This is a genomic window from Pseudoduganella umbonata (assembly GCF_014192225.1).
Taxonomy (GTDB): Bacteria; Pseudomonadota; Gammaproteobacteria; order Burkholderiales; family Burkholderiaceae_D; genus Rugamonas; species Rugamonas umbonata.
On the sequence record NZ_JACHXS010000012.1, the window covers coordinates 1 to 114,843 of the forward strand.

Genomic DNA, 114,843 nt, shown 5'->3' on the forward strand with positions numbered 1-114,843 from the left:
AGCCGAGTTGGTGCTGTTCGACGATTGCACGGCCAGTTCGCGGATACGCTGCAGGATGTCGCCGGACGAGGACAGGGCGCCTTCGGCTGTTTGCGCCATCGACACGCCATCGTTCGCGTTGCGGGTCGCCTGGTTCATGCCGCGGATCTGGGAGTTCATGCGGTCCGAAATCGCCAGGCCGGCCGCGTCGTCTTTTGCGCTGTTGATGCGCAGGCCGGAGGACAGGCGTTGCAGCGACGTGGACAGGGCGCCTTGCGAGCCCGACAGGTTGCGTTGCGAATTCAGGGAAGCGATGTTGGTGTTGATGACCGATGCCATGGTAACTCTCCGATACGGTACTGCTGATTCGGCGCTTTGCTCGTTCCACTTTGGCCCGTCACGCTGTTCTTGTGACGATCAAGCCGCTGTTGTTCCAGATAACGGATGCCATGCGGAAAGCTTTAGGGTTTTTTCCAGGAAATCGAGTTTTTTTGGAGAAATGCCTGCGCGATGCTTACTGTAGAGCAGGAATTGGCGGAAGTTGATAACAAAAGTTGATGACAAAAGCTGCTGACAAAAGAAAAAGCCCGGCATCGCCGGGCTCATCACTACAACCATCCAGGACAGCCGCGGCCTGTCACTCCGCCACGACGACCCGGTTCTTGCCCGTCTTCTTTGCCGTGTACATCGCGCCGTCCGCCCGCTTGACGAGGGCGGCCTGGTCTTCGCCTTGCCGGCGCAGCGCCACGCCGGCGGAAAACGTGATCAGCAGCTTTTCGTTTTCGTGCATGAAGAAATGCCGGGTCAGATCGCGCTGCAGCCGGGTCATGGTGGCAACGGCCGCATCCACCGTGGTCTCCGGCAGCAGGATCAGGAATTCCTCGCCGCCGAAGCGGGCGATCACATCCATCGAGCGCAGGGTTTCCTTGACGACTTTCACCAGGTGCTTCAGGGCGCTGTCGCCGGCGATGTGGCCGTAGGTATCGTTGAGTTTCTTGAAATCGTCCAGGTCCAGCACCGCAACGCACAGCGGCGTGCCGCGCCGGTCGGCGCGCGCCGTTTCGCGCTCGAACACGTCGTCCAGGCCACGACGGTTCAGGCTGCCCGTCAGGCTGTCTTCGCGCACCAGTTCGCTCATGTGCTGCAGTTGCGTTTCCAGCGCCTTGATGCGCTCTTCCGCATCCTGCACTTCCTGCCGTGCGCTGACCATGTTGTCCCGGGCCTGCAGGGCCTCGCTCTGCACCACGCGGGTTTCGTGCAGCACCTCGTCGAGGATCTGGTTCAGCTCGGTAATGTCGTTGGCATGGCTGATCTTTTCCGAATAGGCGCCGATCTTCTGGTGGAAATCGCCGGTGGAGGCGGCGACCTGGCCGAGCCGGTCGATGAAGGTCATCACCATGTTCTTCACAGTGGCCTTGACGTCGGCCACGCTGTGCTTGAGCTGGCTTTGCTTGAAGATCACGTCCTTCAGGCTGCGGGTGGCCGCTTCCAGTGTGCGCGCATCGAGCGGGCCGGCAATCAGCGCCTGCACGGTGTCGACCTGGCCGCGCAGCCAGGAATCGTCGTCCAGTAATTCGCTGACGTTTTCCAGCAGCAGGCGGAACAGGCGCAGCAGCAGTTCCTGCTGCTCGGCCGTGTCGCCGTGCTTGAGCTCGATCTGGTAGCACAGCTGCTTGAGTCGCACGGCAATTTCCGACAGGTCCGCCTCGGTATGGGCTTCCTTCGTGGCGGCGCCCAGCGCTTCCGCTTCGGCCGCCATCGCGGGTGAAGTCGTCAGCAGCGAGGCCACGGCCAGCGTCAGTGTACGGCTGAGCAAGTCACGCAGCAGCCGCGTTTGCTCGCCTTCTTCCATCGGTGCCAGCTCGATGCCGCCGGCTTTCTTCACGGGCCGCTCGGCCAGCTGCGACAACGCCGTGGCATAGGCATCCCAGTCGCGCGTCTTCACGGCGCGGTTGAAGCGGCGGCCGAAATCGGCCAGTTCGCCGGAAGCCTGCTCGGACATCCGCGCGGCAAAACGGCCCAGCACGTTTTCCGGGCCCGGGTCGGCCGGGATCGCCACCACGGGCGCCGCCGCGGGAATACCGGCGATCTCGTTGTAGATGTCGCGATAGGCGTCCGGCGTGGGGGAGATGCGGCGCACCGCCAGGCGGCGAAATGCTTCGCGCGCGATTTCGGCCGGGTTCTGGTCCGCGTGACCTGGGGGTTTGCTCGACATCTGGCGTACAGCCTTTACTATGATTTACCAATAGCCTGGATGTTACGGCAACGATGAAAGTGACGAAACAAGGATCAGCGAGGCTTATTTGCTTTATTTTTAGAACCAGAAGTTGCCGGTTTGCATACGGCTCGACAATCGGCTCATCAAGCTTTCAGCAGGTGAAGCCGTCAGTCAATCAAACCGTTCCGAATCGCGTAGTGCGTCAGTTCGGCGCTGTTCTTCAGTTTCATCTTGACCAGCAGGCGCGACCGGTATTCGCTGACCGTCTTGACCGACAGCGACAGTTCCTTGGCGATTGCGCCCACCGTCATCCCGGAGGCGATCAGCGTCAGCGTCTGGTACTCGCGGTCGGACAGCGTTTCGTGCGGTGCCGCTTCGTGGTCCTCGCCCACGTGGTTGGCCAGTTCCTGGGCCAGCGCGGGGCTGATGTATTTTAACCCGCCAGCGACTTGTCGGATCGCGGTGACCAGTTCCTTGGGAGCGCTCTGCTTGGTCAGATAGCCGGCCGCGCCGGCCTTCAGCGAGCGGATCGCGTACTGGTCCTCGCGGTGCATCGACAGCATCAGCACGGCCAGTTCCGGCTTTTCCTTCTTGATCTGTTTCAGCACCTCGATGCCGCTGCGGTCGGGCATCGAGATATCGAGCAGCACCACGTGGCAGCCCGACTTGCGGAACAGGCGCAGCGCATCGCTGCCGTTTTCCGCCTCGCCGGAGACCACGATGTCGCGGGTATCGGCGAGGATCTGCTTCAGGCCCTCGCGCACGATCGCGTGATCGTCGGCGATGAAAACCTTGATGGCTGCCTTGTCGCTCATGGTACGTCCTGTTTCGTGATTGCAGGCCGAATTGTAGCCGCTTCCAGCCCCTCGTCACCGGCGCGGCGGATCCTGATCGCGACCACGGTGCCGCCGCCCGGCGCGTGGGACAGGTTCAGGGTGCCGCCGAGCGCCCGCGCGCGTTCGGCCATGCCGCGCAAGCCGAACGAGCCCGCCTTGGTGCGGTCGGCGGCACGGATGCCGCGGCCGTTGTCGGTGATCTTCACGTCGACGTGCCGGCGCGTGCTGTGCAGGCGTACCGTCACGCTGGAAGCATGCGCGTGCTTGGCGATATTGGTCAGCGCTTCCTGCACGATACGGAACAGCGCGGTGGCCTGGTCGGAATCGAGTTCGACATCCTTTTCGTTGGTCTGGAACCTGCACGCCAGGCCCGCCTGCACGGCGAATTCCTCGACCTGCCACTCCAGCGCGGCAACCAGGCCGAAGTCGAGGATGGAGGGCCGCAGGTCCAGCGTGATGCGGTGCACCGCATCGATCGTGCGGTCGGCCAGTTCATCGACATAGGCCGCCTTTTCCGCCAGCACGGCGTCGCCGTCGGGCAGCCGGGCCGCCAGCATTGCCAGTGCCATCTTGATGGCGGTGAGGTTGCCGCCCAGGTCGTCATGGATCTCGCGCGCGATACGCGTGCGCTCCTGCTCCTTGACCTTCTCGATGTGCGCGGTCAGCTCCGCGAGCCGGGCGCGGCTGGCACGCACTTCCATCTGCTCCAGCTTGCTCTCGGTGATGTTGGTCATGATGCCTTCCCACTGCACCGCGCCGCCCGGCAGCACGTGCGGCGTGGCGCGCAGGTTGATCCACTTGACATCCTTCCACGCCTCGATCCAGATGCGGCCTTCCCAGTTCCAGCTCCACAGCGTGCCGGCGGACGATGTCATCGAATCCAGGTAGGACTGGCGGTCGTCCGGCAGCACGAGCCGGGCGAACCGTTCCGGGTCGGCCGCCAGTTCGGCCGCCGGCATGCCGAGCAGCGCTTGGCAACCTTCGCTCAGGTAAGGGTACGACACGCGGCCATCGGGCTCGCGGCGGAACTGGTAGACCAGGCCGGGCGTATGCGACACGATCGTGTCGAAACGGGTCTGCGCCTGCTGCAGCGTTTCGGCGGCGGTTTCATCGTCGGCGATCGCCAGCACGCAGTTCCGGTCGCCGTCGCGCACCCCGGCCAGGCGCAGCGACACCCGGTAGCGCGTGCCATCGGCCCGTGCCAATACGGTTTCGACGGCAGCGCCGCTGTCGAGGGCTGCGTCGAACTGCTGGCGGGGCAGGGCGGGTGCGATGGCGGCGAAGTCGTCGCCGGCTCCCTTGCCGGTCTGGCGGCCGGCGGCCGGGTTGACGTCGAGAAGGTGCAGCGTATGCGGATCGATCAGGAAGAGTTGGGAACGGGTGGCTTGCCATACGACGTCGTGGCAGGAATGGACAATGCTCATAAATGTGTACAATCGTTCCGTATTGGCAGGATGATACGGGAAACACCAACCCAATGAACAAAGCATTTGTAAAAGAAACCGAGCAGGACGATGACGACGACGTCCAGCTGGCGCCGCCGATTCCGGCCGGCGCAAAGAACTACATTACCCCGAGCGGCTACCGGCGCATCAAGGACGAGCTGCTGCAGCTGATCGACGTCGACCGGCCCGAGGTGGTCAAGGTGGTGCACTGGGCCGCGTCGAACGGCGACCGCTCGGAAAACGGCGACTATATCTACGGCAAGCGGCGGCTGCGCGAAATCGACCGCCGCATCCGCTTCCTGACGAAACGGCTCGACCTGGCCGAAGTGGTGGACCCCAGCGTGCACCACGGCAGCGACCAGATCTTCTTCGGCGCCACCGTCACCTACAGCAACCAGGACGGCGTGGAAAACACGATCACGATCGTTGGCATCGACGAATTCGACCCGCTGAAGGGCAAGGTCAGCTGGATCTCCCCCATCGCCCGCACGATCACCAAGGCACGCGAAGGCGATACCGTCACGCTGCATACGCCGACCGGGACCGAGGAGCTGGAGATTCTGGAAGTGAGTTACCCGGCACCTGAATAAAAAATAGGGACGGACCCTGTTTTTCAGGAAATTTCTTCAAAAACAGGGTCCGTCCCTATTTTCAGGGTCCGTCCCTATTTTCACGTCCAAAAACAGGGTCCGTCCCTATTTTCAGGGTCCGTCCCTATTTTCACGTCTGGTTTGCTGAGGCGGCTCAGCTCCTGCAGACCGTATGAGTGGCAAAGTCTGGCGACTTACACAACGGAGTTGTCATGCCACGCCGCGCCCGCCTGCTTCTGCCTGCAGTTCCTCTTCATATCACCCAGCGAGGACACAATCGGCAGCCATGTTTCCATCTCGATGATGACTACCGTGCTTATCTCTACTGCATGCGCAAGAATGTCGAACTGATGGATATTTCGGTGCATGCATATGTTTTGATGACCAATCATGTGCATCTGCTCATCTCATTCGAGCAACCGGATACGGTGGGCGACTTCATGAAGGCCCTCGCTCAGCACCACACCCAATACCTGAACGAGCGGCTGAAACGCACAGGCACGGTCTGGGAAGGCCGCTTCAAGTCGTGCCCGGTGCCAACGGAAAAATACCTGATCATTTGTCAGCAGTACGTCGAGCTAAATCCTGTCCGTGCAGCAATGGTCAACAGCGTTGCCCAGTACCCATGGTCCAGCTACCGCGAGAATGCGGGCTTGCGTCATGATGAGCTGGTCCGGCCACATCAGTTGTACCTGGATTTTGGGAGCACCGTGCAGACAAGGGCGGAGTACTACCGAGGGCTGTTCAATAACACGGATGACCGGCTGTTCGACGATATTCGAAAAGCCACAGCCGCCGACGCCATTCCCGGATTACCTCCCCCATTACGAGGACGGCCTCGAAAACAATAAAGACAAAATAAATAGGGACGGACCCTGTTTTCCAGGAAATTTCCTGAAAAACAGGGTCCGTCCCTATTTTTACACCAAGCCGACGCCGGCGAGTTATCCCCGCTCGCGAGAAACCCGGTTCACGCCAGTCACCTTGCGCACATTGCGCAGCAGCCCGGCCAGGTGCACCCGGTCCTTCACCTGGATGGTAAAGCGCAGCTGGTGCAGCACGTGGTCGTTGTCCTCGTCCATGCCGACGAAGGTGATGTTGCCGTCGCATTCGCCGATCTCTGCCGCCACGCGCGCGAGGATGCCTTTTTCGTTGTTGATCAAGAGGCGGATGCGGCTGTCGAAGCGGCGGTTCAGTTCCGTGCCCCATTTCACCGCGATCCAGCGATCCGGTTCCTTCTGGCGCTGGCGCCGCGCCACGCTGCAGTCGGAGGTATGGACCTGCAGGCCCTGGTCGCGCCGCAACTGGCCGATGATCTGGTCGCCCGGGATCGGCAGGCAGCACGGTGCCAGCTGCACGGATACGCCTTCGCTGCCGTAGATCGTGACCGGGTCCAGGTCGGCCGCCGAGTTGTGGTCGATCGGCACCGAGGCGGACTCGCCGCCCAGCAGGCCGAAGATGTGCCGTGCCACGAGCGCGGCCATGCGCTTGCCGATGCCGATGTCGGCATGCAGCTCGTCCATCGACTTGGCCGACGATTCGTTCAGCAGGCGCTCCACGAGCGGTTCCGGCAAGTCCGGCGAGATGCTGATGCCGGCCAGCGCCTGCTGCAGCAGTTGCCGGCCCAGCCCGATCGATTCGGGCAGGTTGATGGTGCGCAGGTGATGGCGGATCGCCGAGCGCGCCTTGCCGGTGCGGACGAACGACAGCCAGCTGGGACTCGGCCGCGAGTTCGGGTCGGTCACCACTTCGACGATGTCGCCGTTGCGCAGTTCGGCGCGCAGCGGCGCGGGTTCGCCGTTGATCGTGACGGAAACCGTATGGTCGCCGATGCCCGTGTGGATCGCATACGCGAAATCGATCGGCGTGGCGCCACGCGGCATGGCGATGATCTTCGACTTCGGCGTGAATACATACACGGAGTCGGGGAACAGGTCGACCTTCACGTGTTCGAGGAACTCGGCCGAGTCGCCCGTCTGCTGCTGGATGTCGAGCAGCGACTGCAGCCACGCATGGGTGCGCTGCTGCATGTCGGACATGTTGGCGTCGCTGTTCTTGTACAGCCAGTGCGCCGCCACGCCGGACTCGGCGGTGCGATGCATTTCCTGCGTGCGGATCTGGAATTCCACCGGCGTGCCGTACGGACCGATCAGCGTGGTGTGCAGCGACTGGTAGCCATTCAGCTTGCGGATGGCGATATAGTCCTTGAACTTGCCCGGCATCGGCTTGTACAGCGAATGCAGCGTGCCCAGCGCCACGTAACAGTTCGGGAAGCTGTCGACGACGACGCGGAAGCCGTACACGTCGAGCACCTGCGAGAACGTCAGGTGCTTCGAGCGCATCTTCTTGTAGATGCCGTACAGCGTTTTTTCGCGGCCATACACTTCGGCGTGGATGCCGGCCATGCCGAGAGTGTTCTTTACCGAATCGAGGATCTTGCCAACCACTTCGCGCCGGTTGCCGCGCGCGGCCTTCACGGCCTTCGCCAGCACGTGGTAGCGCAGCGGATAGAGATGCGAGAACGACAGGTCCTGCAGCTCGCGGTAGATGTTGTTCAGGCCGAGGCGGTGCGCTATCGGCACGTAGACTTCCATCGTCTCCTTGGCGATGCGCTGCTTCTTGGCGGGCGCCATCACGTCCAGCGTGCGCATGTTGTGCAGCCGGTCGGCCAGCTTGATCAGGATGACGCGGACATCCGACGCCATCGCCAGCAGCATCTTGCGGAAGTTTTCCGCCTGGGCTTCGATCTGGCTCTGGAATTCGATCTTTTCCAGCTTCGACAGGCCGTCGACGAGTTGCGCGACCGGCGCGCCGAAGCGCTCGATCAGCTCTTCCTTCTTGACGTCCTGGTCTTCCATCACGTCATGCAGCAGCGCCGCCATCAGCGCCTGGGCATCGAGCTTCCAGTCGGCGCAGATCTCGGCCACCGCGATCGGGTGCGAAATATACGGCTCGCCCGACTTGCGCACCTGGCCCAGGTGCATCTCGTCCGAGAACCGGTAGGCTTCCTTGACCTTCTTCAGGTCGGCCTCGGTCATGTACTCGGCAAGTTTTTCGGTCAGGTGGCTGATCGTGGCAACGCCCGCGGGCGTCATCGGCGCGGCGAGGGGAGACGTGGAAATGGCAGGGGGCTGGCCGGCATCGGCGTCCGGCCGGGCGGCCGAACGGCGGCCCCGCGAAGCGGGGCGTTCAGTGATGCCGGATTCAGTGGAGTTCAGGTTCATGGTGTTCGCAGTGTAATTCAACTGGTGAACCTGTGGCGGTGCGGTGAATCCGGGGTGCCAAATTACATCGGAACCTTTTTCAGCATCTCGATGCCGACCTTGCCGGCAGCGATCTCGCGCAGTGCGAGCACGGTCGGCTTGTCCTTGGCTTCCACCTTCGGGGTGTGGCCTTGCAGCAGTTGACGGGCGCGGTAGGTTGCGGCCAGGGTCAGCTGGAAGCGGTTCGGCACATTCTGCAGGCAATCTTCGATCGTAATACGGGCCATGGTAACTCCTGGACAAATTCTGGAAAGGATGAATCGGTAAACGCTGTCTGTCAACGCGGTGTTGAAAACGTCTGGAACATGCGTTCTGGAAACTGTAAGTCGTGCTGATTATCGCGCTGAAATCGTGCTGAATCGTGCTGTTATGCGTACTGGTCGCCGTGCGGATGACTTTGTTGTTATCCGTGCTGCTCGGCGTGAATACCCAACTGGGCAAACAGCGATGCATTGCGGGCCGCCTGTTGCGCAAACCGGCAACGGGCCGATCGGACGATCGCGCTCAGCTCAAGCAAGGCGACCGGAAACTCTTCATTGATAATAGCATACTCGAACTCGGGAGCGTGGGCGATTTCGCCGCCGGCCGCCAGCAGGCGCCGCGTGATCACATGCGGTTCGTCCTGGCCGCGCTTGTGCAGCCGTTCCTCGAGTGCCGCGATGGATGGCGGCAGGATGAAGATGCCGGCCGCCTGGGGGAACTGCTTCTTCACCTGGCGCGCACCCTGCCAGTCGATTTCGAGCAGGATGTCGGTACCGGCCCGCATCTGTTCCTCGACGAACAGGCGCGACGTTCCATAGTAATTGCCGTGCACTTCAGCCCATTCGAGGAACTCGCCGGCATCGGCGCGGGCAATGAAATCCTCGGTGGTCGTGAAGAAATACTCACGGCCATGTTCCTCACCCGGACGCGGTGGCCGCGTCGTCGTCGAAATCGACAGCTTGATCGCCGGCTCCTGCGCCAGCAGCGCATTGACCAGGGTGGACTTGCCGGCGCCGGAGGGGGCCGCAACCATGAACAGGCTGCCGGAGAAGTGTTGATTCATGTTCAATTCCGATTCGCGGGCAATGGCCCAAAAGGCGTATTTTACCAAGGGCAATCGATATTTTCACCTGCCCGCGATGTGCTGAGCTTCTTACTCCAGGTTCTGCACCTGTTCGCGCATCTGTTCGATCAGCAGCTTCAATTCCATCGACGCGTCCGCCAGCTCCTTGACGGAGGCTTTCGCGCCCAGCGTGTTGGCTTCGCGATTGAGCTCCTGCATCATGAAATCCAGCCGTTTGCCGACCTGGCCGCCTTTTTTCAGGATGTGCCGCGTTTCGGAAAGGTGCGCGGAGAGCCGGCCCAGTTCCTCGGCCACGTCGATGCGGATGCCATACAGGATCACTTCCTGGCGAATGCGTTCCATCGCATCCTGGCGCGACAGCGCCGCGTTCGATCCCTGCGAGGCCAGGCCCAGCGCTTCCTGCATGCGCTCGATCGCCTTCTGCTGGAAAGCCGCCACCACCTGCGGGATCAGCGGCGTGATGCGCCTGACGATGCCTTCCATCGCCTCGATGCGCGAGACCAGCATCGCTTCCAGTGCAGCGCCTTCGCGCTGGCGGCTGCCGACGAAGGCTTCGACCGTTTTCGCCATCAGCGAGGCCACGTCGGCCTGCAGCGTTTCCTGGCCGATCTGGGCTTCCTCGACGACGCCCGGCCAGCGCAGCAGTTCGGCCACCGACATCGCGTGTGCGCCGGCGAAGTGCGTGGTGACTTCGTTCTGCAGGCGCGCCAGTTCATTAAGCAGCGCAATATTCAACGCCTGGGTGCCGGCACCGGCGGCCTTGCGGCCGAAACTCAACCTGATTTCCACCTTGCCGCGCGTGATGGCGGCCATGATCGCCGCGCGCAGGTCGGGTTCGAGCGCGCGCAAATCATCGTTGATGCGGAATTGAAGGTCGAGAAAACGGGAATTGACGCTCTTGATTTCAATGGTCAGAGTTCCCGCCGCGCTTTCGCTGGTGGCAACCGCGTAGCCCGTCATGCTGGAAATGCTCAATGGATATCCCCGATTTGGTCTTTACAAATGCCTGGTTTTGTCCACACAATCCGGTCTGGTGGCGTCGTTGAGGCGAGGAAATGCATGGCTGCACAAAACAACGTCCCGTTGCCGGATGGGCTGGAATTGGCTGGATACCGCATTGTAAAGAAAATTGCGTCCGGCGGGTTCAGTATCGTCTACCTTGCCTATGACGGCGAGGGCAATGCGGTCGCCATCAAGGAATATTTACCAAGCGCATTGGCATTGCGTCAAGAGGGAGAACTGGCGCCTGTCGTTTCACCGGCAAATCTGCCGGTGTTCCGGCTCGGGCTGAAATGTTTTTTCGAAGAGGGCCGGGCACTGGCGAAAATCGCCCATCCCAATGTGGTGCGGGTACTGAATTTCTTCCGCGCGCACGATACCGTGTACATGGTAATGGCGTATGAATCCGGCCACACTTTGCAGGACCAAATCTCGCGGCAGCGCGCGAAAGGCGGGCAAATCGGCCCCGCATTTATCCGCCAGGTTTTCATCCAGGTATTGAAGGGATTGCGCGAAGTGCATGCCAATGGTTTGCTGCACCTCGATTTAAAGCCGGCCAATATATACCTGCGCGGCGACGGCACACCGCTGCTGCTCGATTTCGGCGCGGCGCGCCGCACCATCGATTCCGGCGCGCTGACACTGACGCCGATGTACACCCCCGGCTTTGCCGCGCCCGAACTGACGATCAAGACATCGCCGCTGGGTCCATGGACCGACGCCTACGGCATCGGCGCCGCGATGTACGCCTGCATGGCCGGTGCGCCGCCGCAGCCGGCGGAAGAGCGGCGCAAGGCGGACCGCATGGAACATCGTTTCGCCGAACTGGCCGGACGCTATCCGGCGGAACTGGTCGCGCTGGTGCGCCGCGCGCTGGCGTCCGACCCGCTGGACCGCCCGCAAAGCCTGTTTGAAATGCAGAAGGCATTGCAGGCGCTGGAAACGGAGCCGCCCCCACCGGTGTTCCCGGCCCCGGCGGGCACGTTCGCCCGGCTGCGCACGCTGGCGCGCCGCCTGCGGGCCCGGCGCCGCGGCGAACCTGCCGATACCGTGCAGGGATAGGGCGCCATGCGATTTTCCGTGTATCAGGAAAGCCACATCGGTGGGCGCGGCATGAACCAGGACCGGATGGGCTACAGCTACACCCGCGATGCGCTGCTGCTGGTCCTGGCGGACGGCATGGGTGGCCATCCGCGCGGCGAAGTGGCTGCCACGATCGCGCTGCAAACGATTTCCGCGCTGTTCCAGCAGCAGGCCGATCCTTATGTAAAGGGGCCGGCGCGCTTCCTGGAAGATGCGTGCCATGCGGCGCACCGCGAAATCCACCGCCATGCCGCGGCGCACGGCATGGAAACGCCCCGTACCACGATTGTCGCGTGCATCGTGCAGCACAACACGGCCACCTGGGCGCACTGCGGCGACTCGCGGCTGTACCTGCTGCGCGGCGGCAGCATCCTGGCCCGCACGCGCGACCATTCGCACATCGAGAAAATGATCGATGCCGGCCGCGTGCCGGAATCGGCACGCCATACGCATCCGGACCGCAACAAGCTGTACAACTGCCTGGGCGCGGATACCGCGCCAAGGGTCGAGCTGTCGCGGCAGGCCCATCTGGTGAGTGGTGACGTGATGCTATTATGTTCGGATGGCCTGTGGGCCGTGCTGCCGGAGCAGGAACTGGTGGCCGCGCTGTCCACCAGCCCCGTCGAGCGCGCCATGCCGGGCCTGTTGCGCCATGCGCTGCGCGTCGCCGGCGCCGGCAGCGACAACGTCACCGGCCTGGCGATCGCCTGGCAGGAGCCGGACGATACTGGGGGCGACGCACGGGCCGACGCGCGGGCCTCCGCCGGGTCGACGATGGTCTTCACCGAATCGCTGGCCAGCGGCGGGCTCGGTACCACGATCGCGCCCGCGGATCCGTTCGACGAAGCCGAAATCGACCGGGCCATTGCCGAGATCCGCCTGGCGATCGAAAAATCCTCGCAGTTACTCAAATAATCTCTCAAACAGAAAGCGATACCAGCGTCCATGACCATTGACACCCGCCCGAGCGGCCGCGCCGTCGACCAGTTGCGCACCGTGCGCCTGACACGCCAGTACACCAAGCATGCCGAAGGTTCGGTGCTGATCGAATGCGGCGACACCAAGGTGATCTGCACCGCCAGCATCGAGGAAAAAGTGCCGGGCTTCCTGAAGGGCAAAGGGCAGGGCTGGCTGACGGCCGAATACGGCATGCTGCCGCGCTCGACGCACTCGCGCATGGACCGCGAAGCCGCCCGCGGCAAGCAAAGCGGCCGCACGCAGGAGATCCAGCGGCTGATCGGCCGCTCGCTGCGCGCCGCGTTCGACCTGCAAGGCTTCGGCGAGCGCACGCTGCACCTGGACTGCGACGTGATCCAGGCCGACGGCGGCACCCGCACCGCATCGATCACCGGCGCAATGGTTGCCGCCTACGACGCGTTCGCCAAGCTGGTGGAGAAGGGCGCGATCCCTGCCGTTCCAGTGAAGCATTTCGTCGCCGCGATTTCCGTCGGCGTGTTCCAGGGCACCCCGGTGCTCGACCTGGACTACCTGGAAGATTCCGCCTGCGATACCGACATGAACGTGATTATGACGGACGCCGGCCACTTCGTCGAAGTGCAGGGCACCGCCGAGGGCGCCGCCTTCGACCGCGCCACGATGAACCGGCTGCTCGACCTGGCCGACGCCGGCATCGCCGACCTGATCCGGCTGCAGAAGCGCGAACTGGGGCTGGCGGGGTAAAATAGTTGCCCGAAAACCGGTGACAGGCACCATTTTTTGAGAAACATTTCAAAATAATAGGTGCCTGTCACCGGTTTTTTTGCAACAAACGACATCTTGACCATGACCCAGAAACTCATCCTCGCCTCGAACAACGCGGGCAAACTGAAGGAATTCAACGCGCTGCTGTCCACCGTCGGCTTCGAAGTGCATGCGCAGGGCGAATTCAACGTGCCGGAAGCGGACGAGCCGTTCCACACCTTCGTCGAGAACGCGCTGCAGAAGGCGCGCCATGCATCGCGGCTGACCGGGCTGCCGGCGCTGGCCGACGATTCGGGCGTCTGCGTCAACGCGCTCGGCGGCGCACCCGGCGTCTACTCGGCGCGCTATGCGGGCGAGCCGAAGTCCGACGCCGCCAACAACGCGAAGCTGGTCGCCGACCTGGCGCAGCATGACGACAAGTCGGCGTATTACTACTGCGTGCTGGTGTTCGTGCGCCATGCCGACGATCCGCAGCCCGTGATTGCCGACGGCGTCTGGCGCGGCGTGATCCAGGCCGAACCGCGCGGCGAGGGCGGCTTCGGCTACGATCCGCACTTTTATATCCCCGAGCTGGGCAAGACCACCGCGGAGCTGGCGCCGGACGAGAAGAACCGCCTGTCGCACCGCGGCCAGGCACTGCGCGCACTGATAGAAAAGCTGAAATGATTCCCATCAAACCCGTCGGCGCGGGTGCCGGCAAGAGCACCACGCCGGCGCGCACCATCGATGCCGCGGCCGGCGTGGCCGCGCAGTACCTGCAGCCGGGCGCGCTGAACCTGGCCGCGCTGCCGCCGCTGTCGCTGTACATCCACTGGCCGTGGTGCGTGCGCAAATGCCCGTACTGCGACTTCAATTCGCACGAAGCCAAGGGCGAGGTACCGGAAAAACAGTACCTCGATGCGTTGCGCCTGGACCTCGAAATGGCGCTGCCGCTGATCTGGGGCCGCAAGATCCATACGGTGTTCATCGGTGGCGGTACGCCGAGCCTGATGTCCGCCGCGGGCCTTGATCGGCTGCTGTCCGACCTGCGCACCCTGCTGCCGCTGGACGGCGATGCCGAGATCACGATGGAAGCCAACCCCGGCACCTTCGAGGTGGAGAAATTCCGCAGCTACCGGGCCAGCGGCATCAACCGCCTGTCGATCGGCATCCAGAGCTTCAACGCGCGGCACCTGCAGGCGCTGGGCCGCATCCACGACGACGGCGAAGCGCGCCGCGCGGTCGACATCGCGCACGCCACCTTCGACAACTTCAACCTCGACCTGATGTACGCGCTGCCGTCGCAAACGCTGGACGAGGCCCGCGCGGACCTGGCCACGGCGCTGGCGTTCCAGCCGCCGCACCTGTCGCTGTACCACCTGACGATGGAACCGAACACGGTGTTCGCCAAGTACCCGCCCGAACTGCCGGACGACGACACCAGCGCCGACATGCAGGACCTGGTCGCCGAGATGACCGGCGCGGCGGGTTATGGCCACTATGAGGTATCGGCCTACGCGCGGCCTGGCCACCGGGCCAAGCACAACCTGAACTACTGGCAGTTCGGCGACTATCTCGGCATCGGCGCCGGCGCCCACTCGAAGCTGTCGTTCCCGCACCGCGTGCTGCGGCAGGCGCGCTACAAGCAGCCGAAGTCGTACATGGAGCAGATGGCGAACGGCACACCGATACAGGAAGAAAATGAAATCGCCCGCGACGAGATGGGCTTCGAGTTCATGCTCAATGCGCTGCGCCTGCAAGATGGCTTCGCGCCCAACCTGTTTTCCGAACGCACCGGGCTGGCGCTGAACACGATCGAGAAGCAGCTCAATGCGGCCGAAGCAAAAGGCCTGATCTACCGCGACCACGCCATCATCCGCCCGACCGAACTGGGCCACCGCTTCCTGAACGACTTGCAGCAGATCTTCCTCGGCTGACGGGGAAGCAGGGGGCGGCCACGGGACCGCGCCCGGCGGAGTCAGAACGACGCAGCCATCTTCATATCCGGCTTTTCGGCCCACCTGGCCAGCGCTTCGGCCATCCGTTCGCTTTCGCCGATCGCCCGCGTCCAGTCGCGGATGCGGGCGGCATGGTCCTGGCCGTAATGCTTGAAGTCGTTACGGTCCGGCAGCTTGCGGTTCGGCAGCCGGGCCACGAACGATGGCGAAGGGGAGACCAGGATCACGTTGTCGAGGGCGAGGTCGCCGGACTGCGCGCGGGCGCGGCGCCATGGCAGCGACTTGTCGAGCCAGCCGGGCACGATGTAGTCGCTGAAGTGCGGATACAGCACCAGGCCTGGGTCGCGCTGGTACGGCAGGTGCAGGTGGTAGTCGACCAGGCCGCCGTCCCAGTAGGTGCCGGGCGGCGCGCCGGGAATATCGCGCACGGCTTCGAGCACGAGGGGAATCGAGCCCGAGGCCAGCAGCGCGGCGCGCAGGTTGGCGGCGCCAAGGCCGACAAAGTGCGACGTGAACGCATCGAAGCGTTCGCGCAGCCAGGCGCCATCGTCGCGTGCATCGTGGAACAGCACGCGCTCCATGCCGCGCGCCAGCTGGCTGCGCGACACGGCATTGCCGGCCGCGGCGCGGAGGAAACCGGCCAGTTCGCGCCAGCGCACGCCGGCGGTGCCGGCCAGCGGCCCGATGCCGCGCGCGGTAATCACGGTCAGGCGATGGTGCGGGTGAGCGAGCACCTCGTCGCCATGTCCGCCCAGTACTTCCTCCAGCAGGCCGCGCACCGTGCGCGAGACATGGGCGGCGTCCACTTTGGCGGGATAGGTCTGGTGCGTGTAATGGTAAGCCAGCCGCTTGTGCGCGGCCACCGGATCGGCGAATGCCATCGCGGCCATCCGCCAGGCGCCGATCGATGCGCCGATCAGCCGCCGCTCGCGTGGCGCGCGGGGCAGCCAGTCGCCGGACAGCCAGGTGTCGATGCCGTTCAGGATCAGGCCTTTCGGCCCGCCCGCCGCGGCGGGGATGATGGCGATGTCGGCGGGTTGCAGGCCTTCGGCGGTGATGCGCCGGCGGGCACGGGCGCCGAGGCGGATGATGATGGGTGAGTCCATGTTGAGATAAAGGAAAACCGGTGACAGGCTCCTATTATCAGGAAATATTGCAAGGAAACCGGTGACAGGCTCCTATTATCAGGAAATATTGCAAAAGAATCGGAGCCTGTCACCGGTTTTGAGGAGTCATGTTCCCTGAGCCCAGTCCTTCGCCACCGCTACCGGGGCAACGAATGTTCCCAAATAATTGGAGCCTGTCACCGGTTTTCGGGGTGCGGAAGTGTCGTTAACGCAGCCCGCCTCCCAGCGCCCGATACAGGTCGATGGCGCTGGTGGTGCGCAGCAGCCGCGCCTGTACCAGCTCCTGCTCGGCCGAAAACAGTTCGCGCTGGGCGTCGAGCACGTCCAGCGAACTGGCCACGCCGTTCTCGAAGCGCAGCGTGAGCAGCCGCAGCCGCTCGGCCTGGGCATCCTGGATGGCCCGCTGGGCGGCCACCTGGTCGCCCAGGTAGCTGCGCGCGGCCAGCGCATCGGCCACTTCGCGGAACGCGGCCTGGATCGTGCGTTCGTAGTCGGCCACGGCGATGTTCCTGCGCACCTCCGAGAGTGTCAGGTTGGCGCGGTTGCGGCCGGCGTCGAAGATCGGCAGGGTCAGCTGCGGCACGAACGACCAGGTGTCGTTGCCGCCGTCGAACAGCTGCGAGAATTCCGGGCTGGCGCTGCCGATCGCCGCCGTCAGCGAAATGCGCGGGAAGAACGCGGCGCGCGCCGCACCGATGTTGGCATTGGCCGCGACCAGCCGCTGCTCGGCGGCGCGGATGTCCGGCCGGCGCGTGATCAGGTCGGACGGCAGGCCGGCCGGCACGGCGCTCATCGCATCGATCTGCGCATCGTCGGCCATCGGCGCGGCAGCATTGGCCGATGCATCGGCCGGCTGCACCTGCGGCGCGCCTACCAGCAAGGCCAGCGCGTTGGCGGCCTGTGCCCGCTGCCGGGCCAGCGCCAGCGCCGCCGCGCGCGCCGTTTCCATCAGCGTTTCGTTGGAGCGCAGGTCGAGCAGCGACGAGGCACCGGCATCGAGCCTTTGCTGCGTCAGCTCGAAGGTGCGGCGGCGCGCCTCGTACGTGCGCTGCGCCAGCGCCAGTTGCTCGGCGAAGGCCCGCTCCGTGAAATACGCCTTGGCCACTTCGGCCGCAAGGCTGATCTGCGCCGCCTGCCGCGCCTCGTCGGTGGCCAGATACGTGGCCAGCGCCGCTTCCGACAGGCTGCGCACGCGGCCAAAGAAATCCAGTTCGAACGACGATAAAGACAGGCCGGCATCGAAGCGCTCGCCGATCGATGGCTGGCCGGTGGCGGGGTTCAGGAATCCCGGCGTGCGCGCCCGCGTGCCGGACAGCGCGGCATTCACGTTCGGCAGCCGGTCGGCCCGCGTCACGCGGTAGGCGGCGCGCGCTTCCTCGATGCGCAGCGCGGCCGTGCGCAGGTCGCGGTTGTTGTCCAGCGCCGTGGCGATCAGCGCCTGCAGCCGCCCGTCGGGGAAGAATTCGCGCCAGCCCGTATCGACGGCGCTCTTCGCATCGGCCGTGGCCGGCGGCGCACCCTTGCCATCCGCGACGGCCGGCGAAGCTGGGAAATCGGCGGCAACCGGCGCGGCCGGGCGCTCGTACTTCGGCGCCAGCGAACACGCCGGCAACAGGGTTGACAATGCGCCGGCGGCCAGCAGGGCCCCGGCGGTGCGGGTCGGGAACAGCTTCATTGCTTGGTCTCCGGCAGGTCCATTTCATGCGCGGCGAGGCGGCGCTGCCGCTCGCTGCCCTTGAAGATGCGGCGAATCACGACGAAGAAGACGGGAACCAGGAACACCGCCAGCACGGTGGCCGTGATCATGCCGCCCATCACCCCGGTGCCGATGGCCCGCTGGCTGGCCGAACCGGCGCCGCTGGCCACCACCAGCGGCAGCACGCCCAGGATGAACGCCAGCGACGTCATGATGATCGGCCGGAAGCGCAGGTGCACCGCCTCCAGCGTGGCCTCGGTCAGTCCCATGCCCTGCGCCTGCAGGTCCTTGGCGAATTCGATGATCAGGATGGCGTTCTTCGCCGACAGCCCGATGATGGCGATCAGGCCCACCTTGAAGTACACGTCGTTCGGCAGGTCGCGCAGGTGGGCGCCGAGCAGCGCGCCCAGCACGCCCAGCGGCACCACCAGCAGCACGGCGATCGGGATCGATTCGCTTTCGTACAGCGCCGCCAGCACGAGGAAGGCGGCCAGCAGCGACAGCGCGAACAGCATCGGCGCCTGCGCGCCGGAGGTGCGCTCTTCCAGCGACTGGCCGGTCCAGTCGATGCCGAAGCCGGGCGGCAGCTGCGCGGCCAGCCGTTCCAGCTCAACCATCGCATCGCCGGTGCTGTAGCCCGGCGCGGCATTGCCGGTCAGCTTGATCGCCGGGTAGCCGTTGTAGCGCACCAGCTGCACCGGGCCGTTGATCCAGCGCGTGGTGGCGAAGGCGGAGAAGGGCACCATGTTGCCGCTCGTGCCGGAACGCACGTTCAGGCGCAGGATGTCTTCCGGCTGCATGCGCCGGTTCTGCTCGGCCTGCACGATCACGCGCTGCTGGCGGTTGTTGCTGTTGAAGTCATTCACGTACGACGAACCCAGCCCGGCGGACAGCGTGGTGTTGATGTCGGCGAACGAAAGGCCCAGCGCCTGCGCCTTCTCGCGGTCGATGTCCACCTGCAGCTGCGGCGCGTCTTCCAGCCCCTCCGGCCGCACGCCGCTGAGCACCTTGCTCTTGCCGGCCATGTCCAGCAGCTGGTTGCGGGCATTCATCAGCGCTTCATGGCCCAGCGAGCTGCGGTCCTGCAGCCGCGCGGTGATGCCGGTGGCGTTGCCCAGTTCGCGGATCGGCGGCGGCGAAAGCGGGAACACGATCGCATCGGCGATGCCGGACAGCGCGCCGAATGCGCGCCCGGCCAGCGCATCGGCCGACTGGTCCTTGCCCCGCTCGCTCCAGTCCTTCAGCGGCACGAACACCAGGCCGGCGTTCTGGCCGTTGCCCGAGAATGAAAAGCCGGCCACCGCGATGGTGCGCGCCACTTCCGGCTGCTGGCGGAAATACGCATCCACTTTCGCCAGCACCGCGTCGGTACGCGAGCGCGAGGCGCCCGGCGGCAGCTGCACGTTGGTGATGATGTAGCCCTGGTCTTCGTTCGGCAGGAACGACGACGGCAGCCGTACGTACAGCCATGCCACCAGTGCCAGCAGCAAGGCGAAGACCAGCATCCAGCGCCCGGTGCTGGCGATGATCTTCGCCACCATGCCCTGGTAGCCCGTCGCGGTTTTCGCGAACGTGCGGTTGAACCAGCCGAAGAAGCCGCGCTTTTCCACGTGGTGGCCTTTCTCGACGGGTTTCAGCATCGTGGCGCACAGCGCCGGCGTCAAGGTCAGCGCCATCAGCGCCGAGAACGCCATCGCGGCCACCATCGACAGCGAGAACTGCCGGTAGATGGCGCCCACCGCGCCACCGAAGAAGGCCATCGGCACGAATACGGCGATCAGCACCAGCGTGATGCCGATGATCGCGCCGGTGATCTGCGTCATCGCCTTGCGCGTGGCCTCGCGGGGCGACAGGCCTTCCTCGCTCATGATGCGTTCGACGTTTTCGACCACCACGATGGCATCGTCGACCAGGATGCCGATCGCCAGCACCATGCCGAACATGGTCAGCACGTTGATCGAGAAGCCGGCCATCTGCATCACGGCAAAGGTGCCCATCAGCGCGACCGGCACCACGATGGTGGGGATGATCGTGTAGCGGAAATTCTGCAGGAACACGTACATCACGATGAACACCAGCAGCACCGCCTCCAGCAGCGTCTTGACCACTTCCTCGATCGAGATGCGCACGAAGGTCGACGTGTCGTAGGGCACCGTGTATTTCAGGCCGGGCGGGAAGAATTTCTGCAGCTCCTCCATCTTGGCCTTCACCAGGTCCGCCGTGGCCAGCGCGTTGCCGGTCAGCGACTGCTGCACGGCGATGGCCACGAACGGCTGGCCATTCAGGCGCGCGCTGATGTTGTAGCTGGAACCGCCCAGTTCCAGGCGAGCCACGTCGCCCAGGCGCACCGTCGAGCCGTCCGGATTGGCGCGCAGCACCACCCTGGAAAACTGCTCGATCGACGTCAGCTGGCCTGTCACCACCACCGGCGCCTGGTACGTCTGCGTGGTCGGATTCGGCAGGTCGCCGATCGTGCCGGACGTGACCTGCGCATTCTGCGCGCGGATCGCCGCCGTCACGTCGCCCATGTTCAGCTTGAAACCGGTGAGCTTGTTCGGATCGACCCACACGCGCAGCGCGCGCTCGGAACCGAACAGCTGGGCCTGGCCCACGCCGGGAATTCGCTTGATCTCGTTGACGACGTTGCGCGCCATGTAGTCGCCGATCGCATTCGGGTCCATGCGCCCGTCGGTCGAGTACACGCCGACGAACATCAGGATGTTCGAGCGCGACTTGTTGACCTGCACGCCCTGCTGCGTGACGGCCTGCGGCAGGCGCGATTCCACCCGCTTGATGCGGTTCTGCACGTCGACCGCGGCGATGTCCGGATCGGTGCCGGGCAGGAACGTGACGGTGATCGTCACGCCGCCGGCGGCGTTGCTCTCCGATTCCACGTACTGCAAGCCTTCGGCGCCGTTCATTTCCTGCTCGATCACGCTGGTCACGGCATCGTCGAGCACCTGGGCGGTGGCGCCAGGGTAGTTCGCCGTGACCACGATCGACGGCGGCGCGATGGTGGGGTACTGGGCGATCGGCAGCACCGTGATGGCCAGCGCGCCGCCCAGCAGGATGAACAGTGCGATCACCCATGCGAACACGGGCCGGTCGATGAAGAAGCGTGGCATCTACGCCCCCTTGGCGGCCGGTGCCGGTTGCGAACCTCCCTGCGCCGGCTGCCATGCCTGCGGCGTGACGGGCGAGCCGGGCTTGGCCTTCTGGAAGCCTTCGACGATGATCCGTTCGCCGCCCTTCAGGCCTTCGCTGACGACCCACTTGTTGCCCACCGATGCCTCGGCCTTCACCGGCTGGGCGATCACCTTGTTGTCCGCTCCCACGATCATCACCGAAGCGCCTTCCGCGCCGCGCACGATGGCCTGCTGCGGCACCGTGATCGCGGCTTCGTCGATGCCCTGTTCGAGGCGGGCGCGCACGTACATGCCCGGCAACAGCGTGCGTTTCGGATTCGGGAACTGGGCCCGCAGCGACACCGTGCCGGTGCTTTCGTCCACCGAGGCGTCCGAGAACAGCAGCTTGCCGGCCGCCTGGTACTGTTCGCCCGTTTCCAGCATCAGGGTCACGCGCGCCGCTTCGCTGCCCACGCTTTTCAGGCGGCCGCTGGCCAGCGCCTGGCGCAGCTGCTGCAGCTCCGTGGCCGATTGCGTCACCGTCACGTAGATCGGATCGAGCTGTTGCACCAGGGCCATCGGCGTCGCTTCGCCCTGGCCGACCAGCGCGCCCTCGGTCACCAGCGCGCGGCCCACCCGGCCGGCGATCGGCGCCGTCACTGTCGCGTAGCCGAGGGTCAGGCCGGCGGTCTGGCGCGCGGCCTTCGCGGTGGCCAGGTCGGCGGCGGCCTGCTTCTGCGCCGTCACCGCGTCGTCGTATTCCTGCTGGCTCACCGCCTGGGCGGCCAGCAGCGGCTTGTAGCGTTTTTCACGCAGGTTGGCCTGTGCCAGGTTGGCCTCGGCCTTCTGCACGGCCGCCTCGGCACTGGCGAAGCCGGCCCGGAATTCGGCCGGATCGATGCGGAACAGCACCTGGCCGGCCTTCACGTCCGAACCTTCCTCGAATGCGCGTTTCAGCACGATGCCCGGCGTGCGCGCCCGCACCTGCGCCACCCGGAACGCTTCCACGCGGCCCGGAAGCTCATCCGTGACAGGCACGGCGGCCGGCGATACGGTGATCACCGATACGGTGGGCGGCGGCGGGGCGGGGGGAGCTGCTTCCTCCTTGCCGCAGGCGGCAAGCAATGACAGCGACAGGACAGCGACAGCGACAGGCGTGCAACGTGCGACATGAATCATGGATGATGTCTCGCGAAAGAACGGCAGGGCGGCGGAACTGCGGAAGAGTGCGATAGTTATTTTATAACAGCCAAGATAACGTTTTCGTATAAGACGATAAAAAGAAAGGGAGCCGAAGCTCCCTTTCTTTTTGCAAGTTGGCTGCTGATGAGCGACGTTGTCGCGTCCGCGGCCCGATGCGGCTCAGCGCATGCCGGCGATGATCTGTTTCAGCTTGCCCGAGTCGGCACAGAAGGCGCGGATGCCTTCGGCCAGCTTCTCGGTGGCCATCGCATCTTCGTTCAGCATGAAGCGGAAGGTTTTCTCGTCGACGGAGATCTTCGCCATCGCGCCGGCGCTGTCGGCGGTCAGCTTGCGCTCGACCGGGTCGTTCGAGTCGGCCAGCTTCTGCAGCAGGTCCGGGCTGATCGTCAGCAGGTCGCAGCCGGCCAGTTCCAGGATCTGGCTGGTATTGCGGAAGCTGGCGCCCATCACTTCGGTTTCGTAGCCGAACTTGCGGAAGTAGTTGTAGATCTTCTTCACCGATTGCACGCCCGGATCTTCCGCGCCCTCGTATTCGATGCCGGTCTGCTTCTTGTACCAGTCATAGATGCGGCCGACGAACGGCGAGATCAGCTGCACGCCCGCTTCGGCGCAGGCAATCGCCTGGGGCAGCGAGAACAGCAGCGTCAGGTTGGTGTGGATCATTTCCTTTTCCAGGATCTCGGCGGCCTTGATGCCTTCCCAGGTGGAAGCGATCTTGATCAGCACGCGCTCGCGGTCGAAACCGGCGCGCTCGTACAGGTCGATCAGTTCACGGCCCTTGGCCACGTTGGCTTCCACGTCGAACGACAGGCGCGCATCGATCTCGGTGGACACGCGGCCGGAAACGATCTTCAGGATCTCGCCGCCGAAGGCGATCAGCAGCTTGTCGATCACCTCGCCGGTGGAAGCGTGCGGATTGTCGCGCACGGCCTTTTCCAGCAGCGGCTTGTATTCATCCTTCTGCACCGCCTTCAGGATCAGCGAAGGATTGGTGGTGGCGTCGCGCGGCGTATAAGCCTTGATCGACTGGAAATCGCCGGTGTCGGCAACGACTTTGGTGTACTGCTTGAGCTGTTCGAGTTGATTCATGACTGGGCCAGGCGATGGGGGAAAAGCGCAATTGTACCGAATCGCGCCGCTACAAATACGCAGGCATGGGCTGTGGGCTGCGGAATCCCTGCTTCCCCCTGCCGCGCCGCCGGGTTTTGGAAACATTCCGACAACTCGGGTATCCTTGCGCCACTCTGCAGAGGCTCGTCCACCATGAAACACATCGCAGTCATCGGCGCCGGGGTTACCGGTGTCACCACGGCTTACGCGCTGGCGCGGCGTGGCTTTTCGGTCACAGTCATCGAGCGGCATCGCTACCCGGCGATGGAGACGTCGTATGCGAACGGCGGCCAGTTGTCGGCCTCGCATGCGGAGGTCTGGAACCACCCGTCCACCCTGCGCAAGGGACTGAAGTGGATGACGCAGCCGGATGCGCCGCTGCTGCTGCACCCGGCGCCGACCTGGCACAAGATGTCGTGGCTGGCGAAATTCGTGGCGGCGATGCCGCGCTACCGCGACAACACAGTGGCGCTGGCGCGCCTGGCCGTTGCGGCGCGCGAGCACCTGTTCGCGTGGGCGGCGGACGAAGGCATCGACTTCGACCTGCGCCGCGAAGGCATTCTTCATCTCTACCGCGACAAGGCCGGCTTCGACCATGCGCAGCAGGTTTCCCGCTTGCTGGCGCAAGCGGGGCTGGTCCGGCAGGCGGTGACGCCGTCGGAAATGCGCGCCATCGAACCCGCACTGGCCGGGAACTACTACGGCGGCTGCTACACCGACAGCGACAGCAGCGGCGACATCCACCGCTTCACCACCGGGCTGGCCGCCGCGTGCGAGCGCCTCGGCGTTCGACTGCTGTGCGGACGCGAGGTGCTGGCGCTGGCAGGGCAGGGCGACGGGGTTTCGCTCACGCTGCGCCACGAAGCGGACACCGATACGCAGCGCTTCGACGGCATCGTGATCTGCGCCGGCACGGCCAGCCGCGCGCTGGGCCGGATGGCCGGCGACCGGATCGACGTCTATCCCGTCAAGGGTTACTCGATCACCGTGCACCTGGCCGACGCGGCCAGCCGGGCCGCCGCGCCGACTGTCAGCCTGGTCGACGATGCGCCGAAGCTGGTGGCCAGCCGGTTCGGCGCCGACCGCTTCCGCGTGGCCGGCACCGCGGAATTCGCCGGCTTCGACCGCGACATCCGCCACGACCGCATCCGCCCGCTGGTGGACTGGGTCCACCGCGAGTTCCCCGGCGTGCGCACGGCGGACGTGAAGCCATGGGCCGGGCTGCGGCCGATGATGCCGGACCTGCTGCCGAAGGTGGGACGAGGGAAGGCGCCGGGGGTGTTCTACAACACGGGCCACGGCCACCTCGGCTGGACGCTGGCGGCCGCCACGGCGGAACAGGTGGCGCGGCAGGTGGAAGACGCCATGCACCCGGGCGCGGCACGTTCTCCGCTGGCGGCCTGAAGCAGGCTAAGCCGCAGGCGCGTGGCACACCACGCAGATCTTGTTGCCGTCCGGATCCCGGAAATACGCGCCGTAGTAGTGCGCATGGTATTCGGGCCGCAGGCCCGGCACACCAGCGCACGTGCCGCCGCGTGCCAGTGCTTCGGCATGGGCCTGCCGGACGGTTTCCCGGTCGGCGGCCATGAAGGCCACCATCTGCCCGTTGCCAGCTTCATGCGCCCGGCCGTCCTGCGGAGCGCCGATCAGGAACAGGGGGCGGGCATCGTCGCTGGAGCTCTGCCATCCGGCCCAGGGGCGGGTGCGGTCGCAGAAGCGCTGTTCGATACCGAGGGTGCGCATCAGCGGCTCGTAGAACGCCAGGGCGTGGTCGAAATCGGTGACGCCGACAAAGACATGGGAGAACATCGTGCAGGAACCTCGCAGGTGGATGGGTGGCCGATCTTGGCACGGATGCGTTGCCGTAACAATATCGGTTTGCGAAATCAGCGCTCGGCCGACTACGCGGGCGGTGCCGCCAGATGGGCATCGATGCCGGAAACGCCGGGCGCCACCCGGTCGGCCAGCACGTGGCCGTCCGGATAGTCTCCGCCGTTTTGCGGGCGGAACGGTATCGGCTGTTCGGTGAACAGGTGCCGCATCCGGCTTGCCAGTCCCGCTTCGGCACGTTCTATGTCGCCGGCGCTCATGCGCGCCGCGCTGTATACCGCGTGCGTGGGCAGCACGTCCATCCCGGCGAAGAACAGCGTGCCGTGGGTGACGGGGAACAGCAGCTGTTCCAGCGGGCCATTGATGCCACGCCCCGAATAATCCTCCTGCGGCCCGCCGACGGCCACCGACAGCATCGCCCGTTTGCCCGCCAGTCCGCCGGCGCCGTAGCGGTACCGGTTCCCCGCATCGCGGTAGCCATACGCGAGTCCATAGGCAAAGACCCGGTCGAACCAGCCTTTCAGGATGGCGGGCATGCCGAACCACCACAACGGGAACTGGAAGATGACCGCGTCTGCGGCCAGCAACTTTTCCTGTTCGGATTGCACGTCGGGCGTCTGCCTGCCGCTGGCATAGGCGTGACCGGATTCGGCGATGAAGGAAAGGCGTGTCCGGTCCAGCCTCTGCGGGAAATCCTGTTCGTCGAAAACCGCCTTCCATCGCATGGCATACAGGTCGGACAGCATTACCTCATGGCCCTGCGCGGCAAGGCTTGCCGTGGCCGCCGCCAGCAACCGGCTGCTCAGTGAAGCCGGCTCGGGATGCGCGTGCACCAGTAGTACTTTCTTTGACATGTCCGTTCTCGCGGGAGTTGGTCGATGCGGCATCTTGCATCGCGCCGCCGCCCTTGTGAACTGCAGGAAAGTTTTGCGGTACTATCCAAAAAATGAATACCAGCCGGATGGACTTCAACCTGCTCGTGACCCTCGAGGCGCTGCTGGCCGAGCGGAACGTCAGCCGTGCGGCGCAGCGGCTGCACATCAGCCAGCCGGCGCTGAGTTCGCGGCTGAACCGCCTGCGCGCGCTGTTCGGCGACGAGCTGTTCATTCCCGGGCACCGGGGCATGATGCCGACTGCCATGGCGCTCGAACTGGAGGAACCGCTGAGGGCGGCACTGGACCAGCTCAGGGGAGTCGTGGCGGCAGCGCGCGCGTTCGATCCTTCGCGCGACCGGCTCGTGGTCAATATTGCCGCTTCGGACTACATGCAGGCCGCCGTCCTGCTCGACTTCATGCTGGCGCTGCGGCAGGAGGCGCCCGGCGTCCGGATCGCGCTGCGGCACATCGATCCGGCCCGGCTCGGCGAGCAGATGGAGCAGGGCGCGGTGGACCTGGCATTCCTGACGCCTGACCTGGTGGCGGAAACGCTGCGGTTCCGCCCATTGCTTGCCGAACGCTATGCGCTGGTCGTACGGAAAGGGCACCCTGCCGCGCGGCGCGGCATCAGCAGCCAGGCCTTCTCGGAACTCGACCATGTGATCGTCTCGCCGCGCGGGGGCGGTTTCTCGACGGCGGCGGACGACGTGCTCGAATCGATGCACCTCAAGCGCAATGTCGCGATGTCGGCGTCATCGTTCCTGTTCGTGCTCGATGCGGTGCGGCGCTCCGATCTCGCGGCGCTGGTGCCGGCGCGGCTGTTGCGGAACCGGACGGGCGGGCTGCGCGTGCTGGAGCCGCCGATCCCGGTACCCGGTTTCGCCGTGTCGATGGTGTGGCACGACAGGGCTCACCGCGATCTGGCGCAGCGCTGGCTGCGCCAGCGCTTGATCGACCATGTGGCGGCAGGCGAGGGGCAGGCAGGTGCGCCTGCCTGATGCCGGGGATGCGAGGCCGGTCCGCGCTCAGCCGATGAACGAATCGAACTGCACCTCGAACTCCTGCAGCGCCTTCTGCGCGTTCTGCATCTTGCGGCGGAATTCCGGGCCGCGCTGCAGCGCCAGCCCCACGGCCAGCACGTCGATGACGACGAGGTAGGCCAGCCGCGCCGAGATCGGCGTGTACGGATCGGTATTGAAGATCAGGTCGATCGGGATCAGCACCGTGCCCAGGTCGGCCAGCGGCGTGCCCGATGGCGCCAGCACGATCACGTCGGCGCCGCCGTCGCGCGCCAGTTGCGCCGAGCGCACCAGGGCCGGGCTGTTACCGCGCTGCGAGATGGCCACCAGCGCGTCGCCCTTGCGCAGCAGCGCCGCGGCGATGTTGTGGATGGCCGGATCGGAATACGCGACGGTGGGCACGCCGGAGCGGAAGAACTTGTGCTGCGCGTCGGCCGCCACGATGCCGGACGTGCCCTGGCCGTAGAACTCGATCTTGTTGGCCAGCGACAGGATGTCCAGCGCGCGCTGCACCGGTTCGTGGTGCAGGTTGTTGCGCAGGTCGAGCAGCGTGTTGATCGAGCGGCTGCAGATCTTGTTGATCAGGTCCGCGGCGAGATCGTCCTGCGACGGTGCCTCGTTCAGGCCGGGCAGCGCGACGGCCAGGCCCTGCGCCAGTTTCAGCTTGAACTCGTGCCAGCCGTCGTAGCCCAGCGTGCGGCAAAACCGCACCACGGTAGGCTCGGACACCTGGGCGCTTTTCGCCAGCGCCGTGATGTTCGAGCTCACCGTGCGGGAGGGATTGTCGAGCACGGCCAGTGCCACCTTGCGCTCGGACTTGGACAGCGAATCGAGCTGGGTGCGGATGGAGTCAAGCAGCATCTTTGATCAATCTTCTGGATTAGTCTTCTGGAAGCGCTTCTTCGCGCCACTGCAGCCCGTCGCGGCCGATCAGCGCGGACGAGGCGGCCGGCCCCCACGTGCCCGACGAATACGGCAGCGGCGCCGTGTCGTCCTGCTCCCAGTTGGTCAGGATCGGTTCGACCCATTCCCAGGCCGCTTCCAGCTCGTCGCCGCGCATGAACAGCGTGAGCTGGCCACGCAGCACGTCGAGCAGCAGGCGTTCGTAGGCATCCATGCGCGGCGCCTTGAACGATTCGCGGAAATCCAGTTCCAGCTCGGCCGGCTTCAGGCGCATGCCTTCGCCCGGCGTCTTCGCCATCAGGTTCATGCGCAGGCCTTCGTCCGGCTGCAGGCGGATCACCAGCGAATTGGGCTGGAAGCTCGACGTCGGCTGCTGGAAGATCGAATGGGGGATCTGCTTGAAGCGCACCACGATCTCGGCCAGGCCGTCGGCCATGCGCTTGCCGGTGCGCAGGTAGAACGGCACGCCGGCCCAGCGCCACGTATCGATTTCCGCCTTCATCGCCACGAACGTCTCGGTGCGCGATTGCTGCGGCGCATCCGGCTCGTCGCGGTAGCTCGGCACCGGCTGGCCGTCGACGTGGCCGGCACGGTACTGGCCGCGCACGATGTTCTGCGCCAGCGTGGTCGGCGTGAAGCGCTTCAGCGAGCGCAGCACCTGCAGCTTGGCGTCGCGCACGGCGTCCGGCGAGGTCGATGCCGGCGGTTCCATCGCCACGATGCACAGCAGTTGCAGCAGGTGGTTCTGCAGCATGTCGCGCAGCGCGCCCGAGGTGTCGTAGTAGCCGATCCGGTTGCCCACGCCCAGTTTCTCGGCGATGGTGATCTGCACGTCCGAGATCCATTCGCGGCGCCACAGCGGTTCGAACAGGATGTTGCCGAAGCGCAGCGCCAGCAGGTTCTGCACGGTTTCCTTGCCCAGGTAGTGGTCGATCCGGTAGATCTGCGATTCCTCGAATACCTCGCCCACTTCGCGGTTGATCTGCTTGGCCGAGGCCAGGTCGCGGCCCAGCGGCTTTTCCAGCACCACGCGCGAACTCGGCGTGACCAGGCCGTTTTCCTTCAGGTTGTCGCAGATCTGCGCGAACAGCGCCGGCGGCGTGGCCAGGTAATACACGCGGGTCAGGCCCGCGTCGCTGCGCAGCGCGTCGGCCAGGCCGCGGTAGCTGGAAGGGTCGGCGGCGTCCACGGCCACGTACACGATACGCCTGGTGAATTTTTCCCAGTTCTCGGCGGTGACCTTCGGGTTCTTGATGTGCGGACGCGACGTGGTGTTGACCATGTCGATGAATTCTTCCGTGGTGTTCTCGTGCCGGCCGACGCAGACGATGCGCGCGGTGGGCGGCAGGTCGCCGCAGACGTCCCGCGAGAACATCGCGGGCAGCAGCTTGCGCATCGCGAGGTCGCCGCTGCCGCCGAACAGAACCAGGTCAAAATCGGAAAGTGCCATGATGGGTGTCTTGTAGAGATCGTAAAAACCGCGGCGAAGGATGCCCGCAGTGAAACCTTACTACTAAAAAAGCAATTTTTGGCGAAAATATACTACAAATTCGCCAAGCATGCAGCGAGATGCGGTGGCTGGAAGCGGCAGTTGCAAGGTGCCGCTGGAGCGACGGATCGCGCTCCAGCGCCCCCTTGTTAGGGCTGGTAGGCCGGCTGTACCAGCCCCGCTACCGGCACGCGCACGGCAAGCACGCGGCCGGACAGCGGGTATTGTTCCAGCTCCGCGGCCGGGCGCTTGCCCGCCGTGGTGATGTACAGCGTGCGCAGGTCGTCGCCGCCGAACGCCACCATCGTGGGGCAGCGTACCGGCAGCGCGATCACGTCGAGCTCGTCGCCGGACGGCGACAGCTTGACGATCCGGCCGCCTTCGAACATCGCCACCCAGTAATTGCCTTCGCTGTCGACGGCGGCGCCGTCCGGGCGGCCGCCATAGCCATGCTCCTTGTCCATCGAGAACTGGCGCATCTCGCGCTGGTTCGACACCGCGCCGGTAGCGACGTCGAAGTCGTAGCGGGTGATGCGGTGCGACGTGGTGTCGGCGTGGTACATCGTGCGGTTGTCCGGGCTGAACCCCAGGCCGTTCGAGTTGGTCATGCCGCCGGACCAGGCCAGGCGTACCTGTCCCTTTTCCAGCACGAACATCTCGGCGGCCGGCCGGTCGCGCGGTTCGTAGATCGTGCCGACCCAGAAGCGCCCCGCCGCGTCGGGCTTGCCGTCGTTGAAGCGGGCCTTGCTGCGGTCGAACGGAGCCGGCGCGATCTCGACGATTGCGCCGGTCGCGGTGTCGAGGTGGACGAAGCCGTTGCGGGTGGCCACCACCAGGCCGCCGCCGGCATGCGCCGCCAGCGACGACGGCTCGCTCGTCATGATCCACGACGTATGGGCACCGCTGGCGCTGGCGCTGCCGTTGCCCGCATCGCTGCCCGCATCGCTGCCGACCTGCAGCCGGTGCACGGCCAGGCCATCGATGTCGACCCAGTACAGGGCCTTTTCCTGCGGCAGCCACAGCGGGCCTTCGCCAACCTGCATCGCGCCATCGAAGGCGACAGTCACATCGTGCTTGCTCATTCGATCTTCGCTCCCTTGGCCATCACGATCAGGCCATTGGTGGAACTGTCGTGCGCGTCCGGGTCCACGGCGCCTTCCAGCTCGGCCTGGATCTTCCTGGCCAGCACCTTGCCCAGTTCCACGCCCCACTGGTCGAAGCTGGCGATATCCCACAGCACGCCCTGCACGAACGTCTTGTGCTCGTACAGCGCGATCAGCGCGCCCAGCGTGGCCGGCGTCAGGTGTTCCATCAGGATCGTGTTCGACGGGCGGTTGCCGGGGAAGGTGCGGTGCGGTACCAGCTCGTCGATCTTCGCTTCCGGCAGGCCTTGCGCTGCCAGCTCGGCGCGCACCTCGTCGGCTGTCTTGCCCTTCATGAACGCCTCGGACTGCGCGAAGCAGTTCGCCAGCAGCGCATCGTGGTGGCCGGCCAGGTCGTGCGTGGGCAGCAGCGCGGCGATGAAGTCGATCGGCACGATGTCGGTGCCCTGGTGCAGCAGCTGGAAGTAGGCATGCTGCGCATTGGTGCCGCATTCGCCCCACACGACCGGGCAGGTGGCGGTATCGACCGGCTGGCCGCCCTTGGTGACGCGCTTGCCGTTGCTTTCCATGTCGAGCTGCTGCAGGTAGGCAGGGAAGCGGCTCAGGTCCTGGTGGTACGGCGCGATCGACAGCGACGCGGCACCGATGAACTCGCGGTTCCAGAAGCCGAGGAGCGCCAGCAGCACCGGCATGTTCTGCTCCAGCGGCGCGGTGCGGAAATGCTCGTCCATCTCGTGCGCCCCGGCCAGGAACGTCTCGAAGTAGCCGAAGCCCACGGCCAGCGCGACGGACAGGCCGATCGCCGACCATACCGAATAGCGCCCGCCGACCCAGTCCCAGAACGGGAACATGTTATCCGGGTCGATGCCGAATTTCGTGACCGCTTCCGTGTTGGTGGACACCGCCACGAAATGGCGCGCCAGGTCTTCTTCCTTGCCTTCGCACAGGAACCAGCGGCGCGCAGTCTGCGCGTTCAGCATCGTCTCGGCGGTGGTGAAGGTCTTCGAGGCCACGATGAACAGCGTGGTCTCGTGGTTCAGGTTGGTCAGCACCGCATCCATGTCATGGCCGTCCACGTTCGACACGAAGTGCATGTTCAGGCGCGGATGCGCGTACGAGCGCAGCGCCAGCACCGCCATCTTCGGGCCCAGGTCGGAGCCGCCGATGCCGATGTTGACGATGTCGGTGATCGGCTTGCCGCTGTAGCCCAGCCAGTTGCCATTGCGGACCCGGTCGGTGAAGGTGCGGATACGGTCGAGCACCGCATGCACGTCGGCGTTGATGTCCTGGCCATCGACGACGAGCTGCTTTCCGCGCGGCATACGCAGGGCGGTATGCAGTACGCTGCGTTGTTCGGTAAGATTGATTTTCTCGCCAGCGAACATGGCGTCGCGCTGGCTTTCCACGCCGCGCTCGCGCGCCAGGTCGACCAGCAATTCGACAGTGCGCTGGGAAATGCGGTTCTTCGAATAGTCGAGGAACAGGCCGGCGGCATCGACGGTCAGCGCGGGGAAACGCTGCGGCTCGGCGGCGAACAAATCGCGCAGATGCCATTGTTTTGCATCGGCGGCGTGGGATTGCAGGGCCTGGTAGGCGGCGGTGGTGGTAAGCAGTGGCTGGCGCATGAGACTTCTGTGTCAGTTTTGGATAGATGAACTATACAGGAAATGCCGGTAACTTCACTACGGATAACCTTCAAATGCGCTAAAAATGTTTGTTTTTATGCTCCGGATGCCGATCGGTTTCCGGCAGCCGCGGCGCTCGCGGAGCGAGTTAAAACCGCGCCAGGCAGCACGCCTTTTCCCTTCTGTAGTAAAATTTCGGGAATTCATCGATAAGGAAGCATAATGGCCTTGCACCCAGTCCTCGAACAAGTCACTGAGCGGATCATCAAGCGCAGCCGCGCATCGCGCGGCGCTTACCTGGCGCATCTCGAAGCGGCCCGCATCAACGGGCGTCCGCAGCGCGGTTCGCTGTCCTGCACCAACCTCGCCCATGGTTTCGCCGCTTTTCCGGCCAACGACAAGCTGGTCCTGAAAGAGGTCAAGAAGGCCTCCGTGGCGATCGTATCGTCGTACAACGACATGCTGTCGGCGCACCAGCCGTTCGAATACTTCCCGAAGGTGATCAAGGAAGCCGTGCGCGAAGCGGGCGCGGTGGCGCAGTTCGCCGGCGGCGTGCCGGCGATGTGCGATGGGGTGACGCAAGGCCAGCCGGGCATGGAGCTGTCGCTGTTCTCGCGCGACACCATCGCGATGAGTACCGCGATCGCGCTGTCGCACAATATGTTCGATGCCGCGTTGTACCTGGGGATCTGCGACAAGATCGTGCCGGGCCTGCTGATCGGTGCGCTGCACTTCGGCCACGTGCCGGCCATCTTCGTGCCGGGCGGCCCGATGACTTCCGGCCTGTCGAACAAGGAAAAGGCGGCCATCCGCCAGCGCTACGCGCAAGGCAAGGCAACCCGCGAGGAATTGCTGGAAGGCGAAGCGAAGTCGTACCACGGTTCCGGTACCTGTACCTTCTACGGCACCGCGAACAGCAACCAGATGCTGATGGAAGTGATGGGCCTGCACCTGCCGGGCGCCGCCTTCATCACGCCGTTCACGGAGCTGCGCGACGAACTGACGGCGGCCGCCGCCCGGCGCGCCACGCAGATCACGGACCTGGGCAACGAGTACATCCCGGTCGGCCACGTGGTCGATGAAAAGTCGATCGTCAACGCGATCGTGGCGCTGCTCACCACTGGCGGCTCCACCAACCACACGCTGCACCTGCCGGCCATCGCGCGCGCGGCCGGCATCCTGATCGACTGGGACGACTTCAACGATCTCTCCGCCGTGGTGCCGCTGCTGGCGCGCATCTACCCGAACGGCGATGCGGACGTGAACCACTTCCACGCCGCCGGCGGCACCGGCTTCGTGATCCGCGAGCTGCTCGATGCGGGCCTGCTGCACGACGACGTGACCACCATCCTCGGCAAGGGCCTGCGCCAGCACTGCAAGGAACCGTTCCTGGGCGAAGGCGGCAAGGGCGTGGTCTTCAAGGATTCGCCGGCCGTCTCCGGCGACGACAATGTGCTGCGCACCGCGGACGCCCCGTTCTCGAAGGATGGCGGCATGGTGAAAGTCGAGGGCAACCTGGGCCGCGCGATCATGAAGGTGTCGGCCGTGAAGGTCGAGCACCGTACCGTCGAAGCGCCGGCACTGGTGTTCAACTCGCAGGAAGATTTCATGGCCGACTACAAGGCCGGCAAGCTCGATCGCGATTTCGTCGCCGTGCTGCGCTTCCAGGGCCCGCGCGCCAACGGCATGCCGGAGCTGCACGCGCTGACCCCGGCGCTGGCGAACCTGCAGGATGCCGGCCGCAAGGTGGCGCTGGTGACCGACGGCCGCATGTCGGGCGCGTCCGGCAAGGTGCCGGCAGCGATCCACGTGTCCCCCGAAGTGCTGGCTGGCGGTGCGCTGGGCCTGGTGCGCGACGGCGACATCATCCGCGTCGACGCCGCCACCGGCACGCTGGAAGCCAAGGTGGATTCGTCGGTCTGGCACAGCCGCGCGCTGGCCCAGGCCGACCTGACGCCGAGCCACATCGGCATGGGCCGCGAACTGTTCGCCATGTTCCGCAACAGCGTCACCGCGGCGGAAGAAGGCGCGGCAACGTTCCCGCTGCCGTCGCCGATCGATACCACCGTCGAATTGCACGGCGGTGACAACGTGGGCAATACCGTGCCCGGTTCCGATGAAGATTTCCTCGTAAAGAAAGCGCCATGACCATGAACCTGCTCGACATTATGCGTACCTCGGCCGTGATCCCCGTGATCGCGATCGACGATCCCGACCACGCCGTGCCGCTTGCCAAGGCCCTTGTCGCCGGCGGCATCCGCGTGCTGGAAGTCACGCTGCGCACGCAGCACGGCCTGGCCGCGATCCGCGCCATGAGCGAAGTGGAAGGCGCGATCGTCGGCGTCGGCACGCTGACGCAGCCGGAGGAATTCGCCGCCGCGCGCGACGCCGGCGCCGTGTTCGGCGTGTCGCCGGGGCTGACCGATGCGCTGATCGGCGCGGCGAAATCGTCCGGCCTGCCGCTGCTGCCGGGCGTGATGACGCCGTCCGAAGTGATGAAGGCGCGCGAACAGGGATTCAAGCAGTTGAAGCTGTTCCCGGCGGTGCCGGCGGGCGGCGTGGGCATGCTGAACGGTATCGGCGGCCCGCTGCCGGACATCACGTTCTGCCCGACCGGCGGCATCTCGCAGGAGAATGCGCCGGCCTTCCTGGCGCTGAAGAACGTGGCCTGCGTGGGCGGTTCCTGGCTGACGCCGAAGGATGCGATGAAGGCCGGCGACTGGGCCCACATCACTGCACTGGCCAAGGCGGCCAGCGCACTGCGCGGCTGACGCGGCGGTACAACGACAGCAGTTCAACCGCACTGATCCAGGCAGTTGAAGACGGCGCCCCAGGGCGCCGTTTTCTTTCTGAACGGCATTCTTTGCGCTAGCGCAAAATCAAGCCCGCCCTGGTTCTTACACGTCAGAAACTAATTCCGCTGGGCATCTTAGTCCCGGCGGCTGCCCGCCCCCGCAGCTTCGACAATGCTTCGCCGACATGGGGCCCGTTTCTGGACAAGGACCTTTCATGCAGGCGATTCGCCACTTCCATCGGGGTACGCCCGGGCCATTCGTGCTGGCTCTTGCGCTGGCGCTGGCCATCGGCCAGGCGCATGGCGCGGTTGCCGCGCCGCCCGCCCGCAGCTGTCCCGGCATCCAGGCTTGTTCCGCTGCGGCCGGTGCGGCCGGCAACGGTGCCGCGCTCCACCTGGTGCAGCAGCGTCGCAGGGCGCCAGCCGTGCCGGAGCCGGGAAGCTGGGCAACGCTGGTGTGCGGGTGCTGCCTGGTCCTGGTGGCCGCGCGGCGCCCGGCCGCGGCGGGCGACCGGCGGTTCGCGGAAGGGGAGGGCATATCGCCCGGCCGCGTGAACTTCACCGTGTTCGCCGGGGAATTCGCATAAGGCGCTTACGCCATGGGGCGGTAACGCCAACGGTTTGCCGGGGGAACAAGGCGAGCGCTAGAATCGAATCCCAGCCGTTCACCGAGGAGTCTCCATGACCGAAGCCCGCGACCTGCCGAATCCTGCCTTCACTCCGGGCGGCATTCCCGCTCCCGGCTGGCGTTCCAGTACCGCGTTGCTGGTAGCCGCCGTGGCGGCCGCCGCGCTGGCAGTGCTGGCGCTGTTCTTCTGGCGCCAGCAATCGGACCCGGCGTTCGCGCCCGGGGCGCTGGGCGTCCGCTACGGCGTGCAGTTGCAGAACGGGCAGATATTCTACGGCCTGCTGCGCGAAGTGGGGCCGCGCCACCTCCAGCTCGACGACGTGTATTACGTGCAGACCTTCACGGCACCGGACGGCCGCCAGGGCAACCGGGTGGTGAGCCGCCAGAAGAACGACTGGCATGGTCCGCAGTCGATGACGATCCCGCTCGACAAGGTGATGACGATCGAGCAGGTGGGGGGCGCATCGCAGCTGGCGAAGTTGATCGAGCAAGACAAGGCGGCGCGCTGATCTCCGCTGGCAGGAGCGCAAGGTGACTCCTCGTTTGCAAGTCTTATTGTTCAATTGACTATATAAAACGACAATGTAGACTGGCACGGGTCGCTGCCGTGTCCGTCGCGGCGAACCTGCGCCATGGCGCGGCCACCGTGCGGACAGACCTCGTCGAAAGGACAGTCGTGCGCGCTCCTCCCCGTCTCCTTCCCCTCATCCTGGCGCTTGCCGTCAGCCAGGCTTATGCCGCTCCTGTCGTGACCGGGGCCGATGGCACCGATGGCAAGAATGCAACTTCGCCAGGAGCGGCCGGTACCTCGGCTGGCCACGGGCAGGATGCCGCTGCCACCGCCGGTGCGGCCGATTCCGGCGCCGTTGCCACGGGCGGACGCGGCGGCCGTGGCGGCGATGGCGCGGCAGGCGGTCCTGGCCAGGCCGGCGGGAGCGGCGGAAACGGCGGCGACGGCGGCCATGCCACGGCGAGCCATGTCGTGCAGTCGTCGGCCGCGCAACTCGTTGCGTCGGCGCTCGCGGTAGCAGGGAGCGGCGGCGACCGGGGCAATTCCGGCGAAGGCGGTGCCGGCGCCGCGCGGGGACCGGAAGGTCTGGGCGGACGCGGTGGCAACGCCACGGCCAGCGTCACCGCGACGGGCACGGGAACCATCACCGCCACGTCGCGCGCCAGCGGCGGCACCAGCTCCTATCTGGTTCCGATCAGCGCCGGCGAACGCTTCGGCTCGGCGAATGCCAGTGCCACGGTCGATGGCGGCAGCAGCGCGACCGTGAACGCGTCCGCCGACGCGACAGCAGGGGGGCGGGGCGGTGGGCATGCCGCGGCAGCCCTGCAGGCGACCGGCTATCGGCTCGATCTCCGCAGCAACGTAAAGGGGGGCAGCGGTGCGTTGAGCGACGGTCTGACGGGCCTGGGCGGCAACGATGGAGGAAGCGCCACCGGCACGATTAGCGGCACGGCCGGGCTGGGCGGCGCGTCGGCAGTATTGATACTCGAGGGCGGTGCGGGCGGACACGCCGCCAACGGAGCCGATGTCGTCGTGCGTAATCCGTTCGACGTGACCACCACCGGCAGACTGAGCCTGTATCTTTCCGGGAAAGGCGGCGACGCCGGCTGGGCACTGGACACCCCCGGCGCATTGGGTGGACGTGCCGGCAAGGCCGACCTCGAACTGGTGCTCGACGACCGGAGTGCAACGTCGCTCGCCATGCGGGTGGACGCGACAGGCGGCGAAGGTTCCGTTGTCCCGATGACCAGCGGCGGCCAGGCAACCCGTGGCGGCCAGGCGTCGGCAAAAGTGCAAGGTGCCACGAACGGCACCATCGACCTGGTTGCCATCGCCACCGGCGGCCAGGGTGGCCATGCCTACAGCGGCGCGGCCGGTCACGGTGGCGACGCGCTGGCTGCCGCTTCCGGCACCACGCACCTCCCGCCGCGTGGGGGCAGCAGCTATCCGGTCGAGGTGTCGGCCACCGCGGTGGGAGGCGCCGGCGGAATTTCGTGGAGCGACGGCGTGCGTGCCGGCGACGGCGGCGCAGCACAAGCATTCGCCACGATGCATTCCAGGACTACCGGCGCATCCGACGTCACGGAGGCCAAGGCGTTCGCGACCGGCGGTGAGGGAGGCCAGGCCACGACCCTGGGTGGCATCGCCGGCAACGGCGGGGCGGCGCGCCTGGTCGACAGCGTCGGCGGCTCCTCGGGAAGCAGGCTGGAGTTGTGGCAGGAAGCGCGTGGCGGCGCCGGCGGCCTCCACACGGGCGGGGGGATCGGCGGCAGCGGCGGCGCCGCGTTGTCGCAACTGACGCTGGCCGATGCCGGCACGCCTTCCCTGACCGTTTACACGGTGGCATACGGCGGCGACGGCGTGGGCGGCAGCGGTGGCGATGCCCAGGCCCTCCTCGATCTGGCATCGACCAGGGCTGGCGCGACCGTCCAGGGATATGCGAGCGCAGAGGGCGGCAATGGGTCGGCACTGTCGCCGGCCGGGGAAGCGCTGGCGCGTTCGACCGTGCGCGCCGCGGGCGACGCTCACAGCACGTCGACCGCGCGAGCGGGGTGGTCCTCGAGCCCGGGTTCAGTACTGTCTGCGACGGCGTTCTCCCGTGCCGAAGCCGGCGGGGCCGCGACGGCTTCGGCCGAGGCCGATGCTTTAACGGCACAGGTCAATCCCGGCATTGCGCGGGTGCGCGCCGAGTCCGTCTCCACCGGCGGGGCGAGCACGGCATCCGCAATCGGGCGTGGCCGCATCGTCGATGTCTCTGCGCAGTCGCAGGCAACGGGCAGCGCGGCCAGCCGCGCCACCGTGACTGTGGACGCGGGTGACGCGACGGCGCTGGCCACCAGTATCTCCACCGGGCCGGGCATGCGGGTGGAGACCACGGCCGGCGGCAAGTTCGCTGCGGTCCGATACCTGGGGTTCGATGCCAGGACCAGCATCGGCAGCACCGTCCCTGGCCAGCCCTACTACACCGGTTCCTTCGCCAACGCGCTGCCGCGCGGCACCGTGATTCCCGCCAGCGCACCCGCCGTTGCCGCCGCGCTGGAGGGCCAGCGGATCGCCGCGATCGGACGGATGCTCGGCGTCGCCTATGACACTGCGGAGGACGAGCACCACTTGACGACGGCCAGCTTCCGCTTCGACACGGCGGCCCCCGGCGCGCTCACGCTGGGCCTGCTCGATTTCCGCAGTGCCGGCATCGGCTTCACGGAACTCGAGCTGAGCGTCAGCAACCATGGCAGCGAACTGTTCTCGTGGACGTTCGACAGCCTGTCTGCCGCCCAGGCCTTCTTCCGCGACAACGTGCTCGACCTGGGCATGCTCGGCGCGGGCAGCCAGGACATCCTGATCGCCGCCGATTTCTCCTTCGACGGCCAGGGCAGGTTCGACTTCGACTACGTGCTGGGCGCCCAGGGCCTGGCGCCGGTGCCGGAACCGCAGGTGTGGATGCTGATGCTGCTGGGGTTGACGGTGGTGCTGGTGCGGGGCCGGGCACGGCGTCGCTGATCCCGGTTGCAGCCTGGCACCGTCACGGCGCAGTCACTGCGCCGGACGGTCCTGCTCCCGGCAGGGTGTTCGCTGCAGTGCCTTTTTCTTCCACGCCCGGTGTACAGTAAAAATGTGGCTTTTGATTACATTTTTAACATAATTTATTGATAATAACTCCCTGTTGATTATATGATAATGCGCGCCGCCGAGGCGGCCAGCCGCGCGCCGGCCCGGCGCGCTCCATAACTCACTTCAGGGAAAACAATGAAAAAAAATCTCATCGCACTGGCAGTGTTTGCGGCATTCGCTTCCGGCTCGGCCGGCGCCGATACCTTGCTGTCCGGCTTTGGCGGCGACCGCGACTTCGGTACCCGCATCATGCAACCGAACGACGACGGTTCGTCCAGCGCACTGACGCTGCCGTTCCAGATCAATTTCTTCGGCAATGCCTACAGCAACTACTGGGTCAACAACAACGGCAATATTTCGTTCGATGGCCCGCTGTCCCGGTTCACGCCGTCGCTGTTCCCGATTTCGGACGCCGCGATGATCGCCCCGTTCTGGGCCGACGTGGACACCCGCAACCAGACCGACAACCTGCCGGTCCCGTTCATGAATAACGTCTACCTGGCCAATCCGGACAGCAGGACCGTCGTCGTCACCTGGGATACGGTCGGCTATTACAACCAGCACAACGACAAGCAGAACACCTTCCAGCTCGTGCTGAAGGACCAGTCCGCGACCAGTGGCCGCAGTGGCGACTTCGACATGGAATTCCGCTACGGCCAGCTGCAATGGACGACGGGCGATGCCAGTTCGGGCAGCGGCGGCGTGGGCGGGCAGCCGGCGGTGGCCGGCTGGAACGCCGGTGCCGTGACCAATTCCTACTCGCTGATCGGTTCGGGCACGCAGAACATCACCGGCCTGGTCCATGACAGCAATGTCGGCACGGACGGCGTGTGGCGCTTCCAGGTGCGTTCCGAGGAACTGCCGGGCAGCGCTCCCTATAACCCTATCCTGCCGGGCAATGTCGACGACGGTACCGCCGGATGGGTCTTCGAGAACATCCCGGTGGGCACCGGCACGCCGATCTGGATCGACCCGGTCGTCGCGACCGGCTACGACTATGCCGTCAGCAGCGGTCCGCGGGTCAACGGCGTGACCCTGCTGCCGGGCGTCGGCGATGGCCAGTACGACATCTGGCTGTGGCAGGACGGCGAATGGCAGCTGTTTGCCGCCAATGCCGCGGGCGGCGAGCACATCGAGTTCGGCCAGTCGGTCGACCGCTTCCGCGTGACAGGCATCGAAACGTCCGCCGAAGTGAACCCGCTCAGCCCGGTCGCCTTCTCCACCGGCCTGTGGTTCGACGGTGTCGGCAATGCCACCGTGACGCAGACCGCGCTGACGGTTGAAATTTCGCCGGTACCGGAACCTGCCACGTACGGCATGCTGGGCGCCGGCATGGCGGTACTGGCCATGGCGGCGCGCCGCCGCCGCCGCTGATTTTATTTATCGTTAAAAAACCGGCTTGATAGCCGGTTTTTTTTTGCTGTTTTAAGTGCATGCAAAATAGTGGATTTAATGTCCATTAAATATCCGGCATCGCCGTAATCGCGCGGCGCACCGTTGATTTATTAAAAACTTCAATCCAGACAAGACGTTAGCGCCAATTCATCGGTGTCGGATTTTTGCGACCACTCCTGTTGAATTATCTGGTGCGAGCTTGCGCTGCGGCAATAAACACTGCAATCATATGTCCGTGCAATAGATTTGCACGACATCGAATTACCCGACGCGATAAGCGCAATTCATTTTTCCACCCTTGCCGACGATACGGAGCGACGCGTGATGCGCCAACGCCCCCTGCATACCTGTTTCCCCCTGGCGCTGGCCATCGCGGCCACCTGCGCCATCGTGCCGCTGGCCGGCTGGCAGTGGCATGGCTTCGCCATCGCCGCCGTGCTGCTGGTAGCCGGCGCGTGGGCATTCTTCGCTGTCCCGGGCGAGGCGTCGCAGGCGCCCGCCACGGCCGACGATTACGTGGCCAGCCGCCGCGAGTTCGCAGAGCAAGTGTCCGGTGTGTGGGCTTCGCATATCGACGCGTCGCGCAGCCAGATGGAAACGGCCGTGGTATCGCTGGTCGAGCGTTTTTCCGGCATCGTGTTCAAGCTGGAACAGGCATTGGCCACCTCCGGCGCCGCGCGCAATCACGAGGGCGGCAGCATCGTCGAGGTATTTTCCGCCAGCGAAAAGGAACTGCGTTCGCTGCTCGACATGCTGGCCAGCGCCGCCGACAGCAAGGGGCAGATGCTGCAGAAGATCGAGGGCCTGCAGCACATCACCGCCCAGTTGCAGACGATGGCGGCGGACGTTGCCAGCATCGCGTGGCAGACCAACCTGCTGGCGCTGAATGCCGCCATCGAGGCGGCGCGCGCCGGCGAGGCGGGCCGCGGCTTTGCCGTCGTCGCCAACGAAGTGCGCATGCTGTCGAACCGCTCGGCTGACGCCGGCAAGCATATCGCGCAGCAGGTCGGCCAGATCAGCGCGGCGATCAATGCGACCTGCGGCGCGGCGGGCGACTCGATGCGCGCCGAAGGGCAGGCGGTGCAGGCTTCCGAGCAGATGATCGGCAACGTGCTGACGTCGTTCCGCGGCGTGACCGATGCGCTGGTGCGGTCGTCCGACGTGCTGCAGGCGGAAAGCGCCGGCATCAAGTCCGAAGTGGCCGAGGCGCTGGTGCAGCTGCAGTTCCAGGACCGCGTCAGCCAGATTCTGTCGCACGTGCAGCAGAACATCGCGCGCCTGCCGTCGTACCTCGATGAACAGGTCGCCGCGGGAACGGCACGGCAGCTCGACGCGCGCCCGTTGCTGGCCGAGCTGGAAAGCACGTACGCGATGGCCGAAGAACACACTCTTCACCTGGGCGGCGCCAAGCCGGCGCCGCAGCAGGAAGAAGAAATCACATTTTTCTAGGAGCTTCACATGGCAAAAACCATCATGGTGGTGGATGACTCGGCATCGATCCGCCAGGTCGTCGGCATCGCACTGCGCCAGGCCGGCTACGACGTCATCGAAGGCAACGACGGCGCCGACGCGCTGGCCAAGCTGACCGGGCAGAAGGTCAACCTGATCATCAGCGACGTCAACATGCCGAACATGGACGGCATCACCTTCGTGCGCGAACTGAAGACCCGTCCGGCCTACAAGTTCACGCCGGTGATGATGCTGACCACCGAATCGCAGCAGGAAAAGAAAGCGCAGGGCCAGGCGGCCGGTGCGCGGGCCTGGATGGTCAAGCCGTTCAAGCCGGAGGCGCTGCTGGCGGCGGTCCAGAAGCTGGTCATGCCTTAAAGCCACTTGCTCGCGGCCTTCCGGCCGCGGCAGATTCCCTACGGAGAACCACATGAGTATTGGCGAGAGCCAAGGGCCCGTTGCGGCCCTGGCGGTCGAAGGCGAGCTGACGATCTATCGCGCGGCGGAGCTGAAGGACGTGCTGCTGGACGCCGTGCGGCAGCATGCCGCGCCGGTGTTCGACCTGTCCGCCGTGACCGAATGCGACAGCGCCGGCCTGCAGCTGCTGCTGGTGGCGCGGCAGGAAGCCGCGACGCTCGGCAAGACGCTGCGCGTGCAGGGGACCAGCGCCGCCGTACGCGACGTGTTCGCGCTGCTCGGCATGGCATTCGACGGCATCGGTGCGGCAAGCGAGGAAAGCAACGAGGCAAGCAACGGGGAAGGGCGCGCGGCATGAACATGGACCAGGTAATGCAAACCTTCATCGCCGAGAGCCGCGAGCTGCTCGAGCAGATGGAAAACGCGCTGCTGGCCGTGGCGCAGGACGGCCCCGAGGCCGTCAACGCGATCTTCCGCGCCGCGCACACGATCAAGGGATCGGCCGGCATGTTCGGCCTGGACGCCGTGGTGGACTTCACCCACGTGGCCGAGAGCGTGCTGGACAAGGTACGCGACGGCGCCGTGCAGGTCGACGATGCGCTCGTCACGCTGCTGCTGGGCTGCTGCGACCACATCGGCCACCTGGTCGACGCGGTCGAGGCGGACACGCTGGACAGCGATACGGTACTGGTGTCGGCCGGCGCGCCGCTGCTGGCCGCGCTGCAGGGCTATCTCGACGGCGGCAGCGCACCGGCACCGGCCAGGGCCGCAAGCGCGCCTGCGGCGGCGGCCGGCAGTGCCGAGCAGTGGCACATTTCTCTGCGTTTCGGCCGCGACGTGCTGCGCAACGGCATGGACCCGCTGTCGTTCATCCGCTACCTGGGCCAGATGGGCACGATCACCGGCATCGCCACGCTGGCCGATGCGTTGCCGCCGGCTGCGCAATTCGATGCCGAATCGTGCTACCTGGGCTTCGAGATCGGCTTCCTGAGCAGCGTGGACAAGGCCGCGATCGACGGCGTGTTCGACTTCGTGCGCGACGATTGCCAGATCCGCATTTTGCCGCCGGAAAACCGCATCGCCGAATACCTGGCCTGGCTGGACGAAGTGCCCGAACAGCGCGAGCGCCTGGGCGAAATGCTGGTGCGCTGCGGCAGCGTGACGGCGCACGAGCTGGAGCAGGCCCTGGCGGCGCAGGCTGCCGACAGTACCGGCGGCGCCATCGTGCCGCTGGGCGAGATCCTGGTGGGCCAGGGCACCGTGCGGCCGGCCGTCGTCGAGGCCGCGCTGGCGAAACAGCGCCAGGCACCGGAAGGCAAGGCCGCACCGGCGGAAAGCCGCTCGGTGCGTGTCGATGCGGACAAGCTGGATCGCCTGATCAACCTGGTGGGCGAACTGATCATCGCCGGCGCGGGGGCCAACCTGATTGCCCGGCGCGCGCAGATCCCCGAACTGCTCGAGTGCACGTCGACGCTGTCCGGCCTGGTCGAAGAAGTACGCGACAGCGCGCTGCAGCTGCGCATGGTGAAGATCGGCGCCACGTTCAACCGCTTCGTCCGCGTGGTGCGCGACGTGTCGCACGAGATCGACAAGGATATCCGCCTGGAAGTGTCCGGCGAAGACGCGGAGCTGGACAAGACCGTGGTCGAGAAGATCGGCGATCCGCTGACGCACCTGGTGCGCAACGCGATGGACCATGGCATCGAACCGGCCGACGTGCGCCTCGCGCGCGGCAAGCCGGCGCAGGGCACGGTGGCGCTGAATGCCTACCACGACTCGGGCAGCATCGTGATCGAAGTGTCCGACGACGGCGGTGGCCTGAAGCGCGACCGCATCCTCGCCAAGGCCGTCGAGCGGGGGCTGGTGGAACCGGGCCGCGTGCTGTCGGACAAGGAAATCTTCGGCCTGATCTTCGAGCCGGGATTCTCGACCGCCGAGCAGGTGACCAACCTGTCCGGCCGGGGTGTCGGCATGGATGTCGTCAAGCGCAATATCGTCGCGCTGCGCGGCAGCGTGGAAATCGCCAGCACCGAAGGCGTGGGGACCACGGTGACCGTGCGCCTGCCGCTGACGCTGGCGATCATCAACGGCTTCCAGGTGGGCGTCGGCAAATCCGTGTTCGTGATCCCGATGGACATGGTCGAGGAATGCGTGGAGTTCCGCGACGATGCGGAGCGCACGCAGTCTTCGGACTATATCGACCTGCGCGGATCGCCGATGCCGTTCGTGCGGCTGCGCGAACGCTTCGCGCTGGCCGGCACGCCGGCGCGGCGCCAGAGCATCGTCGTGGTGCGCTATGGCAGCAACCGGGCCGGCCTGGTCGTCGATACGCTGCTGGGCGAGTTCCAGACCGTGATCAAGCCGCTCGGCAAGGTGTTCGCCGGCGCACGCTTCCTGTCCGGCTCGTCGATCCTCGGCAATGGCGACGTGGCGCTGATCCTCGACATGGGCGCGCTGCTGGCCGGTGTCGAGAGCGAAAGCCATGCGGTCGCCCAATAAATTTCAACAACTTTACTGTTTTTCTTTACTGATCTTGGAGAGCCATCGTGCTTAAGAACTTGAAAATCGGCGTACGCCTGGGGCTGGGTTTCGGCGTGCTGCTGCTGCTGCTGCTGGGTGTCGCAACGCTGGCCATCACGCGCATGGCAGACATGGACAAGGTGACCGACGAGATCACCGGCGAGGCCTATCCGAAAGTGATCACCGCGCAGGACATGGTGCGTGACGCGATCGATGCCGGGCGCCACATGCGCGGCATGCTGCTGACGAACAGCGAGACCGAGATCGAGCGCCACCGCAAGAGCATCGAAGGCATGCGTGCGGAGACGGTGCGCCGCATCGCCGACATGGAAAAAGTGGTGTTCTCCGAGCGCGGCAAGGAACTGCTGCGTGCCGTATCGGAGAAGCGCGTGGCGCTGGATGCCAAGTACGACAAGTTCTACACCCTGATGCGCGCCGATCGCCAGCAGGCCGCCGAATTCATCAGCAACGACTATGCGCCCGCCAACCGTGAGTTGATCAATGCGCTGGACGCGCTGATCAAGCACCAGAGCAAGCTGATGGCGGACCTTACCGATGTTGCCGGCCACACCTACGAGGACACCCGTACCACCGTGATGGCGATGACCGGCATCGCGCTGCTGCTCGCCATCGTCATCGGTGCATCGATCACGCTGTCCGTCACCCGCGCGCTGCGCCAGGCGGTCGATGCCGCGAACAGCCTCGCCGAGGGCGACCTGACGGTGCGCATCGACAGCAATTCGCGTGACGAGACCGGCCAGCTGCTGCAGGCGATGAGCCAGATGATCGCCAAGCTGACGCAGGTGGTCAGCGACGTCAACGCCGGTGCGCAGTCGCTGGCCTCGGCTTCCGAGGAAGTGTCGGCCACCGCGCAGTCGCTGTCGCAGGCCGCTTCCGAGCAGGCCGCCAGCGTCGAGGAAACCTCGGCATCGCTGGAACAGATGACGGCGTCGATCTCGCAGAACACGGAGAACGCCCGGGTCACCGATGGCATGGCGACCCAGGCGGCGCGCGAAGCGGCCGAAGGCGGCGAGGCCGTCAAGGCCACCGCAACGGCGATGAAGCAGATCGCGAAACAGATCGGCATCATCGACGACATCGCCTACCAGACCAACCTGCTGGCGCTGAACGCGGCCATCGAAGCGGCCCGTGCCGGCGAACACGGCAAGGGCTTCGCCGTGGTGGCGGCCGAGGTGCGCAAGCTGGCCGAGCGCAGCCAGGTGGCGGCGCAGGAAATCGGCGAAGTGGCCACGTCGAGCGTGGAACTGGCCGAACGTGCCGGCGCGCTGCTGGACCAGATGGTGCCGAACATCCGCAAGACGTCCGACCTGGTGCAGGAAATCACGGCCGCTTCCGAGGAGCAGTCGGCCGGCGTGGGCCAGATCAACGCGGCCGTGGGCCAGATGAGCCAGGGCACGCAGCAGAACGCGTCGAGTTCCGAGGAACTGGCCGCCACGGCCGAGGAAATGAGCGGCCAGGCCGAACAGCTGCAGGCTGCGATGGGCTTTTTCAAACTCGAGGGCGGCGCGCCGCTGCGCAAGCCGGCGGGGCGCGCGGTGCGCGCAGCCGCGGTGCCCAGGCGCCAGAACATCGCCCTGCAACCGGCCTTTGCCGAGGCGGGGCTGGACGAAGCCAGCTTCACCCGGTTCTGAACACGTCGCAGGACCGCTTCGATTCGTCGTTTATTCGTTATCAAACGCTAACAACCCGCGGCCGGTGGCCGCAAGGAGACAATCTTGTTCCGTAACATGAAAGTAAGCGCCCGCCTGGCCCTGGGCTTCGGCGTCGTCGCCATCCTGCTGGTCGCCAGCATCCTGCTGGGTATCCGCAGCCTGGCCGGCGTCAGCGACAACGTCAACGAACTGGTCACCGACAAGTACCCGAAGGTCACGATGGCCCACGACCTGATCGGCAACATCACCACGATCGCGATCGCGATGCGCAACGTCGTGATCTTCGACGACGCGGCGGTGGCGCGCCGCGAGCTGGCAGCCATTGAAGCCGAACGCGCCAAGCTGCGCGAGACGCTCGAGAAGCTGAAGAAGGTGGTGGCTTCGCCGGAAGGCAAGGATGTGCTGCAGGCGGTCGTGGAAACCCGCGAGCAATACCGCGTCATCCAGGAGGAGTTCCTGCGCCTGGTCGCCGCGGGCCAGCGTGCCGAGGCACGCGACCTGCTGGTGAACAAGCTCGAAGGCATCCAGACTACCTATATCGCGACGATCCGCAAACTGATCGCGCACCAGGACCAGTCGATGGCGAAGTCCGGCGTGGAAGCCACCGACGCCTACGTCAGCGCGCGTAACCAACTGGTAATGCTGGGCTCACTGGCCGTGCTGATAAGCGTGGCCATGGCGTTCTGGATCACCCTCAGCCTGACGCGCACGCTGGGTGGCGAACCGGCCTACGCGGCCGAACTGCTGAAACGCATCGCCGATGGCGACCTGTCCGGCGATGTGGCCGTGCGCAAGGGCGATTCCGCCAGCATGCTGTCCGCCGTCGCCCAGATGGTCGGCAAGCTGCGCCTGGTGATCGCCGGCCAGCGTGCCGTGATCGAAGCCGCCAACCGCGGCAACTTCGACGCGCGCGTCGACACGGCGGGCATGCAGGGCTTCCAGAAGGAGATGGGCGATGGCCTGAACCAGCTGGTGGCGACGACCGGTGCCAGCATCGACGACGTGGTGCGCGTGATGTCGGCACTGGCCGAAGGCGACCTGACCGCGCGCATCGACAAGCACTACGAAGGCGCGTTCGGCAAGCTGAAGGAATACTCGAACGGCACGATGGACAAGCTGGCGCAGGTCGTCGGCGACGTGAATGCCAGTGCGCAGTCGCTGGCTTCGGCTTCCGAGGAAGTGTCGGCCACCGCGCAGTCGCTGTCGCAGGCCGCTTCCGAGCAGGCCGCCAGCGTCGAGGAAACCTCGGCATCGCTGGAACAGATGACGGCGTCGATCTCGCAGAACACGGAGAACGCCCGGGTCACCGATGGCATGGCGACCCAGGCGGCGCGCGAAGCGGCCGAAGGCGGCGAGGCCGTCAAGGCCACCGCGACGGCGATGAAGCAGATCGCGAAACAGATCGGCATCATCGACGACATCGCCTACCAGACCAACCTGCTGGCGCTGAACGCGGCCATCGAAGCGGCCCGTGCCGGCGAACACGGCAAGGGCTTCGCCGTGGTGGCGGCCGAGGTGCGCAAGCTGGCCGAGCGCAGCCAGGTGGCGGCGCAGGAAATCGGCGAAGTGGCCACGTCGAGCGTGGAACTGGCCGAACGTGCCGGCGCGCTGCTGGACCGGATGGTGCCGAACATCCGCAAGACATCCGACCTGGTGCAGGAAATCACGGCCGCTTCCGAGGAACAGTCGGCCGGCGTGGGCCAGATCAACGCGGCCGTGGGCCAGATGAGCCAGGGCACGCAGCAGAACGCGTCGAGTTCCGAGGAACTGGCCGCCACGGCCGAGGAGATGAGCGGCCAGGCCGAGCAGCTGCAACAGGCGATGAGCTTCTTCCACCTGGCCGGCAACCATGGCGCGCGGGTGGTGGCAAAGGTGCGCAGCGGTAGCGTCCGGCCGGCACGGCGCGGCGGCAACCTGCGCGCGGCCGACGATTTCACGCACGGCGAGCTGGATGAAAAGAACTTCACCAACTTCTGATGGACCGATCATGAAACACACCAAGCAAGACAGCGGCGCATCGGCTAACGAATCCGCCCAATACCTGACCTTCATGCTGGGCGGCGAAGCGTTCGGCATCGGCATCATGGCCGTGAAGGAAATCATCGAGTTCTCCGGCATTACCGAAGTGCCGATGATGCCGGAATCGATCCGCGGCGTGATCAACCTGCGCGGCGCCGTGGTACCCGTGATGGACCTGGCGGCCCGCTTCGGCCGGCCGCTGGCGGTGCCCGGCAAGCGCACCTGCATCGTCATCGTCGAACTGGAAGCGGATGGCGAACGGCAGGTGACGGGCGTGGTGGTCGACGCCGTCAGCGCCGTGCTCGATATCGCGCTGGCGGAAATCGAGCCGGCGCCATCGTTCGGCACGCGCATCCGCGGCGACTTCATCGGCGGCATGGCCAAGGTGAACGGCAAGTTCGTGATCCTGCTGAACGTGGCGCACGTGCTGGCGCTGGACGGGCTGTCCGCGCTGGCCGACAGCGAAGCCCAGGCGGCATGAGCGCCATCGCGATCAACGAGCGCGAGTTCGCGCGCTTCCAGCGCTTCATCCTCGACATCGCCGGCATCACGATGTCGGACGCGAAGAAGGCGCTGGTCAGCGGGCGGCTCGCCAAGCGGCTGCACCATTTCGGGCTGGACAGCTACGACGCGTATTTCGAGTTGCTGGCCGACGGGCAGCATCCGGATGAGGCCCAGGTTGCCGTCGACCTGCTGACCACCAACGAGACGTACTTCTTCCGCGAAGCGCGCCATTTCGACCTGCTGCGTGAAGCGGCCGCGGCGCACGGCAGCGCCGGCACCACGCCATTCCGCGTATGGAGCGCTGCCTGTTCGTCCGGCGAAGAGCCGTACAGCATCGCGATGGTGCTGGCCGACGTGCTGGGTAACGCGCCGTGGGAAGTGGTGGCATCCGACATCAGCACGCGCGTGCTGCAGCGTGCCCGCATCGGCCATTATCCGATGGAGCGCGCCACGCACGTGCCGCCGGACTACCTGAAGCGCTTTTGCCTGAAAGGCATCCGCGAGCAGCAGGGCACATTGCTGGTGGACCGGGCGCTGCGCCAGCGCGTGCAGTTCCGGCAGGTAAACCTGAACACGCAGCTGCCTGATCAACTGGGCATGTTCGACGTGATCTTCCTGCGCAACGTGATGATCTACTTTAATGCCGATACCAAGCGGCAGGTGGTGGCGCGCGTGACCTCGCGGCTGAAACCGGGTGGCCATTTCTTCATCGGCCATTCCGAAAGCCTGCAGGACATCTCCAGCGCGGTGCAGCCCGTGATACCGTCGGTGTACCGCAAGGCCGCGGCGGTCCAGCCGCGCGACCGGCAAGCCGCTTGAGCCGCAGGTTCGACGAGTGGTGTGACGGATCGGGGCGCCTGGCCCGGCTGCGCCAGGCTGGCGCCTTGCGGGCGCGTTATTTGCGAGCCTTGCCGCAGCCCTGGAACAGCCGTGGAAATCTATGAATCCTGTGAATGTGATGGTCGTCGACGATTCGGCCGTGGTACGCAAGATCGTCGGTGAAATGCTGGCGGCGGCGCCCGGTATCCGCCTGCTGCACGCCGTGTCGGACCCGTTGCTGGCGATCGAGCGGATGAAACAGCAATGGCCGGACGTGATCGTGCTGGACGTGGAAATGCCGCGCATGGACGGCATCACGTTCCTGAAGAAGATCATGGCCGAACGGCCGACGCCGGTGATCATCTGCTCGACGCTGACGGAGAAGGGCGCGCAGACCACGATGGCGGCGATGGCGGCCGGTGCGGTGACCGTGATCGCCAAGCCGAAGCTGGGCCTGAAGGATTTCCTGAACGACAGTTCCGCCGAGCTGGTCAGCGCCATCCGCGCCGCCGCGCAGGTCAATGTGCGCCGGCTCGCCGCCCGCGCGGCCATGCCGGCCCAGGCGCCGGTCAAGCTGACCGCCGATGCGATCCTGCCGCCGGCAGGCGAGGCCCGCCCGCCGCTGCAGACCACCGAGCGGGTCGTGGCCATCGGCACGTCGACCGGCGGCACGCTGGCATTGGAGGAAGTGCTGACGGCGCTGCCGCGCGTCACGCCGGGCATCGTGATCGTGCAGCACATGCCGGAAAAATTCACGGCGGCCTTCGCCGACCGCCTCGACAAGCTGTGCCAGATCGAAGTGCGCGAGGCGCAGCACAACGACCGCGTGCTGCCGGGCCGGGCGCTGATCGCGCCGGGCGGCAAGCACATGCTGCTGCGCCGCGATGGCGCGCGCTACTGCGTCGACGTGATCGACGGCCCGCTGGTAAACCGGCACCGGCCATCGGTGGACGTGCTGTTCCGCTCCGTGGCCCGGCATGCCGGCGCCAATGCGCTGGGCATCATCATGACGGGCATGGGCGACGACGGCGCCGCCGGCCTGCTGGAGATGCGCAAGGCCGGCGCCCGCACCGTCGCGCAGGACGAGGAAAGCTGCGTGGTCTATGGCATGCCGAAGGAAGCCGTCAAGCGCGGCGGCGTGGAAAAAACCGTGCCGTTGAAGTCGATCGACCGCGAGATCCTGCAGCAGCGCTGATGGCGCTGCCGCAGCGGCGCGTCACGGCGCCGGGCCGGCCGCCGGCTGTTCCGGCTGCGCCGCCACGATGCGGTTGCGGCCCGCGCGCTTGGCGGCGTACAGGGCCGCATCGGCGGCGCCGATCAGCGCGGCCGGCACGGCCGGCTGGCCCGGCAGCAGCGTGGCCACGCCGATGCTGACGGTGACCTGCTTTTCCGGCCCGCCGTACGCGTGCGGAAGCGCCAGTTGCAGCACGCGTGCATGCAGCGCTTCGGCCATGCGCAGCGCCTGGTGCGGATCGTTGTCCGGCAGGATCACGGCGAATTCCTCGCCGCCGTAGCGGGCCAGCATATCCATCGAACGTTGCAGCAGCGCCTGCAGGGCAGCCGATACCTGGATCAGGCAGCCGTCGCCCTGCTGGTGGCCGTAATGGTCGTTGTAGGGCTTGAAGTGGTCGATGTCGATCATCAGCAGCGACAGCATGCCGCTGTTGCGCTTGGCGCGCCGTACCTCGCGATCGATGGCCGCGTCGAAGGCGCGGCGGTTGGCAATGCCGGTCAGGCCGTCCGAAAAGGTCTGCAGGCGCAGCATCTCGGTCTGTTCGCGCAACAGCTTTTCGCGGCTGGCGGCCATGCTCACGTCGCTCAGCTGGATCAGGCAATGGGAACCGGCCTGCCCGGCGGGGAAGGCCAGCGGCGTGACGGCGATGGCCTGCTGCATCCGCTCGCCGCGGCCGATGGCTGCCGGGTTCGAGTACAGCGGAAACGGCGCGCGGTTCAGGGTGGGCGAGAGCAGCGACGAGAAGTGGTTCGCCAGCGACTGCCTGATGGCGGCCTCGACACGGCCGCCGCGCAGTTCCGGCATCAGCTCGAACAGGTCCATGCCGAGCGCCTTGTGGGCGGCACAGCCGGTATGGCGGCTCATCCATTTATTCCACAGCACGATGCGGTGCGCGGCGTCGACGACGATGATGCCGGCGCTGACGGCTTCCAGCACGCTTTCCAGCAACGGCAGGCGAGACGGGTGCTGCATCCTTATTGCGGCCCCATCGGCAGTCCCATCGTGCGTTGCAGGTAGCGGTCGATCTGTTCCTTCAGGTCGGTCAGGGCGGTCACGTCGAGGATGAAGGCGACATAGCCATGGATCTGGTGCTTTTCGAGGATGAAGTCGATGTGCAGCATCATCACCACGGTATCGGCGCGGGTTCCGGTGGCGTCGAGGATCTCGTCGCTGGAGCCCACGTGGTAGACCGGCAGCGAGCCATGCAGCTCCTGCTGGAAAATGTTGGCCAGCGTGCCGACGCAGGAATTGAGGATGATGTTGCCGATCTCGCTCATCGCTTCCTGTTCCATGCCGGACAGCTCGGCCAGCGGCACCGCCTCGCCCACCATCAGGCGCACGATCTCGAGGCTTTTGTTCTCGGGGAACATCAACAGTGCCTCGGTCGAGAACGCGCCGTCGTAATGCTGGCTGACGCCGCAGATGCGTTCGCCATTGCCGGCGCCGCCACCGGTGCGGGTGTCATTGCGGGTGTCGTTGCGGTGAGCCGCTTCCAGCAGTTGCGCCGCCTCGCTGCGGCTGAGGAAGCTGATCGACGGCACCGACATCGTGACTTCCTCGTTGACGATGCCGCTCATCGCGGCGGCGGCCTGGCCGACGCCGATGTTGAAGATCTCGACCAGCGCGTCGTGTTCCAGTTCGGTCAGCGCGACCATGTCAGCGCCCCAGCAGGGCGGTCAGGCGGGCGATGCGTTCCGGCGTGATCGGCTTTTCCATGAAACCGACGCCGATTTCGCTGGCGCGGTTGCGTGTGGCGTCCTGCACGTTGGCCGTCAGCAGTGAAATGTGCGCATCGGGCAGCAGCTCGCGCAGCTTCTCGGCGCAGGCGATGCCGCCCATGCCGGGCATGTTCACATCCATCAGCACCAGTTGCGGTTGCGCGTCGGGTGCCTTGGCGAGCGCTTCCTCGCCGGTGGCCGCTTCGACCACGGTCCAGTCGGCGTGCAGCGCGAGGATGTATTGCCGCGCGACCAGGCGTGAAACGCGGCTGTCGTCGACGATCAGGACGGTGGGCGGGGCAGCGGGGGCGGCAGGGGGGACTGTAGAGGACGTCATGTTCTGTTGGGCTGACTTGTCGGGATTGGGTATTTTCCCACAAAGGCCGCCCGGTGCGCTGTTAAAATGACGGCCCTCGAATCCGTAACCCCTATCCTCAATCATGACTCAAGACGAACTGAAACAGGCCGTGGCGCGCGCCGCCATCGGCTACGTGGTCGATGGCGAAATCATCGGCGTCGGCACCGGCTCGACCGCCAATTTCTTCATCGACGAACTGGCCGCCATCAAGGACCGCATCAAGGGCACCGTGGCGTCTTCGGAAGCCACCGCCGCGCGCCTGAAGGGTCATGGCATTCCCGTGTTCGACCTGAACGACGTGGACTCGATCGCCGTCTACATCGACGGCGCCGACGAGATCGACGCCTCGGGCGCGATGATCAAGGGTGGCGGCGCGGCGCTGACGCGCGAGAAGATCGTTGCTTCCGTGTCGAAATCGTTCGTCTGCATCGCCGACGGTTCGAAGCTGGTCGACACGCTGGGCAAGTTCGCGCTGCCGGTCGAGGTGATCCCGATGGCGCGCAATGCCGTGTTGCGCCAGCTGGCGGCGCTGGGCGGCCAGCCGAAGGTGCGCGTCAAGCCGGGTACCGACGAGCCTTTCGTCACCGATAACGGCGGTCACCTGATCGACGTGGCGGGCCTGTCGATCACCGATCCGGTCGCGCTGGAAAACACCATCAACCAGATGACCGGCGTGATCGCCGTGGGCCTGTTCGCCGCGCGCGGCGCCAATGTGTGCCTGCTGGGCACTGGCGAGGGCGTGAAGACGCTGAGCTGGTAAGCAGCAAAACCGGTGACAGCAAAACCGGTGACAGACACCAGTTTATTTGAAATGGATGTTGCAAAAAAACCGGTGACAGGCACCGGTTTTTTTGAAATATTTCCCGAAAACCGGAGCCTGTCACCGGTTTTCGGGAAATAAAAACGGCACCCGCGGGTGCCGTTTCAGGGAGCGTCGCTTACGCCGTCGGCGGCACGTAGCCCTGGGCTTCGTCGGCGCCTTCGCCGAAGAAATGCTTTTCCATCTGCGCCGCCAGGTACTTGCGGGCGCGCACGTCGGCCAGGTTCAGGCGGTTCTCGTTGACCAGCATGGTCTGGTGCTTCAGCCAGGCCGCCCACGCCTCTTTCGACACGGATTCATAGATTTTCTTGCCCAGTTCGCCGGGGTACGGCGGGAAGTCCAGGCCTTCGGCTTCCTTGTTCAGTTTGATGCAATGGACGGTACGGGCCATCTCGGGTGCTCCTCAGTGTGCAGAAACGTGCATTGTAAAGGCAAATTACAAGGTCTTCACCAGCACCTGCGACTTGCGCTGGTAGTTGTACATGCGCTGGCGGTCCTTCGGCAGCGCATCCACGTTGGCGGGCACGAAGCCGCGCTTGATGAACCAGTGCGCGGTGCGGGTGGTGAGCACGAACAGTTTCGTGATGCCGGAAGCGCGCGCGCGGTTTTCCATGTGCTTCAGGATGCGTTCGCCGTCGCCCTGCGCCTGCACTTCGGGGTTGACGGTCAGGCATGCCATTTCGGCCATCTTCTCTTCCGGGAACGGATACAGCGCGGCGCAGCCGAAGATCACGCCATCGTGTTCGATGACGGAAAAATAATTGATTTCCCGTTCGATCAGTTCGCGGCCCCGTTTCACCAGCGTGCCGTCCGCTTCCAGCGGTTCGATCAGCTTGATAATCCCGCCGACGTCCTCAATTGTGGCGGGACGCAGGCTTTCCAGGTTCTCGTGGCTGATCATCGTGCCCACGCCGTCGTGGGTGAACAGTTCCAGCATGGCCGAACCGTCCATCGCGAACGGCACGATGTGCGAGCGTTCCACGCCGCTGTTGCAGGCCTTGACGCAATGCTGCAGGTAGAACGCGCTTTCCGGCGCCAGGAAATTCGCCTGCAGCACGGCTTCGGCCATGTGCGACGACAGTTCGCGGATCTCCGTGCCGGCCAGGTCGCGCAGCATCTCGGTCTCGGTGATGAAGATCAGCTTGTCGGCATGCAGCGCCACCGCGGCGGAGACGGCGACGTCTTCCATGGTCAGGTTGAACGCTTCGCCGGTGGGCGAGAAGCCCAGCGGCGACAGCAGGATCACGCCGCCGGTGGCCAGGATCGAGTGGATCGTCTCGGCATCGACCTTGCGCGTCACGCCGGTCAGTTCCAGGTCGACGCCGTCGATGACGCCCAGCGGGCGCGCGGTGACGAAGTTGCCGGAAATGACACGGATCGCGGCGTTCGACATCGGCGTGTTGGGCAGGCCCTGGCTGAACGCGGCTTCGATATCGAGGCGCAGCTCGCCCGCGGCCTCCTTGGCGCATTCCATGGCGGCGGTATCGGTGACGCGGATGCCGTTGTGGAAGCGGCCCGCGACGTTACGCAGCGCGAGCTGTTCGGCCACCTGGGGTCGCGAGCCGTACACGACGACGACCTTGATGCCGAGCGCATGCAGCAGCGACAGGTCGTGCGCCAGTACCGGCAGGGCGCCGGCGGCAACCAGTTCACCCGGGAAGGCCACCACGAAAGTCTTGCCGCGGAAGGCGTGGATATAAGGCGCGACGGAGCGCAGCCACTGGACGAATTCGACGGGGTTTTCCATGCGCCGCATTATAATTCGCTGCGCGGCATCCGTAGTAAAACTCGCAGCAAAACCTTGTAAAAACAATGTCTGAAGCCATCAAGCAGTCCCCTTCCTCTTCTCCCCCGAAACCGAACGAAGCGCGCGCGCCGCGCCGGGATGGCGACCGCCGCGGCGGCGCATCCCGGCAAAAGCCCGCACCGGAGCAGGTTGCCGCAGGGGAGAAGCGTGCGCCGAAGCAGATTGCTTCGCGGGAAAAACCTACGCCCGAACAGATCGCCGCGCGCGAGGCGGAACGCCTGTTCCGCAATCCGCTCCCGCCGATCACGTTCCCGGAGGACCTGCCGGTATCGGGCCGGCGGCGCGAGATCGCCGAGGCGCTGTCGAAGCACCAGGTCGTCATCGTCTCGGGCGAAACCGGTTCCGGCAAGACCACGCAGCTGCCGAAGATCTGCCTGGAGCTGGGCCGCGGGCAGAAGGGCCTGATCGGCCACACGCAGCCGCGCCGGATCGCCGCGTCGTCGACCGCCAAGCGCATCGCCCAGGAACTGAATTCTCCGCTGGGCGAGCACGTGGGCTTCAAGGTGCGCTTCAACGACACGCTGCACAAGGGCGCGTCCGTGAAGCTGATGACGGACGGTATCCTGCTGGCCGAGACGCAGACCGACCCGCTGCTCAAGGGCTACGACACGATCATCATCGACGAGGCGCACGAACGCAGCCTGAACATCGACTTCCTGCTCGGCTACCTGAAGCAGCTGCTGCCGCGCCGGCCCGACCTGAAGGTGATCATCACGTCGGCAACGATCGATGCGGAGCGTTTCGCCCGCCATTTCAGCCAGGAGGGCAAGCCGCCGGTGCCGGTGATCGAGGTCTCCGGCCGCCTGTATGCGGTGGAAATCCGCTACCGGCCGGTGGAGCGCGAGCCGGTCAGGCTGCCGGAAGGGGTGAACGCGGCGAAGCCGCAAATGCGCACGGCCGCCGCCGCCAAGGAAAAGCGCGACCTGATGGATGCCATCCTCGACGGTGTCGACGAGGTATGCCGCATCGGTTCGGGCGACGTGCTGGTGTTCCTGCCCGGCGAGCGGGAAATCCGCGACGCCGCCGAGGCGCTGCGCAAGCACCATCCGCCGCACGTGGAGATCCTGCCGCTGTTCGCCCGCCTGTCGGTGGAAGAACAGGACCGCGTGTTCCGCACCACCAACCAGCGGCGCATCGTCCTCGCCACCAACGTTGCCGAGACGTCGCTGACGGTGCCGGGCATCCGCTACGTGGTCGATGCCGGCCTGGCGCGCGTGAAGCGCTACAGCTACCGCAACAAGGTCGAACAGCTGCAGATCGAACCGGTGGCGCAGTCGGCGGCGAACCAGCGCGCCGGGCGTTGCGGCCGCGTGGCCGACGGCGTCTGCATCCGGCTGTACGACGAAGAGGATTTCAACAAGCGGCCGAAGTTCACCGATCCGGAGATCCTGCGCTCGTCGCTGGCTTCCGTGATCCTGCGCATGAAGTCCCTGCACTTGACGGATGTGGAGACGTTCCCGTTCATCGAACCGCCGCTGGCGCGCGCCATCGCCGACGGTTACCAGCTGCTGCAGGAACTGGGCGCCGTCGACGACGACAACCGGCTGACGGGCCTGGGCCGCAAGCTGGCCAAGCTGCCGCTCGATCCGCGCGTGGGCCGCATGATCCTGGCCGCGCAGGAATTCACCTGCCTGACCGAAGTGCTGATCGTGGCCGCCGCGTTGTCGGTGCAGGACCCGCGCGACCGGCCGATCGAGCACCAGCAGGCGGCCGACCAGGCGCACCAGAAGTTCGCCGACGAGAAGTCCGAGTTCCTCTCGTACATCAAGATCTGGCGCTGGTTCGAGGACGCCATCGAGCACAAGAAAACCAACCGCCAGCTGCAGGACAACTGCCGCGCCAACTTCCTGTCGCAGGTGCGGCTGCGCGAATGGCGCGACGTGCATTCGCAGCTGCTCACGCTGGTCAAGGAGCAGGGCTGGCGCATGAACGAATCGCCGGCCACGTACGAGCAGTTCCACCTGGCGCTGCTGACGGGCCTGCTGGGCAACGTCGGCTTCAAAATGGAGGACGACCCCGGCTACCTGGGCGCGCGCGGCATCAAGTTCAACATCTGGCCCGGTTCCTCGCTGGGCAAGAAGGCCGGCAAGTGGGTGATGGCGGCCGAACTGGTGGAAACCACCCGGCTGTATGCCCGCACCATCGCGCGCATCGAACCGGAATGGGTCGAGAAGATCGGCGCGCACCTGCTGAAGAAATCGTGGGGCGAACCGCGCTGGGAGAAACGCCCGGCGCAGGTGACGGCGGCCGAGAAGGCGACCCTGTACGGCCTGACGATCTACAGCCAGCGCCGCATCAACTATGCGCTGCACAACCCGGCCGAAGCACGCGAGATCTTCATTCGCGATGCGCTGGTGGCCGGCGACTACGATACGCGCGCGCCGTTCTTCGCGCACAACCACCGGCTGGTGAAGGAGATCGAAAACCTCGAGCACAAGTCGCGCCGGCAGGACGTGCTGGTGGACGACCAGCTGATCGAGGCCTTCTACGACAAGCTGATTCCGCACGACGTGGTCAACGGCGCCGGCTTCGAAGCCTGGTACAAGAAGGCCGCGCAGGCCGAACCGAAGCTGCTGTACCTCGTCAAGGAAGACCTGATGCGGCACGAGGCGGCCGGCGTGACGACGGAGCTGTTCCCGAAGAAGATGCTGGCCGCCGGTGTCGAGATGGCGCTGACGTACCACTTCGAACCGGGCACCGTGCGCGACGGCGTTACCCTGCACGTGCCGCTGTATGCGCTGAACCAGCTGTCGCGCGAGCGCTGCGAATGGCTGGTGCCGGGCATGCTGAAGGAAAAGGTGCACCTGCTGCTGAAATCGCTGCCGCAGAAGCAGCGCCGGCACATGGTGCCGCTGCCCGAATATGCGCAGAAGTTCTGCGAGCGCGTGGCGGACAAGTTCGGCCGCGGCGACCTGATCGACGCGATCATCGCCGACATCCGCGAGCAGGTCACGATCACGGTGCTGACGTCGGACTTCAAGCCGGAACAGCTGCCGGCGCACCACTTCATGAATTTCAAGGTGGTCGACGAGCACGGCCGCCAGCTGGACATGGGCCGCAATCTCGCCACGCTGCAGGCGGAGTATGGCGCGCAGGCGCGGCAGAGCTTCCAGAAGATGGCGGAAAATGCGCCGCCCGCATCGGCCGCATCGCTGGCGCAGCTGGGCGGCGCCAGGCCTGACAAAGGCGCGGACCGGGGCGCAAAGCACGGCGGTATCGCCGGCGAGGTGAAGGCCGGCGGCATGCCGGGAGCGGCCGTGCCGGCGCCGGCCGCCGCTGCGCCGGCACCGGCCGGAGCGCATACGAACATCACCTCATGGTCGTTCGGCGAACTGCCGGAACTGCTGGAGATCGTGCAGGGCAAGCTGACGCTGATCGGCTTCCCGGCGCTGGTGGACAAGGTCACGCACTGCGACCTGGAAGTGTTCGACGACCCGAACGTGGCGGCGCGCACGCACCGCGCCGGCCTGCGCCGGCTGTTCGCGCTGCAGATGAAGGACCAGATCAAGTTCGTCGAGAAAAGCATCCCGAACCTGCAGCAGATGGGCATGCAGTTCATGAGCATGGGCACGCAGGAAGAGCTGCGCGACCAGATCATCGCCAAGGCGATCGACATCGCCTGCCTGCAGGACCCGCTGCCGCTCGACGCGGCCGCGTTCAACCGGCGCAAGGACGAGGGCAAGTCGCGGCTGGTGCTGCTGGTGAACGAGATCGCCCGGCTGGTGTCGCAGGTGCTGACGGAGTTCCATGGCTTGCCGAAGCGGCTGCAGGGCATCAACCCGCAGGCGGCCGCCGACATGCAGGAGCAGCTGAAAGGGCTGGTGCACAAGCGCTTCCTGCTCGATACCGAGTTCGCCCAGCTGGCGCATTTCCCGCGCTACCTGAAGGCCATGAACGTGCGCCTGGAAAAGCTGCGCGCCGATCCGGCACGCGACGCGAAATCGATGGCCGACTGGCACCAGGCGGCGCAGCCCTGGCTGCGCGTGATGCGCGAAAAATCGGCCGGCAAGAATACCGATCCGAAGCTGGTGGAGTACCGGTGGATGCTGGAGGAGCTGCGCGTGTCGCTGTTCGCGCAGGAGTTGCGGACGCCGATGCCGGTGTCGGTCAAGCGGCTCTTTAAAGTGTGGGAGTCGATGCAGCGGTAAAAAAGCCCGCGGAGCGGGTAATGCCGTTCAGATAAGCGAAATTTGACGTTTGCCGACGACGCTTGCGTTACTGGTGTCGGACACCCCCGGGTGTCGGACACCGGTTTTCGGCGCCGCTCTTCGCAACAGTCGAGCAAAAACCGGTGTCCGACACCAGAGCGTTCAAGGTATGGGAGTCGATGCAGAGGTAAAAAAAGCCCCGCGGAGTGGGGCTTTTTTTACGCCAGGACGATCAGTACTTCTTGTTCGGATCGTAGCTCGAGCTCTGGTTCGACAGCCCGCCGGCCTGGTTGATGTTCTTGTCGGTCAGGTCGGAATCGCCGCGGTCCAGGTCCAGGCTGTTGCTGCCCAGGCCGGTGCCGCTGCCCAGGCTGCCGCTCTGGCTGGACATGCCGCTGCTGTTACCCATGTTGCTGCCCATGCTGCTGCCCGAGCCGCCGGACAGGTTGCCCGACTGGCTCTGGCCAAAGCTGGAGCCGCTCTGCATCGTGCTGGTGCCGCTGCCCATCACGCTGCCGGTGGAGGTCATCTGGCCTGGCATCGCCTGCGCGGCGCCGCCCCAGAAGCTGCTGACCTGGCTGCCAAACTCGGCGCTCGCCATGTCGGGCCAGCGGTCCTTGTCGAAGCCCGGGGCATTTTCCAGGCGCTCTTTCGCCACGTCGAGAATGAAGCGCTTGTTGACGGTATCGAGTTGCAGTGCCTGCCATGGCACGGCAAACAGCTTGTCGCCCATGCCCAGGACGCCGCCGAACGACAGCACGGCGTAGGCGACCCGGCCGGACTGCATGTCGATCATGATTTCCTTGATGTCGCCCAGGTCTTCTTCCTGGCGGTTGTAGACGTCTTCGCCCATCAGCGTGTCGGCACCCATCAGGTGCGGGCCGGGGCCATCATTGTCGCGGTCACGGTAAATGCCAAACGGGTCTCGGTCGAGATAGCTCATGTCGGTCTCCTGTAATGCATTTCGGTAATGCGGTTCGTGGAAAGGCCGCCGCGCATAGCCCGGCGGTGCGCATGCCAGAATAGCGCAGGCGGATGTTTCGCGTTCTTACTGCAATTCAATAGTGTGGCCCGGCTCCGTTGCATGGGGGCTGGACGAAAACGGAGGATGCATGGTCAAGCGAAATGCCGGCGCGCGCCTGGTGCGCTCGTTGATGAAAGCGGGCAGCGCCCAGCAAAAGGCGGCGACAAAGATGGTGGGTACCCTGCTGACGTTACCGAAGAGCAGTGTCCGCAAGCGGCCCGCGAAAAAGGCGGCCCTGGCGGCGCCGCGCGTGCGCACGCCGCCCGCGACACCGGTGGCGCCCGGGCGCTGGCTGGCCGGCCACCACCTGGCGGGTGCCCAGCAGATGCAGTACTGGCTGTACCTGCCGCAGGGAGAAGTGCCACCGCAGGGCTGGCCGCTGGTGCTCATGCTGCACGGCTGCCAGCAAACCGCGACGCAGTTCGCGCAGGGCACGCGGATGAACGTGATGGCGGAAAAGAAGGGCTACGCGGTGCTGTATCCGCAGCAATCGGTGACCGTGCAGGCGCAACGCTGCTGGCGCTGGTTCGACCGCTCCACGCAGCAGGGCGGCGGCGACGTGCAGCCGGTGTCCGGGATCCTTGCCAAGGTGATGTCCCAATATCCGATCGACCGGCGCCGCGTGTATGTGTGCGGCATCTCGGCCGGTGCCGGCATGGCCAACATCATGGCGATCAATTTTCCGGAGGTATTCGCGGCGGTCGGCCTGCATTCGGGGCCCGTGTTCGGTGCCGGCCACGGTACCGTCGGCGCGCTGGGCGTGATGCGCCATGGCGGCGGCTTGCGCACCGAACCGGCGATCCGCGAAGTGCTGGCGCGCCGCGCCGATTTCCCGCTGATGCCCGCGATCCTGCTCCAGGGCGAGGCCGATACCGTGGTGCACGCGGTGAACCAGCAGCAGCTCGTGCGGCAGAGCCTGCTGCTGAACGGCGTGCCGGCCGATGCCCCCGTGAAGGTAACGCGGCGCGGCACCCGCAGCGGACACGAAATCCGCGATTACCAGGTCGGCAGCAAGGTGGTGCTGCGGGTGGTGCGGGTCGATACGCTGGACCATGCGTGGAGCGGCGGCGATCCGGCGATCGCCTTTCACGCGAAGGGGCCGGATGCGAGCCGGATGATGCTGGAGTTTTTTGGCAAGCACCGGCGGTAAACGCCGCGGGATGGCCGATGCGGCGCCAGGTCAGCCACCGCACGATTGCCAGATTGTCATTGCCAAAACGTCCCATCGATAGTACTGTACGGATATACAGTATTTCTTTGGATCATCAACCATGGCCCACGCCGCACCATTGCTGGCGCCGGAAGCCGTGCATCCCTCACTCTGGCTTGCATCGCAACTGGCGCAATCGCACGACCGCTGCGTCGACACCGGACATCCCGTCCTGTCGACCCAGCTGCCGGGCGGCGGCTGGCCGACGGGAACGCTGGTGGAATTGCTGCTGCAACAGCCGGGCATCGGCGAGATGCGCTTGCTGCAGCCGGTGCTGGCGGCGCTGGAGCGGCCCGTCGTGCTGGTGCAGCCGCCGTACGTGCCGCAGGCGCTGGCGCTCGATGCGCTGGGCATTCCACCCACGCGGCTGGTGTGGATCCGCAACACGGGCAAGAGCGCCGATGCGCTGTGGGCGGCCGAACAGATCCTGCGCAGCGGCTGCTGCGGCGCGCTGTTGCTGTGGCAGCAGAACGTGCGCAGCGAAGCGCTGCGCCGGCTGCACCTGGCGGCGCAAAGCGGCGAAACGCTGTTCTGCCTGATGCGGCCGCTGGCGGCCGCGCAGGATGCATCGCCGGCGCCGCTGCGGCTGGCATTGCGGCCCGCCGCCGGCGGCCTGCAGATCGATTTTGTGAAACGCCGGGGGCCGCAACGCGATGCGCCATTGTTCCTGCCCTTGACCCCCTCTTTGCTGCAACGACATGCGCCTCTGGATCGGCCTGCACCTGCCCCGGCTCCCGCTCGAAGTGTTCTGCCCGAGCTGGTCGGCTGACACCTGTAGCGCGGTGCTGGACCACGACGCGGTGCTGGCCGTATCGGACCAGGCGCGCCGTGCCGGCGTAGTGCCGGGCATGCGCCGTGGCGGCGCCCTGATGATGGCGCCGGAAGCGCAATTGCACGAACGCGCGCCGGACCGGGAAACGGAAGCGCTGCATGCGGTGGCGATGGCGATGCTGCAATTCACGCCGCAGGTGGCCGAAGGCGAGGAAGCCACGCTGCTGATGGACGTGGGCGCCAGCCTGCGCCTGTTCGGCGGCATCCGACGCCTGTGCGCGCTGGTGCGCGCCAGCCTGCGCAAGCTGGGCTTCACCGGGCTGCTGGCCGTGGCGCCGACGGCGCGCGGCGCCTGGCTGCTGGCGCGCGGCGGGGCAGGGCGCGCGATCCGGCTGGAAAAAATGACGGCGCTGCTGCACCGGCTGCCGGCCAGCCTGCTGCCGCCCGCCCGGCCCTACATGGCCTGGCTGGAAGGCATCGGCTGCCTGTCGGTGGGCGACGTGGCGCGCCTGCCGCGGCCGGGCCTGCAGCGGCGCTGCGGCCGCGCGCTGCTCGACGTGCTCGACGCGGCGCTGGGCCACGCCGCCGAGATGTTCCACTGGATCGAGGCACCGGCCACGTTCCATGCGAAGCTGGAACTGTTCGGCCGCATCGAGAACACCGACCTGCTGCTGGCCGGCGCCTGCCGCCTGCTGCAGCAGATGACGGGCTGGCTGAACGCCCGCCAGCTGGCCGTCGAGCGCATCACGCTGCTGCTGGAACACGAGCGGGGCAAGGTGGCGCGGCCGCCCACGCCGGTCGAGATCGTGCTGGCCGAGGCGGTCTGGCGCGACGACCACCTGGTGCGCCTGCTGAAGGAGCGCCTCGCCAAGCTGGCACTGGAAGCTCCGGTGATCGGACTGGTGCTGGAAGCGCCCCAGCTGAAACCGATGGCGCCGCTGTCCGATTCGCTGTTCCCCGAACCGGGCGGCAGCCAGGAAGACCGGCAGCGCCTGTTCGAGCTGCTGGTGGCACGGCTGGGGGCGGACAACGTGCTGCAGGCGGCGCCGAAAGCCGATTACCGGCCCGAGCATGCGAACGCATGGGTGCCCGTGCAGCAAAAGGTGCGCCCGCAGGACGTGGCGGCCTGCCTGCCGCCCGGCGGCCTGCCGCGCCCCGCGTGGCTGCTGCCGAAGCCGATCGCGCTGCTGGTGCGCGATCACCGGCCGTTTTACTGCTCGCCGCTACGGATGGTGTCGGCCGCCGAGCGCATCGAGGCGGGCTGGTGGAGCGATACGCAGACGCGCGATTATTTCATCGCCCAGGGCGAGGACAATGCCCATTACTGGGTGTATCGGGAGCGGCTGCCGGGCGGGGAGGAGGAGGCGGAGCCGCGCTGGTATCTGCATGGGCTGTTCGGGTGATTGGGTTGTTCGGGTGATGCAGGCTTTCTGACGTATGGAATACGCCGCCCGGACAGTGCTGTCGCGCATGTCGACGTTCAGTGTACTGATATTCAAACCAGTATCGCAGCGCGATAAAAAACGATTGGATCGCCCTTGACGACCTCCCTAAGATGACTTTCGTAGTTGCGAGGTATGTCAAAAATCATAACGGAGACCCAATGATTATCGATACCAACAGCCGCACTGCGAGCCGCACCGCGGCCCCGCCTGAACGACCACTTCCATTAAAACTTTGCACCGCCGCGCTGCTCGGCGCAGGCCTGATCGGCGCTGCATCCGTGGGCGCGCAGGAGGCCGAGCCCGCCGCTAGGCCCGTCGACACGGTGGTGACGGTGACCGGTTCGCGCATCTCGGCGCGTGGCTATAACCAGCCCACCCCAACCACCACACTGACCTCCGAGGACATTGAAAAATCGGCCCAGCCGAACATCTTCACCACCATTTCCCAGCTGCCCGCGCTGCAGGGAAGCACGGGCAGTTCGGTGCTGACCTACAGCACATCGAGCGGCCAGCAGGGCCTCAGCGCGTTCAGCCTGCGCGGCCTGGGGGCGTTCCGCACGCTGACGCTGCTCGACGGCCAGCGCGTGGTGCCGGCCAACGTCAGCGGCGTGACCGACATCAGCCAGTTTCCACAATTGCTGGTCAAGCGCGTCGACGTGGTCACCGGCGGTGCCTCGGCCTCGTATGGCTCGGACGCGATCGGCGGCGTCGTCAACTTCATCACGGACAAGAAGTTCACCGGATTCAAGGCCAATATCGAGGGTGGCCAGACCACCTACCATGACAACAGGAACGTCACGTTCCAGGCGGCCTGGGGCCGCGGCTTCATGGACGACAAGCTGCATGTCGTGGTCAGCGCGGAGCACGGCAAGGAGGACGGCGTGCCGCCCCACGGCTTCGGCATGGGCCCCGGTCCGAACGGCCGCACCGCCTTCAATGCGCCAGCTTTCCAGACACGGCCGCTGGCCCAGGCGACCGACGGCAAACCGCAGATGTACGATATCCGTAACGCCCAGCCCTACCAGTACAACCGCTACGGCCTGATCACTTCGGGCCCGCTGCAAGGCACCGCCTTCGGCGATGGCGGTGTGCCGTTCAAATTCAATTACGGTTCGAACGGCGTGCCCGACGGCAAGGGCGGCGTGAGCGGCTGCATCAGCCCATACTGCGTGGGCGGCGACCTGTCCGGCACCTCGGGCAACGGCACCAGCCTGGCTTCGGCGCTGAAACGCCAGAACCTGTACACCCGCGTGAGTTATGCGCTCAATGAGAACCACGAGGTGTACATGACGGCCAACGTGGCCGAGGTCGATTCGCAGAACACACCGAATGTCGGCGCGCCCAAGAACGCCAACCTGACCATCCAGTGCGATAACCCTTTCCTGCCCGCGTCGATCGTCGCGGACTGCGCGGCCAACAACATCACCAGTTTCCAGTACGGCACCGGCAACGCCAATTTCCCGAAAAATATCAGCGTCGAGCCGCTCCGTCGCCAGAACCGCTTCGTGATCGGTGCCGATGGCCGCTTCGATGCCGCTGGTACCAGCTGGTCGTACAACGGCTACCTGCAGCGCGGTATCAACAACACCGACCTGCATGTCAATAACCTCACGCTGTCGCCACGCTACACGGCTGCCATCGACGCCGTCAGGCTGCCCGACGGCAGCATCGCCTGCCGCAGCCTGGTCGCGCGCAACGCGGGCTGCCAGCCGCTCAACATCATCGGCAACGTCCCGCAAAGTACAGGGGCGCTCGCCTATGTGATGCCGCCGAACGGCGCGCGGCAAGTCACCCGCCAGACCCAGGACGTGGCCAGCCTGAACTTCAGCGGCGAGCCGCTCGCGCTGTGGGCCGGTCCGCTGGCCATCGCCACCGGCCTCGAGTATCGCAAGGAGGCCTACAAGGTACGTGCCGACCCCTACGGCAACGGCGTCACGCCCGACAGTCCCAACTCGACCGCCTATCCGGCCGATCCGGTGCTGAACGCGTCGACCGGCGGCAACTGGTTCGCGGGGAATTACCGCAATGGCCAAGGCTCCTATAACGTGCGCGAAGCGTACCTGGAGGTCAATCTGCCGCTGTTCAAGACGGACGGGCTGGGCGAGGCCAATCTGAACGTGGCGGGACGCGGCACCAGCTACAGCACCGCCGGCAACGCCAAGACCTGGAAGATCGGCAGCACCTGGAAGACCAGCGTCGACGGCCTGCGCCTGCGCGCCGTCACCTCGCGCGATGTGCGCGCACCGAATCTGAGCGAGCTGTTCGCGCCGGTCGTGACCACCAACAACGTCGTCAACTACCGGGGCACCACGTTGACGGTGCAGCAGCAGGTGGCGGGCAATACGGCGCTCAGGCCGGAAGTCGCGCGCAGCTCGGAAGTGGGGATCGTGCTGACGCAACCGCGCTGGGCGCCGGGTTTCAGCGCCTCGTTCGATTACTACACGATCAAGGTCGACGGCGTCATTTCGACGCTGGGCCTGCAGCAGGAAGTCGACCTGTGCGAGGCCGGCAACCAGGAATTGTGCGCGGCCATGGTGCTCGACAGCCCGGTGCCGACGAATAATTACGTGCGCCTGCAGCAGTTCAACCTGGCTTCGCTCAAGCTTCGGGGCTTCGACATCGAGACTTCGTACCGCGGCAGCGTGGCGAAACTGGGTTTGCCCGGCATGTTCACGCTGCGTGCGCTGGCCACGCATACGATCGATAACATCACCGACTCGGGCGTGCCGGGGACCATTCCAACGCAGGGCGCGGGCGTCAACCTGGGTTCCACGCCGCGCTGGAAGCTGCTGGCCACGCAGGGCTGGTCGACCGACAGCGCCAGCGTGACGCTGACCGAACGCTGGGTCAGCAACGGTGTCTACAGCAACGAGTACATCGAGTGCCAGACCAACTGTCCGGCCGCCACGACGATCCATCCGACCATCGATAACAACCAGATGAAAGGCGCGCTGTATTTGGACCTGGGGGCGACCTACAAAATTTCGGACAACATCATGGCCTACGTCAAGATCGACAACCTGGCCGACCGCAACGCGCCCACCGCTCCGGGACCGAATGTGGGCTATGGCTTGAATCCATCGCTGTACGACGTACTCGGCCGCATGTATCGGGCCGGATTGCGTTTCTCCTTGTGAGTATCTGATAGCGCTATCTCGGGGGAAATATCCGAGATGGCGCCCACTGTCCACCTGCTGTATCGCTAACAAGGGAAGACCTGCTGGCCGCCGCCGCGGCCAGCGCGAGCACGGCGCGGCCCCGCGCCTGCTGGCCATGCGGGGCCGGATGGACACTTCATCTGCTTACTTGCCCCGCTTGTTTGCCCCGCTCGCTTACCCGCTTATTTGCTGCGGTCGGCGATCTCGTTGCCGACATAGCCGCCGCCGATGATACCGGCCAGGGTTGCCAGTTTCTTGCCATTGCCGTCGCCGATCTGGTTGCCGATCAGGCCGCCAACCACGGCGCCGGTACCGATGGCCACATAGTTCGGCTTGCTTTCCTGCGCAACCGGGGCAGGGGCGTACACCGGCTGCTGCTGCTGCTGCTGTTGCGCCTCGCTGCGAACCGGTGCCTTGTGCACGACCTTGCGCGGTGCGGGTTCGCGGTACACGATTTCCCGCACGACGACGCGTTCCGGCGCGGCCTGCGAACGCACAGCCGGGGCCGGCTCCGGGTTGACTGCCGGCTGCTGCAGCGCTTGCGGTGCGAGCGGTTGCGCGGTTGGCTGTGCCGCTGCCAGCTGCTGCGCCGACACGCCTGCTGGAAGGATTTGCGCGGCCGGTTCGGCTTTGCTGGATGGCAGGGCGCCGGTCAGGGCGGCGATACCGGTGGCGCTCAAGGCGATCACCGATACGGCTGCGGCGGCAAACAGCGGGTGGATACGGCTTGCGGTAGCGATTTTTTCCATGATCTTTTCTCCTCATGGCCAATGATTGGCCGGCAGAGGTAGATTAAGCGTTGAGGCGAGTACAGGCTACATCGTGACCTGTATCACTCGTTACCACTTGTAAGGCAGAGCGGCAGTCATACCAGCGAGTTGCACCGCAGGATCATGGCTGGAAAAGGCACATTCCGGCCACGCCTGGCGAAAGGCCTGGCGTGCCAGCGACCTGCTATGCTGAGCCGAACGGGCAGGCCAGGCCTGCGACAGTCATTGGCGTGGACTACCGCGCGCCCCAAAACGGAGAGTGTGAATGAGTGCTACAGAAAAAAACATGGTTGCCGAGCTGGTGTTCGAGCTGGGCAAGGTAACAAGACATGCAATCGATCGCCTGGACGCCGGCGAGCAGCCGATCAATCTGACGAAAATCGCCAATGACTTGCTGGAAGCAGGGGATGAGAAAGTTGCCAACGACTTGCTCCTGCTGTTCGTGGCGGGGTTCGAGGAGGGCGATCCTCCTGAGCGACGGACCGATCCGGAAAGCCGCTTGTAGTCAGATCACGCGTTTTCTGCTTCCGCTATCGCTGCGGAAGCAGGTGTCGATGAGGTCTCCGCATCACCGCATCCGCCGCACCAGCCGTAGCCACCACGTGCGCCCCATCGCGGCTCTGCCAAAAGTACACTGTCCCCATCCACCTTTTCGATGCAGAGTGGCACATCATCAACCGCCAACGGAGACCTTCATGCGGGCACAACGACTCGACTTCATGGGCGCGCACGGCACCAGCCTGGCCGCGCGCCTCGACGCGCCGGACAGCCCGGCGCGGGCCTACGCACTGTTCGCCCACTGCTTCACATGCGGCAAGGATGTGTTTGCCGCCAGCCGCATCGCCCAGGCGCTGACCGAGCATGGCATCGCCGTGCTGCGCTTCGACTTCACGGGGCTGGGCGCCAGCGAAGGCGAATTCGCCAACACGAATTTCTCGTCGAACGTGGAAGACCTGCTGGCCGCCGCCGGCTACCTGCGCGAGAACTTCGCGGCACCGCGGCTGCTGATCGGCCACAGCCTGGGCGGCGCGGCCACGCTGGCGGTGGCCGGCCTGGTGCCGGAAGCGCAGGCCGTGGTGACGATCGCCGCGCCCAGCGATCCGTCGCACGTCACGCACCTGTTCCGAGACCACATCGACACCATCACGGCGGAAGGGGAGGCCGAAGTGCAGCTGGCGGGGCGGCCGTTCCGCATCCGCAAGCAGTTCCTCGACGACGTGGCCGAACAGAAGCTGAAGGAAAAGATCGGCGTGCTGAGGAAGGCCCTGCTGGTGATGCATGCACCGGGCGACACCACGGTCGGCATCGAGAACGCGATGAACATCTTCATCGCGGCAAAGCATCCGAAGAGCTATATTTCCCTCGATACGGCCGATCACCTGCTCGCGAAACGCGACGATGCAACTTACGTGGCGAACCTGATCGCCGCGTGGAGCGAACGTTATCTGAAAGACTGAACCTTCACGAGGTGTGTCGTATCGGAAGGTAAAGCATTTTGCGCGGGCGTCGTCGATCGCTGGGAAAACCGGTGTCCGACACCAAAGAGCCGGTGTCCGACACCAAAGGCGCAAGCGCTACTGAAGCATCCTCCGCCGGTTACTGATCGAGGATCAGCCGCGCGGCTTCCACCGCATGCCTTTCTGCACGGCCGGCCGGGCACCGACGAGCGCCAGCCAGCGCTGCAGGTTCGGCTTGCCCAGCGCGTCCGCGAGCGGCTCCTGCAGGCGCTCGCTGGCGGCCATGACCCACGTGTAGCAGGCAATGTCGGCGATCGTGTAGTCGTCGCCGGCCACGTATTCGGATTTGCTTAGCTGCGTGTCGAGCACCGTCAGCAGGCGCCCGCCTTCCGTGACGAAGCGCTCCAGCGCGAACGCATCGTCCTGCTTCGAGAAAAAGCCCAGCTGGCCCAGCATCGGGCCCAGGCCGCCGATCTGCCAGTGCAGCCACTGCATGGCCTGCCAGCGCGCCGCGCCGGATGGCGCCAGGAACTTGCCGTATTTGTCCGCCAGGTAGGTGAGGATCGCGCCGCTTTCGAACAGCGACAGCGGGCCGCCGTCGGCTTCGTCATCCACGATCGCGGGGATCTTGTTGTTCGGCGACAGTTTTAAAAATTCGGACTGGAACTGCTCGCCGTTGCCGATGTCGACCGGCACGGCTTCATAGGGTACGCCCAGTTCTTCCAGCAGGATGATGGGCTTGCGGCCGTTCGGGGTGGTCCAGGTATGCAGTGTGATCATCGTGGTCTCCAGGTCGGCACACTGTAGCTTGAACGAAAAAAAGCGGGCGCACATCCCGTGAAGGAGGTGCGCCCGTCCGCGGCAGGCGAGATGCCTGCTTGCGCTTATTTACGCTTATTTACGCGGCTGCAAAATCGATTGCAGGCGGTCCGGCGTGCCCTCGATGCGCTCCAAGCGCGGGTACTTCAGGCCGTCGTGGTAGTCGAGCGGCACGGTGCGGTAATCGTTGCCCCGCCTGACCAGCAGCTCGATCGGCTTGCTGTCCTTCGTGGCCGCGGTCACGGCGGCGCGCAGCAATTCCGGCTTGTACGCGCGGCCATTGACGGCCACCAGCGTGGTATTGCCGGACAGGCCGGCCTTGAAGCCCGGGCCATCCCACACGATGGCGACGATCTTGCCGTCGCTGCCCACCGAGAAGCCCAGCGAGTACTGGAAGTTCGCGGTCTTGCTCATGTCTTCCACGCCCTTCAGGAAGTCGGTCTGCTTGTCGGTGTAGACCAGCTTCCAGCCGGCGCGGGCCAGGCCGTCCAGCGGTGCCGGGCCGGTTTCCTCGACGCGTTTTTTCAGGAACGGCGCCCAGTCGAACGCCTGTACGCCGTTCAGGGCTTTCACCACGTCGTCGAACGTGTAGTGCCTGGCCTGGATCACGCCGTTGTCGACGCCGAAGAACACGCGGGCAAAATCGTCCAGCGAGCGTTTTTCGCCCGACAGTTCGCGGATCTTCGTGTCGACATCCAGCCAGATCAGCGCGCCTTCCGAGTAATAGTCCTCGCTGCGCTGCCAGTTCGGCCAGACCTGCGGGCGGCGCTGGCTGATGATCGGATCGTTCGTCGTATCGACCACCGGGCGCCACGTGCGGCCCTGCACGTTCGCATACGTGGCCGCCATGTTGGCGATCATGTCGCGCACGCTGGCCTGCTGGGCCAGGCCGGAGCGGGCGGTCAGCACCTGGCCCCAGTACTGGGTCTGGCCTTCGTAGACCCACAGCAGGTTGTTGTCCAGCGGCGTGTTGAAGTTCGGGACGTCCTGGCCTTTCGGACGGCGGAACTTGCCGTTCCACGAGTGCGTGAATTCATGCGGCAGCAAGGTGCGCACGGCTTCCGTCTTGTTCCACTCGGTGAAGTAGTTGGCCTTCACGCCGTTTTCGCTGGACTGGTGGTGCTCGCGGCCCACGCCGCCGAATTCGTCCGACAGCGCGAACAGGAAATCGTAGTGCGCGTAGTGCTGCGAATCGAACAGTTTATAGGCCTGCTTCACCATCTCGCGGTGCGGCGCGATCTGTTCGGGTTTTGCCTCCAGCGCTTCCGGCGAATCGGCCACGATGTTCAGGCGCACCGGCAGTTTCGCGCCCGGGTCCAGGTCGATCTGCTTGTAGTAGCGCCCGGCGAACAGCGGCGAATCGATGAACGTTTCCAGGTCGGTGGCCTTGAACTTCACCTCGTCGCCCTGGCGCGACGCCGTTTCCAGCGCGGTACCGTACTGCCAGCCGGCGGGCAGGGTCAGCGTGGTCTGGATCGGAATCCGGCGCACGTGGTAGCCGGCCGGGTACATCGTCATCGACTGCCACTGGATGCCGAGGATGTCCGGCGTCATCGCGATGCGGCCCTGGCCGGTTTCGTTCGGCGACAGGTGCTGGTACTCCACGTCGAGCGTCTTCGCGCCCTGCGGCACGTCGATCTGGAACGCAAACACGTTCAGCGGATCGCGCTTCCATGCCACCGGCTTGCCGTTCGCCGAGACCTTCAGGCCGGCGAGCTGGTGCAGCGCGCCCGTCGGCCCGTGCTGGGCCGTCACCCATTGCGGATACAGCAATGTCAGCTTGCCCGGTTTCACGGGGATCGACTGCTGGATGCGGAAGATGTTGCGGGCGGTGTCGGAAGCATCGATCTTCATCTGGATCGTGCCGGGGTAGGGCTGGTCCACCGAAGGGGGCAGCGCGGCGGCGCTGGCGGAACTGGCGAATACGGCGGAGGCAAACAGCGCTGGCAGGATCGCTGCGCGCAGGGGCAATGGCAGGGTCATCGGCTTATGGTCAGGGTTGAGAGCACGGTAGATGCGTGGTAGATGCAAGCGGGCGAGTGTAGCACGCAGGAAACGTGAAAATGTTTCAAAAGGTAAAACGAAAAATTTTCAAAAAGTGCCCCTTGAAACTAATTTGGGTCGCCGTATATTGGGTACATCGGTCGCCCAGCAGGGGGCCGACGGGAGCCGGAACGAGAACCATCCGGCTCGATATCGCTTAACCTTGAAAGGATATCCATCATGCGTACTTTTGACCTGACTCCGCTGTACCGTACCGCTATCGGCTTCGACCGCCTGGCCCAGATGCTGAACAGCGCTGACACCCAGCCCAGCTATCCCCCGTATAACATCGAACTCGTGTCCGAGGACCAGTACCGCATCGTGATGGCACTGGCCGGCTTCGACCGTTCGGAAATCGACATCACCAGCGAGCGCGACACGCTGCACATCGTCGGCCGCAAGCAGAAGGATGGTGTCGAACGCACTTACCTGCACCGCGGCATCGCGGCACGCGATTTCGAGCAGCGCTTCCAGCTGGCCAACCACGTGAAGGTCACCGGCGCCTCGTTCCAGAACGGCATGCTGACGATCGACCTGGTGCGCGAAGTGCCCGAGGCGCTGAAGCCCCGCAAGATCGAGATCGGCGGCAGCGCCGACAGCGCGCCCGCGATCGAGCAGTCGCGCGCCGCGGCTTGATGCGCTGAGGCGGCCCGCCATCACGGCGGGCCTGGCGGGCCGCGCGCCCGCCCGAAAAATTCGTTGGAAACCAACCTTGTACCCGCGGTTGCCCGCATGGGGGCCGCACCCGATATCGCTTATTGAAAGGATACATCATGCGTACTTTTGACCTGACTCCCCTGTACCGTACCGCCATCGGCATCGACCGCCTGGCCAACCAGCTGAACGCCGCCGAAGTGCCCACCTATCCGCCCTACAACGTGGAGCTGGTGGCCGAGGACAAATACCGCATCGTGATGGCGCTGGCCGGCTTCGACCGTTCCGAGCTGGACATCAACACCGAGCGCGATTCGCTGGTGATCACCGGCCGCAAGCAGAAGGATGCGGTGGAACGCACGTTCCTGCATCGCGGCATCGCCGCCCGCGACTTCGAGCAGCGCTTCCAGCTGGCCGACCACGTGAAGGTCACCGGCGCCGGGTTCGACAACGGCATGCTGACGATCGACCTGGTGCGCGAGGTGCCGGAAGCCTACCGGCCGCGCAAGATCGCGATCGATGGCGTGACCAATGAAGCCGCTTCGAACGTGACCGCGCTGGAACAGAAGCGCGACGCCGCGTAATTTGCAGAGCTTGCGGGCCCCGGCCCGCCTTCGAGGTAGTAAAACGTAGCAAAAGGCCGGGGTAACCCGGCCTTTTGCATTGCATGCCGTTGTCGAGGCCACGGTCGCCAAGTCATCAGGAGCGGTCAGGGCAAGGCGCGGCGCCGCAGACAGTGCCGATTGCACGGCAAGGCGCCGCAACGCAGCCATGGCCGCCTCCTGATGGCTTGGTTAAGGGCGGTATAAGATGAAAGAAGCATATTGCTACCATCGAATTCAGAACCAATGGGGAGTACAGAAATGAGCAAGGACAAGGTCTTGAACATGAAACGCCTGGTCCTGGCCCTGTGCGCGGTGGGCGTACTGGGCGCAGGCGCGGCAATCGCGGTCCAGGGCAACCACGACGCTTCGGCCCCTGCCACCCAGGTGGGCGCCGCCGCGGCGCCGGCCGTGCCGGCCAATGCCGCCGCGGGCGCTCCGGCACCGACGCCGGCGCCGATGATCGCGCTGCCGGACTTTTCCGTGGTCGCCGCGCGCAATGGCCCGGCCGTCGTCAACATCAGCACCACCGGCAGCGTCAGGACCAATTACGACAACCGCGGCGAGCCGTTCGCCGACGATCCGTTCTTTGAATTCTTCCGCCGCTTCCAGGGGCCGCAAGGCGCGCCGCGTGGCGGCCAGGCCCCCAGCCATGGCGTGGGTTCCGGCTTCATCGTCAGCGCCGACGGCCTGATCATGACCAATGCCCACGTGGTGCGCGATGCCAGCGAAGTGACCGTGAAGCTGACGGACCGCCGCGAATTCCGCGCCAAGGTGCTCGGCTCCGACCCGCGCACCGACGTGGCGGTGCTGAAGATCGATGCGAAGAACCTGCCCGTGGTGCCGCTGGGCCGGTCGATGGACGTGAAAGTGGGCGAATGGGTGCTGGCCATCGGTTCTCCGTTCGGCCTGGAAAATACCGTGACGGCCGGCGTCGTCAGCGCCAAGGGCCGCGCGCTGGACGACGGCAGCGTGCCGTTCATCCAGACCGACGTGGCGGTCAATCCCGGCAACTCGGGCGGTCCGCTGTTCAACACGAAGGGTGAAGTGGTCGGCATCAATTCGCAGATCTACAGCCAGACCGGCGGCTACCAGGGCCTGTCGTTCGCGATCCCGATCGACGTGGCGCAGCGCATCCGCGACCAGATCGTCGCCACCGGCAAGGTGGTGCATGCGAAACTGGGTGTGCTGGCGCAGGAAGTGGACCAGAGCTTTGCCGATTCGTTCGACCTGCCGTCGCCGGAAGGCGCGCTGATCGTCAACGTGGAGAAGGGCAGTGCCGCCGAGCGGTCCGGCCTGAAGCCGGGCGACGTGGTGCGCGCCATCAATGGCCAGAAGATCGTTGCTTCCAGCGACCTGTCTTCCTTCGTCGCGCTGGCCAAGCCGGGCGAAAAGGTGACGCTGGACGTCTGGCGCCAAGGCAAGGCCGTGGCGCTGGCCGGCACGCTGGGCAATGCCACCGAGCGCACGCTGGCCAATGCCGGCGACGAGGACGACGGACCGGCCGCGAAGTCGCGCCTGGGCCTGGCCCTGCGCCCGCTCGACCCGCTGGAAAAACAGGCGGTCGGCCTGGCTTCCGGCCTCGTCATCGAACGTGCCGGCGGCGCGGCCGCCAGCGCCGGGTTGCAGCCGGGCGACGTGCTGCTGTCCGTGAATGGCCGGCCCGTCAGCTCGGTCGACCAGGTGCGCGACATGGTGTCGAAATCGTCGAAATCGGTGGCGCTGCTGATCCAGCGCGGCGAGGAGCGCATTTTTATTCCCGTGCGATTGGGATAAACTGCGCCGCTGGAAGATGGACCGCCGCGGCGGCCCGAGAACATGAAAGGACAATAAAAAATGCGGCTGCTGCTGGTGGAAGATGATGTGATGATCGGCGAAGTGGTGCTCGACCTGTTGCGGGCCGAGCACTATGCCGTCGACTGGGTCAAGGATGGCGCGATGGCCGACACCGCGCTGCAGACCCAGACCTACGACCTGGTGCTGCTCGACCTGGGCCTGCCGCGCAAGGACGGCCTCGAAGTGCTGCGTTCGATGCGCGCGCGCAAGGAGCTGACGCCGGTGCTGGTGGCCACGGCGCGCGACGCCGTCGAGCAGCGCATCGCCGGCCTCGATGCCGGTGCCGACGACTACGTGCTCAAGCCCTACGACCTCGATGAAATGCTGGCCCGCATCCGCGCGCTGCTGCGCCGCTCGGCGGGGCGCGCCGAACCGGTATTCGAGCACAAGGGCGTGTCGATCAATCCGCAAACGCGTGAAGTGATCGCCAACGGCGTGCAGGTCAACCTGTCGGCGCGCGAGTGGGCCGTGCTGGAAGCGCTGATCGCGCGCCCGGGCATCGTGCTGTCGCGCGCCCAGCTGGAGGAAAAACTGTACAGCTGGAAGGATGAAGTCAACAGCAATGCCGTCGAGGTGTATATCCACGGCCTGCGCAAGAAGCTGGGCGCCGAGCTGATCCAGAATGTGCGCGGCCTGGGCTACATGGTGCCGAAAGCATGAAGGTGCCGGGGGTCTCCCGCATGAAGGTCAACACGCACTCGCTGCGCGGCCGCCTGCTGTGGTTCCTGCTGGCGGCGATCACCATGGCCGCGCTGGCGCAGGCGATGATCGCCTACCGCAGCGCGCTGCACGACGCGGACCAGATCTTCGACTACCACATGCAGCAGATGGCGCTGGCGCTGCGCTCCGGCGCGCCGCTGGCGAACGCGCACAACGGCCCCAGCGCCGACCCCGGCAACGACGACATGGTGGTGCAGGTCTGGACGCCGGACGGCATCCAGGTCTTCCGTTCGATCTCCCGCGCCGAGCTGCCGCAGCGCGCGGTGCTCGGCTTTTCCAACGTGAAGGCGAAAGGCACCGTTTACCGGGTCTACTCGGTGCAGACCAGTAACCAGACGGTGCAGATCGCCCAGGACATGTCGGTGCGCAAGCGCATGGCCGGCGCGCTGGCGCTGCGCACGGTCGGCCCGATCGCGCTGATGGCGCCGATGCTGATGCTGGTGGTGTGGTGGGTCGTCAGCGGTTCGCTGGCGCCGGTGGCGCGCGTGCGGCGGCAGGTGGCGTCGCGCCAGGCCGAAGACCTGTCGCCCGTTTCCGAGGCCGACCTGCCCGATGAAGTGAAACCGCTGGTGCACGAGCTGAACCTGCTGTTCGGCCGCGTGCGCACCGCGTTCGACGCCCAGCAGCACTTCGTCGCCGATGCGGCCCACGAACTGCGCTCGCCGCTGGCGGCCCTGAAGCTGCAGGTACTGAGCCTGGACCGCGCCGAGGATGTCGATGCCCGCAAGCTGGCCATCGCGCGGCTGACGGCCGGCATCGAACGGGCCACCCGGCTGGTCGAACAGCTGCTGGTGCTGGCGCGGCAGGAGGCGGCCGAGAAGAAGCTGGACCCGGTCGACCTGGCCGAACTGGCACGGCGCACGCTGGGCGACATGGTGGGTGCCGCGCAGGCGCGCGAGATCGACCTGGGCATCCACGAAGTGGCCGAAGCCACCGTGCAGGGCCAGGCCGATGCGCTGCGCGTGCTGCTGCGTAACCTGGTCGACAACGCGATCAAATACACGCCCTCCGGCGGCACCGTCGACGTGTCGGTGCGGCATACCGCCGGCGGCGCCGCCGAGCTGGTGGTCGAGGACAGCGGCCCCGGCATCTCGCCGGAAGAACGCGAGCGCGTGTTCAGCCGTTTCTACCGCGTGCCCGGCAGTACCGCGACCGGCAGCGGCCTGGGGCTGGCCATCATCAAGGCGATCGCCGAACGGCACGGCGCCACGCTGGCGCTGGACGCCTCCGCGCGGCTGGGCGGCCTGCTGGTGCGGGTGACGTTCCCCGATGCGAAGCCCGCGGCCACGAAAGCCCCCCTCGCCAAGACCGCCGCCTGAACGGCAAAACCGGTGACAGGCTCCGGTTTTTTGGAAATGTTTCTCCAAAACGGGAGCCTGTCACCGGCTGTTTTGAAACTTTCGTGCTTGGCGCTGGGCTAGAATGCCCGTCATGACAGACAGCCAACAGGGCGGGTGCATGAAAAGAATCGGTTTCTCGGGCACGCTGGACCCGATCACCAACGGCCATATGTGGGTGATCGGCGAGGCCCGTTCGATCGCGGATGAAGTGATCGTCTTCCTGTCGCAGAATTCCACCAAGCAGCCGCGCTTCTCGGCCGAGGAACGGCGCGCGATCGTGCTGGAGAGCTGCGCCGAACGGCAGTGGGACAATGTGCAGGTGCTGATCGTGAAGAGCGACTACACCGCGCGCGTGGCGCGCAAGCACGGCGTCGACTACCTGATCCGCGGCATCCGCACCACCGCCGATTTCGATTACGAAAACCTGATCCAGCAAACCAACGTGGAAGTGATCGGCGGCGCCAAGACGCTGTTCGTGATGCCGCCGCGCGACCTGGGCTCGGTCAGCTCCAGCTTCGTCAAGGCGCTGGAAGGCCCGGTGGGCTGGAACTGGACGACCAAGAAATTCGTGCCGGCGCCGGCCTACCGCGCGTGGATCACGAGCTGGCTGCACAAGGAATGGCAGGCGCTGTTCCAGGGCGACGCGGCGCAGGCCTGGTTCGCCAGGCTGACCGGTGCCGATGCCTATGGCGGCGCCACGCGCCACTACCACAACCTCGACCACCTGGTGCACGGCCTGGCCGAGATCCGCGCGTGGGCCGCCAACACCGACGCCGCCCCGCGCGACGCCGACCTGGTACGCGCCGCATTCTGGTTCCACGACGCGCACTATGGCCATGGGCCGGCGGCAGTCTCGGACGAGGAAGCCAGCGCGCAGCTGTGGCTCGGCAGCGGCCTGGAACCGGATGCCGGCCGGGCCGCCGAAGTGGCCACGCTGATCCGCGCCACCGATCACCTGCAGGGCGGCCACGTGGCCCATCCGCTGAAGGAAATCCTGCTGGGCGTGGACCTGGCGATCCTCGGCCAGGACGAAGAGGTGTACAGCCACTACGCACGCGGCATCCGCGCCGAATACGGCCACGTGCCGGACGAGCGCTATGCCGAGCAGCGCACCCGCGTGCTCGAACACCTGCGCGGCAAGGCATATGCGGGTACGCTGTATGCCGACCCATGGTTCGCCGAGCAGTACAACGAGCCGGCGATCGTCAACATGACGCGGGAACTGGCCCAGACAGCGTGATTTTCGAGCGAACCCGCAGGGCGCGGCAACCCTGCGCGCCCGGTTCGCCGGCTGTGCCACCATGCCATTTTCCAGGCATCGGGAGCGCCGCATGACACACGTGGTATTGATCGGCGATTCGGTATTCGATAACGCACGGTACGTTCCGAAGGGAACCGAGGTGCAGGCCCAGTTGCGGCAGCGCCTCGGCGCCGTGCACCGGGTGTCGCTGCTGGCGCAGGACGGCGCGGTGCTGGCGAACGTGCCGGCCCAGCTGCGCGGCATCAAAGGCTTGCCCCAGGCGCCGAACCAGCTCGTCGTCAGCTGTGGCGGCAACAATGCGCTCCGCCTGGTCTCGGCGATGCAAACGCCGGCGCGCACCGTGCTGGCCGCGGCCGAGCTGCTGACCGCATGGCAGGCGGAGTTTCGCCGCGAGTACCTGGCCATGCTCGACGCCTTGCGCGGGCAGGGCACGCCGTTCGTCGTGTCGACGATCTACGATGGCGTCCCCGGGCTCGCTCCCGGGCTGCGCGGCGCGCTGTCCTTCTTTAATGACGTGATCATCCGGGAAGCGGTAATGCGCCGTGTTCCCGTGCTCGACATGCGCCTGGTCTGCTCGAAGCCGGCCGATTATTCGAGCACCTCGCCGATCGAACCGTCCGCGGAAGGAGGGCGGAAGATCGCGGCCGCCATCGCGGAAATAGCCCTCGGCCACGATCCGTGCACGTTGCGTACCGTGATCTACGGGGGCGGTGTGGTCTAGACCCGGCAGCCATGCCCGCAACAGCAACCTGTCACATCGGCGCCAGGCAGACCAGCTTGCACTCCTGCTGCGACGCGACCAGCAGCGTCGTCTGCAGGAACCGCAGCATGCCGTCCGCAGGGTGCTTGAACGTGCGTTCTCCGCCTTCGCGATGGAGCACAGCCTGCTCTTTCCAGCAGCGCGAGAAGAGCGGGCTGTTCGCCGACAGGTCGTCGATCAGTTCCAACATGGCCGGCTCGTGCGGGCAGCGGCTGAAATCGGCGCGAAACTCGGCCACCAGGCGCCGCGACCGCTCCGGCCAGTCGGCGATCAATGCCTGGGCAAGGGGCGCCAGGAAGACGAATCGCATCAGGTTGCGGTCCCCGGCTTCGTCGTCCAGCCAGCCGCTGAACAGCCGGGCCGCGGCAGGATTCCAGGCGCGCACGGTCCATGTCCGGTCGAGCAGGTAGGCCGGGCCGGTGAACAGCGATGGCAGGGCGAGAAGGTCGCCAGGCAGGCCGGCTTGCGACTTGGCGGGGGCGGGATCGCGCTTCTGCGCCAGGTCGAACATCGACGCGCGTTCGGCCGAAGTGAGCCGCAAGGCATCGGCCAGGCGGGCCAGCGCGGCGGCGGACGCGGCGACCTCGCGCCCCTGTTCCAGCCACGTGATCCAGGTAGCGCTGACGCCGGCCGCGTCGGCCAGTTCTTCGCGCCGCAGGCCGGGCGTGCGGCGCCGCCCGAATGCCTTGGCCGGTGGCGGCAGGCGCTCGCGGTGGGCCCGAATGAAGGCGCCGAGAAGGCGGCGGGGATCCGGCTGGTGAGCGGTAGCTGGATTCGTAGCGGAATTCGTGGAGGGATGCGTGGCGGGCAGGTTCATGACGCTCCGGCTGCGTGGCAGCATTTATACCAGGATAAATAGCCATCTTGTACCAGTTAAAGGACCTGCACACAATGGCCTTCCATCCCTTCCTTCAGGAGTCCGGTCATGAGCGTCCCCAGCCACAATGAAAACGTCAACAGCCAGTTCGGTCCGCAGGCGCACGCCTATCTCGCCAGCGCGGTCCATGCGCAAGGCGAAGACCTGGAACGGATGGCCAGCCTCGTCGGCAGGCGTCCGGATGCGGTCGCGCTGGACCTGGGCTGCGGCGGCGGGCATGCCGCCTTTCGCCTGGCGCCGCTGGTAGGGAAGGTGGTCGCCTGCGATCTTTCCGAGGCGATGCTGGCCGTAGTGGACGGGGAAGCCGGCCGTCGCGGGCTGGATAACGTCGTGACCAAATGCAGTGCGGCGGAGTCGCTGCCCTGTCCTGCGGCTTCCTTCGATGTGGCTGTCACCCGGTACAGTGCCCATCACTGGCGCGACGTTCCCGCCGGCCTCGCGCAGATGCACCGGGTATTGAAGCCGGGCGGCCTGGCCATCTTGATGGATGTCGCCACGCCCGGCGTGCCGTTGCTGGACACGTGGCTGCAAAGCCTCGAACTGCTGCGCGACCCGTCGCACGTTCGCAATACATCGCCGGACGAGTGGCGTGCCGCGCTGGCGGCAGCGGGATTTTCCGTTGGCGAGACCGCCAGGTACCGCCTGCGCCTGGAATTTGCCTCCTGGGTCGAACGGATGAAGACCCCGCCAGCGCACGTGGCGGCCATCCGCTCCCTGCAGCAGCGCGCGCCAGCCGAGGTGCGCGACTACTTCGCCATCGAGGAAGACGGCAGTTTCACGGTCGACACGATCCTGCTCGCTGCCAAAAAGCGTTGAAAAAACCGGTGACAGGAAGGAGAGGTGGCCTGCAGGCCACCTCCGCTGCGCAGGCGAGGAGCGATGCTCCTCGAAGTCCCTGCTACGCCACCGGTTTTCAGAACTTCACATGCAGCCGTGCGAAGTACGACGTGCCGTTCAGGCCGAACTGCACGCTGTCGTACTTGAAGCCGTTGTCGGTTTCGTCGGCGTTCTGCGGCGTCGGCTTGGCGCTGAAGATGTTGTTGGCGCCTGCGGTGAACTTGATGTTCTGGTTCACGCTGTAGCTCAGCGACAGGTCGGCCGACGTCTTCGCCTCGTAATGCAGGTTCGGCACGCCGGCGGCGGTGCCGCTGAAGGTGCCCAGCGTCTGCGGGCCGAAGTGGATGATCTTGAAGTCCGTATCCAGCGGGCCGGTCACGTAGTTGAAGCCCAGCGTGGCCTTGCGGCGCGGGCCGCCCTGTTCGATGAACAGCCGTTCGCGTTCGGACAGCAACACGTCTTCGAACCCGGCCAGCGATGCGGGCGCGTGGATGTCTTCCACCGTCGTCTTCGAGAAATTGGCCGCCAGGAAGGTGGTCAGGCGGTTGCCGAACAGCGTGCCGCGGTGCGACGCGGTCAGGTCCAGGCCCTGCGTCTTCGTGTCCACCGAGTTGACGAAGAACTGTGCCTGGCCCACGCCCAGCGTCGACAGCCGCGCCGCCAGTTCCGGGTAGTTGTCGGCATCGAAGCGGCCGGACAGGACGATGCGGTCCTTGATCTTGATGTGGTACAGGTCGGCCGTGACGGAGATCGCCGGCGTCGGCGTCCACGTCGTGCCCAGCGTGAAGCTGGTCGATTTCTCTTCCTTCAGGTTCGGGATGCCGGCCAGCCGGGCGACGGCGCCGCCGTTCGGCGCCAGCACCACGTCGGTCGGCACGCCGCCGATGAAGTCGGTGAAGGTGGACGAGAAGAATGCCTGCTGCAGCGACGGGGCGCGGAAACCCGTGCTGGCCGAGGCGCGCAGCAGGGCGGCCGGCGCCACGCGGTAGCTGCCGGCCAGCTTGCCGGTCACGGTGGAGCCGAAGTCGCTGTATTTTTCCCAGCGCACCGCGCCCTGCACCTTGGCCGCGTCGGTGAGATCGGCTTCCATGTCGAGGTAGGCGGCGGTGCTGTGGCGGCGCGCGTTCGTCACGTCGCCGGGCTGGAAGCCGGGGAAGCCCTGGCTGCCGGCATTGCCGCCGTTGCCCAGGCCGTCGGCGTCCACGTAGGAACCCGGTTCGCCGGCGAAGATCTTGTATTTTTCCACGCGGTACTCGGCGCCGAAGGCCACGTTCAGACCCTTGCCGAGCACGCCGTCGAAGTAGCGCGCGAAGTCCGCATTGGTGGTCCACTGCTCGAACGAGAAACCGCCCGCGTCGAAATGATCCGGGCTGATGCCCTGGCCGCCGGCCAGCAGGTCGGCATTGGCGATCGACGCGTTCAGCGTGTTGCTGATGTCGTACATCAGGCGGTTGTAGCCGTAGGTCTGCGAGATATCGGCATTCCATTCGCCCAGGCGGGCGCGGTGGCCGAGGATCGCGGTGCGGTCATCCATGTCGCCATTGATGAAGGGCACGAAGCCGTCCGGGTACATCGCCGCCGAATTGCGGCTCGGGATATCGTCGGTACCCACGCCGCCGCGGCCGAAGGCGGCGGACGAGGCGTCGCGCTTCTGCACGCCGCCGGTGAAGTAGAACCGGCCCGTGCCGCCGGCCACGCCGGTGGGGATTTCGCCGTTGACGTACAGCGTCTGGTTCTCGGTCTTCGAGTCGCCGATGATGCGCGGGTTGTCCGGCTCGGAACGGTCGGAACGGCCGCGGTCCAGGTATTCGGCGGTGATGCCGACCACGCCGCCGCCCAGCGCGATGCCGCAATAGGCCGAGGCCAGCCAGTTCTCGCCGTCGCCGGCCGAGTACTGGCCATAGCCGGTGACCGCTTCGCAGCCCAGGCTTTTCTTCAGGCCGATGTCCATCACGCCGGCGATCGCGTCGGAGCCGTATTGCGCGGCGGCGCCGTCGCGCAGCACCTGCACGTCGCGGATCGCCAGCATCGGAATCGCATTCAGGTCGGTGCCCGTGTTGCCGCGATTGCGCGCGCCGAACAGGTTGACCAGCGACGACGTGTGGCGGCGCTTGCCGTTTACCAGCACCAGCGTCTGGTCCGAGCCCAGGCCGCGCAGCGCGGCCGAATCGACCAGGTCGGCGCCGTCCGCGCCCGACTGGCGGGTGGAGTTGAACGATGGCGAGATATTGGTCAGTGTCTGCGACAAGTCGAACTGGCCGCCTTTCTCGGCGGCGGCGGTCAGCGGGATCACGTCGATCGGCACCACGGTGTCGGTGGCGGAACTGGTGGCGCGGCGCGAACCGACGATGCTCACGGTCTGCATCTGCTGCGGCGTGGCGACCTGCACCGGCTCCGATGCCGGCTGTGCCTGGGCCAGTGCCGCAGGCGCGAAGACGAGGGCGGAAGATCCGTACAGGGCGGACAGGACGGCAAGACGTAGCGTGGACAAGGGTTTCTCCGAAACAGGTAAAGGGGCGATTCTATCGGCCTGTCAACGAATCAACTATGAGCACTTCCCCAAGTGTGACAATTTTGCAAATCGCACTGCTTTAGTGTCGCGTTTCGGTGAATTTCTGGTATGGCGAATGAGTGGCGTGCGGCGGAGAGAAGCGGACCGCAGAGTATAATGCTGTATGTTTATACAGTATTAACACCCTGATGCCCGCCGCCACGCCACCGATCGGACTGCCGCCCTACGCGGAGCTGTTCTGCATGACGAATTTCTCGTTCCTGCAGGGCGCCTCGCACGCCGAGGAACTGGTGGCCCGGGCGATCCAGCTCGACTACACGGCGCTGGCGATCACGGACGAGTGCTCGCTGGCCGGCGTGGTGCGTGCCCATGGCGAGGCAAAACAGGCAGGCTGGAGCAGCGGCGATCGACAGCGCCTGCTGGTCGGCAGCTGGTTCCGGCTGACCGGCCAGGATGGCGGCGAAGCGCTGTCGCTGCTCGCCATCGCGCAAAACCGCAACGGCTACGGCAACCTGTCCGAAACGATCACGCTGGGCCGCACGCGCGCCGCCAAGGGCGAGTACCTGCTGCGGCCGGACGACTTCGCGGCGCCGCCGCCCGAACGCGCGCACCTGCGCGGCCTGCCCGATTGCCTGCTGGTCCTGCTGCCGTCGTATCCCGTGTGGGAACCGGCGGACGTGGACCGGCTGCATGCGCAGGCGGCCTGGATGGCCGCCACGTTCGGCGCGCGCGCCTGGCTCGGCCTCACGCTGCTGCAGCGCGCGTTCGACGAAGGCCACCGGCAAAGCATCGAGGAAGTGGCGGCGCAGCACCGGCTGCCGGTCGTGGCGGCGGGGCAGGTCTGCATGCACGTGCGCTCGCGCAAGCCGCTGCACGACACGCTGTCGGCGATCCGCCTCGGCAAGCCGGTGGCCGAATGCGGCTATGCGCTGGCGCAGAACGCCGAACAGCACCTGCGTTCGCGCCTGCGGCTGGCCAACGTCTACCCGCGCGAGGCGCTGGAGGAAACGGTGCACATCGCCGCGCGCTGCACGTTCTCGCTGGACGAGCTACGCTACGAATATCCGAACGAGCTGATACCGGCAGGGCACACCCCCGCCTCCTACCTGCGGCAGGAAACCTATGCCGGCGCGCTGGTACGCTACCCCGACGGCATTCCAGCCAAGGTGCAGAAGCAGGTCGAGGAAGAACTGGAACTGGTCGCCGAACTGAAGTACGAGTATTTTTTCCTCACCGTGTACGACATCGTGCGCTTCGCCCGCCAGCAGGAAATCCTGTGCCAGGGCCGCGGCTCGGCGGCCAACTCCGCCGTGTGCTACTGCCTCGGCATCACCGAGGTCAATCCGGCCGAGAGCACGCTGCTGATGGGGCGCTTCATTTCGCGCGAGCGCGACGAACCGCCGGACATCGACGTCGACTTCGAGCACCAGCGCCGCGAGGAAGTAATCCAGTACATCTACGGGAAGTATGGGCGCCACCGTGCCGCGCTGGCCGCCACTGTGATCTGCTACCGGCCGAAAAGCGCGCTGCGCGACGCCGGCAAGGCGCTTGGCGTGGACCTGGCCATCGTCGAGAAGGTGGCCAAGTCGCACCACTGGTTCGACAGCAAGCACGAACTGCTGAACCGCTTCGCCGAATGCGGGCTCGATCCGGAGGCGCCGCTGGCCAACCAGTGGGCCAGCCTGGCGCAGAAGATGCTGGGCTTTCCGCGCCACCTGTCGCAGCACGTGGGCGGCTTCGTCATCGCCCAGGACAAGCTGTCGCGCCTGGTGCCGATCGAGAACGCCACGATGAAGGACCGCAGCGTGATCCAGTGGGACAAGGACGACCTGGAAGAACTGGGCCTGCTGAAGGTGGACGTGCTGGCGCTGGGCATGCTGTCGGCACTGCGGCGCGCGCTGAACCTGATCGGCGCGCGCCGCGGCGTGGAGTTCCGCATGCAGGACGTGCCGCGCGACGACGCCGCCACCTACGACATGATGTGCGAAGCCGATACGGTGGGCGTGTTCCAGATCGAGTCGCGCGCGCAGATGACGATGCTGCCGCGGCTGCGCCCGCGCCGCTTCTATGACCTGGTGATCGAGGTGGCGCTGGTGCGGCCCGGCCCGATCCAGGGCGGCATGGTGCACCCCTACCTGCAGCGCCGCCTCGATCCCACGCTGATCGATTACCCGGAAGGGTTGAAGGAGGCGCTGGAACGCACGCTGGGCGTGCCGATCTTCCAGGAGCAGGTGATGCAGGTGGCCATGATCGCCGCCGGCTTCTCGCAGGGCGAGGCGGACCAGTTGCGCCGCGCGATGGCGGCCTGGAAGCGCAAGGGCGGCATGGACAAGTACCGCGGCCGCATCATCGAAGGCATGACGGACAAGGGCTACGACATCGAGTTCGCGCACCGCATCTGCGAGCAGATCCAGGGCTTCGGCGAATATGGTTTTCCCGAATCGCATGCGGCCAGTTTCGCCCTGCTGACCTACGTGAGCTCGTGGATCAAGTGCCACGAGCCGGCCGCCTTCCTGTGTGCGCTGCTGAACAGCCAGCCGATGGGGTTCTATGGCCCGTCGCAGCTGGTGCAGGACGCCAGGCGGCATGGCGTGGAAGTGCGGCCGGTCGACATCGCCGTCAGCGGCTGGGATTCGGCGCTGGAAGAAAGAGAGGAGGGCGGGCAGCCTGCCGTGCATGATGGGAGAGCGCACGGCGAGCAGCCTGCCGTGCATGATGGAAGGGCGCACGGCGAGCAGCCTGCCGTGCATGATGGAAGGGCGCACGGCGAGCAGCCTGCCGTGCGGTTGGGCATGTCGCTGCTGCGCGGCATGCGGCTCGAGGCGGCGGAACGGATCGAGCAGACGCGCGCGCTGCGGCCCTTTGCCGACGTGGCCGACCTGGCGCGCCGCGCGCAGCTGGATCGCCATGACCTGCAGGTGCTGGCCGGCGCCAATGCGCTTGCCAGCCTGGCCGGCAACCGCCGGCAGGCATTGTGGGAAGCGGTGGGCGCGGTGCCGGACAAGGACCTGCTGCGCCCCACCCAGGCCATCGAGGAAACCCCGGCGCTGCGCGCGCCCAGCGAAGGCGACGACATCGTCGGCGACTACCGCTCGCACGGGCTGACGCTGGGCCGGCATCCGCTGGCGCTGCTGCGTCCGCAACTGCTGCAGAAGCGCTTCCTGCCGGCCGACGTCCTGAATACCTTCGCCGACGGCCAGCTGGCGCGCGGCGCCGGCATCGTTACCGTGCGCCAGCGGCCCGGTACCGCCAAAGGCGTGCTGTTCATCACGATCGAAGATGAAACGGGCAACGTCAACGTGATCGTCTGGCCCGACCTCGTCGACCGCTTCCGGCGCGAGGTGCTGGGCGCCTCGCTGCTGGGCGTGTACGGTGTGTGGCAGCAGGAGGGCATCGTGCGGCACCTCGTTGCCAAGCGGCTGGTGGACCTGTCGCCGATGCTGGGAAGCCTGCCGACGTCCAGCCGTGACTTCTGTTGAGCAGTGATTGGGGTAGCATGGCGGCACGCTGCCAACACCATCATCACCACATCAACATTACCCATATCACCAAGGAGGAATGCCATGAACCAGCCATTGCAGGATGAACGCATCGTCACGTCATTGCGGATCGAGGTACAACTGTCGTCGGCCGATGCGTGGCCGGTGCAATTCACGATGGTCGACAGCAATGGCGAATCGCTGCCCGCGGCCGTCACGCTGCGCGATGGGGACCTGGAGAACCTGCACACGGTACTGGCAAAAATCGCCGCGCACGCCGCGCCCGCCGCCGGCGGACTGCCGTTCGGCGGACTCGACGAGACGCGCGTCATCCTCGGCTTCGACGACTACGTCACGCCGCATTTCAATTTCTACTTCACGATCGCCTACCCGTCCGGCGATGGCGGCTACCAGCCCGTGACGGGGCGTGCGCTCGTCACCGATGACTCGCTGGCCCGGCTTGTCGAGGGGCTGCGCGAAGTGAAGGAAGCGGGGCAGGGCGTGGTCGACTGGGTCGTGGCCGATTGAAGGGACTATGCCGAAGTCTTGCGTGTACGCAATAAAGTAGCGGCACGATGTCGCTACTCTCCGTAGACCTGAACGTCACGGAGATTCCCATGCGCAAGATTTTCGTTTCAATGCTGTCTTCGATGCTGGTTGCCGGCCCCGCCCTGGCTGCCCAACCCGATCTCACCAATGCTGCAGCCTTCGAGAACACTTGTACGGCCGCGGCCGCCCGCGCGCCCGTCACCGTGCAGGAACGGCAGGCTTATGTCATCTGCAACGATATCGCGCTGGTGCAGCAGACCCGCACCTTCATTGAGCAGGGACTGCGCCGGATAGATCGGGAAATGCCATCGGAAGCCGCCGTGGCCCTGGCGGTTCGACAGCAGCTCACCTATATGCGGGCGCAACTGCGCAAGAGCCGTAGCATGCTGGAGAAAATTCGCATTACCTCGGCAAGCGAGGGGCTGCTGATCGCTCCTTCCACCTGGGTGCGTGACCTGGATGGCGACGGCAAGATCGCAATTTCTGAACGCTATTTCTTTGCACTTCCTGCAAGGAACGACGGCGACCTGACGGTAGGCATGCCATCCGAAGACGAGGATTACTATGCCAGTGAATACAATCTGAATGCCACCATCCGCCTCGACCAGACCGATATCCTGTGGGGACTCAGCTACCACTACTATGCGGAGGCCCTGGTTGAAGTCCTGTTGTCGTATCAACTCGATCGCAACACCAATAAGCCAGACCAGGCAATACGCCTCGCGCATCCAGAGAACATGCGACAGGCCCAGGCACTGATCGTGGCGGGCCTGAAGACGTCAGAGAAGATGCGCCTGTCGGCCCTGGCCGAAACCGATGACGATCTCGAGTGGCTGGGCAATCCTCGCCAGGCCAGCACGGTATTTCCGGTGCCGCTCGACGATGCGGATTTCAATGTCTGGGGCGAGTTGATGGGCCACCTGATTCCGCTGTTTCAAGGTAAGACACTTCTGCCAGCGGCACAGCGGATGAGCGGGCCGCTTGGTTCGATGGGTAGTCTGTGCCCGGCTGGCAAAGGGTTCAGCCTGCAATGGTTCTTCCAGCATCCTCCAAAATATCCACTGGAGTTTTTCAACCGCAGCGATACCGCTCTTTACTGCCGCAAGCTCGATGCCGCCCGACCGGCCTCGGGCCTGTTCGATTTCATCGCGCGCTACGGGGAGGCCATGGAAGGCAATGGCCGGGCGGCCATGCGTTTCCTGCGCCGCCTGATCTGGGTGAACTGAGGCACGTATTTTCTCCATCGGCCTTTGCTGGCAAAATAAGCCGATGGACAATCTGACAATACGCCGTGCCACCGTCGACGATGCGCCCGCGATCGGTTCCCTCATCCACGCCCTGCTGCCATACCTGACCGTGCATCCGCTAGGGCTGGGGGCGGAAAAATTCATCGCCAACGTCGGCATCGATGCCCAGCGGCGCTACCTCGGGCAAGACAGTTTCCGCTACCACGTCGCCCTGCGGGGCGAAGAGCTGCTGGGTGTCGTCGCGGTGCGCGACAATACCCACCTGTTCCACCTGTTCATCAAGGAAACGGAGCACGGCAAGGGACTGGGCCGGCGCCTGTGGGAGCTGGCGCGCGACGACGCCATGGCGAGGGGCAATCCGGGCGCCTTCACGGTCAACTCGGCGGCAAGCGCTACCGGCCTGTACCTGCGGCTGGGCTTCGTGCAGGCCGGCGAGCCGATCGAGCACGATGGCATCGTCGACGTGCCGATGCGGTGGGAAAGCGTGGGCGCCTGAGCGGCGCCAGTATTGACGACGCAAACACGGACGCAAACACGGCGGGCAAAAAGGACGCGAGCTCCCGAAGGAGCTCGCGTTGCGGCCGGGTTATGGCCGAAGCCGGCGGCCCGCGCAGGACGCAACCGGCAGGGAGATGACGGGTCAGTGCAGCCGACCCGTCATGCCATCACAGCACGCGGCCCGAATCCTGCCCGAGCGGCGAGCTGCCGGTGGAACTGGTGGAACTGGTGGAACTGCTAGAGCCGGTGGAACGGCTGATGGCACTGCTGCCCGTACCACCGCTGGTACCATAATAACTGTGAATCTCCGCGGCCCACGCACTGTTCGCCATGTCGGGCCAGCGGTCCTTGTCGAAGCCGGGCGCATTCTCGATGCGGTCCTTGTCGATATTCAGGCGCAACTGGTGATTCGCCGTGTCCAGTGCCAGCGCTTCCCACGGGATCGCGAACAGTTTTTCGCCGATCGTCAGCACGCCGCCGGACGCCATCACCACGTAGGCGACCTGGCCGCTCTGCATGTCGAGCATGATTTCCTTCACGGTGCCCAGGTGCTCGTCCTGCATGTTATGCACATGGTCGCCGATCAGCGTGTCGGCGCCCATCAGGCGCGGTCCCGGGCCCTGGTGCCCCTGGTCGACATAGTTGCCGTATCCATCGCGTTCGAAACTCATGGTCGCCTCCTGTTGAAATAAAAACATTTTCCGCCGGGGCAGCCTCGCGGTCTGTTCGTTCGCGCACAATTATCCAGCCTCGGCAGGGGGCGTTCATAGGGGGATGCGGGGCCGTTGCGGATGATGAAGCCGCCGAATTAAGCTATAATTTCAATTTCCCGCATCGCGCCTTTCCGGCGCCCGATCTCGCAATGACCAAATTTGTCTTCGTCACTGGTGGCGTTGTGTCGTCCCTTGGTAAGGGGATTGCCGCCGCCTCCCTCGCCGCGATTCTCGAATCGCGCGGCCTCAAAGTCACCATGCTCAAGCTGGACCCGTACATCAACGTGGACCCGGGCACGATGAGCCCCATGCAGCACGGTGAAGTCTTCGTTACCGACGATGGCGCCGAAACCGACCTGGACCTCGGCCACTACGAGCGTTTCATCAGCACGCGCATGCGCAAGGTGAACAACTTCACCACCGGCCAGATCTACGAATCCGTGATCCGCAAGGAACGCCGCGGCGAATACCTGGGCAAGACGGTCCAGGTCATCCCGCACATCACGAATGAAATCCAGGATTACATCCGCCGTGGCGCCGAAGGCTACGACATCGCGCTGTGCGAGATCGGCGGCACCGTCGGCGATATCGAATCGCTGCCGTTCCTGGAAGCGGCGCGCCAGCTGAGCCTGCGCGCCGGCCGCAAGAACTGCGCCTTCGTGCACCTGACGCTGGTGCCGTTCATCGCTTCCGCCGGCGAGCTGAAGACCAAGCCCACCCAGCACTCGGTGCAGAAGCTGCGCGAGATCGGCATTTCGCCGAATGCGCTGCTGTGCCGTGCCGACCGCAAGATCCCGGAAGACGAGCGCGCCAAGATCTCGCTGTTCTCGAACATCGAGGAACGCGCCGTGATCTCCGTGTGGGACGTCGACACCATCTATAAAGTGCCGCAGATGCTGCACGACCAGGGCCTCGACGCGATCATCTGCGAGGCGCTGGACATCGATCCGGCACCGGCCGACCTGTCCGTGTGGAGCAAGCTGATCTACACGCTCGAGCATCCGAAGCAGGAAGTGTCGATCGGCATGGTCGGCAAGTACGTGGAACTGACCGAGTCGTACAAGTCGCTCACCGAAGCGCTGCGCCACGCCGGCATCCATACCGAAAGCCGTGTCAACATCGAATACATCGATTCGGAAGAGATCGAAGCGAAGGGTACCGAAGCACTGGCCAAGTACGATGCGATCCTGGTGCCGGGCGGTTTCGGCAAGCGCGGCGTGGAAGGCAAGATCCGCGCGGCGCAGTTCGCCCGCGAAAACAAGGTGCCTTACCTGGGCATCTGCCTGGGCATGCAGGTGGCGCTGATCGAATACGCGCGCCACAAGGCGGGCCTGGCGAACGCGAACTCCACCGAGTTCGAACCGCAGACCGATCAACCCGTCGTGGCCCTGATCGACGAGTGGCAGAACCAGGACGGCAAGGTCGAAAAGCGCGACGTGAATTCCGACCTGGGCGGCACGATGCGTTTGGGCGCGCAGGCTTGCGCCGTCAAGCCGGGCACGCTGGCGCACGACATCTACGGCGGCGTGGTCACCGAGCGCCATCGTCACCGCTACGAAGCGAACAACCATTACCTGTCCCGCGTCGAAGAAGCGGGCCTGGTGGTGGCGGCACGCACGCCGACCGAAGACCTGTGCGAAATCATGGAACTGCCGCGCACCGGCGAGAACGCGCACCCATGGTACATGGGCGTGCAGTACCACCCGGAGTTCAAGTCGACGCCGCGCGACGGCCATCCGCTGTTCACGTCGTACATCAAGGCTGCGCTGGCCCACAAGGCGGCCGCGGCGGAACAGAAAGGCGATGCGGCGTAAGGCGCCATGATGCCGGCCGCGCCGGATCGCATCGCCGGCAAGGCGAACGGCTTCGCGAACGGCGTCAAGTAATCGTTCTCCATTCTGTTTGAAACGGGCCCCGCGGCTGCATGCCGCGGGGCCCGTTTTGCATTGTGCAGCAAGCCGCCGCGCTTCCCTACAAAGCCATCCTCTGTTACCCTTGCTGCAATTTTGCGCGCGGGACAATGCAACAGCGTGATGCGGCGAGACCTGCCATCACGTCCTGCCATCACATCCTGCGTCGCGCCTTGCCCGTTACCCCCAACTTTGGAGACTACACATGAGTGCAATCGTAGATATCATCGGCCGCGAGATCATCGACTCGCGCGGCAATCCGACCGTCGAGTGCGACGTGCTGCTGGAATCGGGCGTGATGGGCCGTGCCGCCGTGCCGTCGGGCGCGTCGACCGGTTCGCGCGAAGCCATCGAACTGCGTGATGGCGATCCGAAGCGCTACTTCGGCAAGGGCGTGCTGCAGGCCTGCGAGAACATCAACACCGAGATCTCCGAAGCGATCATGGGCCTGGACGCCAACGAACAGGCCTTCCTGGACCGCACGCTGATCGACCTGGACGGCACCGAGAACAAGTCGCGCCTTGGCGCCAACGCGATGCTGGCCGTGTCGATGGCTGTCGCCAAGGCTGCCGCCGAAGAAGCCGGCCTGCCGCTGTACCGCTACTTCGGTGGTTCGGGCTCGATGCAGATGCCGGTGCCGATGATGAACGTGATCAACGGCGGCGCGCACGCCGACAACAACCTGGACATCCAGGAATTCATGATCATCCCGGTCGGCGCACCGACCTTCAAGGAAGCGATCCGCTACGGCGCCGAAGTCTTCCACACGCTGAAGAAGATCCTGCACAAGAAAGGCCTGAGCACGGCCGTGGGCGACGAAGGCGGCTTCGCCCCTTCGCTGGCGAACCATGAAGATGCCATCAAGCTGATCATCCAGGCCATCGAGGAAGCCGGCTACGAGCCGGGCACTCAGATCGCGCTGGGCCTGGACTGCGCCGCTTCGGAGTTCTACAAGGACGGCAAGTACCAGCTGGAAGGCGAAGGCCTGTCGCTGACGGCCACCGAATTCACCAACCTGCTGTCGACCTGGTGCGACAAGTACCCGATCATCTCGATCGAGGACGCGATGCATGAAGGCGACTGGGAAGGCTGGGCGATCCTGACCGAAGCACTGGGCAAGAAAGTGCAGCTGGTGGGCGACGACCTGTTCGTCACCAACACCAAGATCCTGAAGGAAGGCATCCAGAAGGGCATCGCCAACTCGATCCTCATCAAGATCAACCAGATCGGCACGCTGACCGAAACGTTCGCCGCCATCGAGATGGCCAAGCGCGCCGGCTACACCGCCGTGATTTCGCACCGCTCGGGCGAAACGGAAGATTCGACGATCGCCGACATCGCCGTGGGCCTGAACGCGCTGCAGATCAAGACCGGCTCCATGTCCCGCTCGGACCGCATGGCCAAGTACAACCAGCTGCTGCGTATCGAGGAAGACCTGGGCGACATCGCCTCCTACCCGGGCCGCGACGCATTCTACAATCTGAAGTAATTGCCTTTGGATAACTGCATCTCAAGTAAAATGCACGTGAAGTAACAACAGCGTCTTTCACCAACATGACACCGGCCGGACTTCCCGGCCGGTTCTTTTATTTCCATGCGTCTGATTACCCTTGCCCTGGCAGCGCTGCTGCTGCTGATTCAGTATCCGTTATGGCTGGGGAAGGGCGGTTGGCTCCGGGTGCAGGACCTCGAACAGCAGGTCGATGCCGCCCATGCAAAGAACGACGAACTGCGCCGCCGCAACGCCAAGCTCGATTCCGAAGTGCGCGACCTGAAGGACGGCACCGGCGCCGTCGAGGAACGCGCGCGCTACGAGCTGTCGATGATCAAGCAAAACGAAATCTACGTGCAAATCCTGCGCAAGGGCCAGATTCCCGGCGACGGCGCCACGCCGGCCCCGCCGCCACCCGCCGAACCCGCCAAGCCGGCACGGTAATACCTCAACAGAATGTTTCCCGGAAAATGGGGACGTACCCCATTTTCCGGGAAACATTGCTGGAAAAATGGGGTACGTCCCCATTTTTTAAGAAATATTGTTGAGCCCCAACTTGGCGCGGTGCGCACCATGGCGGTGCTGTCGAGCTATCGAAATCGGTGCGAAATAACTTTGTTTGTGGTTTCGCACCAGGGATGAGCGTCACTCCGTTAAACGGCACGGTTCTTGCACTCCTTGTGTGCTTTTGCACTTTACTGGGGAGCGGTGGTCGATGGAGTCGTTCAAGAGCGGTGGCGATGCCTTGTTTGTCCTGTTGGGCGGCATCATGGTGCTGGCCATGCATGCGGGGTTTGCATTCCTCGAACTGGGCACGGTGCGCAAGAAGAACCAGGTCAATGCGCTGGTCAAGATCCTGGTCGATTTCTGCGTGTCGGCCATCGTGTATTTCGCCGTCGGCTACGGCATCGCCTATGGCGTGCACTTCTTCGGGCCAACCGATACGCTGGTAGCGAACAACGGCTATGCGCTGGTCAAGTTCTTCTTCCTGCTGACCTTCGCCGCCGCTATCCCGGCCATCATCTCCGGCGGCATCGCCGAGCGCGCGAAATTCTATCCGCAGATGGTGGCCACGGCGCTGCTGGTCGGCTTCATCTACCCGTTCTTCGAAGGCATTGCCTGGAACGGCAACCTCGGCATCCAGGCTACTCTGGAGCACACCTTCGGCGCGCCGTTCCATGACTTTGCCGGCTCGGTCGTCGTCCATGCCGTGGGCGGCTGGGCCGCGCTGCCGGCCGTGCTGCTGCTGGGGGCGCGCCGCGGGCGCTATGGCAAGGATGGCCGCATCTCGGCGCACCCGCCGTCGAATATTCCGTTCCTGGCGCTGGGCGCGTGGATCCTCGCGGTAGGCTGGTTCGGCTTCAATGTGATGAGCGCGCAAACGCTGGACAAGATCAACGGCCTGGTCGCCGTCAATTCGCTGATGGCGCTGGTCGGCGGCACGCTCGCCGCGCTGGTGCTCGGCAAGAACGATCCCGGCTTCGTGCATAACGGCCCGCTGGCCGGCCTGGTCGCGGTGTGTGCCGGCTCCGACCTGATGCACCCGCTCGGCGCGCTGGCGACCGGCGCGGTGGCAGGGGCGATCTTCGTCGTCATGTTCACGCTGGCGCAGAACCGCTGGAAGATCGACGACGTGCTGGGCGTGTGGCCGCTGCACGGCCTGTGCGGCGCCTGGGGCGGCATCGCGGCAGGCATCTTCGGCAGCCATGCACTGGGCGGTCTGGGTGGCGTATCGCTGATGTCGCAGGTCGCCGGCACCGTGCTGGGCATCTGCGTCGCCACTGTCGGCGGCGCGCTCGTGTACGGCGCGCTGAAGGTGACCGTCGGCCTGCGGCTCGATCCCGAACAGGAATTCGACGGCGCCGACCTGTCGATCCACAAGATCAGTGCCACGCCGGAGCGCGAAACCATCACCGGTTGATGCTAATTTGCAACAGTACTGGCAGAAGATACTTCATTTCAGAACCGGTGACAGACACCAGTTTTTTTGAAATGTTTCCAGAAAACCGGTGTCTGTCACCGGTTTTTTTGGAACGGAGTGTGCAGGGATGTAATATTATTGTCCTTGCAAATAAGAATCATTCGCATTAAGATGGTGGTCTTTGCCAGCCACCTGTCCCATCTCAGGCGCCAGCTTCCGACTGACTCCCTGACTGGAACACCATGGATGCACTTACCGCGCGCCGGCGCCTGCTGCCGGCGCTGTTGATGTCCGCGCTGGCGCCGCTGGCCCACGCACAAGCCACCTCATCGGCCACCTCATCGGCCACCTCATCGGCCACCTCATCGGCCACCTCGGCTACCGCTTCATCGTCCACCTCGGCCCTTGGCGAAATCACCGTGACCGCGGCGCGTGACGCCACTGCGGCGAAGGCCGGCACCACCACGACCGTGACGGCCGACGACCTGGCGCGCCAGGCCGCGCAGAACATGCAGAACATCACCCGCTACGCGCCGCTGATCAGCGTGCCGAATGCGGCGAGCGGCTCCGGCAGCGTGTGGGACAGCAGCGGCAACACGGGTTTCAATATCCGCGGCATCGACGGCAACCGCGTCAGCATGGACCTGGACGGCATCTCGCTGCCCGACGCGGCACCGAAGCCCGACGGCTCGACGCTGAACAGCTTCGGCATCGGCCGCGACTACTTCGACCCGGAAACGTTCCGCGAGGTGAACATCATCTCCGGCACGACCAGCAACATCGGCACCGGCCCCGGCACGCCCGGGCTGGGCGGCTCGGTGCAGTTCACCACCAAGGCGCCCGAGGATTACCTGAACGCGGAGCGCCCCGTCTATGCCGGCTACAAATTTGGCTACGACGGCTCGAACAATATGCGGATGCACGCGCTGACGGGCGCCGCGCAGGCCGGCAGCCTGCAGGTCCTCACGCTGTTCGTGCACCGCGACGGCAAGGAATACGAATCCGAAGGCAGCGCCGCCGTCAACCCGCACGACTGGACTTCCGATGCGCTGCTGGCCAAGCTGGCCTGGTCGCCGCTGGCCGGCCACAAGCTGACCGCCACCGTGGATGCCTACCAGGCCAGCCACACGCGCGCCTACCTCAACAAGACCAGCACCCTGTATCCCGCCGGCGTCGACCAGCAATCGGAGACGCGCCGCAACCGGTTCTCGCTCGACCATGAGTTCACCGGCAAGGCCGCGCTGTTCGACAAACTCGAGTCGCGCATCTACGCCCAGAACGCGGAGGTCGACGACCACACCACCGGCCCCTACGTATCGCAGGGCCAGCGCTACGACCGCTCGATCGAGACGGGCTACTTCAACAAGAGCCGCGGCCTGGCCAGCCATGCCGTGAAGGCGCTCGGCGCGCACCAGCTGTCGTATGGCCTCAGCGCGGAAACCGTCGACACCCGCCGTCCGTGGCGCGAAGACCGCACGGTGCTGGCCACCGGCGCACACCAGATCACCAGCAAGAACCGCATGGTCGATACGGATACGACGAAGCTGGCGGCCTTCGCCAGCGCCGACATCGTGCTGGCCGAAGGCCTGACGCTGGCACCGGGCCTGCGCTACGACTGGCGCGAAATGAAGCCGAAGAATGTCGGGGACTACGTGGTGGCCGTGCCGGCGGCGCAAAAAGAACTGCGCGAACGGAACGACGATTACTTCACGCCGAGCCTGAAGCTGAGCTGGAAATTCATCCCCGAGCTGACGGCTTACGCCACCTACACGCGCGGCACGCGGCTGCCTACCGCGGCCGAACTGACCGGCACCTACGACTCGTTCAGCTACACCGGTACCGGCAACGGCTACGCAGTGCTCGGCAATGCCGACCTGGAAAAGGAAACCAGCAACGCCTTCGAACTGGGGCTGAGCGGCCACCCGGCGCGCGGCGTGACGTTCGACGCATCGGTCTTCCACACCAAGTACGAGAACTTCATCGAGTACGCGACGCAGCCGCCGGATCCGGTCAACTTCCCGACCATCACGCAGGGCCTGTTCCGGCCCGAGAACGTGGGCGAGGCGAAAACCTGGGGCGCCGAGATTTCCACCAGTTTCGCGCTGGGCGAATGGTATCCCGCACTGAACGGCGCGAGCATCAACCTGGGTGCCGGCGTCCAGCACAGCAAGGCGCGTAACAACGACACGGGCGCCGAAGGCGAACTGGCGTCCACCTTGCCGCGCAAGGTCAGCGCCACGCTGGCCTGGGACGATCCCGCCAGGCGGGGAGGAGCCGCGCTGTCGGTATTCAACGTGCGCGGCAAGCAGGCCGGGGCCGACGTGATCTCCAGCGTGACCACGGCGCGCTTCGACGTGCCCGGCGCCACGGTGGCGGACCTGACGGCGTACTGGAACATCGGCAAGCACGCGGCCGTCACGGCCGGCATCTACAACCTGACCGACAAGAAATATTGGGACTACGCATCGTCGCGCAGCCTGGCCGCCGGCACCACCGCCGCCACGCTGGCCGACATCGAGCGCCAGGTGCGCCCGGGCCGCTACGCCGCCGTCACGCTCAACGTGATTTACTGAGGAGAGAAAACATGAAAACCCACCGTCGCTATACCAGCCTGCTGGCGCTGTCCGGCGCCTTGATCCTTGGCATGGCCTCGAGCCATGCCAGCACCGCCACGCTCGCCGAGCGCTGGAACACGCTGCGCGCCGAGCAGCCGAAACTGGGCATCCGCGATGCCGCGAAACAGCTCAGCGTTTCCGAGGCCGAACTGCTGGCCACCGGCATCGGCAAGACCGCCACCCGCCTGGCCGACAGCAGCAGCGCGCCGCGCGAGATCATGCGCCGCGCGCTGGACCTGGGCAAGGTGATGGCGCTGACGCGCAACGAGAACGGCGTCATCGAAGTCACGGGCGAGGCCACGCGCATCGCCAAGCAAGGGGACGATGGCGCCAAGGATGCGGAACGCGAAGCGCGCGAACTGAACATCGCCGGCGGCTACCTGGGCGGGCCGATCGACCTGCGCTTCCACTTCGCCAAGTGGAAGCACGCGTTCGCCGTGGTCCAGCCGGGCAAGGATGGCGCCGTGTCGCGCAGCCTGCAGTTCTTCGACGAGAACGGCACCGCCGTGCACAAGGTGTACCTGAAGGACGACGGCAAGGTCGCCGTGTTCGACAAGCTGGTAGCCGACTTCCGCCATCCGCAGCAGGACGGCAAGCTGGCCATCGTGCCCGCCGCGCCGAAGGCGGTCGAAACGCCGGACGCATCGGTGGACGTGAAGGAATTCCAGCAGGCGTGGAAGGACATGTCGGACGTGCACCAGTTCAACCGCATCGTCTCGGAATTCAAGCTGTCGCGCGAGCAGGCATTGCGCCTGGCGCCGGCCGGCGTGGCGACGAAGGTGGCACCGCAGGCAGTGCGGCAACTGCTGGAGCAGGCCGCGGCGAAGGGCGTGCCGATCATGGCGTTCGTCGGCAATGGCGCCGTCACGCAGATCTACAGCGGCAAGGTGAACAAGGTGCAGGAGTCGGCCGGCTACTTCAACGTGCTGGACCCGGACTTCAACCTGCACCTGCGCGACAAGGCGCTCAAGGCCGGCTACGTGCTGCAGCGCGCCGGCGTGACGTCGGTCGAGTTCTACGACGACAAGGGCGAACTGGTGGTCACCTTCTTCGGCGTGCGCGAGCGGGGCAAGCCGCAGCCGCAGCCGTGGCTGGACCTGGCGGCGGCGCTGCCGAAGGCCTGACGGACACCCTGCGGCGTGTGAGCGCTGGAGCCGGACACCATGGTGTCCGGCACCGGTGTTCTAGCCCGGAATCAGCTTCTCCCGCTTCAAGCGCTCGAACAGATCGAAGAACGCTTCCGGCGTGCCCTGGTAGTCGAGGAAGCCGGCCTTGCGGCTCTTCGTCATGTCGGTGATGACTTCCATCGGGCGGCCCAGGTCGGCGTCGGTATGCCACCACGAGGCGAGGCGGGTGACGTCCGCTTCGGCGAGCCCGTGCTGTGCGGCGATCTCGCGCCACAGCGCGGGCGCGTCGTTCATGCGCGACTCCAGCGGGCTGATCTCAACGGGCAGCGGCGCGGCTTCGATGCCGAAGTACTCCGCCAGCCGGGGCCACAGCCACTGCCAGCGGAACACGTCGCCGTTGACGACGTTGAAGTCCTCGTCGGCGCCTGCCGGATCGGTGGCGGCCCACTGCAGGTGCCGCGCCAGCAGGCGTGCATCCGTCATGTCCACCAGGCCTTCCCATTGCTGGCGGCTGCCGGGGAACACGAACGGCTGGCCGGTGTGCCGGCACAGCGCCGCGTAGACGGCCAGCGTCTGCCCCATGTTCATCGCATTGCCGACCGCGAAGCCGATGATCGTGTGCGGGCGGTGCACGCTCCACGTGAAGCCATACTGCCGCGCCGCGTCGAACAGGCGGTCTTCCTGCTCATAGTAGAAGTTCGGCACGTCCTGGCGGCCCTGCTCCTCGCGGAACGGCGTGATCGGTACCGCGCCCTTGCCATAGGCATCGAACGGGCCGAGGTAGTGCTTGAGGCCCGTCACGAGCGCCACGTGGCGCACGCTGCCGGCAGGGCCGACCGCGTCGAGCACGTTCTTCACCATCGCGCCGTTGACGCGGATGTTTTCTTCCTCGTTGGCCTGGCGCGACCACGCGGTAATGAACACATGGCTGGGATCGACGCCGGCCAGCGCCTGCGCCACGTCGGGCGATGTCAGGTCGGCGCTGATCTGCCGCACGCCGGGTACGCCCGGCGTACGGCCGCGCGATACGCCATGCACTTCCCAGCCTTCGGCCAGCAGCCGTTCGGCCAGCGCGCTGCCGACCACGCCGCTGCTGCCGATGATGAGTGCCTTGTTGGTCATGTTTTACTCCATTGATGAACAAAGCAGGACTTTACATGGAATCGCGAAAATCGGCGGTGCGTGCGCGAAGCGCGCGCCGCCAGCAAACCGGTCTTGCTCAGGCGGCAACCGCCTTCACGCCCAGCGCCGGGTCGTCGGTAAAGAACCCGTCCAGCCCCAGCTGCAGGTAGCGCCGCATCTCGGCAATCGAGCCTCCCTCATTGCGCGCATGCTCGCCGGCGCCGTTGCGGAAGTCGGCCGCGATGAAGCGGTTCTCGGGCCGGAAGGTCCACGTTTCAAGCCGCAGTCCGGCCGCGCGGGCATCCGATGCCAGCGGCGTCGGCGCGTCGAGCCGGCCATCCTTCTTCAACGGGATCAGTGCGCGGGTCGGCGGCGAGAACACGTCGGCGTACTGCGCGATGTCGCGCAGGCCGGCTGGCGTCGCCATGTCCGCGTAGGTGAGCGAACCGCCGGCAGCGGCCACGTCGCTCGGCTTCACGGGTCCCACGCCGACCAGCTGCATCAGTCGCAGGTTGGTGCGCTTGCCCAGCTTCTCGCGCAGCATGCGCAGGTTCGCCACTTCGAACGACTGGATCTCGACCGGGGCGCGCCGCGTGTATTCGTGCGCGGCCAGCGTGGCCATGAAACGGTCTTCCAGCGGCAGGCCGGCACGGGCGAAATAGGTGGAATGCTTCAGTTCCGGCACCAGGCCGATCACGCGGCCTGTCGTGGCGGACTGCGCGGCGACGAAGTCGATCACTTCCTCGAACGTCACCACCTGGAACATGCCGTCGTATGCGGCGCTGCCGGGGCGCGATGCCGGGATGCGTTCGATGGCGCGCAGCGTCTTCAGTTCGGCCAGCGTGAAGTCGTCCACGAACCAGCCTTCGTGGGTTTCGCCATCGATCGTCTTGCGCACGCGGCGGCTGGCGAATTCGGGGCGCTGCGCCACGTCGGTCGTCTCGGCCAGGAACGCTTCGTGGCGCGCCACCAGCACGCCATCCTTCGTCGACACCAGGTCGGGTTCGACGAAGTCGGCGCCGTCGGCGATCGCTTTCGCATACGCCGCCAGCGTGTGTTCGGGCCGCAGCGCCGAGGCGCCGCGGTGCGCGAAGACCAGCGGCCGTGCCGGCGTGGCCGCATGCGCGGTGGGCAGCAGCGAACCCGCCAGGCCCGCGGCGGTGGCGGCCGCCGTTGTCGTGGCCGCCGCGATGAAGCCGCGGCGGGAAAGATAACGCTTGCCGATCGTTGTCATTTGAAATCCGCCATCAATGTGAGGAAGCCCTGCCGCGGGGCGATCGGGAAGGTATTGTACGTTTTATCGGCGGCGCCGACGACGACGTTCAGGTCGCCCCGGCGATCGGCCAGGTTCGTCACGTTGACGCGGTAGCGCGCGTTCTTTACCCAGCTGCCGTCGAGGAACGGCAGCTTGCCCGTGACGCCCAGGCCGAGCAGGAAGTAGCTGCTGACCGACAGGTCGTTGGTGTAGGTCGCGTAGCGCTTGCCCACATAATCGCCGCTCAGCTGGAACTCGGTGCCGCCCAGGTTCAGGGACGCGACGAACTTGTTCATCCATTCCGGGCTGCCGGGGATCTTCTTGCCGGCGGTCGGCACGGTGGTGGCGCCGTTCAGGTAGTTGTCCTTGTACTCCGAGCGGTTGTACGAGATCGCGTCGTAGAACGAGAAGGCGCGGCCGAAGTGGAAGGTGCCGGACATGTCGATGCCGTCGATCTTCACGTTGCCCACGTTGGCCAGCACCGGATTGCCGCCGATGATCGACGAGATCACGGGCGTCGGGCTGATCGTCAGCAGGCGGTCCTTGAAATTCACGTGGTAGAGGTTGACCTGGCCATCGAAGCCGGTCAGCGGCCCAATGTCCAGCGAACGGCTGGTGCGCAGGCCCGCTTCGAAGGTGACCGAGGTTTCCGGTTTCGCGGTGGACTTGAACAGGTCGAACGCCGCCTGGCTGGCCAGGCTCCACGGCGAAGCGCCGCCGCCGCCGTACGTAACGAACTGGCGCATGTTCTTCTGGACGTTGACGAAGGCCTGGTCGCTGGCCGTGATGTCCCAGCGCGCGCCCAGCTGCGGCAGGAACCATTTCTTCGTGTCGATATCGCCTTCCGGCAGCGCGGTGGAGCCGCCGGCGATGGCGCCCGCTTTCGGCTGCACCGGCATCATGCCGCGCGCGAACTGCAGGCTGGACTTGAAGCCGCCCTGCAGCACCAGGCCGGGGCGCACGCGCCATTCGTCCTGCAGGTGCAGCTGCACGACCTTGTTGTCGATCTCGCTGCCGTATTGTGTGATCAGCGGGTTTTCCGGCCGGTCGTAGGGCGAGCTGGGGTTGTTCACGTCCAGCGCGTACCAGCGGCGGTAGGCTTGCGATTCGTTCTTCTCGAACCACAGGCCGCCCTGGATCGTATGGTCGCCGATCTCCGTGCGCAGCGTCGACAGCCAGCCGGTGCGGTTGATCCGGTATTCCGTCGTGCGGGTGGCGTAGCCGGAATTGCCGAACACCTGCTTCAGGTTCTGGTTCGGGTAGTAGACGGCGAACAGCGCGGGCAGGCCGGCCACGCCGATCGGGCCGGCGACGACGCCCACGCCATCGTCGTAGTGGTAGTAAAGCTGGTTCGACCAGGTCGTGGTGTCCGACAGGTTCCAGTCGTACTTCACGTAGCCCAGATAATCCTCGCGCTGCGCGTCGCTGTAGTAGTTGCGGTAGTTGTTGCCTTCGGCCGCCGGCGTCGCACCGGTGGGCGACAGGTAGTTCAGCGCCGCCTGGAAGTCGGGGTACAGGAACGGACGGGTGTACGGCTGGTACTGTTCGGTGGCCGAGTGGACGGTGCTGTCCTCGTTCGGCTCGATCTTGTCGCTGTAGTTGAAGAAGACGGTCAGGCGGCCGGCGGCGTTGTCGTTGACGAACTTGGCGTTGACCTGGTCGCCGCCCTGGCGGCCGTGGAAGTCCCATGCGCGGGCTTCGTGGTGCATGGCGGAGACGTAGACGCTGCTGTCGCCGAACTTGCCGCTGTCATATCGCAGGAAGGTACGCGACGTGTCGTGGCTGCCCAGGGTCTGCTGCACGGCGAAGTTGCGCTCGGCCAGCGGGTCCGACGAGAACGTTTCGATGGTGCCGCCCAGGTTGCTGGTGGAGGCGGTCGCCAGGTCGCCCGCGCCGGAGGAGAGCACCACGCCGCGCACGTTCTCCGAGATCACCGCGCGCTGGGGCGACAGGCCGTTGTAGTTGCCGTACTGCTGGTCGCCCAGCGGCACGCCATCCATCGTGTAGCCCAGCTGCTGGCCGGAGAAGCCGTGCACGAACAGCGACAGGTTCTGCTCATTGTTGCCCCACGGGTCGGCCGTCTGGAAGCTGACGCCGGGCAGCGTCTGCAGCGCCTTCAGCGGATTGGTGCCGGGCAGGATCTTCTGGATTTCATCGCCGCGCAGCGCCACCGACGAGCGGGTGCGGCGCGTGGCCACTTCCACCGTCGCCATCGGCCCGGCCGCCGCTGCGGCCGCCTCGCTGTTCGCCTCCACGGCACCGCTTTCCATTGCCGCCACCGCCGTCGCCACCTGCTGTGCCATCGCCAGCGGCGCCAGCGCCAGGCTCGCCACCATGGCGGCCTTGATCTGTTTCTTCATCGTTTGCTCGTCGTTAAGTTAGTTGAAAATGCAACGACGCGGAGCGTAGCGGGACGATGTGACGGCGTGATGACTGCCGCGAAACAATGTTTCCTAAAACCGGGGTCTGACCCCGGTCGCAGGAAATGTTTCCAAAATTCGGGGTCTGACCCCGGTTTCAGGCAATTCCAGGAAACCCCGACTACGTCCCCGGTTTTGGGCAAGTTTTTTAGGCAATAAAAAAGCCCGCCGGGGAGGGCGGGCCTGGGGTGACGCGAAGCAGCTTAGTGCTTGGCTTCGGTCGGGTGGATCAGCGCTTCGGCGGGGGCGTCGCTGGCGAACAGCTGGGCGCAGTCGACGGCGTCGTATTCATAGTGCTTGCCGCAGAAGTCGCAGTTGATGCCCAGCTTGCCCTGTTCGGCCAGCGCGTCTTCGACTTCCGCCTGGCCCAGCATCTTGAGCATGTTGCCGACCTTGTCGCGCGTGCAGCTGCAGTGGAACGACGGGTGGACCGGATCGAACACGCGGATCGTCTCTTCCCAGAACAGGCGCTTTTGCAGCACGTCGATTTCCGTACTGAGCAGTTCCTCTTCCTTCAGCGTGCGGCCCAGCATCACCGCGCGGTTCCAGGTTTCCAGTGCTTCTTCCGGGCTGACGGGATGCGCCTCGGCCTTGCCGCCGTGCAGCGGCAGCTTCTGCAGCAGCAGGCCGCGGGCGACGTTGTCGTCGGCGGCCAGCCACAGTTGCGTGTCCAGCTGCTCGGAGCGCAGCATGTAGTGTTCGATGACGGTGGCCACGTCCTCGCCGTCGAGCGGCACCACGCCCTGGTAGGGCTGCTGGCCCGGCACTTTCTCGGCCGGGTCGAGCGTGATCACGAAGCGGCCCCGGCCGGTCTGGTTCAGCAGGTCCGTCAGGTTCGCGTCGTCGGCGATCTGCGCGTCCTCGTTCAGCTTCGCGGTGGCGCGCATGCGCAGCTGGGAATCGCATTCCACCACCAGCAGGCGTACCGGGCCGTCGCCATGGATCTGCATCACGATGGAACCGTTGAACTTCAGGTTGGCCGACAGCAGGGCGGCGGCGGACACCATCTGCCCCAGCAGCCGCTTGACGGCCACCGGGTACTGGTGGCGGGCCTGGATCTCGCGCCAGGTGGCCGAGATGTCGACCAGCTCGCCGCGCACGGCGGCGTTCTCGAAAATGAATTTTTGCAGCGTATCCTGGGTCATGCGTTATCCAATCTTTTTCAAATTTGTCTTGAACAGCTGCGCGCGCTGCACGTAGCCGTCGGCGTTGCCCCGCAGGCGCGCCACGTCGTCCGCCGTCAGTTCGCGCACGGCCTTGGCCGGGGAACCGATGATCAGCATGTTGTCGGGAAATTCCTTTCCCTCAGTGACGAGCGCGCCGGCACCCACCAGGCAACCCTTGCCGATCTTCGCGCCGTTCAGGATCACGGCCTGGATGCCGACCAGCGCTCCGTCGCCGATCGTGCAGCCGTGCAGCATCGCCTGGTGGCCGATCGTCACGTCGCGGCCAATGGTCAGCGGGTAGCCCATGTCGGTATGCATCACCGTGCCTTCCTGCACGTTGCTGTTCGCGCCGATCGTGATCCGTTCATTGTCGCCGCGCAGCGTGGCACCGAACCATACCGAGCTGTTGGCGTGCAAGGTGACCTTGCCGATCAGCGCAGCGCTGTCCGCCACGAAGGCGGTGGCGTCGATTTCGGGCGCATCGCTGCCCAACTGGTAAATCGTCATGGATGGCCTTGTCCGGGGAAAATATTGGCGACATTTTACGCCCTTGCGCTTCGGGAACCGTGCCGTTCGCCCGCGCGAGGCGAATAAGAACGATCGTGCTAATATAAGTGATTCCCAAACGGAAGGCCCGCATATTGCGCCGGCGCCGTCCATTTCAAGGCCAGACCCATGACACCATCCCGTTCCGACTTCCTGACCGTGCGCGGCCTGCGCACCCATGTCCGCCACTGGGGCCGCGAAGGCGCACCCAAGATCTTCATGCTGCACGGCTGGATGGACGTGGGCGCCTCGTTCCAGTTCGTCGTCGATCACCTGCATGGCGACTGGCATGTCATCGCGCCCGACTGGCGCGGCTTTGGCCTGACCGAGCGCGCCGGCACCGATACCTACTGGTTCCCCGACTACCTGGCCGACCTGGACGCGCTGTTGCGCCACTACCAGCCGGAAGGGCAGGTGAACCTGGTCGGCCACAGCATGGGCGGCAACATCGCGGGCATTTACGCGGGCGTCCGGCCGGAACGGATCCGCCGCTTCGTCAACCTGGAAGGCTTTGGCCTGACGGGTGCGAAGCCGGAAGATGCGCCCGGGCGCTACGCGAAATGGCTGGACGAACTGCTCGACCCGCCGGCGATGAAGGGCTATCCCACGCGGGAGGCCGTGGCGGCACGCCTGCAAAAGACCAATCCGCGCCTGACCGACGAGCGGGCGGCGTTCCTGGCGCGGCACTGGTCGGCGCAGAACGCGGCCGGCGAATGGGAAATCCTGGGCGACCCGGTGCACAAGCAGGCCAGCCCGCTGCCGTATCACGCCGAGGACATCATGGCCTGCTGGCGCCGCATCACCGCGCCGGTGCTGTGGGTGGAAGCGGCGGATACCAATATGTGGCTGTGGCTGGGCGGGAAGGAGGAAGGCCGTCGCGAGGTCGACCGCAGGATGGCGCATATCGCCGACATCACGCCGAAGATGGTGCCGGACGCCGGCCACATGCTGCACCATGACCAGCCGGCAATGCTGGCGGCCATGATCGTTCAGTTCCTGGCATAGATGTAAGCCTGGCCCTGCAAGGCTGACCCCATGCGACTGCCCCCGCACTCCGCATCATTCCGCGCATAAATGGCCGCTTGCGGCGCCGCAAGGCAGGCGGCGGTACAATGACAGTTCGTTACCGCTTCCTATTCCCATGCTGAAAGTCGACCTGCACTGCCATTCCAACGTTTCCGACGGCGTCCTCACGCCTGCCGCCGTGGCGCAGCATGCCCGCAAGGCCGGCGTGGACGCATGGGCCCTGACCGATCACGATGAGGTGGGCGGTATCGCGGCCGCGCGCATCGCGGCCCACGATCTCGGCATGCGTTTCGTGGCCGGCGTGGAAATCTCGATCACATGGAGCGGCGAAACGGTGCACATCGTGGGGCTGAACATCGACGAGAACAATGCGGCGCTGCTGCGCGGCCTGGCCGCCACGCGCGAAGGGCGCGACGCGCGCGGCCGCGAGATCGGCGAGCAGCTGGCCAAGGCCGGCATTCCCGGCGCCTATGAGGGCGCGCTGGAATTCGTCGACAATCCGGCGCTGATGTCGCGCACCCACTTCGCCCGCTTCCTGGTGCAGCAGGGTTATTGCGCCAATACCCCGGAAGTGTTTCGCAAATACCTGTCCGAAGGCAAGCCCGGCTATGTGCCGCACCGCTGGGCCAGCCTGGAAGACGCCGTCGGCTGGATCCATGGCGCCGGCGGCACGGCCGTCATCGCCCACCCTGGCCGCTACCGTTTCACCCAGCTGCAGCAGGGTGTGCTGTTCGACGAATTCAAGGAACTGGGCGGTGCCGCGATCGAGGTGGTGACCGGCAGCCATACGCCGGACCAGTACCCGGTCTATGCGCAGCTGGCCAATGCCTACGGCTTCCTGGCTTCGCGCGGCACCGATTTCCACGCGCCCGGCGAGGCCCGGGTGGACTTCGCCGCGCTGCCGCCGCTGCCTGCCAGCGTGACGCCGGTCTGGCACGACTGGTTCTGACGGCGGCCCGGCCGGCAACGCTTCCGGCCGCGATGCTTCCTGCCGCAATGCTTCCTGCCAAACGATCGGCACCGGGCCGCCGCGCCGCCAGGCCACCACGCCCGCCGCAATACCCTTGTAATCTTATGGTTATAGCCTTATATGACCCCACGGATCACATCCGGAGAACCCATTCATGAAACGCATTGTCCTGTTTATCGCCACCAACCTCGCCGTGATGTTGGTGTTGTCCATCGTGCTCTCGCTGCTCGGTATCGGCCGGCCCGGGGCGGGCGGGCAACTGGAGATCGGCGGGCTGCTGGCGTTTTCGCTGGTGGTCGGCTTTACCGGTTCGATCATTTCGCTGCTGATTTCCAAGCCGATGGCGAAGTGGACCACCGGCGCGCGCGTGATCGACGCGCCGCAGAACTCCACCGAGCAGTGGCTGCTGTCCACCGTGCAGGGCCTGGCCCAGCGCGCCGGCATCGGCATGCCGGAAGTGGCCGTGTATGACGGCGAGCCGAATGCCTTTGCCACCGGCGCGTTCAAGAACTCGGCGCTGGTGGCCGTGTCCACCGGCCTGCTGCAATCGATGAACCGCGAGGAAGTCGAAGCGGTGCTGGGCCACGAGGTGGCGCACATCGCCAATGGCGACATGATCACGCTGACGCTGATCCAGGGCGTGGTCAATACCTTCGTGGTGTTCTTTGCCCGCATCGTCGGCTTCTTCGTCGACAAGGTCCTGCTGCGCAACGAGGGCGGTCGCGGTGTCGGCTACATGGCCACCGTGTTCGTCTGCGAGATCGTGTTCGGCCTGCTGGCCTCGATCATCGTGGCCTGGTTCTCGCGCAAGCGCGAATTCCGTGCCGATGCCGGCTCGGCGCGCCTGCTGGGCAGCTCCGCGCCGATGCAGAACGCGCTGGCCCGCCTGGGCGGCATGGAGCCGGGCGCGCTGCCGCAGAACATGGCCGCTTCCGGCATCTCGGGCGGCGGCGGCTGGTCGGCGCTGTTCTCCACCCACCCGCCGTTCGAGGAACGCATCGCGGCATTGCAGGCGCTTCGCGCATAACCCATGAGTCAATTCTTCGAGATCCATCCGGTCAACCCGCAGGGCCGCCTGATCAAGCAGGCGGCGCAGATCATCCACGGCGGCGGCGTCGTGGCCGTGCCCACCGACTCGTGCTATGCGCTGGTCTGCCACCTGGACGACAAGACGGCGGTCGAGCGCCTGCGCCGCATCCGCGGCATCGACGAAAAGCACCACCTGGCGCTGCTGTGCCGCGACCTGTCCGAGATCGGCGTCTACGCGCGGGTCGACAACCGGCAGTTCCGGCTGCTGAAGGCGGCCACGCCGGGACCGTTTACATTCATCCTGGAAGCCACGCGCGAAGTGCCGCGCCGGCTGTCGCACCCGTCGCGCAAGACGATCGGCCTGCGCGTGCCGGAAACGCCGATCGTCGAGGCGCTGATGGCCGAACTGGGCCAGCCGCTGATCTCGTCGACGCTGATCCTGCCCGGCGAAACCGAGCCGCTCAACGATCCCGAGGAAATCAATGCCCGTATCGGCAAGCAGCTGGACCTGATCGTCGACGGTGGCGCCTGCAGCATGGAAATGACGACCGTCGTCGACCTGACCGGCAGCGAGCCGGAACTGGTGCGCCTGGGCCGCGGCGATCCTGCCGTGGTCGGCCTGTGAAAGCCCGCCGGTGAATCCGGTGCCGGCCGGGCCCCGGCCGGTGTCTTTGCCTTTCTTTACTTCCCTCCTCCTTTCGACCCGCCGGGCCTGCGATTGCAGTCTGGTAAAATTTTGCCCATGAGTGAATTCAGCCAAGCCATCCAGACCGTCGCCGTCTATGCGATTCCCGTCCTGTTCGCGATTTCGCTGCACGAGGCGGCCCATGGTTACGTGGCGCGGTATTTCGGCGACCCGACCGCGCACCAGCTGGGGCGCCTGTCGGTGAACCCCACCCGGCACATCGATCCGTTCGGCACGATCATCCTGCCGCTGATCCTGTACCTGACGATCCACATGCCGTTCGGCTACGCCAAGCCGGTGCCGGTCGACTACAGCCGGCTGCGCAATCCGAAAAAGCAGATGGGCTTCGTGGCGGCCGCCGGCCCGATGGCGAACCTGGCGATGGGGCTGGCCTGGATGATCTGGCTGGTGCTGATGCGCGGCATGGGCGTCTCCGAACCGTTCCTCGTCAAGATGGCGATCGCCGGCGTCAACGTGAACGCGATCATGTGCGTGTTCAACCTGCTGCCGATCCCGCCGCTCGACGGCGGCCGCATCCTGACCGCATTGCTGCCGAACGAGCTGGCGCGGCGCTATGCCAGGATCGAGCTGTACACCCCGTATATCTTCATCGGCTTGCTGGTGGCGATGTATTTCAACCTGCTGACGCCGCTGCTGACGGGCATGGTCAGCGTGTTCATTGAATTGCTGGCCTTGCTGGTGCTGCCGCTGCAGCTGCTGCTCAGCATGTAATGGATCGGCCGGCGGCGCGTGATGTGCGCGCGGCCGCGGGATCGAGTTTTCCCTGACTGTAATGAAGGAACAGATGAACGACGTGGTTTCTCCCTGGGTGCAGCGCTTTGCACCATTGATTCCCGGCGGCGAGGTGCTGGACCTCGCATGCGGCAACGGCCGTCATTCGCGCCACCTGGTTACCCTTGGACATGCGGTGATCGCCGTCGACCGCCGGCCCGATGCGCTGGCCGCCACGGCCGGCCCTGGCATCGTCACCAGCGATATCGACCTGGAAGTCGACGGTGCGCCGTGGCCGTTCGGCCCGCACCGGTTTGCCGGTATCGTCGTCACCAATTACCTGCATCGCCCGCTGCTGGCCGACATGGTCGGCAGCCTGGCGGCCAATGGCGTGCTGATCTATGAAACGTTCGCCGACGGCAACGCGGCATTCGGCAAGCCCAGCAATCCCGATTTCCTGCTGAAGCCCGGCGAACTGCTGGACCTGGCCCGGCAGCAGGGCTTGCGTGTCATCGCGTTCGAGGACGGCATCGTTAATGAAGAGGGCCCGTCGGGTGCCACGCGGGCCATGGTGCAGCGGCTCTGCGCGGTCAAGACCGAGTTCCCGCGGGAAGCCGCGCTGCTGGGCCGTATCGGGAGTTGATACCGCCGCGAAATACCCCACGGGCGCAGGGTATCGTCTACAATCGACGTTTTCAATCTATTTGCAATTGGTTCAATATATGATTAAGGGCAGCATTGTTGCAATCGTGACGCCGATGCACGCGGATGGCAGTCTGGACTATGACAGCCTGAACCGCCTGATCGATTGGCATATTGCCGAGGGCACGGATGGCATCGTCATCGTCGGTACGACTGGCGAATCCGCTACCGTGACGGTGGCTGAACACTGTGCACTGATCAAGGCTTGCGTGGACCGCGTTGCCGGCCGCATCCCCGTGATCGCCGGCAGCGGTGGCAATTCGACCGCCGAAGCCATCGTGCTGACCCGCTATGCCAAGGAAGCCGGTGCAGATGCAACGTTGCAGGTAGTGCCCTACTATAATCGGCCGACCCAGGAAGGCATGTACCAGCACTTCAAGGCCATCGCCGAAGCGGTGGACCTGCCGGTGATCCTGTACAACGTGCCCGGTCGTACGGTGGCGGACATGGCGAACGAAACGGTGGTGCGCCTGGCGTCCATCGAGAACATCATCGGCATCAAGGATGCCACCGGCAATATCGGCCGCGGTCTCGACCTGCTGCGCCTGCTGAGCGCGGTGCCGAAGGAGTTCGCCGTGTACTCCGGCGACGATCCGACCGCGATGGCGCTGATGCTGGCCGGCGGCAAGGGTAATATTTCCGTGACGGCCAACGTGGCACCCCGTGCGATGGCCGAAATGTGCGCGGCTGCAATGTCGGGCGACATTGCCCGCGCCATCGAGATCAACAACAAGGTTTTCCCCCTGCACCAGAAACTGTTCGTCGAGCCGAACCCGGTTCCCGCCAAGTGGGCGTTGGCGGAAATGGGCAAGATGCCGGCCGGCATCCGCCTGCCGCTGGTTCCGCTCGCCTCCGAATTCCACCAGCCGGTACGCGCCGCGCTGGTCGAAGCCGGCGTGCTGGCATAAGCCGGCGTGCTTACATAAATACGGAGTGCGGCGGCGCCCGTTTCCGGCGCCGCCGCGACGATCATCCAGCTGGTTTCTTCAGCTTTTATCTCTGTCATCACATGATCAAGAAAGCTTCCCTTACTCCGCAAAGCGGCCTCGCGCTTGGCGTCCTGATGCTCAGCCTGACCGGCTGCGGCATGGTTGAATCCGTGGTCGGCAAGACCACGGTGGACTACAAGACGGCCAAGAAAGCCAGCGCGCTGGACGTGCCGCCGGACCTTACGCAGTTGCAGAAGGATAATCGTTACGCGCTGCCGGACAGCGGCAGCGGTGTCGCCACCGCGTCGGGCTACGCGGCGCAGCGCGCCAGCATGGCCGGTGGCGGCGGCACGCTGGCCGCGCCGGCAGCAGCCGTCGGCAGCAATGAAGTTGCCAGCGCAGGCAACGACAAGGTGCGCGTGGTGCGGGCCGGTAACCAGCGCTGGCTGGTCGTCAAGGCTTCTCCGGACGTGCTGTGGCCGCAGCTGAAGTCGTTCTGGGAAGACGCCGGCTTCACGCTGTCGCTCGACAACGCGACTGCCGGCGTGATGGAAACCGAGTGGAACGAGAACCGCGCGAAGATCCCGCAGGACATCATTCGCCGTACCATCGGCAAGGTATTCGACTCGGCCTACTCCACCGGCGAACGCGACAAATACCGCACCCGCGTCGAACGCAATGCCGACGGCACCACCGAGATCTACATCAGCCACCGCGGCGCGGAAGAAATCGCCCAGGGGCCTGAGAAGGAAATCGTGACGTGGACGCCGCGTCCGTCCGACCCGAACCTGGAAGCGCTGTTCCTCGCACGCCTGCTGACCAAGCTGGGCGGTACCGAGGAAACGGCGGCCCGCACGGCCGTCGACAACGCGATCGTGCAGCCGCTGCACGCGTTCCTGAAAGGCGAGGGCGCCAACCGCTACGTGGAAACCGACGAAGGCTTCGACCGCTCCTGGCGCCGCGTGGGCCTGGCGCTGGACCGCGCCGGCTTCACCGTCGAAGACCGCGACCGCGTGCAGGGTATCTACTACGTGCGCTACGTGGCCGACCAGACCGAGAAGAAAGGCTTCTTCGGCCGCCTGTTCAACTGGGGTTCGTCGGACGCCGACAAGGAAGCGCAGCGCTACCGTATCGTCGTCAAGGCAGCCGCGACCGGCAATACCAGCCAGGTCACCGTGCAGAACAACAAGGGCGAGGCGGACGCGTCGCCGACCGCCGAGAAGATCCTGACCTTGCTGCAGGAAGAGCTGAAGTAACCGGCGTCCTGCACGCTCCAGAAAACCGGCCGCATGGCCGGTTTTTTTTCAGCCTGCGCCCGACCCGGCCAGCCAGGCCCGGTAGTACTCGACGAAGGCGCGCACCTTGCGCGATACGTGCCGTCCCGGCGGGAACACGGCGTAGGTGCCGCCGGATGGCAATGTCCACCCGGGCAGCAGCCGGACCAGCGTGCCGTCGGCCAGGTCGCGCCGAACGCTGTACTCGTCGAGGATCGAAATGCCGGCGCCGTCCAGTACCAGGGCGCGCAGCGCACCGGCCGAATCGGTGCGGATGCGGGCGCGCAGCTGTACTGTCCGGTTCGCGCCATCGGGGCCGGCGAACGTCCATTTCAGCGGGGCTGGCAGGCGTGTCAGCGCAATCCAGTCCAGCGGCACCAGTTCTTCCGGCGTGCGTGGCGCGCCCGCCTGCGCCAGGTAGCGGGGCGATGCTACCGCGTACTGGCCGAAATCCCCCAGCTTGACCGCCCGCAGCGACGAATCGCGCAGCCAGCCCATCCGGATCGCGACATCGATGCCTTCGCCGACCAGGTCGGCGATGCGGTCGCCCGTCTGCAGTTCGATCGCCAGCGCCGGATGGAGGGCGGCAAAGCGCGCCAGCGCCGGTGCGACGAAACTGGCGCCGAAGTCGGTCGGCGCGGTGACGCGCAGGCTGCCCGTCAGCGCAGAGGACGATGCGTGCACGTCGTCGACCGCGGCACGCAGTTGCAGCAGCAGGGGCGCGCACTCTTCGTGCAATGCCCGGCCGGCTTCGGTGGGCACCACGCGGCGGGTGGTCCGCGTGAACAGCGCGGTGCCGAGCCGCGCTTCCAGCCGCGCGACTTCCAGGCTGACCTTGGCTGGTGCGACCCCGAGCCGCAGGGCTGCCTTCGAAAAGCCGCCGGTATCGACCACGGCGGTGAATACGACCAGGTCGTTGAGGTCGATGTGTCCGGGCAATGCCATCTGATTATTTAGAATTCCTGATGAATGAATTATGAACTCGTCCGTTTATCAGGGCAATGGCGGGGAGCATGATGGCTTTGTTGCCCAACCACTCAAAGGAATACGATGAAAATCGCATTGATCGGCGCTACCGGATACATCGGCTCGCGCCTGCTGGACGAAGCCGCCAGCCGCGGCCACGACGTGAAAGCCCTCGTTTCGCGCCCCGAGAACGTGACGCCGAAGGCGGGCGTGCAGGCCGTGCGCGT

General features: G+C 65.6%; 97 protein-coding genes (1 of these 97 only partly in view). 59 read left to right on the forward strand and 38 right to left on the reverse strand.

Annotated features, from left to right (window positions below):
- The 5 genes from FHS02_RS25120 to FHS02_RS25140 all read right to left on the reverse strand — a co-directional run.
- Positions 1 to 318: flagellin N-terminal helical domain-containing protein (locus tag FHS02_RS25120; RefSeq protein ID WP_443094249.1), on the reverse strand; the 318-nt coding region annotated here is incomplete at its 3' end.
- 78 nt (positions 319 to 396) lie between these two features.
- Positions 397 to 585, reverse strand: coding sequence for a hypothetical protein (locus FHS02_RS25125; protein WP_137314262.1), 189 nt, complete (start codon positions 583 to 585; stop codon positions 397 to 399).
- Positions 586 to 616: 31 nt separating this feature from the next.
- Positions 617 to 2,194 (reverse strand): GGDEF domain-containing protein, encoded by a 1,578-nt coding sequence (locus FHS02_RS25130; protein ID WP_137314261.1) that lies wholly within the window; start codon positions 2,192 to 2,194, stop codon positions 617 to 619.
- A gap of 170 nt (positions 2,195 to 2,364) precedes the next feature.
- On the reverse strand, positions 2,365 to 3,012 hold the full coding sequence (locus FHS02_RS25135) for a response regulator (RefSeq protein WP_137314260.1): 648 nt from the start codon (positions 3,010 to 3,012) through the stop codon (positions 2,365 to 2,367).
- A complete protein-coding gene (locus FHS02_RS25140; RefSeq protein WP_137314259.1) occupies positions 3,009 to 4,457 on the reverse strand; it encodes a sensor histidine kinase in 1,449 nt (482 codons plus the stop codon). Before FHS02_RS25140 ends, FHS02_RS25135 begins: the two co-directional genes overlap by 4 nt.
- Before the next feature lie 53 nt (positions 4,458 to 4,510).
- Between FHS02_RS25140 and greB the strand changes: the two genes are divergently transcribed.
- Positions 4,511 to 5,068, forward strand: a complete 558-nt coding sequence (gene greB / locus FHS02_RS25145) for a transcription elongation factor GreB (protein ID WP_137314258.1) — start codon at positions 4,511 to 4,513, stop codon at positions 5,066 to 5,068.
- A gap of 212 nt (positions 5,069 to 5,280) precedes the next feature.
- Positions 5,281 to 5,919 carry a transposase gene (locus FHS02_RS25150; RefSeq protein WP_137314257.1) on the forward strand — a complete coding sequence of 213 codons (639 nt, stop codon included), beginning with the start codon at positions 5,281 to 5,283 and terminating at the stop codon, positions 5,917 to 5,919.
- A 93-nt stretch (positions 5,920 to 6,012) separates the two neighbouring features.
- On the opposite strand, the gene FHS02_RS25155 is transcribed toward FHS02_RS25150, so the two are convergent.
- The 4 genes from FHS02_RS25155 to FHS02_RS25170 all read right to left on the reverse strand — a co-directional run bounded on the left by FHS02_RS25155 (position 6,013) and on the right by FHS02_RS25170 (position 10,357).
- Positions 6,013 to 8,292 (reverse strand): RelA/SpoT family protein, encoded by a 2,280-nt coding sequence (locus FHS02_RS25155; RefSeq protein WP_137314256.1) that lies wholly within the window; start codon positions 8,290 to 8,292, stop codon positions 6,013 to 6,015.
- Between the two features lie 62 nt (positions 8,293 to 8,354).
- The gene (rpoZ, locus tag FHS02_RS25160; protein WP_131144361.1) at positions 8,355 to 8,558 is read right to left on the reverse strand and encodes a DNA-directed RNA polymerase subunit omega; all 204 of its coding nucleotides are present in this window, start codon (positions 8,556 to 8,558) and stop codon (positions 8,355 to 8,357) included.
- A 176-nt stretch (positions 8,559 to 8,734) separates the two neighbouring features.
- The gene (gene gmk, locus FHS02_RS25165; RefSeq protein WP_137314255.1) at positions 8,735 to 9,376 is read right to left on the reverse strand and encodes a guanylate kinase; all 642 of its coding nucleotides are present in this window, start codon (positions 9,374 to 9,376) and stop codon (positions 8,735 to 8,737) included.
- A gap of 90 nt (positions 9,377 to 9,466) precedes the next feature.
- The gene (locus FHS02_RS25170; RefSeq protein ID WP_137314254.1) at positions 9,467 to 10,357 is read right to left on the reverse strand and encodes a YicC/YloC family endoribonuclease; all 891 of its coding nucleotides are present in this window, start codon (positions 10,355 to 10,357) and stop codon (positions 9,467 to 9,469) included.
- A 99-nt stretch (positions 10,358 to 10,456) separates the two neighbouring features.
- Here FHS02_RS25170 and FHS02_RS25175 point away from each other — a divergent pair, with 99 nt between their 5' ends.
- From FHS02_RS25175 to hemW, 5 genes are all read left to right on the forward strand, one after another.
- Positions 10,457 to 11,458, forward strand: coding sequence for a serine/threonine-protein kinase (locus FHS02_RS25175; RefSeq protein WP_137317459.1), 1,002 nt, complete (start codon positions 10,457 to 10,459; stop codon positions 11,456 to 11,458).
- Positions 11,459 to 11,464: 6 nt separating this feature from the next.
- Positions 11,465 to 12,394 carry a PP2C family protein-serine/threonine phosphatase gene (locus FHS02_RS25180; RefSeq protein ID WP_137314253.1) on the forward strand — a complete coding sequence of 310 codons (930 nt, stop codon included), beginning with the start codon at positions 11,465 to 11,467 and terminating at the stop codon, positions 12,392 to 12,394.
- Positions 12,395 to 12,424: 30 nt separating this feature from the next.
- Positions 12,425 to 13,159 (forward strand): ribonuclease PH, encoded by a 735-nt coding sequence (rph, locus tag FHS02_RS25185; RefSeq protein WP_137314252.1) that lies wholly within the window; start codon positions 12,425 to 12,427, stop codon positions 13,157 to 13,159.
- A gap of 102 nt (positions 13,160 to 13,261) precedes the next feature.
- On the forward strand, positions 13,262 to 13,846 hold the full coding sequence (gene rdgB / locus FHS02_RS25190; RefSeq protein WP_137314251.1) for an RdgB/HAM1 family non-canonical purine NTP pyrophosphatase: 585 nt from the start codon (positions 13,262 to 13,264) through the stop codon (positions 13,844 to 13,846).
- Entirely contained in the window at positions 13,843 to 15,096 is a 1,254-nt protein-coding gene (gene hemW, locus FHS02_RS25195) for a radical SAM family heme chaperone HemW (protein WP_137314250.1), read from the forward strand. The genes rdgB and hemW overlap by 4 nt, the downstream gene beginning before the upstream one ends.
- Positions 15,097 to 15,137: 41 nt before the next feature.
- On the opposite strand, the gene FHS02_RS25200 is transcribed toward hemW, so the two are convergent.
- From FHS02_RS25200 to tal, 5 genes are all read right to left on the reverse strand, one after another.
- The gene (locus FHS02_RS25200; RefSeq protein WP_137314249.1) at positions 15,138 to 16,223 is read right to left on the reverse strand and encodes a patatin-like phospholipase family protein; all 1,086 of its coding nucleotides are present in this window, start codon (positions 16,221 to 16,223) and stop codon (positions 15,138 to 15,140) included.
- 226 nt (positions 16,224 to 16,449) lie between these two features.
- Entirely contained in the window at positions 16,450 to 17,919 is a 1,470-nt protein-coding gene (locus FHS02_RS25205; protein ID WP_137314248.1) for an efflux transporter outer membrane subunit, read from the reverse strand.
- Positions 17,916 to 21,065 (reverse strand): efflux RND transporter permease subunit, encoded by a 3,150-nt coding sequence (locus FHS02_RS25210; protein WP_137314247.1) that lies wholly within the window; start codon positions 21,063 to 21,065, stop codon positions 17,916 to 17,918. The genes FHS02_RS25205 and FHS02_RS25210 overlap by 4 nt, the downstream gene beginning before the upstream one ends.
- Complete coding sequence (locus tag FHS02_RS25215) at positions 21,066 to 22,244, reverse strand: efflux RND transporter periplasmic adaptor subunit (protein WP_137314246.1); 1,179 nt, start codon at positions 22,242 to 22,244, stop codon at positions 21,066 to 21,068.
- Positions 22,245 to 22,427: 183 nt separating this feature from the next.
- On the reverse strand, positions 22,428 to 23,357 hold the full coding sequence (gene tal, locus FHS02_RS25220; protein ID WP_137314245.1) for a transaldolase: 930 nt from the start codon (positions 23,355 to 23,357) through the stop codon (positions 22,428 to 22,430).
- 174 nt (positions 23,358 to 23,531) lie between these two features.
- Here tal and FHS02_RS25225 point away from each other — a divergent pair, with 174 nt between their 5' ends.
- On the forward strand, positions 23,532 to 24,782 hold the full coding sequence (locus tag FHS02_RS25225) for a D-amino acid dehydrogenase (protein ID WP_137314244.1): 1,251 nt from the start codon (positions 23,532 to 23,534) through the stop codon (positions 24,780 to 24,782).
- A 6-nt stretch (positions 24,783 to 24,788) separates the two neighbouring features.
- Here the strand turns inward: FHS02_RS25225 and FHS02_RS25230 are convergent, their stop codons facing one another.
- Together FHS02_RS25230 and FHS02_RS25235 are read right to left on the reverse strand one after the other, a co-directional pair.
- Entirely contained in the window at positions 24,789 to 25,187 is a 399-nt protein-coding gene (locus tag FHS02_RS25230) for a VOC family protein (RefSeq protein WP_137314243.1), read from the reverse strand.
- Between the two features lie 92 nt (positions 25,188 to 25,279).
- Entirely contained in the window at positions 25,280 to 26,062 is a 783-nt protein-coding gene (locus FHS02_RS25235; RefSeq protein WP_137314242.1) for an NAD(P)H-dependent oxidoreductase, read from the reverse strand.
- Positions 26,063 to 26,154: 92 nt separating this feature from the next.
- On the opposite strand from FHS02_RS25235, the gene FHS02_RS25240 reads away from it, so the two are divergent.
- Positions 26,155 to 27,081 (forward strand): LysR family transcriptional regulator, encoded by a 927-nt coding sequence (locus FHS02_RS25240; RefSeq protein ID WP_137314241.1) that lies wholly within the window; start codon positions 26,155 to 26,157, stop codon positions 27,079 to 27,081.
- A gap of 27 nt (positions 27,082 to 27,108) precedes the next feature.
- On the opposite strand, the gene FHS02_RS25245 is transcribed toward FHS02_RS25240, so the two are convergent.
- The 4 genes from FHS02_RS25245 to pgi all read right to left on the reverse strand — a co-directional run bounded on the left by FHS02_RS25245 (position 27,109) and on the right by pgi (position 32,222).
- Entirely contained in the window at positions 27,109 to 27,963 is an 855-nt protein-coding gene (locus tag FHS02_RS25245) for an SIS domain-containing protein (protein ID WP_130187991.1), read from the reverse strand.
- Between the two features lie 19 nt (positions 27,964 to 27,982).
- Positions 27,983 to 29,455, reverse strand: coding sequence for a glucose-6-phosphate dehydrogenase (zwf, locus tag FHS02_RS25250; protein ID WP_137314240.1), 1,473 nt, complete (start codon positions 29,453 to 29,455; stop codon positions 27,983 to 27,985).
- 188 nt (positions 29,456 to 29,643) lie between these two features.
- On the reverse strand, positions 29,644 to 30,576 hold the full coding sequence (locus FHS02_RS25255) for an SMP-30/gluconolactonase/LRE family protein (protein WP_137314239.1): 933 nt from the start codon (positions 30,574 to 30,576) through the stop codon (positions 29,644 to 29,646).
- Complete coding sequence (gene pgi / locus FHS02_RS25260) at positions 30,573 to 32,222, reverse strand: glucose-6-phosphate isomerase (protein WP_137314238.1); 1,650 nt, start codon at positions 32,220 to 32,222, stop codon at positions 30,573 to 30,575. Before pgi ends, FHS02_RS25255 begins: the two co-directional genes overlap by 4 nt.
- A 222-nt stretch (positions 32,223 to 32,444) precedes the next feature.
- Between pgi and edd the strand changes: the two genes are divergently transcribed.
- The 15 genes from edd to FHS02_RS25335 all read left to right on the forward strand — a co-directional run bounded on the left by edd (position 32,445) and on the right by FHS02_RS25335 (position 51,257).
- Positions 32,445 to 34,370 (forward strand): phosphogluconate dehydratase, encoded by a 1,926-nt coding sequence (edd, locus tag FHS02_RS25265; RefSeq protein WP_137314237.1) that lies wholly within the window; start codon positions 32,445 to 32,447, stop codon positions 34,368 to 34,370.
- Positions 34,367 to 34,993, forward strand: coding sequence for a bifunctional 4-hydroxy-2-oxoglutarate aldolase/2-dehydro-3-deoxy-phosphogluconate aldolase (gene eda / locus FHS02_RS25270; protein ID WP_137314236.1), 627 nt, complete (start codon positions 34,367 to 34,369; stop codon positions 34,991 to 34,993). Before edd ends, eda begins: the two co-directional genes overlap by 4 nt.
- 238 nt (positions 34,994 to 35,231) lie before the next feature.
- Complete coding sequence (locus tag FHS02_RS25275) at positions 35,232 to 35,603, forward strand: hypothetical protein (RefSeq protein ID WP_137314235.1); 372 nt, start codon at positions 35,232 to 35,234, stop codon at positions 35,601 to 35,603.
- 94 nt (positions 35,604 to 35,697) lie between these two features.
- Complete coding sequence (locus tag FHS02_RS25280) at positions 35,698 to 36,153, forward strand: hypothetical protein (RefSeq protein WP_137314234.1); 456 nt, start codon at positions 35,698 to 35,700, stop codon at positions 36,151 to 36,153.
- A gap of 98 nt (positions 36,154 to 36,251) precedes the next feature.
- Positions 36,252 to 39,155 carry a hypothetical protein gene (locus tag FHS02_RS25285; RefSeq protein WP_137314233.1) on the forward strand — a complete coding sequence of 968 codons (2,904 nt, stop codon included), beginning with the start codon at positions 36,252 to 36,254 and terminating at the stop codon, positions 39,153 to 39,155.
- 246 nt (positions 39,156 to 39,401) lie between these two features.
- On the forward strand, positions 39,402 to 40,640 hold the full coding sequence (locus FHS02_RS31705) for a nidogen-like domain-containing protein (RefSeq protein ID WP_137314232.1): 1,239 nt from the start codon (positions 39,402 to 39,404) through the stop codon (positions 40,638 to 40,640).
- 804 nt (positions 40,641 to 41,444) lie between these two features.
- On the forward strand, positions 41,445 to 42,110 hold the full coding sequence (locus FHS02_RS32145) for a methyl-accepting chemotaxis protein (protein ID WP_229422818.1): 666 nt from the start codon (positions 41,445 to 41,447) through the stop codon (positions 42,108 to 42,110).
- 9 nt (positions 42,111 to 42,119) lie between these two features.
- Positions 42,120 to 42,488 carry a response regulator gene (locus FHS02_RS25300; RefSeq protein WP_137314230.1) on the forward strand — a complete coding sequence of 123 codons (369 nt, stop codon included), beginning with the start codon at positions 42,120 to 42,122 and terminating at the stop codon, positions 42,486 to 42,488.
- A gap of 52 nt (positions 42,489 to 42,540) precedes the next feature.
- Positions 42,541 to 42,885: an STAS domain-containing protein gene (locus FHS02_RS25305; protein ID WP_137314229.1), complete on the forward strand. Its 345-nt coding sequence runs from the start codon at positions 42,541 to 42,543 to the stop codon at positions 42,883 to 42,885.
- Entirely contained in the window at positions 42,882 to 45,026 is a 2,145-nt protein-coding gene (locus FHS02_RS25310; protein ID WP_137314228.1) for a chemotaxis protein CheA, read from the forward strand. The genes FHS02_RS25305 and FHS02_RS25310 overlap by 4 nt, the downstream gene beginning before the upstream one ends.
- Positions 45,027 to 45,073: 47 nt before the next feature.
- On the forward strand, positions 45,074 to 46,699 hold the full coding sequence (locus FHS02_RS25315; RefSeq protein ID WP_137314227.1) for a methyl-accepting chemotaxis protein: 1,626 nt from the start codon (positions 45,074 to 45,076) through the stop codon (positions 46,697 to 46,699).
- An 84-nt stretch (positions 46,700 to 46,783) separates the two neighbouring features.
- Positions 46,784 to 48,697 carry a HAMP domain-containing methyl-accepting chemotaxis protein gene (locus tag FHS02_RS25320; protein WP_229422690.1) on the forward strand — a complete coding sequence of 638 codons (1,914 nt, stop codon included), beginning with the start codon at positions 46,784 to 46,786 and terminating at the stop codon, positions 48,695 to 48,697.
- A 10-nt stretch (positions 48,698 to 48,707) separates the two neighbouring features.
- The gene (locus FHS02_RS25325; protein WP_217496937.1) at positions 48,708 to 49,220 is read left to right on the forward strand and encodes a chemotaxis protein CheW; all 513 of its coding nucleotides are present in this window, start codon (positions 48,708 to 48,710) and stop codon (positions 49,218 to 49,220) included.
- Positions 49,217 to 50,062 carry a CheR family methyltransferase gene (locus FHS02_RS25330; RefSeq protein ID WP_137314225.1) on the forward strand — a complete coding sequence of 282 codons (846 nt, stop codon included), beginning with the start codon at positions 49,217 to 49,219 and terminating at the stop codon, positions 50,060 to 50,062. The genes FHS02_RS25325 and FHS02_RS25330 overlap by 4 nt, the downstream gene beginning before the upstream one ends.
- Before the next feature lie 121 nt (positions 50,063 to 50,183).
- Positions 50,184 to 51,257: a protein-glutamate methylesterase/protein-glutamine glutaminase gene (locus FHS02_RS25335; RefSeq protein ID WP_137314224.1), complete on the forward strand. Its 1,074-nt coding sequence runs from the start codon at positions 50,184 to 50,186 to the stop codon at positions 51,255 to 51,257.
- Between the two features lie 21 nt (positions 51,258 to 51,278).
- Here FHS02_RS25335 and FHS02_RS25340 read toward each other — a convergent pair whose 3' ends face one another.
- From FHS02_RS25340 to FHS02_RS25350, 3 genes are read right to left on the reverse strand one after another with little or no spacing between them, the layout of a single operon-like run.
- Positions 51,279 to 52,268, reverse strand: a complete 990-nt coding sequence (locus FHS02_RS25340; RefSeq protein ID WP_137314223.1) for a sensor domain-containing diguanylate cyclase — start codon at positions 52,266 to 52,268, stop codon at positions 51,279 to 51,281.
- Positions 52,269 to 52,270: 2 nt separating this feature from the next.
- On the reverse strand, positions 52,271 to 52,951 hold the full coding sequence (locus FHS02_RS25345) for a chemotaxis protein CheC (protein WP_137314222.1): 681 nt from the start codon (positions 52,949 to 52,951) through the stop codon (positions 52,271 to 52,273).
- 1 nt (position 52,952) lies between these two features.
- Complete coding sequence (locus FHS02_RS25350) at positions 52,953 to 53,351, reverse strand: response regulator (RefSeq protein ID WP_137314221.1); 399 nt, start codon at positions 53,349 to 53,351, stop codon at positions 52,953 to 52,955.
- A 103-nt stretch (positions 53,352 to 53,454) separates the two neighbouring features.
- Here FHS02_RS25350 and rpiA point away from each other — a divergent pair, with 103 nt between their 5' ends.
- A complete protein-coding gene (gene rpiA, locus FHS02_RS25355) occupies positions 53,455 to 54,132 on the forward strand; it encodes a ribose-5-phosphate isomerase RpiA (protein WP_137314220.1) in 678 nt (225 codons plus the stop codon).
- Positions 54,133 to 54,310: 178 nt separating this feature from the next.
- On the opposite strand, the gene FHS02_RS25360 is transcribed toward rpiA, so the two are convergent.
- Positions 54,311 to 54,583: an oxidative damage protection protein gene (locus tag FHS02_RS25360; RefSeq protein ID WP_137314219.1), complete on the reverse strand. Its 273-nt coding sequence runs from the start codon at positions 54,581 to 54,583 to the stop codon at positions 54,311 to 54,313.
- Between the two features lie 45 nt (positions 54,584 to 54,628).
- On the reverse strand, positions 54,629 to 55,939 hold the full coding sequence (gene argA / locus FHS02_RS25365) for an amino-acid N-acetyltransferase (protein ID WP_137314218.1): 1,311 nt from the start codon (positions 55,937 to 55,939) through the stop codon (positions 54,629 to 54,631).
- A gap of 65 nt (positions 55,940 to 56,004) precedes the next feature.
- Between argA and hrpA the strand changes: the two genes are divergently transcribed.
- A complete protein-coding gene (hrpA, locus tag FHS02_RS25370; RefSeq protein WP_137314217.1) occupies positions 56,005 to 60,147 on the forward strand; it encodes an ATP-dependent RNA helicase HrpA in 4,143 nt (1,380 codons plus the stop codon).
- Positions 60,148 to 60,379: 232 nt separating this feature from the next.
- Here the strand turns inward: hrpA and FHS02_RS25375 are convergent, their stop codons facing one another.
- Positions 60,380 to 61,090, reverse strand: a complete 711-nt coding sequence (locus FHS02_RS25375; RefSeq protein ID WP_137314216.1) for a PRC-barrel domain-containing protein — start codon at positions 61,088 to 61,090, stop codon at positions 60,380 to 60,382.
- Between the two features lie 169 nt (positions 61,091 to 61,259).
- Here FHS02_RS25375 and FHS02_RS25380 point away from each other — a divergent pair, with 169 nt between their 5' ends.
- From FHS02_RS25380 to FHS02_RS25395, 4 genes are all read left to right on the forward strand, one after another.
- A complete protein-coding gene (locus FHS02_RS25380; RefSeq protein WP_175424816.1) occupies positions 61,260 to 62,321 on the forward strand; it encodes an extracellular catalytic domain type 1 short-chain-length polyhydroxyalkanoate depolymerase in 1,062 nt (353 codons plus the stop codon).
- Between the two features lie 121 nt (positions 62,322 to 62,442).
- Entirely contained in the window at positions 62,443 to 63,150 is a 708-nt protein-coding gene (gene imuA, locus FHS02_RS25385) for a translesion DNA synthesis-associated protein ImuA (protein WP_137314215.1), read from the forward strand.
- Positions 63,080 to 64,555: a Y-family DNA polymerase gene (locus tag FHS02_RS25390; protein WP_137314214.1), complete on the forward strand. Its 1,476-nt coding sequence runs from the start codon at positions 63,080 to 63,082 to the stop codon at positions 64,553 to 64,555. Before imuA ends, FHS02_RS25390 begins: the two co-directional genes overlap by 71 nt.
- Positions 64,556 to 64,755: 200 nt before the next feature.
- Positions 64,756 to 67,734 carry a TonB-dependent receptor plug domain-containing protein gene (locus FHS02_RS25395; protein ID WP_137314213.1) on the forward strand — a complete coding sequence of 993 codons (2,979 nt, stop codon included), beginning with the start codon at positions 64,756 to 64,758 and terminating at the stop codon, positions 67,732 to 67,734.
- Positions 67,735 to 67,937: 203 nt separating this feature from the next.
- Here FHS02_RS25395 and FHS02_RS25400 read toward each other — a convergent pair whose 3' ends face one another.
- Entirely contained in the window at positions 67,938 to 68,504 is a 567-nt protein-coding gene (locus FHS02_RS25400) for a glycine zipper 2TM domain-containing protein (protein ID WP_137314212.1), read from the reverse strand.
- Positions 68,505 to 68,790: 286 nt separating this feature from the next.
- Here FHS02_RS25400 and FHS02_RS25405 point away from each other — a divergent pair, with 286 nt between their 5' ends.
- The gene (locus tag FHS02_RS25405) at positions 68,791 to 69,030 is read left to right on the forward strand and encodes a hypothetical protein (RefSeq protein ID WP_229422688.1); all 240 of its coding nucleotides are present in this window, start codon (positions 68,791 to 68,793) and stop codon (positions 69,028 to 69,030) included.
- A 190-nt stretch (positions 69,031 to 69,220) separates the two neighbouring features.
- Positions 69,221 to 69,982, forward strand: a complete 762-nt coding sequence (locus FHS02_RS25410; RefSeq protein WP_137314211.1) for an alpha/beta hydrolase family protein — start codon at positions 69,221 to 69,223, stop codon at positions 69,980 to 69,982.
- A gap of 153 nt (positions 69,983 to 70,135) precedes the next feature.
- Here FHS02_RS25410 and FHS02_RS25415 read toward each other — a convergent pair whose 3' ends face one another.
- Together FHS02_RS25415 and FHS02_RS25420 are read right to left on the reverse strand one after the other, a co-directional pair.
- Entirely contained in the window at positions 70,136 to 70,762 is a 627-nt protein-coding gene (locus tag FHS02_RS25415) for a glutathione S-transferase family protein (protein WP_137314210.1), read from the reverse strand.
- A 114-nt stretch (positions 70,763 to 70,876) separates the two neighbouring features.
- Positions 70,877 to 72,784: a M61 family metallopeptidase gene (locus FHS02_RS25420; protein WP_137314209.1), complete on the reverse strand. Its 1,908-nt coding sequence runs from the start codon at positions 72,782 to 72,784 to the stop codon at positions 70,877 to 70,879.
- Positions 72,785 to 73,024: 240 nt separating this feature from the next.
- Here FHS02_RS25420 and FHS02_RS25425 point away from each other — a divergent pair, with 240 nt between their 5' ends.
- The 7 genes from FHS02_RS25425 to FHS02_RS25455 all read left to right on the forward strand — a co-directional run bounded on the left by FHS02_RS25425 (position 73,025) and on the right by FHS02_RS25455 (position 79,978).
- The gene (locus FHS02_RS25425) at positions 73,025 to 73,480 is read left to right on the forward strand and encodes an Hsp20 family protein (RefSeq protein WP_137314208.1); all 456 of its coding nucleotides are present in this window, start codon (positions 73,025 to 73,027) and stop codon (positions 73,478 to 73,480) included.
- Between the two features lie 137 nt (positions 73,481 to 73,617).
- Complete coding sequence (locus FHS02_RS25430) at positions 73,618 to 74,082, forward strand: Hsp20 family protein (RefSeq protein ID WP_137314207.1); 465 nt, start codon at positions 73,618 to 73,620, stop codon at positions 74,080 to 74,082.
- A 303-nt stretch (positions 74,083 to 74,385) separates the two neighbouring features.
- Positions 74,386 to 75,876 (forward strand): Do family serine endopeptidase, encoded by a 1,491-nt coding sequence (locus FHS02_RS25435; RefSeq protein WP_229422686.1) that lies wholly within the window; start codon positions 74,386 to 74,388, stop codon positions 75,874 to 75,876.
- A 60-nt stretch (positions 75,877 to 75,936) separates the two neighbouring features.
- Entirely contained in the window at positions 75,937 to 76,596 is a 660-nt protein-coding gene (locus FHS02_RS25440; RefSeq protein ID WP_131144411.1) for a response regulator, read from the forward strand.
- Positions 76,597 to 76,616: 20 nt separating this feature from the next.
- Entirely contained in the window at positions 76,617 to 77,975 is a 1,359-nt protein-coding gene (locus tag FHS02_RS25445) for an ATP-binding protein (RefSeq protein ID WP_137314205.1), read from the forward strand.
- A gap of 139 nt (positions 77,976 to 78,114) precedes the next feature.
- Positions 78,115 to 79,236: a pantetheine-phosphate adenylyltransferase gene (gene coaD, locus FHS02_RS25450; RefSeq protein WP_137314204.1), complete on the forward strand. Its 1,122-nt coding sequence runs from the start codon at positions 78,115 to 78,117 to the stop codon at positions 79,234 to 79,236.
- A 91-nt stretch (positions 79,237 to 79,327) separates the two neighbouring features.
- A complete protein-coding gene (locus FHS02_RS25455) occupies positions 79,328 to 79,978 on the forward strand; it encodes a GDSL-type esterase/lipase family protein (RefSeq protein WP_175424815.1) in 651 nt (216 codons plus the stop codon).
- Between the two features lie 31 nt (positions 79,979 to 80,009).
- On the opposite strand, the gene FHS02_RS25460 is transcribed toward FHS02_RS25455, so the two are convergent.
- On the reverse strand, positions 80,010 to 80,834 hold the full coding sequence (locus FHS02_RS25460; RefSeq protein ID WP_137314202.1) for a helix-turn-helix transcriptional regulator: 825 nt from the start codon (positions 80,832 to 80,834) through the stop codon (positions 80,010 to 80,012).
- Between the two features lie 108 nt (positions 80,835 to 80,942).
- Between FHS02_RS25460 and FHS02_RS25465 the strand changes: the two genes are divergently transcribed.
- Positions 80,943 to 81,710 (forward strand): class I SAM-dependent methyltransferase, encoded by a 768-nt coding sequence (locus tag FHS02_RS25465; protein WP_137314201.1) that lies wholly within the window; start codon positions 80,943 to 80,945, stop codon positions 81,708 to 81,710.
- 97 nt (positions 81,711 to 81,807) lie between these two features.
- On the opposite strand, the gene FHS02_RS25470 is transcribed toward FHS02_RS25465, so the two are convergent.
- Positions 81,808 to 84,222, reverse strand: a complete 2,415-nt coding sequence (locus tag FHS02_RS25470) for a TonB-dependent receptor plug domain-containing protein (RefSeq protein ID WP_137314200.1) — start codon at positions 84,220 to 84,222, stop codon at positions 81,808 to 81,810.
- A gap of 209 nt (positions 84,223 to 84,431) precedes the next feature.
- On the opposite strand from FHS02_RS25470, the gene FHS02_RS25475 reads away from it, so the two are divergent.
- The 4 genes from FHS02_RS25475 (at position 84,432) to FHS02_RS25490 (ending at position 90,014) form a co-directional block, all read left to right on the forward strand.
- Positions 84,432 to 87,722: an error-prone DNA polymerase gene (locus FHS02_RS25475; RefSeq protein WP_137314199.1), complete on the forward strand. Its 3,291-nt coding sequence runs from the start codon at positions 84,432 to 84,434 to the stop codon at positions 87,720 to 87,722.
- An 84-nt stretch (positions 87,723 to 87,806) separates the two neighbouring features.
- Positions 87,807 to 88,250 (forward strand): hypothetical protein, encoded by a 444-nt coding sequence (locus tag FHS02_RS25480; protein ID WP_137314198.1) that lies wholly within the window; start codon positions 87,807 to 87,809, stop codon positions 88,248 to 88,250.
- Positions 88,251 to 88,339: 89 nt separating this feature from the next.
- Positions 88,340 to 89,497 carry a hypothetical protein gene (locus FHS02_RS25485; protein WP_137314197.1) on the forward strand — a complete coding sequence of 386 codons (1,158 nt, stop codon included), beginning with the start codon at positions 88,340 to 88,342 and terminating at the stop codon, positions 89,495 to 89,497.
- Positions 89,498 to 89,540: 43 nt separating this feature from the next.
- Positions 89,541 to 90,014, forward strand: coding sequence for a GNAT family N-acetyltransferase (locus tag FHS02_RS25490; RefSeq protein ID WP_137314196.1), 474 nt, complete (start codon positions 89,541 to 89,543; stop codon positions 90,012 to 90,014).
- A gap of 169 nt (positions 90,015 to 90,183) precedes the next feature.
- Here the strand turns inward: FHS02_RS25490 and FHS02_RS25495 are convergent, their stop codons facing one another.
- Complete coding sequence (locus FHS02_RS25495) at positions 90,184 to 90,687, reverse strand: PRC-barrel domain-containing protein (protein ID WP_137314195.1); 504 nt, start codon at positions 90,685 to 90,687, stop codon at positions 90,184 to 90,186.
- 191 nt (positions 90,688 to 90,878) lie between these two features.
- On the opposite strand from FHS02_RS25495, the gene pyrG reads away from it, so the two are divergent.
- The 6 genes from pyrG to FHS02_RS25525 all read left to right on the forward strand — a co-directional run bounded on the left by pyrG (position 90,879) and on the right by FHS02_RS25525 (position 99,791).
- Positions 90,879 to 92,543, forward strand: a complete 1,665-nt coding sequence (gene pyrG, locus FHS02_RS25500; protein ID WP_137314194.1) for a CTP synthase — start codon at positions 90,879 to 90,881, stop codon at positions 92,541 to 92,543.
- 301 nt (positions 92,544 to 92,844) lie between these two features.
- Positions 92,845 to 94,128, forward strand: coding sequence for a phosphopyruvate hydratase (eno, locus tag FHS02_RS25505; RefSeq protein ID WP_137314193.1), 1,284 nt, complete (start codon positions 92,845 to 92,847; stop codon positions 94,126 to 94,128).
- Between the two features lie 105 nt (positions 94,129 to 94,233).
- Positions 94,234 to 94,575, forward strand: a complete 342-nt coding sequence (gene ftsB, locus FHS02_RS25510; protein WP_137314192.1) for a cell division protein FtsB — start codon at positions 94,234 to 94,236, stop codon at positions 94,573 to 94,575.
- Between the two features lie 271 nt (positions 94,576 to 94,846).
- Positions 94,847 to 96,052: an ammonium transporter gene (locus tag FHS02_RS25515; protein WP_137314191.1), complete on the forward strand. Its 1,206-nt coding sequence runs from the start codon at positions 94,847 to 94,849 to the stop codon at positions 96,050 to 96,052.
- Between the two features lie 242 nt (positions 96,053 to 96,294).
- The gene (locus FHS02_RS25520; protein ID WP_137314190.1) at positions 96,295 to 98,625 is read left to right on the forward strand and encodes a TonB-dependent hemoglobin/transferrin/lactoferrin family receptor; all 2,331 of its coding nucleotides are present in this window, start codon (positions 96,295 to 96,297) and stop codon (positions 98,623 to 98,625) included.
- 11 nt (positions 98,626 to 98,636) lie between these two features.
- Entirely contained in the window at positions 98,637 to 99,791 is a 1,155-nt protein-coding gene (locus FHS02_RS25525; RefSeq protein WP_137314189.1) for a hemin-degrading factor, read from the forward strand.
- Between the two features lie 60 nt (positions 99,792 to 99,851).
- On the opposite strand, the gene FHS02_RS25530 is transcribed toward FHS02_RS25525, so the two are convergent.
- From FHS02_RS25530 to FHS02_RS25550, 5 genes are all read right to left on the reverse strand, one after another.
- Complete coding sequence (locus FHS02_RS25530; RefSeq protein WP_137314188.1) at positions 99,852 to 100,916, reverse strand: SDR family oxidoreductase; 1,065 nt, start codon at positions 100,914 to 100,916, stop codon at positions 99,852 to 99,854.
- 97 nt (positions 100,917 to 101,013) lie between these two features.
- Complete coding sequence (locus tag FHS02_RS25535; RefSeq protein ID WP_137314187.1) at positions 101,014 to 102,150, reverse strand: glycerophosphodiester phosphodiesterase; 1,137 nt, start codon at positions 102,148 to 102,150, stop codon at positions 101,014 to 101,016.
- On the reverse strand, positions 102,147 to 104,531 hold the full coding sequence (locus tag FHS02_RS25540; protein ID WP_137314186.1) for a TonB-dependent receptor: 2,385 nt from the start codon (positions 104,529 to 104,531) through the stop codon (positions 102,147 to 102,149). The genes FHS02_RS25535 and FHS02_RS25540 overlap by 4 nt, the downstream gene beginning before the upstream one ends.
- A 263-nt stretch (positions 104,532 to 104,794) precedes the next feature.
- Positions 104,795 to 105,736 carry an Hsp33 family molecular chaperone HslO gene (hslO, locus tag FHS02_RS25545; RefSeq protein ID WP_137314185.1) on the reverse strand — a complete coding sequence of 314 codons (942 nt, stop codon included), beginning with the start codon at positions 105,734 to 105,736 and terminating at the stop codon, positions 104,795 to 104,797.
- A gap of 3 nt (positions 105,737 to 105,739) precedes the next feature.
- Complete coding sequence (locus FHS02_RS25550; protein WP_137314184.1) at positions 105,740 to 106,264, reverse strand: gamma carbonic anhydrase family protein; 525 nt, start codon at positions 106,262 to 106,264, stop codon at positions 105,740 to 105,742.
- Positions 106,265 to 106,432: 168 nt separating this feature from the next.
- Here FHS02_RS25550 and FHS02_RS25555 point away from each other — a divergent pair, with 168 nt between their 5' ends.
- The 8 genes from FHS02_RS25555 to bamC all read left to right on the forward strand — a co-directional run bounded on the left by FHS02_RS25555 (position 106,433) and on the right by bamC (position 113,632).
- Positions 106,433 to 107,308 (forward strand): alpha/beta fold hydrolase, encoded by an 876-nt coding sequence (locus FHS02_RS25555; protein WP_137314183.1) that lies wholly within the window; start codon positions 106,433 to 106,435, stop codon positions 107,306 to 107,308.
- A 136-nt stretch (positions 107,309 to 107,444) separates the two neighbouring features.
- Entirely contained in the window at positions 107,445 to 108,278 is an 834-nt protein-coding gene (locus FHS02_RS25560) for a 3',5'-nucleoside bisphosphate phosphatase (RefSeq protein WP_137314182.1), read from the forward strand.
- 175 nt (positions 108,279 to 108,453) lie between these two features.
- On the forward strand, positions 108,454 to 109,326 hold the full coding sequence (htpX, locus tag FHS02_RS25565; protein ID WP_137314181.1) for a protease HtpX: 873 nt from the start codon (positions 108,454 to 108,456) through the stop codon (positions 109,324 to 109,326).
- A gap of 3 nt (positions 109,327 to 109,329) precedes the next feature.
- Positions 109,330 to 109,953: an L-threonylcarbamoyladenylate synthase gene (locus tag FHS02_RS25570; protein ID WP_137314180.1), complete on the forward strand. Its 624-nt coding sequence runs from the start codon at positions 109,330 to 109,332 to the stop codon at positions 109,951 to 109,953.
- A 117-nt stretch (positions 109,954 to 110,070) separates the two neighbouring features.
- Positions 110,071 to 110,745, forward strand: a complete 675-nt coding sequence (locus tag FHS02_RS25575) for a site-2 protease family protein (RefSeq protein ID WP_137314179.1) — start codon at positions 110,071 to 110,073, stop codon at positions 110,743 to 110,745.
- A 73-nt stretch (positions 110,746 to 110,818) separates the two neighbouring features.
- Entirely contained in the window at positions 110,819 to 111,388 is a 570-nt protein-coding gene (locus FHS02_RS25580; protein ID WP_183444270.1) for a class I SAM-dependent methyltransferase, read from the forward strand.
- Positions 111,389 to 111,467: 79 nt separating this feature from the next.
- On the forward strand, positions 111,468 to 112,355 hold the full coding sequence (gene dapA / locus FHS02_RS25585) for a 4-hydroxy-tetrahydrodipicolinate synthase (RefSeq protein WP_137314177.1): 888 nt from the start codon (positions 111,468 to 111,470) through the stop codon (positions 112,353 to 112,355).
- Positions 112,356 to 112,510: 155 nt separating this feature from the next.
- Complete coding sequence (gene bamC / locus FHS02_RS25590; protein WP_137314176.1) at positions 112,511 to 113,632, forward strand: NlpB/DapX family lipoprotein; 1,122 nt, start codon at positions 112,511 to 112,513, stop codon at positions 113,630 to 113,632.
- Positions 113,633 to 113,680: 48 nt separating this feature from the next.
- On the opposite strand, the gene FHS02_RS25595 is transcribed toward bamC, so the two are convergent.
- Complete coding sequence (locus FHS02_RS25595) at positions 113,681 to 114,595, reverse strand: LysR family transcriptional regulator (RefSeq protein ID WP_175424814.1); 915 nt, start codon at positions 114,593 to 114,595, stop codon at positions 113,681 to 113,683.
- 105 nt (positions 114,596 to 114,700) lie between these two features.
- Between FHS02_RS25595 and FHS02_RS25600 the strand changes: the two genes are divergently transcribed.
- Positions 114,701 to 114,843, forward strand: partial view of an NAD(P)-dependent oxidoreductase gene (locus FHS02_RS25600; RefSeq protein WP_137314175.1) — the 5' end (the start) only. 496 nt of this gene lie beyond the right edge of the window; the window shows 143 of its 639 coding nt (coding positions 1–143); the start codon lies at positions 114,701 to 114,703; its stop codon lies off the right edge, out of view.

Excerpts from the sequence above, each read along its gene's own strand:
- FHS02_RS25125 (WP_137314262.1), bottom strand. The coding sequence starts at position 585 with ATGAGCCCGGCGATGCCGGGCTTTTTCTTTTGTCAGCAGCTTTTGTCA.
- FHS02_RS25130 (WP_137314261.1), bottom strand. The coding sequence starts at position 2,194 with ATGTCGAGCAAACCCCCAGGTCACGCGGACCAGAACCCGGCCGAAATC.
- FHS02_RS25135 (WP_137314260.1), bottom strand. The coding sequence starts at position 3,012 with ATGAGCGACAAGGCAGCCATCAAGGTTTTCATCGCCGACGATCACGCG.
- FHS02_RS25140 (WP_137314259.1), bottom strand. The coding sequence starts at position 4,457 with ATGAGCATTGTCCATTCCTGCCACGACGTCGTATGGCAAGCCACCCGT.
- greB (WP_137314258.1), top strand. The coding sequence starts at position 4,511 with ATGAACAAAGCATTTGTAAAAGAAACCGAGCAGGACGATGACGACGAC.
- FHS02_RS25150 (WP_137314257.1), top strand. The coding sequence starts at position 5,281 with ATGCCACGCCGCGCCCGCCTGCTTCTGCCTGCAGTTCCTCTTCATATC.
- FHS02_RS25155 (WP_137314256.1), bottom strand. The coding sequence starts at position 8,292 with ATGAACCTGAACTCCACTGAATCCGGCATCACTGAACGCCCCGCTTCG.
- rpoZ (WP_131144361.1), bottom strand. The coding sequence starts at position 8,558 with ATGGCCCGTATTACGATCGAAGATTGCCTGCAGAATGTGCCGAACCGC.
- gmk (WP_137314255.1), bottom strand. The coding sequence starts at position 9,376 with ATGAATCAACACTTCTCCGGCAGCCTGTTCATGGTTGCGGCCCCCTCC.
- FHS02_RS25170 (WP_137314254.1), bottom strand. The coding sequence starts at position 10,357 with ATGACGGGCTACGCGGTTGCCACCAGCGAAAGCGCGGCGGGAACTCTG.
- FHS02_RS25175 (WP_137317459.1), top strand. The coding sequence starts at position 10,457 with ATGGCTGCACAAAACAACGTCCCGTTGCCGGATGGGCTGGAATTGGCT.
- FHS02_RS25180 (WP_137314253.1), top strand. The coding sequence starts at position 11,465 with ATGCGATTTTCCGTGTATCAGGAAAGCCACATCGGTGGGCGCGGCATG.
- rph (WP_137314252.1), top strand. The coding sequence starts at position 12,425 with ATGACCATTGACACCCGCCCGAGCGGCCGCGCCGTCGACCAGTTGCGC.
- rdgB (WP_137314251.1), top strand. The coding sequence starts at position 13,262 with ATGACCCAGAAACTCATCCTCGCCTCGAACAACGCGGGCAAACTGAAG.
- hemW (WP_137314250.1), top strand. The coding sequence starts at position 13,843 with ATGATTCCCATCAAACCCGTCGGCGCGGGTGCCGGCAAGAGCACCACG.
- FHS02_RS25200 (WP_137314249.1), bottom strand. The coding sequence starts at position 16,223 with ATGGACTCACCCATCATCATCCGCCTCGGCGCCCGTGCCCGCCGGCGC.
- FHS02_RS25205 (WP_137314248.1), bottom strand. The coding sequence starts at position 17,919 with ATGAAGCTGTTCCCGACCCGCACCGCCGGGGCCCTGCTGGCCGCCGGC.
- FHS02_RS25210 (WP_137314247.1), bottom strand. The coding sequence starts at position 21,065 with ATGCCACGCTTCTTCATCGACCGGCCCGTGTTCGCATGGGTGATCGCA.
- FHS02_RS25215 (WP_137314246.1), bottom strand. The coding sequence starts at position 22,244 with ATGATTCATGTCGCACGTTGCACGCCTGTCGCTGTCGCTGTCCTGTCG.
- tal (WP_137314245.1), bottom strand. The coding sequence starts at position 23,357 with ATGAATCAACTCGAACAGCTCAAGCAGTACACCAAAGTCGTTGCCGAC.
- FHS02_RS25225 (WP_137314244.1), top strand. The coding sequence starts at position 23,532 with ATGAAACACATCGCAGTCATCGGCGCCGGGGTTACCGGTGTCACCACG.
- FHS02_RS25230 (WP_137314243.1), bottom strand. The coding sequence starts at position 25,187 with ATGTTCTCCCATGTCTTTGTCGGCGTCACCGATTTCGACCACGCCCTG.
- FHS02_RS25235 (WP_137314242.1), bottom strand. The coding sequence starts at position 26,062 with ATGTCAAAGAAAGTACTACTGGTGCACGCGCATCCCGAGCCGGCTTCA.
- FHS02_RS25240 (WP_137314241.1), top strand. The coding sequence starts at position 26,155 with ATGAATACCAGCCGGATGGACTTCAACCTGCTCGTGACCCTCGAGGCG.
- FHS02_RS25245 (WP_130187991.1), bottom strand. The coding sequence starts at position 27,963 with ATGCTGCTTGACTCCATCCGCACCCAGCTCGATTCGCTGTCCAAGTCC.
- zwf (WP_137314240.1), bottom strand. The coding sequence starts at position 29,455 with ATGGCACTTTCCGATTTTGACCTGGTTCTGTTCGGCGGCAGCGGCGAC.
- FHS02_RS25255 (WP_137314239.1), bottom strand. The coding sequence starts at position 30,576 with ATGAGCAAGCACGATGTGACTGTCGCCTTCGATGGCGCGATGCAGGTT.
- pgi (WP_137314238.1), bottom strand. The coding sequence starts at position 32,222 with ATGCGCCAGCCACTGCTTACCACCACCGCCGCCTACCAGGCCCTGCAA.
- edd (WP_137314237.1), top strand. The coding sequence starts at position 32,445 with ATGGCCTTGCACCCAGTCCTCGAACAAGTCACTGAGCGGATCATCAAG.
- eda (WP_137314236.1), top strand. The coding sequence starts at position 34,367 with ATGACCATGAACCTGCTCGACATTATGCGTACCTCGGCCGTGATCCCC.
- FHS02_RS25275 (WP_137314235.1), top strand. The coding sequence starts at position 35,232 with ATGCAGGCGATTCGCCACTTCCATCGGGGTACGCCCGGGCCATTCGTG.
- FHS02_RS25280 (WP_137314234.1), top strand. The coding sequence starts at position 35,698 with ATGACCGAAGCCCGCGACCTGCCGAATCCTGCCTTCACTCCGGGCGGC.
- FHS02_RS31705 (WP_137314232.1), top strand. The coding sequence starts at position 39,402 with ATGAAAAAAAATCTCATCGCACTGGCAGTGTTTGCGGCATTCGCTTCC.
- FHS02_RS32145 (WP_229422818.1), top strand. The coding sequence starts at position 41,445 with ATGCTGCAGAAGATCGAGGGCCTGCAGCACATCACCGCCCAGTTGCAG.
- FHS02_RS25300 (WP_137314230.1), top strand. The coding sequence starts at position 42,120 with ATGGCAAAAACCATCATGGTGGTGGATGACTCGGCATCGATCCGCCAG.
- FHS02_RS25305 (WP_137314229.1), top strand. The coding sequence starts at position 42,541 with ATGAGTATTGGCGAGAGCCAAGGGCCCGTTGCGGCCCTGGCGGTCGAA.
- FHS02_RS25310 (WP_137314228.1), top strand. The coding sequence starts at position 42,882 with ATGAACATGGACCAGGTAATGCAAACCTTCATCGCCGAGAGCCGCGAG.
- FHS02_RS25325 (WP_217496937.1), top strand. The coding sequence starts at position 48,708 with ATGAAACACACCAAGCAAGACAGCGGCGCATCGGCTAACGAATCCGCC.
- FHS02_RS25330 (WP_137314225.1), top strand. The coding sequence starts at position 49,217 with ATGAGCGCCATCGCGATCAACGAGCGCGAGTTCGCGCGCTTCCAGCGC.
- FHS02_RS25335 (WP_137314224.1), top strand. The coding sequence starts at position 50,184 with ATGAATCCTGTGAATGTGATGGTCGTCGACGATTCGGCCGTGGTACGC.
- FHS02_RS25340 (WP_137314223.1), bottom strand. The coding sequence starts at position 52,268 with ATGCAGCACCCGTCTCGCCTGCCGTTGCTGGAAAGCGTGCTGGAAGCC.
- FHS02_RS25345 (WP_137314222.1), bottom strand. The coding sequence starts at position 52,951 with ATGGTCGCGCTGACCGAACTGGAACACGACGCGCTGGTCGAGATCTTC.
- FHS02_RS25350 (WP_137314221.1), bottom strand. The coding sequence starts at position 53,351 with ATGACGTCCTCTACAGTCCCCCCTGCCGCCCCCGCTGCCCCGCCCACC.
- rpiA (WP_137314220.1), top strand. The coding sequence starts at position 53,455 with ATGACTCAAGACGAACTGAAACAGGCCGTGGCGCGCGCCGCCATCGGC.
- FHS02_RS25360 (WP_137314219.1), bottom strand. The coding sequence starts at position 54,583 with ATGGCCCGTACCGTCCATTGCATCAAACTGAACAAGGAAGCCGAAGGC.
- argA (WP_137314218.1), bottom strand. The coding sequence starts at position 55,939 with ATGGAAAACCCCGTCGAATTCGTCCAGTGGCTGCGCTCCGTCGCGCCT.
- hrpA (WP_137314217.1), top strand. The coding sequence starts at position 56,005 with ATGTCTGAAGCCATCAAGCAGTCCCCTTCCTCTTCTCCCCCGAAACCG.
- FHS02_RS25375 (WP_137314216.1), bottom strand. The coding sequence starts at position 61,090 with ATGAGCTATCTCGACCGAGACCCGTTTGGCATTTACCGTGACCGCGAC.
- FHS02_RS25380 (WP_175424816.1), top strand. The coding sequence starts at position 61,260 with ATGGTCAAGCGAAATGCCGGCGCGCGCCTGGTGCGCTCGTTGATGAAA.
- imuA (WP_137314215.1), top strand. The coding sequence starts at position 62,443 with ATGGCCCACGCCGCACCATTGCTGGCGCCGGAAGCCGTGCATCCCTCA.
- FHS02_RS25390 (WP_137314214.1), top strand. The coding sequence starts at position 63,080 with ATGCGCCTCTGGATCGGCCTGCACCTGCCCCGGCTCCCGCTCGAAGTG.
- FHS02_RS25395 (WP_137314213.1), top strand. The coding sequence starts at position 64,756 with ATGATTATCGATACCAACAGCCGCACTGCGAGCCGCACCGCGGCCCCG.
- FHS02_RS25400 (WP_137314212.1), bottom strand. The coding sequence starts at position 68,504 with ATGGAAAAAATCGCTACCGCAAGCCGTATCCACCCGCTGTTTGCCGCC.
- FHS02_RS25405 (WP_229422688.1), top strand. The coding sequence starts at position 68,791 with ATGAGTGCTACAGAAAAAAACATGGTTGCCGAGCTGGTGTTCGAGCTG.
- FHS02_RS25410 (WP_137314211.1), top strand. The coding sequence starts at position 69,221 with ATGCGGGCACAACGACTCGACTTCATGGGCGCGCACGGCACCAGCCTG.
- FHS02_RS25415 (WP_137314210.1), bottom strand. The coding sequence starts at position 70,762 with ATGATCACACTGCATACCTGGACCACCCCGAACGGCCGCAAGCCCATC.
- FHS02_RS25420 (WP_137314209.1), bottom strand. The coding sequence starts at position 72,784 with ATGACCCTGCCATTGCCCCTGCGCGCAGCGATCCTGCCAGCGCTGTTT.
- FHS02_RS25425 (WP_137314208.1), top strand. The coding sequence starts at position 73,025 with ATGCGTACTTTTGACCTGACTCCGCTGTACCGTACCGCTATCGGCTTC.
- FHS02_RS25430 (WP_137314207.1), top strand. The coding sequence starts at position 73,618 with ATGCGTACTTTTGACCTGACTCCCCTGTACCGTACCGCCATCGGCATC.
- FHS02_RS25435 (WP_229422686.1), top strand. The coding sequence starts at position 74,386 with ATGAAACGCCTGGTCCTGGCCCTGTGCGCGGTGGGCGTACTGGGCGCA.
- FHS02_RS25440 (WP_131144411.1), top strand. The coding sequence starts at position 75,937 with ATGCGGCTGCTGCTGGTGGAAGATGATGTGATGATCGGCGAAGTGGTG.
- FHS02_RS25445 (WP_137314205.1), top strand. The coding sequence starts at position 76,617 with ATGAAGGTCAACACGCACTCGCTGCGCGGCCGCCTGCTGTGGTTCCTG.
- coaD (WP_137314204.1), top strand. The coding sequence starts at position 78,115 with ATGAAAAGAATCGGTTTCTCGGGCACGCTGGACCCGATCACCAACGGC.
- FHS02_RS25455 (WP_175424815.1), top strand. The coding sequence starts at position 79,328 with ATGACACACGTGGTATTGATCGGCGATTCGGTATTCGATAACGCACGG.
- FHS02_RS25460 (WP_137314202.1), bottom strand. The coding sequence starts at position 80,834 with ATGAACCTGCCCGCCACGCATCCCTCCACGAATTCCGCTACGAATCCA.
- FHS02_RS25465 (WP_137314201.1), top strand. The coding sequence starts at position 80,943 with ATGAGCGTCCCCAGCCACAATGAAAACGTCAACAGCCAGTTCGGTCCG.
- FHS02_RS25475 (WP_137314199.1), top strand. The coding sequence starts at position 84,432 with ATGCCCGCCGCCACGCCACCGATCGGACTGCCGCCCTACGCGGAGCTG.
- FHS02_RS25480 (WP_137314198.1), top strand. The coding sequence starts at position 87,807 with ATGAACCAGCCATTGCAGGATGAACGCATCGTCACGTCATTGCGGATC.
- FHS02_RS25485 (WP_137314197.1), top strand. The coding sequence starts at position 88,340 with ATGCGCAAGATTTTCGTTTCAATGCTGTCTTCGATGCTGGTTGCCGGC.
- FHS02_RS25490 (WP_137314196.1), top strand. The coding sequence starts at position 89,541 with ATGGACAATCTGACAATACGCCGTGCCACCGTCGACGATGCGCCCGCG.
- FHS02_RS25495 (WP_137314195.1), bottom strand. The coding sequence starts at position 90,687 with ATGAGTTTCGAACGCGATGGATACGGCAACTATGTCGACCAGGGGCAC.
- pyrG (WP_137314194.1), top strand. The coding sequence starts at position 90,879 with ATGACCAAATTTGTCTTCGTCACTGGTGGCGTTGTGTCGTCCCTTGGT.
- eno (WP_137314193.1), top strand. The coding sequence starts at position 92,845 with ATGAGTGCAATCGTAGATATCATCGGCCGCGAGATCATCGACTCGCGC.
- ftsB (WP_137314192.1), top strand. The coding sequence starts at position 94,234 with ATGCGTCTGATTACCCTTGCCCTGGCAGCGCTGCTGCTGCTGATTCAG.
- FHS02_RS25515 (WP_137314191.1), top strand. The coding sequence starts at position 94,847 with ATGGAGTCGTTCAAGAGCGGTGGCGATGCCTTGTTTGTCCTGTTGGGC.
- FHS02_RS25520 (WP_137314190.1), top strand. The coding sequence starts at position 96,295 with ATGGATGCACTTACCGCGCGCCGGCGCCTGCTGCCGGCGCTGTTGATG.
- FHS02_RS25525 (WP_137314189.1), top strand. The coding sequence starts at position 98,637 with ATGAAAACCCACCGTCGCTATACCAGCCTGCTGGCGCTGTCCGGCGCC.
- FHS02_RS25530 (WP_137314188.1), bottom strand. The coding sequence starts at position 100,916 with ATGACCAACAAGGCACTCATCATCGGCAGCAGCGGCGTGGTCGGCAGC.
- FHS02_RS25535 (WP_137314187.1), bottom strand. The coding sequence starts at position 102,150 with ATGACAACGATCGGCAAGCGTTATCTTTCCCGCCGCGGCTTCATCGCG.
- FHS02_RS25540 (WP_137314186.1), bottom strand. The coding sequence starts at position 104,531 with ATGAAGAAACAGATCAAGGCCGCCATGGTGGCGAGCCTGGCGCTGGCG.
- hslO (WP_137314185.1), bottom strand. The coding sequence starts at position 105,736 with ATGACCCAGGATACGCTGCAAAAATTCATTTTCGAGAACGCCGCCGTG.
- FHS02_RS25550 (WP_137314184.1), bottom strand. The coding sequence starts at position 106,264 with ATGACGATTTACCAGTTGGGCAGCGATGCGCCCGAAATCGACGCCACC.
- FHS02_RS25555 (WP_137314183.1), top strand. The coding sequence starts at position 106,433 with ATGACACCATCCCGTTCCGACTTCCTGACCGTGCGCGGCCTGCGCACC.
- FHS02_RS25560 (WP_137314182.1), top strand. The coding sequence starts at position 107,445 with ATGCTGAAAGTCGACCTGCACTGCCATTCCAACGTTTCCGACGGCGTC.
- htpX (WP_137314181.1), top strand. The coding sequence starts at position 108,454 with ATGAAACGCATTGTCCTGTTTATCGCCACCAACCTCGCCGTGATGTTG.
- FHS02_RS25570 (WP_137314180.1), top strand. The coding sequence starts at position 109,330 with ATGAGTCAATTCTTCGAGATCCATCCGGTCAACCCGCAGGGCCGCCTG.
- FHS02_RS25575 (WP_137314179.1), top strand. The coding sequence starts at position 110,071 with ATGAGTGAATTCAGCCAAGCCATCCAGACCGTCGCCGTCTATGCGATT.
- FHS02_RS25580 (WP_183444270.1), top strand. The coding sequence starts at position 110,819 with ATGAACGACGTGGTTTCTCCCTGGGTGCAGCGCTTTGCACCATTGATT.
- dapA (WP_137314177.1), top strand. The coding sequence starts at position 111,468 with ATGATTAAGGGCAGCATTGTTGCAATCGTGACGCCGATGCACGCGGAT.
- bamC (WP_137314176.1), top strand. The coding sequence starts at position 112,511 with ATGCTCAGCCTGACCGGCTGCGGCATGGTTGAATCCGTGGTCGGCAAG.
- FHS02_RS25595 (WP_175424814.1), bottom strand. The coding sequence starts at position 114,595 with ATGGCATTGCCCGGACACATCGACCTCAACGACCTGGTCGTATTCACC.